The organism is Leptolyngbya sp. PCC 6406 (genome assembly GCF_000332095.2).
Lineage (GTDB): Bacteria > Cyanobacteriota > Cyanobacteriia > Phormidesmidales > Phormidesmidaceae > PCC-6406.
In genome coordinates this window covers 4,091,882-4,207,224 of sequence record NZ_KI913949.1, presented here as the reverse complement: position 1 = coordinate 4,207,224, position 115,343 = coordinate 4,091,882, and the positions used below count along the sequence as shown (strand labels likewise).

Here is a 115,343-nt window from a genome sequence, read left to right as displayed (position 1 = left end):
TCCTAAAGGTCACACTGCAAGACCTCGCCTCGATTGGCCAACCTACTGAGCCGGTGGCAAGAACAGACTCTCCACAATCTCCCGGCGGAACTCGGCGGAACATTGGCTATCCCCCAGCACCACATCGGTAATCAGGCTAGCTAAGTAGATGTAGTCATCCAACGCCTGTTCGTCCTCTGGTTTCATGGCGTGGTCATAGCCAACCTGGAGATGCGCTTGCATTGCGTCCTGTAACTGCTGTTCCCAATTAGCCCAATCATCAGTGGCCGCATTATCTTCGGGGAACTCCTGTAGCAGATCCTCCATCAGCTTAGCGAGGGGTTCCAGTTCTGCCTCCTGAGCCATGGGAATCAGCTCTGTGAACACTGCCTTGAGTCGGTTGGGTAAGTCCTTGTAGACTGCAACAAACTCTCCCAACTTTTCAAATTCAACTTTTTTCCCTTGAGCCCGATCTGATGCAATGTTATGGATGGCGGCAAGGCGAGAAACAAGTCGAATACGTGGTGTTGTTTCTCTAAAATACTGACGATTTCTTCTGTTAAACGCTCGCAACCTTTCAGCCAATCTTTGAGCTACGGTTAGATCTACTTTAGGATCAGACTTAAAGTATAAGGATGTTTCAAAGTCGAAACAGCCAGTATTGACACGCCAAGCAGCGGAGGAAACATTGGCATCTTGAGTTACTTTATCCAACCATATTAGCCACTGTTTTAAGATCGGATGCCTTGAAATTAGTTGATCCATTTTTGTCCGTATGGTCGTCAAGAAAGGCTCAGCATCTTTTTGCCGACTCAGAAGGTTGTAAAAAACTTCCCTGAATTGACGGTCAGTCAAGCGCTGCTCAATGAATTCAGCGATCGCTTCGGTATCATGCCCCAGATCCATCATTACTTGCATGGCAGTAAAATACTCTTGGAAAGAACGGTGAGAAAATACATAGGTATCCTTAGAAGCCCGTACCAGAAGGCCGTGGTGGGTTTCTAGGAGATAGAGTACATTAGAGACATCTGTCTCTAATGTTTCAGGGGTTACCCCTTGAATTTTTTCTAGAGAAGCTTCGATTAATTCTTCTAGATCTTGTCTGCGCCAAACTCGTTTGCCTTCCATCATACCAATGTAGGCAATGGTTGCAAACAGTTCTTTGCGGCGTTGACGGGACAACTTATCTTCAAGTTCAGTGTTTCGTCGAATCCGTCGCGAAGAGTCCCACTTTCTCAAGTAGAGATCTACGGCATCCTCCATGAGTTCAACTTCGTCCCTGGGCAGCTCATAACCATCTTCATATAACTGACAGAGCATGGTCAACAACAGAGGAGTCCTGACAATATCTGAGGCAATTAAGCTGCCCTTAATTTCCTTGAGAAAGTCATCGACATTATGGGATTTTTCCGCATGTTCAAACCATTTACGCACAAACTCTTCAATTCTTTGCGGTGTCCAACGAGATACTTCTACGGCTCTTCCGGTCTGGCTATGGACAAAGGGCTACTGAGCAGGGGAAATGGAGAGAGAAATAAACGCTAGAAAGGCGTGAAGTGTTTGATATACAAGGGATTGGCTAGAATTAAAGGGTGAGAGAAAGTCGCCATATATGGGTGAGCGCCATGATCACAGAATCTGACGCGAGGCAATTGACAGAGCTACTGGGTCTTCCTGAGACAAAAGTAGAGGATATGACAATGATAGATGGGGTGGGGCTATTTTTTGTAATTAGCCCCACCCGCCGAGATGCAGAGTGTCCCCGGTGTGGGAAGCGAAGTCGTCATTTGCATGAGAATCATCGGTATAACATTGAGGATTTGCCGTGGAATCAACAGCCCGTAGTGTTGCGAGTCAATCGCCGCCAGTTTTGGTGCCAGGAATGTGGACAAGTGTTTAGCGAAGAACTGGCCTTTGTTAAGAAAAGGCGGTTGTATACGCAGCGGCTAGCGAAGCAGATTGTCGGCCAAGTGTTAGGGAGTAGCATTCACAGTGTGGCGGCTCGGACAGGGCTGAGTGACGAGCAGATTGAGACGATGATAAAGGATGCCGGAAAGGCGTATTTACCCGAGAGCCCAGAACCGATTAGATATCTCGGGATAGACGAGATAGCGGTCGTCAAAGGTCAGGGTAACTATTATGGGGTGCTAGTGAACCTAGAGACGCACCAGCCGATCACCCTTCTACCCTCACGAACACAAGAGGGATTGCGCCAAGTCCTTAGCCAATGGGGACCAGAGGTGCTTGAGGGGATTGAAGGGGTGAGCATAGACCTGTGGAAGCCCTACCAAAGTTTGGTAAAAGAGATGATGCCGAATGCGACCATTGTCGCGGATAGATTCCATGTCACCAAACTCGTCAATGAGGAGTTAGATAACGAACGGAAAGCGGAGAAGAGAGCGGCCAAGAAGATCGCAAAAAAGGCTGAGAGGGAGCGCGTCATAGAGGGTCTTAATGGCAGTAAGTATGCGTTACTAAAGAACGAAGGGAATTTGAATGAGAAACAGAAGAAGAAGCTCATAGAAGTGAGCGAAGTATCCCCTAAATTAGCAACGATGCATCGATTGAAAGAAGAGTTCAGAGAAATCTTTGAATCCTTCGAGAATTGGGCAGAAGGGACGTTAAAGTTACTGGACTGGATGGCGGATTCATCGACATTTTTCAATCAGAGTTGTGGCACGATTAAACGATGGTTTGATGAGGTGACATCATACTTTGAACTGAGAATAACTAATGGGGTTGTGGAGGGAATAAATAACAAGCTTAAGTTGATCAAGAGATTAGGTTATGGCTTTGGCAATTTTGACAATTTCAAGTTAAGAGCTTTGTTGCCGTGGGTATTTCCTTTTGAAACACCATAGCCAGACCGGAAGAGCCACTTCTACTTCAATAAAATCCTGGGGCACATAGTCCGTCGTACCGAACCGACAAGCTAATACATAGTGATTGCCTGGATGTTGCTTGACTAGGTTTGCCACTTGATCTTGTACTTTGGACAAAGCTTTGGTTGGTACTTCATCTAATCCATCTAACACAACAAAGAAATCACCCCGTTTCAGATAAGTGTCAATACCTTGATCCGTAAGTCTAGGACAATTACCAGAAATTCGCGAAAAGCTTTGCCGGAATTCCTTGTGAACTGCTGCGACTAAGCTCAGGCCATTTGTCTCTAACGCCCTGGCATAATCAGCCAGAACAATAAAAACGGGAATGATTTCTCCAATAACGTGGGGATGGCAAACGATATTTTTCAGCAGGGTGGTTTTGCCAGCCCCAGCCGCTCCCCAGATCATCGTGCGTCGATGGGCTCGCAAGATTTCTGGAACAGTTAATACTTTAGAAACTTCTTGTTTATTACCTTCTAGCTCCTGCAACAGTTGTAGAAAATCCTTTTTCTTACGGATCTTGAGATCCTTAGACAAGCCTGCATCCACATAGACACTCTCCAGGGATCTAGCTTGACGCATCGCAGGAATACGTACAGAGCTATGGTACTGCCTCACCTGTTCTTGATAAGCATCCAGCCAAGTTTCTAGAGGCGGGGTTTCCATCTGGCCACCGACTTCTTGCAGTTGAATAGCAGCATCAAGACTTAAGCCCTTTTGAGAGGAGTACCCATTGTGCACAGTCGCATCAGCAACAGTCTTATGGGTAGGGGTTTCAGTGTTGCCCTCTAGGACATCGCGATAACTTCCCCCCAGCATCACTTGGCAGAGGTAGTTCAAGTTCACTAGGCTCAGCTTTCTGCCATCAGCATCCTTAAAGAAGTTCTGGATCGTCCGCTCCGAGACCAGGTCCTTCTTGGCGTGGGGATTTTTGGCTGAAGCAGCCTTGCGCTCATCGGCAAACCGTTGATTTAATGTCTGCACCAAGTTCTTGGGTGATTCCCCAAATTTTCTATTGTAGACATCACATAGTTGTTGATAGATTCGCAATTCTACCTCAATAGAGGATCTGGCCATGGTTTCACCTATTCACGTTTTGAGTGGTTACGAATCGCTCTTAGGACAAAAGTCAAAATTGTATATCAGATCACAAAAACGCCCGATTTTTGGCCCTACACCATTATAACTTTGGCTCTTGCTGGCCTCAGGGCTAATTGTGCAGGGTTCCAAATGTTTCTATGAAGTTCCGATAAATTCTCATTGTTTCACTTTCTTACGAAAGCCTTTGAACCAATCCCTTTAAGTCCATTGGTGATGCATTGGATTTTTGACTGCTGCCTTAAGCTAGCTTTATCTTTTCAGTGATGTCAATGGCTACTTGCGCTTCCAGCAAGTGGATAGATCTAGTGTTTGTAGGATGCGTATAGCCTGCGGCATGGCTGCGCTAAAGCGCTAGCGTAACGCATCAAAGCCTTGAGCCATGAGGGTCTACGATGATGAGCAAAACTCAAGTTGCGCTAACGCCCAGCCATATTCCAAGGCTCACCTTAATTGCATTTGCCTACTTAATGAACTTTTTCCTGCAATGGAAGTCTTATATGTGGAGTTACTTGCACTAGCTCCATACTTCAATGGCTCTAGGACGATGTCGTGATTTTTTATGTCAAAAAACTCGTGATTATTTTGAATGAGATGGTCAGTCATTGAGCACTCATCACAAGAATTTTTCCGCTGATAATGAGATCTTACAGCTTCTTTGAATGGAAATAAAAAGAATCATCTGGAAATATAATAAATTTATGTGCAACTAGTATTCTTTGCTTGTTTTCAAAGGTCACAGTTGATTTCACTCGCTATGCTGGGGGTGATGTGAGGTGTAGTACAGGGTGTAAGAATGAAGCTAAGTTCTTGATTTACAGGAGCGATGGTGATGCCAATTGAACACTTGCTCGGCAAGGAAAAGCCAAAAAGCGTGGAATCGAACCTTCTGACTATGCGACTATCCTGGAGCCAATTAGCGACACCCTGTGGTGGAGCCAATGGGATGGCGTTCTATGGAAGTGCGAGAGTCTATTACCAGGAACGGTCTTTGACAGCGGAGAACAGGTAATTGTTGTGGATCGATCAGGTAATCGCTTGAAGGTAGCCAAAGGGAGCAGCGTTTTTGTTTGTGAGCCCTGATCCGTCGGGTGCATCTAAACTTTTTGTCTTGGCTCTTTTGCCTTGGCTCCTTGATGTTGGCGGAATATTTCAACTACGAGGGCACGATCATGCCTACACCGCCTCACCACAATCAGCCAAGCCCTGTTCCACTGGAACAGGGCTTGGATATTGTCGTTGCTTGGTTAATGGCTCAAGCTGAAGCTAATCCGTGCCGCGATCGTCCGTCTCCTCCCCTGTCTGCGATCGCCCTCCACGCACTCCCCACTGACGAGAATGGGACTGCACCCGATAGCGATGCAACTCTAGCCCTGCTTTAGACTGCGATCCTGAACCCTGGGGAAACCCGCTACTAGGGTTCAGGATCGCGATTGCCGACTCCACTTCATAGTAGCGATCGCGACATTTGCCCCTTCCTCCCCTACAACCCACTGTTCTCAAGGGCTGGCAAGGGTGCTACTCTTTTCCTAGTAAGCTAGAATCGTGCAACATCAAACGGAAAAGCACGGAATTTATTGCCCAAGGGCAGAAAAAGAGAGTAGTCTTTCCAGCTTGCTACAGCACCGCATAAGCGCCCATACCCTTGACAGACAATTGGGTATCCTATGCTTACGGAGAGGCAATTGTAACAATGGTCACCCCAATGTCCAACCCATCCCAGTCCGATCAGCCTTCCGACCCGGCTCCATCCGTTTCACAAGAGCCTGTAGATCAGAAGGAAGAAATGACCGTGGCTGTGCCCAAGGATATTTTGCTGAAGCTGGGGCAGCTAGCAAAAATTCTTAATGTTGAGCCTACGACTGCCCTACGTTACGCAGTCTTTGTGACATCAGATATCTATAGCGAGAAAAATGAAGGTGCAACGGTACTGCTGGAGAAGGGAAAGAAGCGCTATCAAGTCACATTGAAAGATCCTAGAATTTTCGCCCGACCAACTTTTCGATCCTGAGGTCAATGGCAACAGATCCTAATCAAACCCCCAATCCAGGGGATCAAGATCCCAATCCGGAGGAGCAGCAGCCTTCTCAAGAGCCTAATAAACAAGGCGTGGCAAGTGGAAATGATGACTTAGATGATGTAGTAGATAATTTAAGTGCGGATAATGTAAGTGGAGATCGGCAGACGCTGAGCGGAGGTGGCGAAGCTGACAAAAAGGGTGTAACCAAATCTGAAGCGGAAGAATCCGAATCAAAAGATTCCCTCACTTTCACTGAGCGTCAAGAGAATACGCGCTCCATGTTAGCCATGGGCATTGCTGCGGGATTAGGTGGAATTCTATTCTTCCTGCTAACCTTAAATGCAGCCAATCAAGTGGGAACCTACCTCCTTCTGCGCCAAGCAGGTGATCTCAAGATTGAGAAGTTGGCCGAGATCAAGAAAGAACAAGATCAAGCTTCTATGGCGTTAATGAATCTAATTATAACGGCGGGTTTTAGTACCCTAGGTACAGCTCTGGGTTTTTATTTCAGCAATAGCCGCTCTGAGAATTAGGCCATCGGCACAACGGCATCTGCCGCATTCGCCTCAGACCCGTACGGGATGGCATTACCCGGTTGACCCTGGGCATGGGGTAGTTGCCCATCAACACGGTGCCAGTGCGATCGCCCATCGCCGTAGGTTGGCGATCTAGGTTTTGTTGAGTTGATTCCGATATTTCCAAGCCTGACTGAGAATCTGGCCCCAGGTGCGCTGCACCCGCTTGGGGGTACAACCCAGCAGTTCCGACAGGTCGCCGGGGTCGAGGGTACTGTTTCCCGATGACAGGCGATCGCGCTTGAGTTGCAATAGATTCTGCTGAAGCGGTGACAGCGTGGTGAGGAAGTCCTCCCACTGCTGGGAGGAGAGTCCTAGATTGCGTTCCAGATCAATACCCAACCACTGGTGTACTAGCTCCCAGTTGTGAACCTGGGCAAACTTTTCCACATGGTACTTAAAGCGTTGCTGCAAATAGTCCCGCTGTCGCGCCGTCAGCCCCAAAATCTCGTCAATTTCCGAGGCAGGTAAGTCCTGAAGACGCAGTACAAAATAGTCAATACAGTCCTGCTGCTCCTGCCCCTCTAGGTAGGTCATTAGTTCCTGAATGACGCGATCTCGCAGCACTTGATCCGCCGGGTCCACCGCCTCCGTCACCATTTGCTCCCGCACCTGCTGAAGCGCCGCCGAACGACCATGGGCATCGCCATCGTCCCCCTTCGGGGCCTCCATAGCCATGTCCATATCCACACAGGTTTCAGCGGGCTGGCGGCGGGCAAAGGTCTGCGCCCGTAGGACGATTATTTGCTGGTTTACCGCTCCTGGAATCGTGATCCGCCGCTTGGCGTACTGCTCCGAGAAGGTCATATACTCCGCCAGTTCCAGACGGGTACGGGGGGTGTAGTCTGGCGGCACTGCATTCTCTCGCCGAAATGCCTTTAGGACTTCGATATAGAAACCCTGGAGAAAGTCCTCTAATAGCGTGGTCCGCCCCTCAAAACCCAGTTGGGCCTGACGAGGAGCAATATAGCGATAGGCAATGGCACTAAGGGTGCTGTGGAGGTCCACACGACCCCGCCGCGATCCCAAATTGAAATAGTGTAAGCATTTGTTAAGGCGATGGTGGGCCAGGGACTGTTGCCACTTTCCCACATCTCCTGTGGCTTGGATCCGATTGCTCATGCGGCAGATGCGATCTACCTCTCGGGCAAAGCGGAGGGCCACTGCTTCCGCACTAGTAGCCTGCGGCGGTAATCCTTCACGCAGTTCCGCTGTCATCCATTTCACTAACGCCTCCGGGGGCTCTGGTGGTTCTGGTACCTCTCCCTCCGTGGCTCCGTTGGTCTCGGCTCCCTGGGGAGCAACGGTTAAATGGGGATCCTTGGGGCCACGGGTGCCTGCCCCCCCAGTGGCCGCAGATAGGGGTGTGGTGGGCTCCCAGGCAGGGGATGGGTTCGTTGCTGTAGCAGGCAGGAATCGGAGCTTCATGGGCTTGGGTGATGCACAGAACTTGGGAGCCATCAAGGCTATCTACAGGAACAAGACCCACCGGGGCCTAGACCTCACCTCGAACGTATCTCAACTCTAACGGTAGGCACCGAATCCAGGAACAGGGCTTGTGGCAGTCTGAGCACATCGGCTAGCCACGGTATTGCCATGGGAATTGCGGAGGCTGTTCCCCAGATGCCAATTATGGAGCAGGCTAGGGTAAATAGCCTCTGCAATTCAAGGGTTTTGCCTAGAATGCCCACTTTGCGATCGCGAAGTTCTATGACACCCCCAGTCCGCTGCCCGAGTCCTTTATCCAGACGGTTCAAACAGTGGCGGAGTTTCTACGGAATTACCGCATCTTGCCCTGAATTCTCTCTGAATCTTCTCCTGAATCCTCTTAGGTTGTTACTCCCAGGTTAATGGGCGAGGTTTGACCACGTAATAACTGGCGACGATAGCCAGCATCAGCCACCATAGGGTACTGACCTGGGGCCGATACCAAATCGTGTCTACTAAGCCTTGAATCAACATGCCCGCCTGGGTTGCGATCGCGGCCATTAGCCAGTAGGCTTCGCGGGCCTGGGTTTCCCGCAGCCGTAGCCAAGCTCGCCAGCCCTGACCCAGGGTGACCGTCATGAGCCAGAGGAAGGCCGCTAGTCCCAGGATTCCCGCCTCTACCGCAATTTCCAGGAAAATGGAATAGGCACTGAGGGCAGTGTAACGGGGCCGCTGATAGAAAGGATAGATGGCATTAAAGGCATCATTGCCGGGGCCGATGCCTAGCAGCGGGCGATCGCGGATCATGTCCATCACTGCCGCCCAGACATTAAGGCGGAAGTTATTGCTGCTGTCTTCCCGTCCGACAAAAATGCTCATAACGCGATCGCGCAGGGGAGCCACCGCCATCACCGCCATCACCAACACCACCATCGAGGCCCCCACCAGAGTTGGGAGTGCCCAGCGTCGCCAAAAGGCATTGAAGCGAATCGCCCAAAACTGCACCAGCAACATCGTCATCACGCCGCCGCCCGCCACAAAGGCCAGCCAACCGCCCCGGCTAAAGGTCAGCACCAGGCAGACACTATTAGCCACCAGCGCCACCCCCGCCAGTAGCTTGGGGGTCCACCTCGGCCATGCAAACAGGGCCGCCGCGCTCAGCATGACGGCGGGCACCAAATAGCCCGCCAGCAAATTGGGATTGCCCAAATAGCTATACACCCGCGTCGTCCCCGCCAGGTTAGAGGTGGGGTCTACCCAAGTGGCCAGCGCCTCCGCCCCAAAGAACCACTGGCGCAGTCCATACCCTGACACGATAAGGGAAGTCAACAGGTACACCGCGATCAACGCCGTCCGCAGGGAAGATCGCCGCATCACCCGCGCCATCAGCAAAAACAGCACCACGTTTAAGGTCAGCTTGATCAACCCCTGGAGGGCGGCTGCTTTTACGGGGGAAACCGCTGTCGCCAAGGCTATTACCCCCCAGTACAGCACCACCACCAGATGGATAGGGGTGAGCCCCTCCCCCGCCTCATCAGACAGGGTCAGCAGTACCCAAAAGCCGCCACAGGCCAGCATCAACACCCCCAGCAGGGTGGTAGACACATAGGGCGCAAGGGCAAAGATAATCGCGGCTAAAACCAGGCCAATACCATCGGCCCATTGCAGCAGCCAACTGCCCTGTCGCCACTGGCGCAAAAACCCCAGCAGTTGATGAATAACGCTCACCTGCCGCCACTGGTGCAGGGCAAAGCGATTTAGGATCACATGCTGCCAAACGGCGCTCAACATAGAGGGTTATTGGGAGTATGGGGAATGTAGGGTGTGGACGCGGGGCGGCTTCTTTGCCAGTGGGGCTGCAAAAGTGAGATTCACCCTCGACAATACCCCTTGCGCTCAGCCCAGAAGTCTTCCCCACGCCCTGCATCGGGTCTAGAGGTCAAACTGGTTGCCACGACGGTATTGCAGATAAGCCGCCACGAATAGCCCCGCCAGGGTTACCGGAATAAAACCCAACACAATTCCACTCAAAAGAGGCTCAACCACGCCGCATCGCTCCTTACATTAATTACAGGTAGGGAATATTCCCTAATCTAAACCTTGCCCAAGTCCAGAATTGGAGTTTCGGTGGGGAAACTCCAGATTTCGAGCTGGACTTGGTATGGATGTAGCCTATTCTACTTTGCGTTCACCCTCCAGAGAAATCCCCCAGTTCAAAAGGGAGCCCTAAAGTGAAAGGATCTTGCAGCAGTTGCTGAGAATCTTTAAGCTATGTGAATGACAAATCGTAACCCAGCGGTCTACCTTGACTGAACGTACCGTGAGTGAGCCCCTGCAACCTTCCGCCCTGATCTGGCGGGTAGTCCTTCTAATTACGCTAATGGGGCTTCTGGTGGGCATGGTGATCTTTGGTTTTCGTCAGGCCCAAGCAGCGGATCCCTACATTCAACAGGTGCTCACCCTGCGGGGAGACGAGGTGCGGGGGCAAGCTATCTTTCAAATGAACTGTGCCGTGTGCCACGGCATCGCCGCCGATGGCGAAGTTGGGCCAAGTTTGCAACAGGTGTCTAGCCACCTCTCAAAAATTGGCCTGATCAATCAGGTGGTCAGTGGCAAAACGCCCCCGATGCCGCAGTTTCAGCCCGATCCCCAGGATATGGCCGATCTTTTGGAGTATCTGGAAGCTCTCTAGTACTGGGCGGCGTAAATATCCTTGCCGTTTTCTAACGACGAGGCAGAGCTTCGGTGAGGATTCCCAGGTTCTGCCTGGGAACCAGGAATAACGTGGGATAGCTGTCCCGGCTGTCAACGGTCAGGCACCTTGCCTGACCAACAAAAATTGCACATTGTTAAGGATCTGGGTTTCTAAAGAACTGGAATATCACTGGCAAATCAGTATTTAATGCGATCGCGGCCCATCTCCGTGCCCACATTCTTCTCCACGTACTCGATAATCTTGCCGGCCACATCCAGACTGGTGGCCTTCTCAATCCCCTCCAGCCCCGGTGAAGAATTCACCTCCATCACCACCGGACCATGGTTCGATCGCAATAGATCTACCCCCGCCACCCGCAGCCCCATGGCCTTTGCTGCCCGCACCGCCGTACTCCGCTCCTCCGGTGTCAAACGCACCTTTGTAGCCGATCCCCCCCGATGCAGGTTAGAGCGAAACTCCCCCGGAGCCCCCTGACGTTGCATCGCGGCAATCACCTTCTCGCCGATGACAAAACAGCGGAGATCTGCTCCCCCCGCCTCCTTGATATATTCCTGCACGAGAATATTGGCATCCAGCCCCCGAAAGGCTTCGATCACCGACTTGGCGGCCTGATAGGTTTCCGCCAGCACTACGCCAATACCCTGGGTGCCCTCCAGCAGCTTAATCACTAGGGGAGCCCCTCCCACCAGTTCGATCAGGCCGTCAATATCCTGAGTGGAATGGGCAAATCCGGTCACGGGTAGGCCAATTCCCCGACGGGCCAAGATTTGCAGACTGCGGAGTTTATCCCGCGATCGCGAAATCGCCTGGGACTCATTCGCCGTAAACACATTCATCACCTCAAACTGACGCACCACCGCCGTGCCATAGAACGTATTAGACGCACCAATACGGGGAATCACTGCATCCACCGCCTCCAGAGGCTTGCCCTGAAATAGCACCTTCGGGCGATGGGAAGTGATATCCATATAGCAGCGCATATGGTCAATCACATGCACCTCATGGCCCCGAGCCTCTCCCGCCTGCTGTAATCGCTGCGTGGAATACAAATTGCTATCGCGGGACAGAATAATAATCTTCATGAAACGTTACCGAATCTTTTTTGGCCGAGTTAGTTTTGGTGACTGGGTAAATACGCTAATGGGTACACCCGCCACCCAGTAAATAGGATCGCCCCGGATCCACCAGAAATCGGTGGCGCACAGCCTCTCGCCCCAGCAACATCCGAAATCCCATCGCATCCCGATTGGTTAGGGTAAGTTCAATGGGCCAACTCTGTTCCCCAACCTTCACCAAGGTTTGAATTACAGGACGGGATTGGGATTGGCCACTGGAACTCCGCACCCATCGCTCATCCAAGACTGGCGTTTCCGCTGTAATCGTGTGGCTTGTATTGCGCTGAAGGGGGTGAACCTTGAACCGCACCATGGCAACGCCACTGCGATCAAAGCGATGAATATCAAAGGCATGAAGGGCAGAGGATCTGGCCCCGGTATCCACCTTCACCTTCACTTCTGAAATGCCTAGGGCGGGCAAGGCCAGCCATTCTCGCCAGCCCATCACCGCTGGGGTGGAGGCAGCAGCAGTCGAGTTCAGTTGCGTCGTCATGCCAGGAGGGCTAATGCTCTCCTATGGTAAACGGGCTGTGTCCCTGTCCAATGCCTCAAAGATTTTTCCAGATAGACGGTTGTGTACGTTACAATTGTTAAGATTGCGCCTAGGCGCTACCCGTTATCTGGGCAGGCTAAACTATTCCCCCACATAACGCCCGCCCGTAACTAAGCCTTCATTTAAAGAGTCGCCAACGATATGACGCTTCCTATCCGCAACGTTGCCATCATCGCCCACGTTGACCACGGCAAAACCACCCTAGTCGATGCCCTGCTGCGGCAGTCCGGCATTTTTCGGGAGGGGGAAGAGGTTCCAGATTGCGTCATGGACTCCAATGATTTGGAGCGGGAGCGGGGCATTACAATTTTGTCGAAAAATACCGCTGTTACCTACGGCGAAACCCTGATCAACATCGTAGACACCCCCGGCCACGCCGACTTTGGCGGTGAGGTAGAGCGTGTCCTCGGCATGGTCGATGGCTGCATCCTGATTGTGGACGCCAACGAAGGCCCTATGCCCCAGACCCGATTTGTGCTGAAGAAAGCACTGGAAAAGGGTCTGCGCCCCATTGTCGTGCTCAACAAAATCGACCGTGCCCAGGCCGATCCCCATGATGCCATCAATAAGGTACTGGATCTGTTCATAGAACTGGGAGCCGACGATGACCAGTGTGAGTTTCCCTACCTCTATGCTTCTGGATTAGGCGGTTTTGCCAAAAAGCACCTAGAGGACGAGAGCAGCGATATGAAGCCTCTCTTTGAGGCGATTCTCGACCACGTTCCGCCCCCCATTGGCGACCCCCAAAAGCCCCTGCAAATCCAGGTGACCACCCTTGACTATTCCGAGTACCTGGGCCGCATTGTCATCGGTAAGCTGCACAACGGCACCATCCGCGCTGGCCAACCTGCAACCCTGGTGCAGCGGGATGGCACCATCGTTAAGTCGAAAATTAGCAAGCTGCTGGGGTTCCAAGGGCTGCAACGAATTGAAATTGAGCAGGCCACCGCAGGGCAGATCGTGGCTCTAGCAGGCTTCGCCGATGCCAATATTGGTGAAACCATCGCTTGCCCTAACGATCCTCAGCCTCTCCCCTTAATCAGTGTGGATGAACCCACCCTGGCCATGACCTTTGCGGTAAACGACTCCCCCTTTGCGGGCCAAGAGGGCAAGTTTGTCACCTCCCGCCAACTCCGCGATCGCCTCATGCGCGAACTCCAAACTAATGTGGCGCTGCGGGTAGAGGACACCGACTCCCCCGATCGCCTCTCTGTATCAGGGCGGGGAGAACTGCACCTAGGCATCCTGATTGAAACCATGCGCCGGGAGGGGTACGAGTTCCAAGTCTCCCAGCCCCAGGTGATCTTCCGGGAGATCGGTGGTCATCCCTGCGAACCCTATGAATTGCTGGTCTTGGATGTGCCCGAAGAGGGTGTCGGTGGCTGTATGGAGCGGCTGGGTCAGCGTCGGGGTGAAATGCAGGATATGCGGATGACCGGAGACGGTCGCTCCACCATTGAGTTTGTGGTACCTGCTCGGGGTCTGATCGGGTTCCGGGGTGAGTTTATGCGGTTGACTCGGGGCGAGGGGCTAATGAACCACAGCTTCTTGGAATATCGCCCCATGAGTGGCGATTTGGAAACCCGTCGCAATGGGGTACTCACTGCCTTTGAAGAGGGTACGGCAACCTTCTATGCCCTCAAGGGCGCAGAGGATCGGGGTACCTTTTTCATCACCCCCGGTACGAAGGTCTACAAGGGTATGATTATCGGTGAGAGCAACCGCCCTCAGGATGTAGAGCTGAATGTCTGTAAGGCCAAGCAGCTTACCAACCACCGCTCCGCTACAGGGGATGAACTGGTGCAGTTGCAGACCCCGATCGAGATGAGTCTGGAACGGGCGCTGGAATACATCAGCTCCGATGAGATGGTGGAGGTTACGCCTGAGTCTATCCGTCTTCGCAAGGTGGGCAAGAAGTTGGCGCGACGGTAATTCTCGACTAGGCCGTTATCTCGAAAAGAAAGTCCCTGCCTTAAGGGCACGGTGGCGCGGTGCCCCTGGGCGATGATCCTGCGGTGATTCCCTGTATTGGGGGTACGGCGGTGTAGTGGGATTTTCTTTGATGGAAATCACTTCATCGTTGGCTGTGAGCTAACTGGACCCATGCAGATTGCTGATCGTTTGAAACCGTTGCAAACCAATGTCTTTGCCGATATGGACCAGGCCAAGGCCAAGGCGCTAGCGGCGGGGCAGGAGATTGTGGATCTGTCCTTGGGGTCTTCGGATTTACCCACTGCGCCCCATGTGTTGGCTGCGATCGCGGCGGCGCTGCCTGACCCCAGTACCCACGGGTACTCCTTGTTCCACAGCACTCGACCCTTTCGGGAAACGGCTGCGGCCTGGTACACCGCCAAGTTTGGGGTACCTGTGGACCCTGAGACGGAGGTGTTGCTGCTGATTGGCTCTCAGGAGGGTACGGCCCATTTGCCTTTAGCGGTGTTGAATCCTGGTGACTTTGCCCTACTGACGGATCCGGGCTACCCCTCCCATGCTGGGGGGGTACATCTGGCCAGTGGCCAAATCTATACAATGCCCTTGCTGGCGGAGAATGGCTTTTTGCCCAGTTTTGACGCCATTCCTTCAACGGTGCTAGACCAAACTCGAATGATGGTGCTGAGCTATCCCCACAATCCCACTACGGCTTCTGCGCCCTTGGGATTTTGGCAAGAAGCGGTAGCCTTTTGCCAAGCGCACGACTTAGTACTGGTCCATGACTTTCCCTATGGGGATGTCACCTACACGGGACGACCTGCCCCCTCGGTGCTCCAAGCGGACCCGGATAAAACGGTGTCGATCGAATTCTTTTCTATGTCGAAGTCCTACAACATGGGGGGCTTCCGGGTGGGCTATGCCATCGGCAACCGGAGGTTGATTACGGCCCTACGGCAGATCAAAGCTAATGTGGACTTTAACCAGTACCGGGGCATTGTGCAGGGTGCGATCGCGGCTCTCTCTGGTCCCCAGGATTGCGTGGCTGAAACCGTCAATACCTTTCGGCAGCGACGCGATGCCTTCGTGGATGCCCTCCACGCCATCGGCTGGCAAGTCCCGAAACCGGATGCTACCCAGTACATCTGGGCCAAACTGCCGGACCCTTGGGCAGCGGACTCTATTGACTTCTGCGTGAAACTGGTGGCGGCAACGGGGGTCGCCCTAGCGCCAGGGCGAGGCTTTGGAAAATATGGTGAGGGCTATGTGCGGGTGGCCTTAGTGCAGTCTCCAGCAGTACTAGAGGCGGCAGTGGCTAAAATTGCCCAGTTCTTGGCCCATTCAACCCCCCAACCCTAGGGCGTGGGGTTCTGGACCTAATCCCGCAGGACATAACCCACGCCGCGCACGGTTTGGATCAGACGCTTTTCTCCCTCCACCTCCAGCTTCAGGCGCAGATAGCGGATGTACACCTCGATGATGTTGGAATCCCCCATGAAGTCGTAGCCCCAGACTTCTTCTAGAATGCGATCGCGGGTCAACACCTGACGAGGATGGACAATCAGGTACTCCAGGAGATCAAATTCCTTCGCCGTGAGTTCAATACTGCGCTCTCCCCGCCGTACTTCCCGCGTCTGGCGATTCAGGGAGAGATCTTGAAACTGGAAAGCATCCACCTCCTGAGGTTGGTTGCGACGCAGATGGGCGCGGACCCGAGCCAAGAGTTCCTCGATACTAAAGGGTTTGACCACGTAGTCATCGGCTCCAGCATCCAGCCCCGCCACCCGATCCGCCACCTCATCCTTAGCGGTGAGTAGGACTACGGGCACCAGGGATCCCGTTGCTCGGAGACGACGGCATACCTCCAGACCCGTGAGTCCCGGCAACATCCAATCCAGCAGGATCAAATCCGGCTCTTGTTCCCGTGCCGTCATGAGACCCGACAGGCCATCATTGGCCACAGCGACCTCGTAGCCTTCGTAGCTCAGCTCCATCTGAATGAACTGGGCCAGTTTGATTTCGTCTTCGACAAGTAGGATTTTTGCGGTCATGGGTGTGAGGGTGTGAGGGTAGGGGGGTGATGGGGTGATGGGGCGATGGGGTGATGGGGTGATGGGGTGATGGGGTAGGGGCGCGGTTTCCGCGCCCAATGTAGCGGGTGACAGTTCGTAGGGTGCATTCGCGAAGCAATGCACCGCAGGATAGCCGCGCTACAAATCAGGGGTAACCTTAAGTTTGAGTCTTGACAGAGCACTAGGTAAGTGTTTTGAATTGCCTCCTGTTCAGTTTTGAGTTCAGTAGGATGCATAACGCTAAGGCGTGGCTTCGCCCACGCGCAGCAATGCACCGCAGCAATGCTCCTCCTGTTCAAGGATCTAAAGGGCCAGATGGAGAGTAAAGGTGCTGCCTTGACCCAGGGTGGATTGCACTGTGACCCTTCCCCCCATGGCCTCCATCAGCGTTTTGACGATCGCCAGCCCTAAACCCGTCCCGCCAGTTGTGCGGGCGCGATCGCTATCGACTCGATAGAAGGGATGGAAGATTTCGGATTGGTCCGCTAGGGGAATGCCTCGTCCGCGATCGCAAACCTGAATCAGGCCCCAGTCTCCCTCTCGAATTAGGCGCAGGACTACGGTTTGATCGGCATTGGAATACTGGAGGGCATTGGCCAACAGATGCATAAGAGCCTGTCGTAGGGCGCTGGGGTCTGCGCGGGCAACTAGAGGTGCGATCGCAATTTGGGTGTCAATGCGGTTGGGGGCAGTTGGGGAGATCGCCGGATTGAGACTGGCGTCAGCGTCCACCTCAGTAGCCAAGGCGGCGGCCTCTAGGACAATCGTTTTCAGATCGGTGCGCTCTAGCGTCAGGGGCAATCGGCCCAAGCCAGCGCGGGCTAGCACCAAGAGATCTTGCAAGATGTGAATCGTGCGGCCTGTTTCGGCGGCGGCGATTTCGAGACCATCTCGCTGAATCTCGGTAAGCGTGTGACAACGGCGCAGGGTGCTTTGTAGATAGCCCTGCACCAGAGTCAGGGGGGTGCGTAACTCGTGGGAGACATTCTCCACCAGTTGCCGCTGCTGCTCCCCTAGGTCCGCAAGGCGGGCCAGGGTGTTGTCAAAGGCATCCGCTAGCGCCTGCACCTCCGTCGGGGCTTGATCGAGGTGCAGGCGGGCTTCATTCAATCCATCAGCAGTGACCGTGGTGACCCGCTGCTCCATATCGTGAAATGGCTGGAGAGAGCGGCGCACGTACAGCGCGATCGCGATCGCCAACACCCCCACCATGGTAAAGCTCACCAGGGTCAGGTTTCGCAGCAATATCCTCAAGCTCCGCTGGTCAGCGGTGATGTCCGTAGCAATGAATAGGGTGCCTAGGAACTCCTCCCCCACCCGCAGGGGGCTAATACAGAGCAGTACCGTGCGGTCGCCCAGGGTTAATAGGTCAGACTCCTTATCCGGCGGTAGAGCCTGTAACTGCTGGGCCACCCCCCCTTCTTGCCAAAAGGTCAGACTCATGGTTTTTGACTGGGCCAACGCCCCCCCCTCCGGCGACATGACCCAGATAGCCATATCCCCCAAAACCCGATATTCAATTACCTGGTTCACCGCTTCCTGTGTAGACATCATGGCCTGATACAGCGCAACATCTTCGCCAAAGCGGTTCGACAGGGCAATAACATTCTGGCGGTGACTTTCCAGCAGACGATGCTGCATCCGCCAACCCATCCAGCCAGAAACACCCCCAATACCCAAGGCCGACGCCAGCACTAACCCCGCCGTCAGACGAAACTGAATCGAACGGGGATCTGGGAGCCAGCGAGACAACGATAGGGGAATCATTAGGGACAATCGTCCGGAGGGGAACTGGAAATCAGGAAGCTGGGCTCATGCTAACAAGGCTTCCTGAGAAATCGATGATTGCTACACTCACGGAACTAGGGATGGATTCTCAGGGAAAATTCAGCCCTGTCGCCTTCAATAGCGTCAATGCTATGGGTGAGGTTTTCATCGCAGTTGTCCTACCCATGCTCCCCACAAGAATTCACCAACGACGGAGCGGGGTATTTGGACGGTACTGCGATGGCCCTTTGGGGCTCCCGACCATCGCGGAATTCATGCCATCTGATTCAAGTCCTCTGATTTATCTAGTACGATCCCTATGGTGTTATCCCCCTTTGAGCCCAACGTTGTCCTGCAATCTGCATCTGAAGCCCCGCCATCGAGTGAAGCTGGCGTACCGCCCTTTGCCAAAACCCTAGGGATACCCCTGACCAAACAGCCCATTCAAACCCTGCAAATTAACCTTGGGCGGCGGTGCAACCTCGCCTGTAGCCACTGCCATGTCGAGGCAGGGCCACATCGGACCGAGGAACTGTCTCCGGCAGTTCTGGAACAGCTTTTGAGCATTTTGGATCAATTTCCTCAAATTCAGTCCGTGGACCTGACCGGGGGGGCTCCGGAGATGAACTATGGCTTTCGACCCTTGGTGGAAAAGGCTCGCGCTCTCGGGAAAACCGTGATTGTGCGCTCGAACTTGACGATTTTTTTTGAACCGGGCTTTGAAGACCTGCCGGATTATCTGACCCAGCACCAAGTTCGCATCGTCGCCTCCTTGCCCTGCTACCTGCAAGACAATGTGGACAAAATGCGGGGGCAGGGCGTATACAACGACTCGGTGCAAGCTCTGCAACTGCTCAATGCTCGCGGCTATGGCCAAGATCCGGCCCTAACCCTAGACCTGGTGTACAATCCCCCAGTGCCAACCTGCGATTGCTTTAGCCTCACCCCCCGTCAGCAGGGGCTAGAGCAGGATTACAAGCAGTATCTAGCAGAGCATTTTCAAATCACCTTCAACAAGCTGCTCACCATTACCAATCTGCCCATTGGCCGCACCCGATTCCATCTGGAGCATCGGGGGCTGTTAGTGCCCTATACCCAGTTTCTCGCCACCCACCACAACCCGGCTACGGTACCCGCCTTAATGTGCCGCAGTGAGCTGTCGGTGGACTATCGCGGCCATGTCTATGATTGCGACTTTAACCAAATGGCGGAGGTGCCTGCCCAGGATGCAGCGGGTATGCCCCTAACCCTGGAAAGCTTACTGGCAGCAGGGTCGCTAGACATTATCGAGACGGTACAAACCCGCCCCCATTGCTATGGCTGCACGGCGGGCAGCGGCTCTAGCTGTGGGGGAGCCTTGGCCTAGCAGCTCGATGGTACGGGCCACAGGAAATGGGTACAGCACAGCCGTACCCATTCTGATTGTTGCGGTTCCCTGGCGAACAAGGGGCTTAAGCCCCTTGCCTGTACTTCCCCCGAGGGAGAACCGCTATATAACATTTGATGAAAATCCAACCCCTAAAGGGGACAAATAGGGAGCAAATGGTAATAATAGATACAGAAAGACGTTCACCCTCCCATTGTGAATTCTCACGCCGCGAACTCTAACGCGGTGAATTAACGCATTGATCATCCTGGGCTGCTACCCAGCGAGGGCGGAAGTAGGGAATACCTGAAGGAACGCGCCTCAATACCCCGTTACTGTATTTTGGAGGCGAATTATGCTGAGCACTTCTTTGACTCAAGGACTGGAAATTGTTCTCGTCGTATCCGTGATGGCGATTTTGGTATCCCCTATTCTGTGCTGGGTACTCCCCGACCGCATTAACCTGCCTAAGGAAGGCGTAGCCTAGGATCCATTAGGGACTGTCATGGTCAAAGCATAGATCTTGGCAAGGGATCTTGCTAAAGCAAAGCTCATTGATCGATGTCCATCCTGTGGCAATCCTAAAGAATGGTTTATCCCTTACCGTTTCCTGGACCATTGGCTCAATAGTGAAGTCAAATACGGATTTGACTGTTTGACTTCACTATTGAGCCACGGCATTGAGGTGACGGCTATGGGCGAGATTCGGCGTATCGGCATTTTGACAAGCGGTGGGGACTGTGCGGGGCTGAATGCAGCCATCCGTGCCGTGGTACACCGGGCGGAGGGCACTTACGGCTGGGAAGTGTATGGCATTCAGAAATCCACCCAGGGTCTCTTGCAACGACCTCCAGCAGTGCGGCAGTTGACCTCTGAGGAAACCTACCCGTTGCGCGTGACGGGGGGTACGATTTTAGGGACCACTAACAAGGGCAATCCCTTCGCCTTTCCTCGGGCCGATGGCACCGTGGGGGATTGCTCTGAAGAAATTATTGAAGGTTATCGTCAACTGGGCTTGGATGCCCTGATTGGCATTGGTGGCGACGGTAGCTTGGCGATTCTCCGACGAATTGCGGTCCAGGGGGGCATTAACTTCGTCGCCATTCCCAAGACTATTGATAATGATCTGGGCAGTACTGAACGTTCGATCGGCTTTGATACCGCTGTCAACATTGCGACGGAGGCCCTGGATCGCCTCCACTTCACCGCCGCTAGCCATTCCCGTGTGATGATCCTAGAGGTGATGGGGCGAGATGCGGGACACATTGCCATCAGTTCGGGCATTGCTGGGGGGGCCGACATTATCCTGATTCCGGAAATACCCTATACCCTATCGGCGATTTGCAACTACATTCAACGGCTGCAAGAGGGGGGACGCAATTTTGCCCTGATGGTGGTGGCGGAGGCGGTGCGTGATGAGAATGGGGAGAAAATCACCCACACCCATGCCCTGGGTCAATGTCGTTTGGGGGGCATTGGCCAATATTTGGCCGACCATATTTCTGAAGCGGCGGGGGCAGAAACTCGGGTGACGGTGCTGGGGCATGTCCAGCGGGGGGGGGTTCCTTCGGCTCTGGATCGGCTGCTGGCTACGGCTTTTGGTGTGGCGGCAGTGGATTTGATCGCCGAGGGGAAATTTGATCACATGGTGAGCTGGCAGCATCGTCAGGTGGTGAGTGTGCCTATTGAAAGTGCGATCGCACATTACCAAGCCGTAGAGCTTGACGGCACTCTGATCAAGACTGCACGGGCCATGGGTATCTGTCTAGGGGATGGTTAAGCAGGATGAGTGAAACACAGATAACGGACCATCGCCAATCGGTGCGGCGGGTGCTCGTGATCACCCTGGTCCTAAATCTGCTGGTGGTGGGCTTGAAGTCATTGGTGGGGCTCTGGACGGGCTCCCTGAGCCTATGGGCTGATGCCCTCCACAGTGTCACCGACAGCGCCAACAATGTCCTGGGACTGGTCACCAATCAACTGGCTTCCCCCCATCCCGATCGAGATCATCCCTACGGTCATCAGAAGTTTGAGGCGGTGGGAGCCTTAGGCATCGCCGCATTTCTGGGCATTGCCTGTTTCGAGATTCTCAAAACTGCGCTGGACCGGCTGATGGGGGGAGGTGAGCCGGTCCAGATGTCTGCGATCGCATTGTGGATCATGCTCATTATCTTGGGCATCAGCATCTTTGTGGCCTTCTATGAGCGCCGCGTTGGAGAACGACTCCACAGCAAGATTCTGATTGCCGATGCCCACCACACGATGAGTGATGTGTGGACCAGCATTATGGTTCTGGGGGGGTTGATCGGCGTCTGGTTGGGAGTGCAGTGGCTGGACTTACTTTTGGCTTTTCCCGTGGCGATCCTCGTGTTCAAAAGCGGCTGGCAGGTTCTGCGGGAAAATCTGCCCTGGCTGGTGGATGAAATGGCGATCGCACCGGAGGCTATTCACTCCGTTGTGATGACGGTACCCGGCGTAGTGAACTGCCACAACATCGCCTCCCGTGGTCTGCTGGGGCGACAGGTCTTCATCGACATGCACCTGATTGTGGAACCCCAGGAGGTAGACGCCGCCCATGACATCACGGAGCAGGTCGAGGTGAAACTGGTGCAGAAGTTCGGCCCTACACGGGCAACAATCCATATTGAGCCACCGGGTTACCAGTCTCCCCAAATCAGCTATTGAGGGGATTTACATGGCAACAGTACAGAGAGAAGCGCGTTACTCCCCAAGCGCAGGGAGGAATCCTGATCTGGCTGTTAGACCGAGATGCTACTCCCAGAGAAGCCGCTTCGCGTCTACGATTCCGCTCCGCTCCGTTACTCCTTTCGGAGTCGCTTCGCGAACAACATGACAAGTGCACTTAACATGACAATGAGCCTGTCATTCCGAGCAGCGGGAGGAATCTTGGTCTTGGCCACTGGAATTAACCTCAATCTTGGATTTCCCGACGCTGGGTAGGGCGGGTTTTGAGGTTCCCATCCTGGATTTCCCACCCAACACGAGCTAAACCCGTCCCTACGGGAAATTCAATTCAAAACTCAAAACTCCTACCACCTGTCACCCCCTGCATTGGGCGCGGAAACCGCGCCCCTACCAGACCTTCAATTCAAAATTCCCTGTCACCTATCCCCTGTCACCCCCTGCCTTGGGCGCGGAAACCGCGCCCCTACCCCGGACCATCCCAAACTGGCGGATCGGCGATGAGGTCAACCACAGTCGGGCCTGCGGGATCATTGCTGAGAATCTGAAGCTGAGCCGGATAGTGGTCAGGACGTGCCGTAGCGGGCTTGAATTCCACGGTGACACGACAGGTTTTTCCGGGTTCAACCGCGATGGACCCGCAATCTCCCCGCACCTGGTAGGCGGTGGCTCCTGCTCCCACCACCTCCCACCCCGTCACCCGCAGCGGAGCAGTGCCTTCATTCTCTAGGATCAATTCCCCTGGTTGCCCTAAGACTAGGTGCAACTTGCTGGGGTTAACCCCTAGCTTGGGTTGATCGACTGCGGCTCCCGCCCCCTGAATTGTGAGGACATCTCCCTGAGGTAGGGAAATCTGGGCAGTGCGAGGGCCTTCGCCCTGGGGCGTGAATTGCACTGTCAGAGTGCAACTTTTCCCCGGTTCTAGCTGCGACTGCCCGCAGCCTCTGGCGGTGAAGTCTTGGGGATGGGCTCCTGCTAGGGTCAACGTGGGTATGGGCACTGTTGCGGTACCGACATTGCTCAGGGTGACGGTTTGCGGTGCAGTGGCGACACCAATGGTCTGCTCTGAAAACCGGAGAGACTGGGGACCAAACTGGAGCCGCCCCACAGCAGGGGGAGCCTCATCCCGGACATCTGGGATGACTGAACTCACGGGCTCGGGGTCGGGCGATTCTGACGTGGAGGTCTCTTGTGTTTGGGTCTCTGCTTTTGGGATTTCATCAGGTTCCATGGCCACCGGGAAACTGTCCATCGGCTCCACCAGCATAGGCAGGCGAGACACCAGGGGTAATGGCGTTGCTACTCGCCCCAGCCAGCCCAGCCCCATGCCCACGCCACCCAGGAGCAGAATGGCTCCCAGCCCTAGCCCTAGGGGTCTGCGGTAAGAACGTGGGGGATCTGGATGGGCTAGGGGCGGTTGGGGAATGATCAGGGCTGTGTCGGCCTGGGGCCTGGGGAATGCTCCAGATCCCTGAAGAATCTGAAGATTATGGAGGGAATGGGTCGTCCCAGGGCCATCACCCAACTGCTGCCGCTGTTCCCAAGCCGTACTCAGCGCCGCCCAGGCGGTGAACGCATCTCCCTGACACAGGGCCTGAGTGCCCAACTGGTGCCAGATCCAGGCAGCTTCGGTGGCGTTCTCTGTCGCTTGGGCTATGTCTGCTAAGTGCCAGAGCAACCGTTGCCAACGGCCCCACTGTTTCCCCAGGCTCAGGGCTAGATCTAGGCTGTGACCCAGGGTCCAGACATCGACCCATTGTTGGGTCTGGTGGGCAATGTCTAGGGTCCGTTCCAATAGGTCTATCTGGGCTAAGGGTAGGGTCGCTTCTAGTCCGGGTTGGGCCACCCAGGTGGTGACATAGGTGAGCAGGGGCTGATGCCAAGCGGTTAGATCCAACTGCTGGGCTAGGGGAGCTTGCAGGTTGCTAGCCAAGCGATAGCCCCCCGCCTCTGGGGTAACCCAGTGGAGCTGCTGGAGGGTGGCTAGGGCGGTGGTAATGCTGGGAACGTCTGCGATGGCCCCTTTGGGCTGGTTCCTGACTATCGCAGCTAGGGCTTCTTTCCCTATCGCCACCCCCGCCAGCAGGGTCAATACTCCCAGGATCTGTTGCACTGGCTGGGGCAGGCTGGTAGCGGTTTGGGCAATTGCGGTATCCTTGGCCTCCCCTGTCTCGGCTCCCGCAAACTGGAGCAGGACCGCCTGAAGGGAGTGGTCATGGGAGGTCGGGGACTGGTGCTGCATTTGGGCAATCGCCTGCAAAATTTGACGAGGATGGCCTCCTAAGTGCCGCCAAAGTGCGATCGCGGCGGGGTGCTCCTCAGGGGTGAGGGGGCGCTGGAGTTGCTGCTCCATTAGCACCAATGCCTCCGCCTGCGGCAGTCCCTCCAGAGATAGGGCGGTGATGTCCACCGCCCAGAGTTGCTGGGTTGGCGTGTTGAACCAAAACCCGCAGCCCGGTACCGCATTCATCAGCCATTCCAGGTCTTCTCGCCCTAGGGTGACATCGTCTAGCAAAATTAGCGATCGCGTCCCTTGCAGTGCCCGCCGCAGTTGAGATTCCGTCGGCTTCCAGTCTCCTTCGGTGTCGTGGTAGGCATCAAAGATAGCCTGCAAAATATCCAGGGGCGAACGCTGGCGCACCGAGAGATACACCACCCCATCGGGAAATGGCTCCGCCACTTGGGGCTGGTGGGCGATGTAACGTAGCAGGGCCGTTTTGCCCATGCCAGGGGCGCTATGGCACTCCACAGACTGGGCTGCCAGCAAGGTTTGGAGGCTATCCCGGCGTTCTACGACCCGATCCAGCAGGTTAGGAAAGGGGAGGGGCCGCAACAAGATCGGCGTCGGCAGCGGTCGCATCATCGCTTCCCCCTCTCGGGAGGGAGTCAGGTTGACAATACCCCCACTGATGGAGCCAATTTGCAGAATATGGTTGCCGATCGCGACCTGACCGCTGAGGGAATCTGCCTGAATATGGGCCTGGATGGGTGACTCTGCTGGGGATGGCATGGGGGTCGATGGGTCTGCGCCTAAGGCAATATCTTCCCGCCAGTCAGAGGCATGGGCCTGCTGACCATAGAGGACGACGGCCTCTATGTCCGCCATCCCTAGCTTGAGCAACCCCTGCCGCAGAAAGGGCACCAAAACCTGGGCACTGGGCAGGCGAATAGCCCGCAGGGTGAGGTGCAAGGTTCTTCCCTGGGAGGTCGCAGCCTCATCGGCGGTCCATCGCGCTTCGACGGCAATGTGCTGGGGTCCTAGGGCACGACGAATGAGCGCCGCAATGGCTGGGGCATCTCCAGCTTTAGCCCGCCCTAACAGGTCAGGTTGAGGCGGCGGGGCTGGAGTGGAGCGGGGATGGGGGGCAGTGGTAACCATGGGATGATTCCCTCCAGGTAAGGGGGCAGGATTGGGAATGGCTTTAGAAGCCTGCCCTTACTCCTCAGTCAAACAAGTCTTGCCCCGATCCGGACATTGACCTTTCCGCCTTTTGAATTGGCACACTCTATTGGCACAGTGCCAGCCGCCAGATCAGGAACGCTGGAAAATTTGGGTCAAGTCCATCTGTTTTGTCTCTACGTTAGAATCCTGCAAGGATTTTGCCGGGTTAGTTAAGTACGCTAGCGACAACAGCTATGGAACTGATGTCATGTCCCGTCAGCTAGAGCGCTTGTTGGCAATTGATGAGCTAATCCGTCAGCCTTTACGGCAAACGGCGTTGAGCCTTGCAGAAGCTGTGGAGTTGTCCCCACACCCGTGGGGGTGAACCGGATGCCTCTGCCATGGCGGCGTCTAACGCTGCGGTTGTCCCCACACCCGTGGGGGTGAACCGTCTAAAGGGTTAGTTGAATCCTTGAACGAACTCGTTGTCCCCACACCCGTGGGGGTGAACCGGTGATGGCACAAGTGGCCGAGCTGTAGCTGGGTACGTTGTCCCCACACCCGTGGGGGTGAACCGCAATTCAAGGCATCCCTGGAAGAGAAGTTTGCACGTTGTCCCCACACCCGTGGGGTTGAACCGTCTCCGTCGTGAATGGCTATTCTGCGACATTGGCGTTGTCCCCACACCCGTGGGGGTGAACCGGGACCGTCAATAATCTGCCCCACGATTAGCAAGTTGTCCCCACACCCGTGGGGGTGAACCGTGAATAATCGGGATGCAAGGGCCACAATCTCTTGCGTTGTCCCCACACCCGTGGGGGTGAACCGGACCGACTCAACACCCATAGAGGGATAGGCCGCAGTTGTCCCCACACCTGTGGGGGTGAACCGCTAATGGGAGCCGTTGCTCAACACGATTTTTTTTGTTTTCCCCACACCCCTAGGGGATGAACCGTTGTAATATACGACTTGGAAGATTGATCGACAGAATTAGGGTTCCAGCCACTGGAATAGGCATTGAACCACTGGATTTCTCGTTCTCAAAACGGCCAACCTTCCAAGTTGTGTTGATAGTAAAGCAATACCACTGCGGGTATGAATAAGCATCTCCGAATCGGCGTTCAGGCTGGTGTATCGTTTGGAATAATTATGACTGTGTTTGGATACTTCCAAACAGGTAGCCTTGCTACAGTTCCCATCTATGCAGCCACCGGCGTATTCTTTGGTGCCATGGTGACATGGTTCAGTTCAAGTGGAGAACGCAGGCTCAAGACCAAAGGAATCACAGCCACTGATCTCAGTCCGATCCAGGTCAGAACAATCGACTATCCCGGCACTCCGCGGGAGGCCGTTGCGTTAACAAAGCAGGCCCTCAGGAAACTCCGAAAGCTGAAGGATGTGACGGAAACATCTAGCCCTCTTTCACTTCAGGCCAAGACTGGCCTCACGTTCGAAAGCTTCGGAGAGAAGATAGTTGTCCATTTCTCATTGAGCTCGATAGGAACCAGAATCCAAGTTTCGTCTAAGCCTCGCATATCTACCACACGAATGGACATGGGACGGGGGGTTGAGAACGTTGAGACTATAGTGCGGCACCTGTTGAAAAGGGGTGCCACCCGCCGTGTCCCCTAACTAAAAAAATTTAGCGACTATCCTTGGAACCATGAAACTCCAAGACTACTTCAGCATCCTCGCCCCCGATGACATCCGCATCAGCAGCACCCGCATCGGCATTGAACATTTTTTAATTGCAAAATTTCTCGAACAGCGTCCTGATTTGCTAAGACGGTAGCACCCTAGCCCAACTCTGAGCCAAGGGAATTCCCTCGAAACCCTTCCCCTTTGCATAAATTGCTGGTGGCCTTTAGCCTTGGCGCTGCGCGCCCTTGTAGCGTAGATACTCCGCCAAAGCTGCGATCAAACCCGAGCCCATGATCAGCAGCACACTGAGGGCATTCATCTCCGGCTTTACCCCGGTGCGGATACGGCTAAAAATCTCAATGGGCAGGGGATTGGCTCCACTCCCGGCAGTGAAGCTAGAAATCAGCAGATCGTCCACGCTGAGCACAAAGGCCAACAAACAGCCTGAGACAATAGCGGGCATGAGTTCCGGCAAGAGCACCTTAATGAGCGCTTGAACCGGATTTGCCCCCAGATCCAGGGCAGCTTCCTCCAAATTGGGATCGAGGCCGCTCAGACGACTAGACACCACCACCGCAATGTAAGCCAGACAAAAGACCATGTGGGCGGCAATCACGGTCCAAATACTCAGGGGCACCGCCATAGAAGCGAGAAAGACCAGGGTAGCAACCGCGATCGCAATATCAGGAATAATCAACGGCAGATAGGACACCCCCCGATAGAGAGACTTGCCCCAAAAGCTATATTTAGCCAGCCCCAAAGCCATCAACGTCCCCAGCACAGCGGAAATGCCCACCGCCACACAGGCGATGAAGAGGGTGTCCTGGAGAGCATTAAAAATACGGCTGTCCTGTAGCAGAACTTGATACCAACGCAGGCTAAAACCCCTCCAGACAGAGGTATAGCGCTGGGAATCGTTGAAACTGTAAATCGCCAGCACCAAAATGGGAATGTACATGAACCCGTACAGCCCCCCACTGAGAACCCCCTGCCAGGTGAACGGGAATCGAAACTGGAAAGTACTCCCTTTCACACCCTTAATCCCCTAAGTTTCCGACACAGAACTACGATCGCCATACTTCAGGAGCAGAGCAATCCCCAAACTCACCGCAAAGATCAGCACCATACTCAGGGCCGAACCCAGACCCCAATTGCGAGTAATACCCAAAAACTGGTTATAGATCAACTGAACAGACCTCCGAGGTTTTCAAAACCTCGGAGGTCTTGGTTGTCATCAATTCACGGGATGATTGTTTAGACGGAATAGGATTAGTCCCCATGTCTCCGGTGTCTCCCTGGCTACCCCCTGAAGCAGCAGCCCTGACGGAATCCTTCTCCCAAACCCTGGACACCCAGGTTCAGCGGGTAGCGGTGCCCACCCCCCTAGCGGCGGCTCCCATCCCCACCACCTATGTGCGCCAGGGAACCGGAACCCCGCCCATCTTGCTAATCCATGGCTTTGACAGCTCCCTAGTGGAGTTTCGTCGTCTACTGCCTGCCCTCACCGCCCATCGAGAAACCTGGGCCGTGGACTTACTGGGGTTTGGCTTCACCGATCGCACCGTCACCCCGACAGTAAGCCCAGCCACGATCAAACAGCACCTCCATCGCTTTTGGCGGCAGCAGATCCAGCAGCCGATGGTGCTAGTGGGAGCCTCCATGGGGGGAGCCGCTGCCCTCGACTTTGCCCTCACCTATCCGCAGGCCGTCGCCCAGCTTGTGCTCCTGGATAGCGCTGGATTTGCCGCCGCACCCGCCATGGGCCGACTGATGGTGCCACCGCTGGATCGCTGGGCCACAGCGTTTCTGAGAAACCCTGGGGTACGGCGACGAATTAGCCAGAATGCCTACTGCGATCGCACTTTAGTCACCGCCGATGCCGATCTCTGTGCCGCTCTACACCTCACCTGTCCCCGCTGGTCCGAAGCCCTGATCACCTTCACCAAGAGCGGGGGCTACAACTTCCTCCGGGACAAAATTCCGTTGCTGAACCTGCCGACTCTGATTGTCTGGGGACGGCAAGATCGGATTCTCGGCATCAAGGATGCCATCCGCTTTGCCACCGCCATCCCCCAGAGCAAACTAGCGTGGATCGACGCCTGCGGCCATGTCCCCCACCTAGAAAAACCCGCCGAAACCGCCGCTGCCATCCTCACCTTTATAGCCTGACCTTGAGAGCAGAGCCTATCATGCCTGGATAGATGACCATCCCTGGAGATATAGCGGTATTCATCTCAATCCAGAACGCCCACGGTAGGGGCGCACGGCTGTGCGCCCTCAGGGATGTACACCATCCAACGGCATATCGCCACAGGTCTGGTACAAATGACATGGCCAGAGCCTTGACGATCGGCCCAAGTATCGATACCCCGGTCAAGGCATTCACCCACCCACAGCGGAGTTAGCGATGGCGCAGTGGTTCAAACAGATTCTCCTCCATAGATCTCCCCTTCATCTGGCCCCGACAACAGCGCCAGCACAGGCGCAGTGGTTCAAAACCGCCGTCAGAAATCTAGCCCTAGTCCTGCTGCTCCTGGGGCTGGGGGGAGAATGGGTGCGGGCCGAGACTGAAACCACCCTAGAGGAGAACTCGGGTCCAGAGTCCCCCACCTATCTCCGGCCTCGGCAAGCCTGCCCTGCGGACCTAGAAACCCTGATGACAGGGCTGCTGCGGGATTTGCCCAGCTACGCCAACCGGGTCGCCAGCCGTCAACTGGCGGGAATTAATGACCTAGCCCCCTTTGGCACCATCCTGCTGGCGGGGCGGGCAGAATTTGAACCTCTAGATATTCGCGATCGCAGTTTTAGCAATAGCGTCGAGGTCGCCAGTACCGATCCCGTCGCAGTTCAGCAAGTCTTCTTCACCACCCTAGAGCGACAATACACCGCCACCCAACAGGTCGAATTTCAGCAGTACCACTGGCTGTTTCTCACACCGACGGAGGAGGGGTGGTACCGCGTAGTAATGTTCTCCCGTCTGGGGCAAAGCCCCAGCCAGGGGGCCAGCCGACCACCCACCCCACCCCAAGAAAGCAGCGATGGCATCATTGGACAGGCGGTAGACCTCTGGTTACGAGATTGTCGCGCCCGAGCTATCGATCCCATTGATGCGGGTTAGGAGTTAGGAGCCAGGAGTTAGGGGTACCCCTGTTAAGGTGACCGTCTGTACTATTCACCTGTAATCCGTCGGTAAATCCAAATCAGGTATCGAGGTCTCAATGCCTGTCATCAGAAGGTTGTAGGCCAATGATTAGCGCTATCTTTGAGCAATTTGTCGAAGCGAGTCCGGTAAGCGTAATGTTCCGCGTCTTATCCACCGTCAAAGCTGCCCTAAAAGCCGTTCACGGAGTGGGCAAAATTGAAGCAGGGTGTCCAACTTCCATCTCGTTGAAGAAGTTCAGGGGACCTTTCGAGACATGATGATTGCCCTCCCACCGCCCGAGTGGAGACCGTTCGGGAAGATGGCCATTGAACCCTTCGTCGAAATCTTGAAAGAATGGGCGGCGCAAATCAACCTGAAACGGTTTAAGTCGTCGCCCAGAGGCCCCAAAAAAGCTGTCAAAAAGAACGAATATGACCCCAAACATCCTCATGTTTCGACGGCTCGCCTCCTAAACCAAAAGGAGAACAAACGTTCACCTTAACAGGGGTATTATGCCCACCTACTTATCATCGCATTAACCTAGGCTTAGGAAAATTACCGTAACCTGTTAACGACTGTCCTGAAGCGGCTGCGGTAAACCTGAGTATATTTTCCATGGTGCCAAGTTTTGCCAAGTTGCATAGTGCAGAATTGGATGGCGCAGAGTGCCATGGCGCAGCGTTTAGTTTTTTGTGAGGGGAACTCGTAGTGGCTCATTCGGATGAACAGGCTGAACCCATCTCGCCAGCCCAACGGCGGCGACTCGCCCGCACTCTGGGTCGCTTAGCCCTGATGGCCTTCGGGTTAGGAGCCGTCACGGCCACCGCCTGGGCCTTCCATGCCCGCGCCACCCTGTGGACACCGGGGACAGGGAATGTCAGTGCCCAAGGAGATTTGGGGCTGCTGGCCAATACCACCCAAACCGGAAGTCTAGAATCCACAGGAAACCCAGAAACTGCGGTTGCAACGGAAACACCAACGGGGCCATCTGCCCTCTGTGTCGAGCCGCCAGTAACGGAGAGGGCTGACCCCACCCCCTCTGTGTTAGAAGGTCTCCTCACGGTATCCCTAGCGGACAACCTCAGCGCCACCCTCAGCCCCGATCTCGTGGGGCAGTTGGGCAGCGTTCCCTGGCCCAATATCCACGAATTGGCCAAACTTGCCCGCGTTCCCATCCTCATGTACCACGACATCATGGCGGAGAAGGAAGTCTTCTTTGATGTCACCCCCGAGGAATTAGAGGCCCAATTTGAGCGCATCAAAGAAGAGGGACTAACCCCCATTACCTTGCCCCAATTGGTGCACCACCTCCGCACCGGATCGGCCCTGCCCCCCAAACCTGTGCTCCTCAGCTTTGACGACGGTTACGAAGGCCACTACACCCACGCCTTTCCCCTCCTGCAAGCCTATGGCTACCCCGCAGTGTTTTCCGTCTTTCCCGGCAAAATGGACGGGGAAGTGGTGGGACGCTCCACCATCACCTGGGATCACCTCAAGGAAATGGCCGCTGACCCCCTCGTCACCATAGCTTCCCACACGGTTACCCATCCCCCAGACCTCCGCGTCCTGGATGATGCGGCCCTAGAACGGGAGGTGGTAGAGTCCAAAACCCGCCTCGAAACAGAGCTAGGAATGCCCATTCGGTACTTCACCTACCCCACAGGCTACTATGACGAGCGGGTCGCTGCGGCGGTAGCCGCAGCGGGCTACGAAGCCGCCCTCACCATGAGTAATGACCGGGAATGGTTTGCGGGGGAATCCGATGACCTCCTCAGCCTGGGTCGCTTTGGCCAGTCCAGTCTAGAAACCGTGTTGCCCAAGGCGTGGGAGGGTTTGGGGGTGCCGCTACGGCCCGTGGGAACCGTTGACTTTGCCTCGGCCATTCGCATGGCCGAGGGGGTAGAGGTAGAGGACATTCCCCTAGTCCTGATTTCCGGTGGTCGCCCTGTCACCATCCATGCCGATAGCCGCTACCAAGTGCCGGAAATTGTGATGAAGAGCAATGCGACCGCAGCGGTAGATGGGGGCTTCTTTTCTCTCAAATATCTGGATTCCAATGTCATGATTGGACCAGTGCTTAGCCAAGCCACCCGCACCTTTGTTCCCGGCAATGCCAGCGAAAATCCCAAGTTGAATGGACGACCGTTGGTGCTGATTAGCCCCACCGCAGCGGAGTTCATCCCCTTCCGGGCCGATGCCCACAATACCCTAGAGGGCATTCAGGCGGAGATGCCGCAAGTGACCGACGCCTTTGTCGCGTCTGCGTGGCTGGTGCGGGACGGCCAACCTCAGCCCGCTTCTAGCTTTACCAATGTCTTTGACTATGATGCCTACCGCCATCGGGCTTTTTGGGGCATTAATCGGGCCGGACAGCCTGTGATTGGCATCACCAGATCTCGGGTTGATTCCGTTCACCTGGGGAAAGCGCTGCACCAAGCCGGACTGCGGGATGCGGTCATGCTAGATTCGGGGGCCAGTACCTCCATGGCCTACCGCGATCGCTCTTTGGTGGAGTATGAGCCCCGCCCTGTACCCCATTTGGTGGCGCTGTTGGCCCCTGAGCAGGCGGAAGGGGTGTGTCCCTTGGTGGTGGGAGACGGGGTCGCCCTATCGGATCCCTAGGCGAGTCCGTTTTAACGGATTTCTGCGATGAGCCAGGGCAATTTATAGCGGTTCCCTAATGTATGAGGTACACCTCAACTTAATGACACTTTGGCGAACAAGGGGCTTAAGCCCCTTGACTGTACTTAACCTGAGTGAGAACCGTTATATTCCCTGGCGGATGGGCAGCGAAGCTTAAGTCGAACTCAGGTTTGTTCCGGATCTGAGCAGTAGTCGCCGCCTAGATCAGCCAGGGCAACCCCTTTGGCCCCAGTCAGAGGGTGGTGTCTGTGATGGAATGCTCTAGGGGCAGTACCAGTTGGCAACTGCGAAAAGACCGGCGGTGCTGGGGGGTGGTTCCGAGGCGGGCCAAGGCATCCCGGTGCCGCTGGCTGCCATAGCCCTTGTTAGCGGCCAAATCATAGCCGGGATACCGGGTAGCGAGTCGCACAATTAGGGTGTCACGCCACACCTTAGCCACAATGCTGGCGGCGGCGATCGCAATTTCTGTCTGGTCCCCTTTAATTACCGTCCGCTGGGGAAGCTCCAGATGGGGAATGACCTGATTACCATCCACCAGACACAGGTCTGGGGGCGGTGACAGCCGACCAATGGCCCGCCGCATGGCCAGGAGAGAGGCTTGCAAAATATTTAAACGATCGATTTCCTGCACGCTGGCATAGCCAATCGCCACTCCCTGGGCTTGGGTGCGGATGTCTTGGGCCAATTTTTCCCGGATCCGCGATCGCAGTTGCTTGCTATCCCGGACCCCAGCGGCTTGGAGATGCTGGGCAGCTAGCGGTGACAGAATCACCGCCGCCGCCACCACCGGGCCAAACAGGCACCCCCGCCCAACCTCATCCACCCCAGCGACCCGAAGCTGAGCCTCCTGGGTCTGATTCCTTCCGGCATTCTGAAGGCCAGCATTCTGGAGATTCTTGGCCCCTGCCACCGGTTGCCCCCTCCCCTAGTGATTGACTCTGATGGCGTCGATGCTGATGCCGTCAGCGGACAGTGGACGATATTCTGGGGTCGCGTTAGTCCTCTCCCCCTTCGTTACCACTGGCGGAGGAGCGACGACGACGGCGACGACGACCGGAGCCATTCTCCTCCCCATCTTCCACCGCGATGGTCAGAGATCCGCCCCCAGGGGCCATCGTGGCGGCATCTACAGGACTGTCTACAGAACTCTCTACGGTAACGACTGGGGTCGCTGGGACAGAAGCCCGGTTGACGAGGGTTGGGGTAGCACGGGTTGCCGACATCCTAGCCTCAGATGCCTCACTATCCGTATCCCAATCGATCCCATCAAGGGTTGCCTCTTCTGGAGCAGGACCGTCAGCATCAAGGGCAGCCCCCTCCAGAGCTGGGGAATCTTCCCCAGCTTGGCCCGGTAACACCACCGTAATCACCGCATTTTTAGGATCATTCACCACTTGAGTGCTCAGCATCAGCGGCGAAACCCCCATCATGGCGTAGATGCGCTGCTCCTCCGGCGTCATTTCCACCATGACCACCTCGGAAGCCGCAGCAGGTTTGCGATCGCGGCTACTGCTACGCCCCCTACTTGCTCGGGAGGACAATGCTGGCGTCGCCTCTGCCACCGACTCCCGGCTCTCCCGAGCTTCTCGGCCCTCGGCCTCCTCATAAGGTTCCCGAGACTCCCTGGTTTCCCGAATATCCCGAGGCTCTCGGATCTCCCTGGATTCCCGACTTTCCCTAGCCGGAAGTTCCGGCAAGGGCGTATTGCGAGTCGTATCCCGACGACCATTGCTGCGGCTGCTGGGGGGCGCATCTCGTCGTCGCCGCCGCCGACTGGTCTTACCCCCCTGTTCCTGATAGCTGGGATGGTTGATCAGCTCCAGATCCTGAAGATCGGCATGGGGCTCTAGCACCTCTCCCCGCCCTTCCCGGAGTGACGGGTGAGACGACATCGGTCGTCCGCCCCCTTCACGACCACTGGACTCAGGGATAACAGGTTCTAGGCTGGCGGTCTCTCCCGGCAGTTGGACTAAATGTCCCAGCCCACCACAGGTAGGGCAGGGTCGACCAAAGAGTTCGTATAGGTTCTGGCCCTGGCGTTTCCGGGTTAGTTCCACCAGTCCCAATTCCGACAGTTGGGAAATCTGAGGCCGGGACTTATCCGCCCGCAGGGCTTTGTTGAAGTTTTCCAACACCTGAAGCTGATCCCGACGGGATTCCATATCAATGAAATCCACAATGATTACCCCCGCCAAGTTACGCAGTCGCAACTGGCGGGCAATCTCATCGGCAGCTTCACAGTTGGTCCAGAGCACCGTTTCTCGCGCCGTAGCTGACCGCGTAAAGGAACCCGAGTTCACATCAATAACCGTTAACGCTTCGGTCGGCTCAATGATGATGTAACCCCCAGAAGGAAGATCCACCCGAGGCTTGAGGGCTTCACGAATGGCGGCATGTACCCGAAAGTATTCCAGCAACGGCACCCGTTCCCGGTGGTGATCCACCACCACCCCCTGGGGCATCCGACCACCACTCCAAGTGGTGAGGTGCTGCTTGACCCGCTTTAGTCCGGTGCTAGAATCCGTGGCAATGCGATTCACATCGGCACTGTAGACATCCCGCAGTACCCGCTGAATGAAGTCATCATCCCGGTTCAACAGGGCAGGCGGGCGAGTAGACTGGGCCTCCTGCTGCACGGTTTCCCATTGCTTTTGCAGAGATTCCAGATCCTCAATGATGGCCTCTTCATCCATGCCCTCGGCTTCGGTGCGCACCAGCAGACCCATGCCAGCAGGCTTCACGAGAATTGCCAGCGCCCGGAGGCGATTGCGCTCCTGTTCACTGCCAATGCGGCGGGATAGGTTTACCCCTCGGCCATAGGGCATCAAGACCAAGTATCGTCCCGGCAGGCTAACGTTACCCGTTAGTCGCGGCCCCTTATTTCCCGTCGGCTCCTTCATGATCTGCACAAGCACCTTTTGTTGGGGTGCTAGCAGTTCCGTGATGGACCCAGCGCTGCGCTTAAGGCGCAGGGGACCGAGGTCGGTGACGTGCATAAATCCATTGCGATCGCTGTCTCCCAAGTTCACAAAGGCAGCATCAATACCGGGCAACACGTTTTCTACGCTGCCCAGGTAAATATCTCCGACCTGGTGGGTTCCGGTAGCGACAATCAGCTCTTGGATCTGGTCTTCGGCAAAAACGGCGGCGATTCGATGCTGCTCAGCAATAACAATTTGCTTCGGCATTCAATGTCCTCAAAACTCGTAGAGCCCTAACACCCCTCCCGTCGCTGTGAGGGTGGGCCAGGGATAACAATGCTGTGGTAAGAAGCCAGAAGTTCTGAATCTAAGTCAGACAAAACTAGATTGAGAGCTTCGCCGCCCACAAGGCGACCCCAGCCTGCCACGTGAGACTGTGCACATTGGGTACGGTTCAGTTGCCACTCAAATCACCAGTACAAACCAGTGCTTCCCTAACCAACCAAGCTATCGTCGAATTAATCCAAAATTCTGACAGAAGCGCTTGGCTCTCAAATCTTTGCAGCGGACTGAATCACCCGTTATCGCGCAGGCTCAACGGCTCGATTGCTTCTGTAGCCAGCATTATAACGCTAGGCGGGTCCATGCACCACTTAGCTGGCTACTTTTGTAGCATACCTGGGTTCGACGATCACTATCACGATATAAAGTTTTGTATCCTAAGCCCATGGTCCGACCCCTCCCATGCGGGTGTTCGGTCGCAGGGGTCGGGTCGGAGGGGATAGGAGGCGGAAACAGCCTAAGGAGTAGAGATCAAATCACGTGGACAGCCGTCCCGGCTGTCCACGGTCAGGCAAGATGCCTGACCCACAAGACTTGCCCATTAAAGGATCCGGGTTCCTAAGAAGCTGACAGCACAGGAACGGGCCTACTTCTAACCGCAGGCTTATCATCCGGCTCATCCCCTGCTGCCACCTGTTGCAGCAAAAGCATCACCATGGGATAACGCTTGGGAATTTCCCGTCGCATGAGTTTCCGGAGTTCCGTCTCTAGCTTGGGTTGCAGCGCCTCACTGTCGATAGGTCCATTGCCCTGACGATGATCTCGGGCACGGTTGGAAATCAGATCTGCCACCTGTTTTTGCAGACGCTCCTTTTTGATGGTTTGGGCAATGCCCCGCAGGTGAATTGCGGGGGGCACCACTACCCGACCGTAGGTGTCCAGGGTGACGGCCACGGTAACAATGCCGTCCTCCGCCATTTGCTGCCGATCGCGCAGGGTATTGCGGTCCACCACCCCACTGCGCGAAGCATCCACCAGTTCAATCCCAGAAGACACTTTGCCCGCGATGGAAATGCTGTCAGGCGTGAGGCTCACGACATCCCCATTGTTGATGATCACCATGTTTTCTTCAGGAATACCCATACTCTGGGCCGTCTTGGAATGGCGCACCAACATGCGGTGCTCCCCGTGGACGGGGAGGAAGAACTTAGGCCGAACGAGCCCAATCATCAGTTTTTGGTCTTCCTGAGCCCCGTGGCCCGAAACGTGGATGCCCTCATGGCGACCATAAATCACTTTGGCCCCCTGCATCATCAGTTTGTCAATGGTGTTGACCACGGCAATGGTGTTACCGGGGATGGGGTTAGCGGAGAACACCACTGTATCTCCTTGACGCACCTTGAGCTGACGGTGAGAGCCATTGGCGATGCGGGTCAACGCGGCCATGGGTTCCCCTTGGGAGCCTGTGGTCAGAATCAAGATATCGCGATCCGCGTACTGGCTCAGGTTGTGGAGGGGCTGGAAACGATCGTCCTCACAGTCCATGTAGCCCAGGTTGCGGGCATGGGCAATCACGTTCAGCATTGAGCGGCCTACCACAAACACCATGCGGTGATGCTTCTTCGCCAGTTCCAGGATCATGTTCACCCGGTGGACCGAAGAGGAGAAGGTGGTCACAATCAACCGTCCCTCTGCTTGGGAGAAGGTGCGATCCAGATTGGGAAATACGGACCGCTCCGAGGGAGTGGATCCGGGCACTTCCGAATTGGTGGAGTCGCTGATCAGGCACAGGACACCTTTTTCACCGTATTCCGCCAGTTTCTGGAAGTCGAAAAACTCTCCATCGACGGGGGTGTGGTCTACCTTGAAGTCGCCGGTGTGGATGACGACACCTACAGGGGTATGGATGGCCACACTACAACTATCGGCAATGGAGTGGGTGTTGCGAATATATTCCACGATGAAGGAATTGCCGATTCGCACCACATCTCGGGGGCGAACGGGGCGCAACTCGGTGCGATCGCTAACTCCGGCTTCCTCTAGCTTGCCCTCCAACAGGGCCATGGCCAGCCGAGGGCCGTAGATGACGGGAATATCGAATTGCTTGAGGTGAAAGGCGATGCCCCCAATGTGGTCTTCGTGACCGTGGGTGACGATCATGCCCTTAATTTTGTGGCGATTGTCCCGCAGGTAGGTTACATCCGGCAGCACGATATTGACGCCATGCATCCCGTCGGTGGGGAAGGCCAGACCTGCATCTAGCAACAGAATTTCGTCATTGATTTCAAAGACGCAGGTGTTCTTTCCAATTTCATGGAGTCCACCAAGGGGAATGACTTTCAGGGCGGATTCAGACAATTTTGAACTCATAGACAAGAGAGATCCAACAAATAAAAAACGACAGAAAACAAAACGACGAAAAACAGAGAGACAGAGAACCAGATTCGGAGCATCTAGCCCAATACATCTGACAGACACAAACCTGCAAACACAAACCTCGGGAACCAGAGTTGGCATACACAATCAAATTGCCAAGGGTTTCCCTCCCCGCTGCCTCAGATGGACCCTAGGCCGAGACAAGACCAGGGAACTCGGGGGGGCCAATATCAGGGGCAGGGAAGGCGGTTGGAGTTGCAAGGATGGCGTCGCAAAAAGTGCGATCGCAGATCGCATCAGAGAACATTTGGGTCATACCAATACCATTCAGAACTGAGGCAGACAATAGAGACTATTCAGATGGGTACAGATGGGACAGATAGGGAGCAAACACAAACTATTCAGTTGTCTAGAGAGCTGTTGTCTAGAGGACTATGGGGGCTAGAGGTTGAAAAATCCAGCGGTTACCCAATTCCTTCTAGTGCCTAGGGGGCAAAGCTAGGGCGGCCAAAATCCCTTGCAGGGATTGCTTGACCTCATCGGTGATAGGGCAGAGGGGAAGACGCACCGTGCCCACATCCCAACCCTGGAGTGCCAAAGCCGACTTCACCGGAATCGGGTTTGCCATCAAAAAGAGCGCCTTGAACAGAGGGAAAAGCTCAATGTGAACCTGGGTTGCCTCGGCAACTCGTCCCGCCTCGAACCCTTGAATCATAGCTTGAAGACGATCGCCCACCAAGTGACTGGCTACACTGACGACGCCACACCCTCCTACCGCCAGTGTTGGCAGAGTCAAGGAATCGTCACCTGAATAAATATCGAAGGTTGGGGGTGTTGCTGCTCGGATTTGGCTCACATGATCTAGGCTACCACTTGCTTCCTTAATTGCCACAATGTTGGGAATTTCTGCCAGTCGAGCCACGGTTCCTGCCAAGAGATTGCAACCCGTGCGCCCCGGCACGTTGTACAGCATAACCGGGAGATCGGGGCTAGCCTGCGCGATCGCGGCAAAGTGCTGATAAAGACCCTCTTGAGGGGGCTTGTTGTAGTAAGGCACCACTTGCAAGGTTCCGTCAAGTCCCAGTTTGGCCGCCTTTTGGGTGGCGCTAATGGCCTCACGAGTCGAATTAGATCCCGTACCTGCAATCACCTTAGCCCGACCCGCCACTGCCCGCTGTACCGCCTGAAACAGTTGAAACTCTTCATCCCAGGTCAGAGTTGGAGATTCTCCCGTGGTGCCACATACCACGATACTGTCACTACCGTGATCGGCTAGGTGAGCCGCTAATGCCTCCGCCGTTGCGTAACTCACGCTACCATCCGCCGCAAAGGGCGTTACCATCGCCGTTGCGACCCGTCCAAAATATCCCACGCCTGTCCAACCCTTTGGTCGTCTTACCCGTTATACCCGTACTGTTCTCTATTAACGTTTCTCTTTAACGTTATATCTCTGGCTGATGTGAGTTTAGCAGGGGAGGCCATCCCCTTGACCGCCTGCGGCCTTGGCCTGCCCCAGACAAGACTGCGCTTCAGCCCACGCTACAGCGCCACAGGAGCCCGTAACCACCGACGAGCCACCAGCAGCTCCGCAATCTGTACTGCGTTAAGAGCCGCACCCTTGCGAATCTGATCGCCACTTAGCCACAGTTCTAACCCATGGGGATGGGAAATATCTTGGCGAATGCGCCCCACCAGAACCTCGTCTTGGCCGCTGGCCTCCACAGGCATGGGGAAATGATTAGCCTCCCAGTCTTCGACTAGACGGACCCCCGGAGCCTGGGTCAAAATTGCTCGGGCTTGGGCAGGGGGGAAGGGGGCAGCGAACTCCAGATTAATGGCTTCCGAGTGGGCGCGCAGTACAGGCACCCGAATGCAGGTAGCGGTGAGGCGCAGATCGGGGGCGGCAAAAATTTTGCGGGTCTCGTTGACCATTTTCATCTCTTCCTGACAATAACCCTGCTCGTTGAGGGGAGTATTGTGGGGAAACAGGTTGAAGGCTAGGGGATAGGGGAAGATCTCAGTAGGGGGCGTTTCTCCCCGCAGAATAGCAGTGGCTTGCTGCTTCATCTCCTCCATAGCCCGTGCCCCAGCACCACTCGCAGACTGGTAGGTAGACACGACCAAGCGCTGAATAGGCTGCACCTGATGCAGAGGCCAAACCGCCACCGCCATCAGGATTGTGGTGCAATTAGGGTTGGCAATGATGCCCTGGTGTTGGGCAGCGGCGGCGGCGTTAACCTCCGGGACCACTAGGGGCGTCTTGGGGTCCATACGAAAGGCGCTGGAATTGTCCACAACTACGGCACCCGCCGCCACGGCTTGGGGAGCCCAATCGCGGGAAACCCCACCCCCGGCAGAGGCCAACACTATATCCATGCCCTCAAAGGCGCGAGCGCTGAGGGGTTCCACCGTCAGGGCTTGTCCCCGAAAGGCCAAAGTTTTGCCAGCAGAGCGAGGCGAGGCGAGTAGTTTTAATTCCGCTAGGGGAAATTGCCGTTCTGCCAACAGGGTCATCAGCTCAGTTCCGACTGCCCCCGTAGCCCCCAGAATCGCCACTCGATAACCGCTTGGCACCGTTTATGCCCTCCCCTAATAGTTGCAAACCATTGCTTGTCACAACTCTACTACAGAGACTATGTTCCCACCGGAGAAACTTTATGGGGGGATAATTGCAGTAGTATTGTTAATTGCGTGAATTTTAAGCGAACGACCACAGGAACGCTTTATGAAAGTTATCCAGGAAACACTTCCCGACAGTCAAGTGGGGCTCGAAATTGAAATCCCAGGGGATCTCTCCCAGCAAACCTATGAGCAGGTTTTGCGGAAATTGATGAAGTCGGTCAATGTTCCTGGGTTTCGCCGGGGCAAAGTTCCCCGCCAAGTTTTCTTGCAGCGCGTAGGCTCTACCCAAGTCAAGGTAGCTGCTCTAGAGGAACTGGTGCAGAAGGCGGTAGATGGGGCGATTGCACAGGAAGAGATTGAGGCCATTGGCAACTACCAACTCACCTCCAGCTTTGAGGATCTATTGACCCAGTTTCAGCCGGGAGAGCCCTTAATGGTCAAAGCTTCCGTGGATGTTCCTCCCCGGATTACTCTCAGCGCTTATCAGGGGCTCACGGTGCAGGCCGAGGAGGTGCTTTACGATCCAGAGCAGGTGGATACAGTGCTGGAGCAGTACCGCACCAATCGAGCCACTCTGGTGCCGGTGGACGATCGCCCTGCCCACATGGATGACGTAGCCATTATTGACTTTGAGGGGCAAATCCAAACGGAATCTGGAGAATTCAAGCCCTTCGAGGGCGGTACCGCCTCTGATTTTCAGCTTGATCTTAAATTAGGGGGCTTCATTGAGGGATTTGTGGAGGGCATTGTCGGTATGACCTTGGAAGAAACCAAGGAAATTCAGGTCACCTTCCCCGATGCCTATGCCGATCCATCCCTGGCCGGAAAACCCGCCAAATTTACCATCACCCTGAAGGATCTCAAGGAAAAGGAACTGCCAGACCTAGATGATGAATTCGCCCAGGATGTGAGCGAGTTTGACTCGATGGCAGAGTTGCGCCAATCCCTAGAGGAGCGTTATCAGGAGGAGGCACAGGATCAAACGGAGAATAACCAGCGGGAAGCTTTGCTGAAGGTGTTGGTAGAACAGCTTCAGGCAGAAATTCCCGAAACCATTATTCGCCGGGAGGTCAATTACCTGGTGTCCCAAGCAGCGGTCCAGCTCAGCCGACAGGGGATTGATGTTAACAAGTTGCTGACGCCAGAAATTATTGAGAATATGCGCGATCGCAGTCGTCCCGAGGCAGTCCTTCGGCTCCAGCGCACCTTGGCCTTAGGGGAAGTGGCCAAGCAGGAAGCGATCGCCATTGACGAGACCGCCCTAGAGGCTCGGATGGCGGAAATGTTAGCACAAGTGGAGGATCCCCATGCCGTTGATCAGGATCGGCTGCGGGAGGTAGTCAACGAGGAATTACTCCAGGAAACCATTCTGGACTGGCTCCTAGAGCACAACACAGTAGAACTTGTGCCCGCAGGCACCCTCACCGCAGCGGCAGGCAATGCTCTAGAGGCAGAGGAAACGCTGGAGGAAAAACCACTGGAAGCAGCTACAGCCACCGTAGAAGTCATCTCCGAGGAGGTTGTTGCGACAGCAGAAGAGAGTGACCCCAGTGACGAGGAAGAGGCTGCCTCCGATCTCGCCTAGCTCAACACCAGATAGTCCGATGTCGGCCCCCCATGGCAATGCCGCCAAATTCATGGGGCATAATGGGGGGAGTTCCGAAGGAAAGACTTTTAGGCTGTCTATGGTGCCCATGCAATCTTCAACGCCCCAATCTGTAACCAGCATTTACTCTGCCGCCCACCAAACCCGCAACATGTTGCCCATGGTGGTGGAACAGTCAGGACGCGGAGAGCGGGCCTTTGACATCTACTCGCGCCTGTTGCGGGAACGCATCGTATTTCTGGGCACCCCCGTCACCGATGCCGTCGCCGACGCCATCGTGGCCCAGCTTCTTTTTCTGGACGCCGAGGAGCCGGAAAAAGATGTGCAAATCTACATCAACTCCCCAGGAGGATCCGTCACCGCAGGGATGGCCATCTACGACACCATGCAGCAGATTCGGCCCGATGTGGTAACGATTTGTTTCGGGTTGGCCGCTAGCATGGGAGCTTTCTTACTGTGTGGAGGGGCGAAGGGTAAGCGATTATCCTTGCCTAGTTCCCGCATCATGGTCCACCAACCTTTGGGGGGAGCCCAAGGACAAGCTGTGGATATTGAGATCCAAGCCAGGGAAATCCTCTACCATAAGCAGCGTTTGAATGAGTTAATTGCCCATCACAGTGGGCAAACCCTAGAGCGCATTGAAGCGGACACGGAGCGGGATTTCTATATGTCTGCTGAAGAAGCCAAAAGATACGGGTTAATCGATCAGGTGGTTGAACGGCAGAACCTTTCTGCTGCTTCTCCGCTCGCTGCGTTGTAGTAAGGGGACAATAATGTCTAAGTACGACTCCCATCTCAAATGCTCCTTCTGCGGGAAGTCCCAGGAACAGGTCCGTAAGCTAATTGCTGGACCGGGGGTCTACATCTGTGACGAGTGCGTCGATCTCTGCAATGAGATTCTGGATGAGGAACTCTTTGACTCCAGCGCGGCGGTCTCCCAACCCGTACCCCGGCGAGAAACACCCCCCGAGCGGCGACGAGCCCCATCCCCTATTTCTCTGACCCAAATTCCCAAGCCTCGGGAAATTAAAAAGCACCTAGATGAGCATGTGATTGGCCAAGATGATGCCAAAAAGGTACTCTCAGTTGCTGTCTACAACCATTACAAACGCCTGAGTCATCTCCAAAATCGGGGCAATGAAGGGGGAGACGAGCCCATTGAATTACAAAAGGCCAATATTCTCCTGATTGGTCCCACGGGTTGTGGTAAAACCCTGCTGGCCCAGACCTTAGCCAAAATTCTAGAGGTGCCCTTTGCCGTAGCGGATGCCACCACCCTGACGGAGGCGGGTTATGTGGGAGAGGATGTCGAAAATATTCTGCTGCGGCTTTTGCAGGTGGCGGACCTAGATGTGGAGGAGGCCCAGCGAGGCATCATTTACATCGATGAAATCGACAAGATTGCCCGCAAAAGTGAAAATCCCTCCATCACGCGGGATGTCTCTGGAGAAGGGGTGCAGCAGGCGTTGCTGAAGATGCTGGAGGGCACCGTAGCGAACGTGCCGCCCCAGGGGGGACGCAAACATCCCTATCAGGACTGCATCCAGATTGATACCAGCAATATTCTGTTTATTTGTGGTGGTGCCTTTGTCGGCCTAGAGAAGATGGTCGAACAGCGTACAGGCAAAAAATCTATTGGTTTTGTCCAGCCTGGAGATAGCCAGGTCTCTCGGGATAAACGGGCTGCCGATATCCTCAAGGATTTAGAGCCCGAGGACTTGGTGAAGTACGGCATGATTCCTGAGTTTATTGGGCGAATTCCTGCCCTTTCGGTGGTGGATCCCCTAGATGAAGAGGCCCTGGTGGCCATCCTGACTGAACCTAAGAATGCCCTGATCAAGCAGTTTCAAAAGCTCATGCGCATGGATAATGTGCAGCTAGAGTTTAAGCAAGAAGCGGTGCGAGCCATCGCCCGAGAAGCCTACCGACGCAAGACCGGAGCCCGAGCGCTGCGGGGCATTGTGGAAGAACTCATGCTGGATGTGATGTATGAGTTGCCTTCCCGCAAGGATGTGAAGCGCTGTATGGTGACGCGGGAAATGGTGGAGCAGCGATCCACTGCTGAGCTGTTGGTTCACCCCTTGTCTTTACCGAAACCGGAGTCTGCCTAGGGATGCCCTATCTCCCAGTAAATGGGGTTGAGCATTATTACGAGTGGGTCACCCAGGGCGGGTTGCCGCCCACTCCTGGTAAGCCTGTTTTGGTGTTTATTCATGGTTGGGCGGGGTCAGCCCGCTACTGGGAAACAACGGCTCAAGCCCTGTGCGATCGCTATGACTGCTTGCTCTACGATATGCGGGGCTTTGGGCGATCGCCAGTTCCGCCTCAGCAGCGCCCCGAAATTTTGGCCAAGGGGTATGAGTTAGAGACCTTTGCCGATGACTTGGATGCCCTGTTAACGGGGCTAGGGCTCGCTCAGGTAGACTTGAATGCCCATTCTATGGGGGCGTCTGTAGCGGTGTTTTTCTTGAACCGTTACTGCGATCGCGTTCGGCGGGCCATTCTGACCTGCAACGGGGTCTTTGAATATGACCGGGTGGCCTTTGATGCCTTTCACCGCTTTGGCCAGTACGTAGTGCAGTTTCGCCCCCCTTGGATGGCCAAAATTCCACTGGCATCCCGTTTTTTCATGGCTCGTTTTTTGAGTCGCCCAATTCCAGCGGCGGAGAAACAGGCGTTTCTCCAAGACTTTCTAGACGCCGACTACGATATTGCCCTGGGCACCATTTTTACCTCCGTGAGCCAGCGGGCGACAGAGGTCATGCCTCAGGAATTCGCCCAAATCTCGGTACCCACGTTGCTAGTGGCGGGGGAGTATGACCAGATCACGCCAGCGGAACTGGGGCGACGGGCGGCCCTATTGAATTTCAACCTGCGCTATGCCCTCATTCCTAACACAGGGCACTTTCCCATGTTGGAAGCACCCCAGCTTTACCTAGAAGCGGTGAATAGGTTTTTAGCCCATTCTTGGACTGCCCCCCTATCGGTCAGTCCTCCAAGCCCAGTTCCCGCTTCAGCAGATTGATGGATTTTGCCCCGATGTAGTTGTCGCAGACAATGAGTTGGGGTGGACGGATTAAATCCTCCCGTACGGTGGCGATCGCCTGCTTAACCGCAGGCAGACTCGCCTGATCAAACACCACAATTTGCTGAGATCCCCGCACCACGGCATTTAGCTTGTAGGCGTCCTCCGCTTGAGCTGTCATCAGGACAATGCCATCGCCCCGCAGGCTGTAGGCAATTACTTCCGCTGCTCGCAGAATGCCAGAGCTGAGACTAACCATGCCTAGACAGGTACCATTGGGCAGTTCCTTCAGTAGTTCCAGTTCTCGACCATAGTCGTAGATATCTACGGGGATGACGCGCACTGATTTGGGGCCGGCCACTGCTTCTGCCTCCGCTAGGAAGTAGCGGCTGGTGACCACTGTGCCGGAGCGGGCCTGGGACAGAACGACATCCAAGTCCTCTAAGGGCACAAGCTGGACAGGAATGTGTAGAGCTGCCTCTAGTTCTCGGACCATGAGTTCCCCGGCTCCTAGATCTTGCTTGGGAACTGTTACCAAAACCCGAGCGCTACAGCGTAGCCGCCAGTCAATTTCTGCAAAGAAAAGCTCTCGCGCCTGGTTTAGGGAGGCTCCTTGGCGCAACAGTTCATCCAGACTGTTTTCAACTAACTCTCTCGCCTTGGGAAACTGATCCCACAACCCGAGCCAAGGTCGTGAGCTTTCAACCGTAGACTGGGCGCGCACGTAGATTCCAGAACCGGGTTGGGCTTCGACCACTCCGGCGTCTTCTAGTTGACGATATACCTTGCTCACCGTGTTGCGGTGGAGCCCTGTCTGCATGGCCAGTTGGCGGGTGCTGGGCAGGCGATAGCCCGGTGGGAACTGCCGGGACGCGATCGCAAACCAGAGTTGGTCATAGAGTTGCGTAGAGGCAGGAATTTCGCTGTCGGGCTGGATATGGAACTTGAGCACAGCACACTCTCCAGATAGTTTTCGGCCCAGAATCGCCGATATTAGGGCTAATCCGGTCATGAAGACGGTAACGGTCTTTCAAGGGTACCTCTCCTTTTGCTGAAGGGACTGCTTAAAAGGGAGATGGGGGGTGGGGGAGTGATGGGGTGATGGGGTGATGGGGTATTGGGGTGATGGTGACAGGAATTTTAAGTTTTGAGTTTTAAGTTTTGAGTTACAGGTCTCGTAGGGGCGCGGTTTCCGCGCCCAATGCAGAAGGTAACAGAACCGTAGGGGCAATCCCTTGTGGTTGCCCTTGTTGCCGGGTGAGCGGTGTTGGGGTGGGCGGTAGGGGGCGCTGTTTCCGCGCCCAATGCAGGATGTCGCCGTAGGGGCGCTGTTTCCGCGCCCAATGCAGGATGTCGCCGTAGGGGCGCTGTTTCCGCGCCCAATGCAGGATATCGCCGTAGGGGTGCGGTTTCCGCGCCCAATGCAGGATATCGCCGTAGGGGCGCGGTTTCCGCGCCCAATGCAGGGGGTAACAGAACCGTAGGAGCAATCCCTTGTGGTTGCCCTTGTTGCCGGGTGAGCGGTGTTGGGGTGGGCGGTAGGGGGCGCGGTTTCCGCGCCCAATGCAGGATGTGACAGGTGGTAGGAGTTTTGAATTGAATTTCCCGTAGGGGCGGGTTTAGTTCTTGTTGGGCGGGAAATCCAGGATGGGAACCTCAAAACCCGCCCTACCCAGCGTCGGGAAATCTAAGATTGAGGTTAATTCCAGTGGCCAAGACCAAGATTTCTCCCGCTGTTCGGAATGACGGGCTCATTGTCATGTTGTTCGCGAAGCGACTCCGAAAGGAGTAACGGAGCGGAGTCGTAGACGCGAAGCGCCTTCTCTGGACGTCGCATCTCGGTCTAACAGCCAGATCAGGATCCCTCCCTGCGCTCGGAATGACAGGCTTTCCTCTGTTTCACGTTGCTAGACACCTTGTCCGGCTACTCTGGTTTCGTGTCCCTTTCTGCCACTCATACAAAATGTCCACGTCTTCCCCAGGTTCCATGGCCATTCAAACCGCCACTATTGAGTTCCAGAGTGGGGCTTTGAATGGAGTCTCGGCGCAGATCCCTGCCTACCTAGCCCAACCTGTGGCGGCGGGCTCCTATCCAGCAGTGGTGGTTATTCAGGAAATCTTTGGGGTTAATGCCCACATTCGGGAGGTGGCGAACCGGATTGCTCAGGAAGGATATATCGCGATCGCGCCCCATATCTACCATCGCCAAGTCCCGAACTTCGAGGTGGGCTATAGCGATGAAGAGATGGCCTTGGGGCGGCAGTATAAAGCGGGCACCACTGCTGAAGAACTTTTGAGCGATATCCAAGGAGCAATCGCCTACCTGCGTCAGGGGATATTGTCCCTGGATGGCAAGGTGGGCTGTATCGGGTTTTGCTTTGGGGGCCATGTAGCCTACTTGGCCGCGACCCTGCCGGAGATCCACGCCACCGCTAGTTTCTACGGTGCGGGTATTGCCCAGTTCACGCCCGGTGGTGGTGCTCCAACCCTGAGTCACACCGCCGAGATTACGGGCACCCTTTATGGCTTCTTTGGTACCGAGGATGCCCTCATTCCCTTAGCAGAGGTGGATGCTATTGAGGCGGCGCTGAAGGTAAACCAGGTGCCCCATCAAATTATTCGCTATCCGGGAGCCCGCCACGGCTTTTTCTGTGATCATCGCGCCAGCTATGATCCTGCCGCCGCTACCGATGCCTGGGCAAAGGTTTCAGCCCTTTTTGCCAAGGAACTCCGCATCTCCGGTTAAAATGGTTGCGTGGAATCGCAGGGGGTCACACCCCTCACAAGCTGTCCGGAATCCGTGAATCCGCCCTTGAAGCGGTAGATCTGTGTCCCTACTCTTAGGGGTGGGTGCAGGGTAAAGTCCTCAGCAAGGTTTTTGCATTGGTGTCGAGTTGTTGCCATGGGGCAGGTTGTATCTACCTACCGCAGTCAGTCTCGTTGGTAACAGGATAATGCTCAGGCTCTTTCGTTCTACAGGTATAAATCCGTTTTTCCAGGAACTTTTAAGATGCCCCTTCAGACTTCCGCATCCCTCAAGGGCGACACGGCTGAGCTGCTACAGCAATACCACCAGAGCCCTAGGCCAGGGTTACGAAATACCCTAGTGCAGATGAATATTGGCCTCGTTCGCCGGGAGGCTCACCGTTGGGTCTACCAGTCGGGGGAAACTTACGAGGATTTGTTGCAGGTCGGCAGCCTGGGGTTGATTCGGGCCATTGAACGCTTTGATCTCAGTAAAGGTTATGCCTTTAGCTCCTTCGCGATTCCCTACATTCGCGGCGAAATTCAACATTATTTGCGCGATCGCGGCACCGCCATGCGAATTCCCCGTCGCTGGCAATCCTTGGCCCATCAGGCCCACAAAGCAATTCGCACGCTACAACTTGAATTGCACCGTCAGCCCACCGATCTAGAAGTGGCTGCTGCCCTTGAAATTTCTGTCGCCGAGTGGCAAGAGGTGAAGCTGGCGAGTCGCAATCGCTCTCTCCTGAGCCTAGATGCGCCAGTGCTAGACGAAGATAACAGCTCTGCTTCTCTAGGGGAACTATTGCCCGATCCGAAATACCGCAGCTTTCAATTGGCGGAAGAAGACCGCATTCGTCTCCAGCAGGCCCTCTATCAACTTGAGCAGCGGACGCGGGAGGTTCTGGAGTTTGTCTTTATCCAAGATCTGACCCAAAAGGAAACTGCTGAGCGCCTAGGCATCAGTTCTGTGACTGTCTCTCGTCGGGTTAAGCAGGGTTTGAAGCGACTGCGGTTGCTGATGACATCTGTTGAAGATGCTTAGGGCGTGTGGACAATTAACGGCAAAGCCCTTGCGGGGCGAGCATGACCACGCCTGCTCTACGGAATCAAGCTAGGGGCTGTACCCCCCCCATAATCAGAAATCTGGCTTTGGTTGTCCACAGCCCCTAGCATTCTGGAAACCCAGGTCTATCAATCACAGATCTATCCGGTGGCAGTCTGATCTATACCAAGTCCAGCTCGAAATCTGGAGTTTCCCCACCGGGAAAATTCTACTTCTGGACTTGGACAAGGTTGAAATGCGATCGCAACTCTCAGGAATGCGCTATTGTTGAGGCGAAATTAAGGACAATTCCTGGATCGGGGCACTACCTGGGGTCCAGGCTCGTCATAGCACTATAGAACCTTTGGCTCGGGGGATCCTGATCATGCGCCGTTGGACCGTACTGACTCTAATAACCTGCGTGGGGCTAGCCTCCAGCGGGTGTGGCGTTGTAGACAATCTACTGAGTCGCTTCCAAGGCGAAGATGAGGTTGAAGATGCGCCAGTGGTGCTTTTAGATGAATCAGAGGCGGGAGAAACCTTTGAAGAGCCCATGCTGCCTGGACTACCCAGTGCCGCAGTTATTGCCAGCGCCGAACTGATTTCCTCTACTAACCCTGATGAGCGCCGTCGAGATATTAGCCGGACCCGCTCTGATCCCTTCGCTATTGTGGCTGTACCCCCACCCCCGCGAGTGGTACCACCCCCAGAAGGTGCTGGTACGGGCACTGGTGCAGGCGCGGGCGCGGGCACAGGAGCAGGGGCGGGAGCGGGAGCGGGTACCACTACAGCTTCTCCTGGCGGCACAGCGGGCGGTGGAGCTATTCCCATTTCCCCCCTCCCTGCCTTACCCCAGCCCAATACAGCTCTGGGGGTGGCAGTCACTGGGATTGTTCAGATCAATGGCGATCGCTACGCCATCGTCAGTGCTCCTGGAGAACCCACTAGCCGCTACGTGCGCGTAGGCGATCGCCTGTCGGGGGGACGCATTCTGGTGAAACGCATTGATACCCGCCCCGGCAGTGAGCCGGTGGTGATTTTAGAAGAGAACGGCATTGAAGTGGCTCGTCCTGTGGGCGGAGCCCCTGGTGGTAGCCCTACATCTGAGCCCCCCACCGCTGACCTCCCCAACTTGCCCCCGGCCATTAGCACGGCAGGGTAGACCCTGGGCGGAATATTGCATTTTGTTTCTGTTTTTCCTTGGGGACTGTCTTTAGCAATAAAACTTAAATCCCAGTGGCCCCAGAAGCCCAGGTATCCGTAGTACGCTGTTGGACAAGTTCTTTAACCTTAAAACTTGTCTTTCAAGAGGGCATTATTCATGGTTCAACGTGGTTCTAAGGTCCGCATCCTCCGGAAAGAATCCTACTGGTTTCAGGATGTTGGCAATGTTGCCTCAGTGGATCAAAGCGGTATTCGCTATCCCGTGGTAGTACGTTTTGATAAGGTCAATTACTCCGGTGTGAACACCAACAACTTTGCTTTGGATGAGCTGGTTGAAGTGGAAGCACCTAAGCAGAAGGCTGCTAAGAAGTAGAGGCCCAAGGTCTAGTCCTTCCCATAGGGTTTGCAGAAGGGAGTCTAGCTCAGCTAGGCTCCTTTCTTTTGGTGTGAGTGAACCATTAGGTATAGCGGTTCCCTAATGTATGAGGTGCACCTCAACTTGATGAAACTTCAGCGAACAAGGGGCTTAAGCCCCTTGTCTGTACTTAACCCGAGTGGGAACCGCTATATATCCCTGGCTGATGGCCTGACAAAACAGGCTCCACGATTGAACTTCGCACGATAGGCGATTGCAGGTGTGCCAGAACTTCCAGAAGTTGAAACGGTTTGTCGAGGTCTGAATCAAGCAACGCTACACCAACCGATAGCGGGGGGAGCGGTGTTGCTACCGCGCACTATTGCCCACCCTGAATCAGTTGATGGCTTTTTGGCGGGGATGACGGGCGTGCAGGTTATCCATTGGGGACGGCGTGGCAAGTATCTTCTAGCAGAATTAGAGACGGTAGCGGGGATAGCAGCGGGATGGCTGGGGGTACATCTGCGGATGACGGGTCAACTCCTCTGGGAGAAGGCGACGGAACCCGTGACTAGCCACTGTCGGGTGCGGCTGTTTTTCCCGGAAAATTGCGAATTGCGCTTTGTCGATCAGCGCACCTTTGGCCGGATGTGGTGGATTTCCCCGGAACAAAGGCCGGAGCAGGTGATGATGGGCATGGCGGCTTTGGGACCGGAGCCCTTCAGCGAGTCCTTTTCTGTGGACTATCTCTACCAGGCGACGCGCCATCGGCTGCGCCCCATCAAAAATGCCTTGCTGGATCAATCCTTGGTGGCGGGGATTGGCAATATTTATGCTGATGAGGCTCTGTTTATCAGCGGCATTCGCCCCCAGGTCCCCTGTAAGCATTTAGGGCGTCCTCGTATAGCCAAACTCCATGCAGCCATTGGTAGGGTGCTTCATGACAGTATTGAGGCGGGGGGGACTACCTTTAGCGACTTTCGTAATGTTCAGGGTATCAACGGCAATTATGGTGGTGTGGCCTGGGTCTATGGGCGTGATGGCGAACCCTGTCGTATCTGTGGGACAACGATTCAGCGCCTCAAATTAGGGGGACGATCGGCCCATTACTGCCCCAGTTGCCAGCGCTAAAGGTTCTACAATGCAGTAATTAATGACGGTTTACTTGGGCTGAAGGAATACTATGGCGGGCACATTTAAGCGGGGCGATTTGGTCCGGGCGATTCAGGAAAAGTTGGCCAATAGCGTAGAGGCGAAGGCCAGTGACAATCGTTTTCCCCCCTATTTGTTTGAAACTAGGGGTGAGATTGTTGAAACCCGCGCAGACTACGCGCTGGTGAACTTTGGCCACGTTCCGACCCCCAATATTTGGCTACGGCTTGATCAGCTTGAAAAGTTTGATGTGGGCTCCTGAGTCTGGACGACTGATAGCTTTTCTATGACGGAAGGTCTCCAAAAGCTACAAAGTTTTGCCCAAAAGCCCGACGGACTGACCTTGTCTCACGAGAATGGAGACACTAGAGGTGTGCCTTAGCGCACACTTTAACGTGCAATTTATAGGGAGAGGTCGGGTTATGGGTAGGGCGATCGCACATCCAGCAACAAAGACAGTTTCAGGGACGGTCGCTAAGGCCGAGGCCACGGTCGTTGATGTTATGACAACGACGGTGCAGATGATTAACCGCGATGCCAGTGTGGCGATGGCTATCGCTCAGATGCAGGACTATGGCGTGCGATCGCTAATTGTCGAGCGCCCCAGTGACCAGACTCCCTACGGCATCATCACTGAGCGCGACATTGTCTACCGAGTTTTTGCTCGGGGTCTAGATCCTCAGCGGGTGAGGGTCCATGACATCATGCGCCAGCCCTGCATCGCGATGGAGCCTTCTCTCAGCCTGCAAGCTGCCGCCCAGATCTTTGCAGACACGGGGATTCAACGGGCTCCGGTAATCCAAAGTAATACCCTGTTGGGTATTGTTTCTGTGACCGATTTGGTGATGAAGAGCGGTTCCCCCTTTGCCTCTCTAGAACTACCCCCAGAACTCCTTCTAGCCCCATAATCCCCCGTAGCCTTAGGTGGCGGCGGAGTCTCTGTCACTAGGTCAACTGCTGCTGGGCTGATACAGTCCTGTGCACAGCCCAGTGCCGCCCGCCCCTTTATACCAATTCTCCGAAATATAGTGCTTCTCACTCGGGTTAAGTACAGGCAAGGGGCTTAAGCCCCTTGTTCCCCGAATTGCCATCAAGTTGAGCTGTACCTCATCTATTAGGGAACCGCTATAAGACTACAGATTTCGACTTCTGCAATCAGGCGCGGGGGTGGCATGTCTAGGGTAATGGTCAGTCGTCGTTGGGTCAGTTCTAAATGCTCTTGGCGTAATACGACGAGATCAGGAAGCTGTAGGTGAGATACGTCTCAAAGGAGGCAAGCTTCACCTTAGTCTGGGTCATCGTCTTTTCCCCGCAGACATTGGTCTCATCCTCGCGGGCTAGCCAAAAGGATGGACTATGCCACAGGGACGGGGGCGGCCTTGAGCTCAAAGATGCGTGCGATCGCAACTTCTACAGCACGATCGGGGGTAGAGGCTCCGGAGGTGACGCCAACGGTGATTGGTCCAGGGGGGAGCCAATTTTCCGTCACGGTGAGATCACCGTGGAGGGGTTTGTGCTCGATGCGGTTGCCGGGACCAATCCGCTCTGGCCCATCGATGTGGTAGGAGGGAATGGTGCGGTCGATGGCGATTTCCTGTAAATGGGTGGTGTTGGAGGAGTTGTAGCCGCCGATCACTAGCATCAAGTCCACCGTTTTATCCGCTTCATCCACCAACTCAAACATGGCGTCTTGGCGTTCTTGGGTGGCGTCGCAGATGGTGTTGAAGGCAAGAAAATGGTCGTTCAGGGCTTGGGGGCCATATTTTTGCAGCATGGTGCGCTCAAACAATTTACCGATGGCCTCGGTTTCCCCCTTCAGCATCGTGGTTTGGTTGGCGATGCCGATGCGCTCCAAGTCCCGATCGGGGTCAAAGCCCTCCGAGTGGGCATGGCGGAACTTAGTCAGGAATTCCTCTCGGTCGCCCCCCTGCATGATGTAATCCGCCACATACTGGGCTTCCTCTAGGTTCAACACCACCAGATAGGTCTGGGCAAAGGAACTGGTGGCGACGGTTTCCTCGTGGGCGTACTTGCCATGGATGATGGAGGTGTGGGCCTTCTTTTTATGCTTTTCCACTGTATTCCACACCTTGGAGACCCAAGGACAGGTGGTATCGACGATGGTGCAGCCGCGATCGTTGAGGAACTGCATTTCTTGGACGCTGGCCCCAAAGGCGGGCAGAATCACCACATCCCCTGGCCCGACGCCGGAGAAATCCTTTTGACCATCTACCAGTTCAATGAAGTGGACATCCATCTCCCGCAGACGCTGGTTGACGCCGGGATTGTGAATGATTTCGTTGGTGATCCAAATCCGTTCGCTGGGAAAATGCTGGCGGGTTTCGTAGGCCATGGCTACTGCCCGCTCGACGCCCCAACAAAAGCCAAAGGCTTTGGCTAGTCGAATGGTCACCTGTCCCTGGGTGAAGACGTAATTGTGATCACGGATTTTCTGAATCAGGCTGCTGTTGTATTCTGTCTGCATTTGGTCGGCCACGTCTTCATCATGACCGAAGCCTTTGCGGAAGTATTTGTCGGATTGATGCAGCGATCGCTTAAATGCTTTGGTATCCATGACGCTCCTGGGCGGCAGCTATTCCCTACCTAGGATATCTGGGTACGCATCACACTGGGGGGCCTAATTTCTGTCTAGGGTACTTGTGTTCTAATCCTCACCCAGCCTCCAGGCTGGGTGAGGATTAGAACTGGGCGATCGCCTGATATCCAAATCGCTGCTCAAATCCTCACCTAGCCCGTAGGCTGGGCACTGATTGGAACACTCTCCCCTAGGGGGAATCATCAGGCTTTAGTGAGGTGAGTATGGGGGGTGAGGGGATATTAATCGAGGAAACTGAGGGGCTCAAAGACTTATCCCGTAAAGAACATGGCCTTCTACTGGTAGCAATCCCACTTGTATGGGTGCTCATAGTTCATGAAGAAGATTCCGTGAAATCGGCAATGACACTCTTTACGTACTGATATGGAGAATATTTACTACTAACACACTAGTATTACTTCGCATAAATTCCCACCCGGTTGGACCTCACCGTTCGGCTTCCCTTCTCCCTTTCTGGGAAAAGGAGTATAGCCTGACGGCATTCAAGAAAGGGGATGTAGAGGTAGCCGCTTCGCGTCTATGCTCTTCCCGCAGGGTGGACATATCGGTGACAAGGCTTATGCCGAAAAGTACTAGGTCTCTAGAACCGTAGCCTCACCCAGAAGATAACTCGCGTAATGAGAAGGACACTTCTATGAAAACAATTGCTGCTTTGCTTGGCACTTCCGTTCTGACCGCCAGCATCGTTTCCCTTTCGGCCATGTCTGCTTCCGCTGCTACCCTTTTGGGTACCTTTAGCGGCAATGATACTGGTGCCACAGGAACCGCCATTACCAACCTTAATACCCTGGCAGCTCCTGGCCCTTGGAGTTTGGTAGGTAAGTCTGATGAAGGATTCGGCACCTTTTTGTCGGGGGGTACCACCACTAAGGATGGAATCTGGTCTACGGGGTTGACCGGGGCTGGGGCCTTTTCTGTCAAGGCTGCCAATAGCTACACCCTGTATTTAACGGATGACATCTCTGTCATCAACTGGTCTACCGTCGGTATTACGAATCAAGGCGGACAGCAACCTACCCTATCCCACCTGTCCCTCTACACCCGCGACTATACGCCTGAGGTTAGCGTGCCTGAGCCCATGATGATCCTAGGTTCGGTGGTGGCAGCGGGTACAGGTCTTGCCCTGAAGCGCCGCAACGGATAGGGTTCGATTAAGGGGCTGGGGAATGTCCCCGCTTCTTTGAGCATGGGTGTACTGTTCCAACCCTCACCCAGCCTCCAGGCTGGGTGCTGGCAACTAGCGACCTGACAGAGGCTTATCTGATGCTAGTTCCAATCCTCACCCAGCCTGGAGGCTGGACGCTGGAACTGTGGCGCGGGCAGCATTCCCCCAGAGACCGTTCCAATCCTCACCCAGCCTGGAGGCTGGGCGCTGGTATCCGCGTTGCGATCGTTGCCGGGTTGTTGTGCGGTTCCAATCCTCACCCAGCCTGGAGGCTGGGCGCTGGGACGATGTAGATGAGCACGTAGAGGAGCATCCCTAGGTTCCAATCCTCACCCAGCCTGGAGGCTGGGCGCTGGCAAATGCCAGCGCCAGCGGTGTCCATAGCGTCAAAGTTCCAATCCTCACCCAGCCTGGAGGCTGGGCGCTGGGCAATGGTCGCCGCAACCAAATCCTCATCATCCGGTTCCAATCCTCACCCAGCCTGGAGGCTGGGCGCTGGCCCCACCCCCTGGCGTGACCTATGCGGTGTTGGATGAGTTCCAATCCTCACCCAGCCTGGAGGCTGGGCGCTGGTTATAATCGCGGGATTTTACACGGCAAATGGATAGTTCCAATCCTCACCCAGCCTGGAGGCTGGGCGCTGGTGGGTCTTTTCAGATCAGAGACGGCAATGACGTTGTGTTCCAATCCTCACCCAGCCTGGAGGCTGGGCGCTGGCTAGACCCCCTCTGGAGTGCCACGGGCAACCATCGGTGGTTCCAATCCTCACCCAGCCTGGAGGCTGGGCGCTGGTTGGCGCGTACACCACCGCAGGGTGCCATTGTTCGGGGTTCCAATCCTCACCCAGCCTGGAGGCTGGGCGCTGGTAGCTGGGCATCGGCAGAGATTTCTGCAATTGCAGGTTCCAATCCTCACCCAGCCTGGAGGCTGGGCGCTGGATCCCGATAGGGCGTAGAGGCTAGCCAGTCTTTGTTCCAATCCTCACCCAGCCTGGAGGCTGGGCGCTGGAATCCACTCCTCATGGGGCGATGTGCGCCGCTTGTTCCAATCCTCACCCAGCCTGGAGGCTGGGCGCTGGCTGGGGTGCCACCTCCGAAGCAGCAGAGATCTTGAGCGTTCCAATCCTCACCCAGCCTGGAGGCTGGGCGCTGGCGTGCGGAGGGTATCCACCATCCTGGGATTGGCGTTCCAATCCTCACCCAGCCTGGAGGCTGGGCGCTGGCAGAGAAAACGGCCTGATGGGTCACTTCGCTATGCAGTTCCAATCCTCACCCAGCCTGGAGGCTGGGCGCTGGCTAGGCGTCCCAGAGGCATGGTCTAGGGGTTGCATGTTCTGTTCCAATCCTCACCCAGCCTGGAGGCTGGGCGCTGGATCTGATGTCAATAAATATCCCCTCTCGATTACCAGTTCCAATCCTCACCCAGCCTGGAGGCTGGGCGCTGGTGTTCTTTAGGTAGCCATTAACTAGCTTCAAAAGCTGTTCCAATCCTCACCCAGCCTGGAGGCTGGGCGCTGGGATCGAGCAGGGGGCATCGATTACAGCAGTTCAGTTCCAATCCTCACCCAGCCTGGAGGCTGGGCGCTGGGATATTCCTATGGAGCGCATGGGATATCAGGGGGGTTCCAATCCTCACCCAGCCTGGAGGCTGGGCGCTGGATGCTGACCGTTGCCTATCAATACCAACAAATCTGGTTCCAATCCTCACCCAGCCTGGAGGCTGGGCGCTGGGTAGTCAGGGTCATCGCCTTTCATTTGCCGCTCTGTTGTTCCAATCCTCACCCAGCCTGGAGGCTGGGCGCTGGGGTTGCAAGGAGCGGTAGTGATCTCGGGATATGAGTTCCAATCCTCACCCAGCCTGGAGGCTGGGCGCTGGCTTTTCAGCACTTTGGGCTTGAGCTAGATGCATTGGGTTCCAATCCTCACCCAGCCTGGAGGCTGGGCGCTGGCTTTTACCCTGGAACCCAAGCCAAATGGGGACTGTAGTTCCAATCCTCACCCAGCCTGGAGGCTGGGCGCTGGATGTCGGATCCGGTAGGGGTCGTGGGATTTAACTTCTGTTCCAATCCTCACCCAGCCTGGAGGCTGGGCGCTGGTTGACAACGCTGGTGATCAAGGCGATACCTTTCGATTAAGTTCCAATCCTCACCCAGCCTGGAGGCTGGGCGCTGGGGCGGGTTGTGCGCCAGGACTGCACGGGAGATCGGGTTCCAATCCTCACCCAGCCTGGAGGCTGGGCGCTGGGGCGGGGTTAAGCCCGCGCAAACTGACGGTTTTAGCTCGTTCCAATCCTCACCCAGCCTGGAGGCTGGGCGCTGGTGCGAGTATACCAAACCCTTGCTGGGAGCGCATCCTAGCCATTACTGGCGCGAACCCCCAACTTTTAGAACCCAGACAACCCATCATCATCGTCAAAAACTGCTGAAACGCTTGATAGATAAGGAACGCGAACCCCCTAGGGATCGAAGCAGTGCTAAGGGTTCGCGGATGGTCTAGAGGATCAGCGGTTCATCAAAATCCCTGTAGTGATCAATGCCAAACTGCTCAAAATATTTCTCGCGGGGACCAGGGAGCTTGTAGAACCGGAGATTGTCTAACTTGGGATCAATAATGCTGACCAAAGTCGCCCTTAGAGTCTCATACTGGGCCTGATTGACCCGACATTCAAATACTGACCACTGAACCCGCTGGCCATAGTTTTTGCAGGTTGTGGCAACCTTACGCAGGCGGCGCTGCCCAGCCTTCGTTTCAGTATTGACATCATAGGTGACCAGGATATCCATAGCTGTTTTGCTCCAATGGATTAGCGCAAAATGAATGGCTGATACGTTGGCACATCACCGCGCAGATGACGGGCCAAGAGACGGGCCTGGGTATGGGACATCAAACCCAGGGGCACCTTGGCATCAATCACCGTATGAAAAACCTCCTCCTGCTTGCGCTTTTGATAGGCCGCCAGCAAAGTCGCTCGACCTTCTTTGGTGAGATGAATCGCTCCCCCAGGGCGTTCGATGAAATCTTCGGGGGTCAGTTGGCCGCGATTGATCAGGGTGAGCACTAGGCGATCGCCTAGGGGTGCCCTTAACTCCTCCATCAGATCCAGGGCTAGGGCAGGGCGACCAGGGCGCAAAGCGTGGAGATAGCCCATTTGGGGATCTAGCCCTACCCCTTCGCAGGCGGCGACACATTCGCTCACCAACAGGGTGTAGACAAAGGAGAGGAGGGCGTTGATCGGGTCTTTGGGGGGGCGGCGCGATCGCGCCGTGAAGGCAAATACATCCCGGTTTTGTCGCACCATGGCGGTGAAGGCCCCAAAGTAAGCCTTGGCGGCATAGCCTTCAATGCCCCGCAGCTTGTCTAGATCGGCGACTTTTTCTGTGTTGCGAATGGCTTCAGCGTGGGTGGCGGCGGCTTGGGCAAGTTGACTGCGATCGCACTCTGCCTTCGCTTCCCTAGCTGCGCGCATCAACACATTGCGCGTATTTTGCAGTTTCCCGGCGACTACGTAGCGGGCAATGTCCAGGGTTGCCGCCGCCTGGTTCAACGCTTCATGCTGCGATCGCCGCAGCAATACATTGCCCGTTGTGTTGCCCGCCAAACGCCCCTTGAAGCGACCATATTCCGTCAGCCAAACCAGCGATCGCCCATCTTCGGCACAGCGATGAATCAAAAATGGGCTGAGCAACACATTGCCAAACACGGTGATGCCACCGAGATGGTGCAAGGGCATTTGGAGCGCCTTCTGCTTCTCAATTTCCACCTGGAGGGTGTCATGGTCAAGACGGAGGTAGGCTCCCTGGGTTTGCACATACAGGGTATTGAGAATTTGCTTCATGGGGCAGAATCTGCGATCGCGAAGGGATTGTTGCGGCGGGCGGTGTTCGCAAACCCCTGAAGCGCATGGGGTAGACAGGCTTCAAGGAGGGAACAATCGCGACAGCGATTGTCGGCAACGGGCGGGGGCAGGGCGGTTTGAGACAGGAGGGCGCGCAGGTCGTCAATGGTGGCTCGGAGGTGCGATCGCAACCCGTCGTCAAACACTACCTCCCGCCGCCGCCGCGAAGCATGGTGAAAGATCGCCCCACGGGGCACGGCACAGCCCAGCATTTCCTCTAGACACAGGGCTTGGGCACAGAGCTGAATATCATCGGCCTCGCGGGCTTTTTTAGAGCCGGATTTATACTCCACGGGGTAGGGGGTACCATCGGCCAGGAACTCGACCACGTCGGCGATGCCCGTTAACCCCAGGCGGTGCGACCACAGGGGCATGGCCCGCTCGACCCGTATGCCCTCGATTAGCTCATGCTCTGGCACATCAACTTTCTCGTGAACCCGCTGCCCTCGCAGGGTGTAGAGATTTTCTTCCCATACCTGCTCTAGGTGGATGAGGGCACACTGACGGGGACAAAAGACCATGTGCTGGAGGGCACTGATCATCAGGTAGTCGTCGGGGGATTTAGTCGCATCGCTCATGGTTAATTGTCGCCAAGTTCATCCGTAAGCATTAAGCGCCGTGGGGGTGAGCAACATCCTGCATCACCCCCCTTAGTCCCCCCTTGAAAAGGGGGGAGAAGTAAAATGCACCCTTGTTCTTCGCGTCCTAAGTAAAGGTGCTATCTTGCATCCTCCTGCTTGCCTCTGACGTAGTTACGAAAATCGTCGAGAGATAACGGGTCAAGCCACTGGTGGCGTTCTTGCGTATAGTCGCCGTAGCCCACCCCTAGTTGCTGTAAAAATCTCAGGGTATTGGCCACTCCGAGGGAGTCGATCAGAGCTTTATTGACTTGCATAAATTGCATGTTTAGTTTTGAGCAGGGGGTTCTGAGGGGGCGGCTTCAAATTGCACTTTGTCGTAGATGTCGGTGAGTGCGATCTCAACCTCTAGCGTTGTGAGTTGTAGCGTCGTCTCCGGCTGATCGTAGACTTGCAGCAGCCATTGCTTTGCACCTGTTTTGGCATAGTGTTCAATTTGGTAGCTGGATTGATCGACCCGTAGATATTCCGCCAGGGTGGGGATGGTGCGGTAAGCGGCAAATTTGTCGCCCCGGTCATAACTGCGGGTAGAGGGGGACAACACTTCAACAATCAACAGCGGGTTAGTCAGGGTATCCCGTCGCCCCGGCTGATAGGTCAACTCTCCGGCTACGACCATGACATCGGGGTAGGTGTAAATTTGAGCATCTGGAATCCAGAGGCGCTGATCGGCGATAAAGACTTCATAGGCTTGCCCCCGCACTGCTAATGTCAGCGCCGTACAGAGATTACGAATAATGCGATTGTGATTGGGGGTGCCGCCTGTCATGGGCACGATTTCTCCGTTGATATATTCGTGACGCATCTCTGACGCGACTTCTAGGTCGAGATAATCACTGGGGGAATAGTGTTGCGAGGTCTGGGGTTGAGCAATCATTGGGAGTCTTCCTCCAGGCTGAGGGGACAGGCGGCGGTAGGGGTACCATTAGCCTTCGCAAAGGCGGGTGAGGGTTACTCCTGATGGTAGGTCGGTGGTGTTGACGGTGACGGTGTAGTCGGCAAACTTGCGGGGGACTCCGATTTCAGGCTTCTTCTCAATTTCAACCTTCTCAAAGAGCTTATATGCCGAAGCATTACCGTACTTATTTTCATGGGTAAAAATGGCTAGTTCACGGCAATTCATAAAGCCACGAACACTACTGCGATCGAAATCCCAGCACTTGCAGAAGCCATTCCATAAAAGCTTGAGGTCATTGCTGGTAAGACTACTAGGAGCGCGGTGAGGACTATAGGTAATATAGGCACGATAAAGCCCATAGGGAATGAGTTCCTTTTTCCCCATTGTCTTTTGGTCTTTGCCTTCTTGGAGATTAGAACTGGCACAGCGTGTGATCGTCATTGTCATGGGTAGGACTGGATCGATACTGCGCGCAATACCAACTTGTACAGGCCCCCATACTTGGCCTGCTCGCAACTCTGATTCAAGCACCCCGCCAAACATACGTAAGTCCCAATAACGTTCCTGCAACCAAGAAGAGAGTTTCTCCTGCTGTTCAGCAGACGTTTTTTTGCCTTTGCCACCTTTATATTCAACTTCATTTGCTTCAAAGGCGGGTTGAAAACGATCGCGCAAAATAGCACCGTCTTCAATTAGGATTGATAATCCTTCTTGTCCTTCCCCTACAACTTGAACGTAGTTACGGAGTTTGCGTTTAATACAAGCATCCGTCATAAGTCCCTGTCGCGTTTCCGGATCGATGCGTGGTTGATTTCCTGCATCAGGGTCACCATTGGGATTCCCATCTGTGATATCTACTAACAGCACAGCATCGTGACGCTTAGCTGGATCAAGATAAACTTCCATTAGTTTTCGTCCTCAGTTTCCATGGTTTCTTGGTCATCGGCTACAGCGTTTGAGTTGCTTTTATTACTCTCAACGCCATCCCAAAATGTGGCTTCACGCATTCCCCAACCCAGATAAAACCAAGCACTTTCGTCAAGGCTAAAAGTAGTCGGCAAGTCGGTTTCAGGAGATAAATTCATTTCCACCAACTTGCCAAATTCTTCACGTATCAACTTTCCTGTTCGCTTGAGATTACGGCGACGTGATTCCTGTTTTTGAGGTTCTCCATCTTTGCAAGGCGCTGGCAAGTGATAGAGAATCGCATTCTGATACAGTCTGCCGAATACCTGCTTGGGTGTAGTTGCCAGTGCTCTTAAAGAGGTTGCCACACCCGTTTTCCCAGGATCATCTAGGTTTCGTGCTTTCATCTCAGCATGGTGCATAAGATAGGCAATGGCCCCAAGCCGACGAGAAATTTCCAAAGGTCGTTTGTCAGTCATAAGTCCTAAGTACAGAGCAAGAATTTGGAAACGGGCATAGTAACGTCCGTGATACTTTTTTAAATCACGCTTATCCGAAAACAAGTCAAGATAGATGCGTTCAATCGTTTGTCTTACAATAGATTCAGGAATTGCAGCTCCCCACAAGGCATTATTCACCAGTGCTCGGACAACGCCATCAACTTGCTCTTTAGCCGGATCACGAAAGCACGCACCAGCCAATTGCCAAATCGGACGAGCTCTGTAACCTGAAATTCCCTTTTGAGTTTGAATATAGCGAGTAACGTTATCGGCAATTGTTTGAGGAGTCAATTCATCCCAACGACTGATAGCAATTCGCCCGTCACATCCTGTTAAGATTGCCAAGTAAAAGCGTTCAGACTTACAAGCCTCGGTACTAAATCCTTGGGGCTGCTCAGGGCTGATAAATATCATTTGCGCTACTGTGGCAGAATCGTCATCCCAGAGATCGTCTGGGTTATCCCAAATATCTGGATTTAACCCAGTGTCATACTCTCCCCAGTAGACAAACTTTGTCTTTCCCTGCTGATAGGAATGTCTTTTCTCTCGTAGTAAGCGATTCAGCATTTGATGCGATCGCTCTGCCACCTCAAACCCTAATGGTGCGTGTTCTGAATCCTTCCACTGACGCGATTCAAAAGACTCGCAGTTGAAACTCATCAATGCCGCACCCTTGCCCTGAGTGTTGGGAACGCCCTTGATCATTACGGGTAAGGTGGGGCCAACAAACTGTCTAAGATCGCCTGTAATGCTACAGATACCTTCTCTAAAACTTTGTGGTTCAGCATTAGGAAGTAAATTCTTATTTGCCTTCTTTTTCTTTGAGTCATTTACCTCCCAAGAAGTCAAAAGTTCTGTGAACTTGCGCCCCCAAAACTTTTGGACAGAGGAGCGATCCGTCACTAGTTCTCCTTTGTAGATAAAGATGATTCTTACTTTGTCTAGAGGTTCACCTTTGTCGAACCAAGGGCTACAGCTTTTACGTATCGCTTCGACATCAAGTTCTTGAACTGCTTGCCATACCGCCTCAACGGCTTCATCTTGGGTCTCATTGAGGCATTCTTTCAACAGATCTAAATACATGGGACGACGAATTAGACCATGTTTCCCAATTCCCAAAATATAATCAGCAGTATCTGCTACTGCTAAAGGCCGATGATTACTTGATCTCACAAAGTCTGGCAAGTAAAGCTTCTCACCCAGCCGTTCTTTCCCTTTTGAATCTTCTGTAACTTTGGGAAGGAATATGACTGGAGGATCAACACTAATCGCAATATGCGCTTCAACTAAGCCGTATCCAATCGGTGGCAATACTTCTTCGACATGCTGACTAAGGCTATATAACTCCCTTAACATCAGATACCTCCACTTGTAACCAGATGCCTTGGTAAAGGCAGGGTGTCTCTAGCTTTTTCAACTAACCGACCCGCTTTTATTTCCGCATCGAACCATTCGGTTTCAGCTCGTCCTCGAACATATTCACGGGTTATGCGATCGCGCCATTGAATACGTCCATCTGGATCAGGCACGTAATGAATCTTCAATGGCATTCGCCCACAATCGCGGTAATCCAAACAAAGGCTGTCCTCATCGGTAGCCCAAGAAAAATCTGCCATAAATTCCCGAATGCCTAGAAAGGGCTGCTGAAAACACCCTCCAGAGTCCATACGACGCTCAAACTGTTCACAATACTTGCCAATATTGCCTGTCAGTTCAGACCGCAATTGAATGTCACACTCAATAACATAGGCAACATCCTTCAGAACTGCCTGATGAGTTTGAACCCGCATATCCTTAGCAATGACGCTTTTACCAGGCCGTTGTCTATCTTTAATATGATTGCGAGTGAAATTGGCATACTGAACTGGCTCAAGCATATCAATCGCTAAAATATGCCAGTCGAATTCCGGCTTCCAGAAGATGGCTTCGAGTAGACCTTCCGCCGCTGTAGGCGGCATGATGGGATAGGAGATCGGCTCTGCCTGCGTTTCAGGGCGACTAAACAGAGCATATTTCCCTTCTACTTTGATGCGATAAGGTCGCTTATGGCTCATAGAGCCCACCTCCTTGGCAACCATGTATACAGCCCATCAGTTCTTCTGTTCTGGCGAAAGTAATATCGCCTATATTAGTTCATGCGTACGTCTAGGGCATAAAGTTTTATGAAATATGCGCGGCCAGGGCAGTTACTTAAAGATCATCTGCTTGGTGTAGCTGACAAAACAGCCTTACGACTCCCACCCCAGTGGAAGGAGGTTGGTTACTACGCGGGACTGTGGCATGACCTCGGCAAAATTTTGCAACAGTGGCAGAACTATCTTCTAGACGGTGGGCGAAGAGTGCCGCACAGCCCACATGGGGCTATGCTGGCTCGATCACTAACCAAGCGACCATTGGCTGTTCCCTCTCTAACGTTTGTGATCGCTGGGCATCATGGAGGGTTGAGAGACAAACAACACCTTGAGGGAGATGACTTTACTGAACGTGCAAAAGATTGGGAAGCTGCCAAAGATGAGGCAGTGGCAGAAATTGCTGGTTTCTTGCCAGTTGAGCTGCCTGAGTTCAATTTTCAGGGAAGACGGAGAAAGGAGCGTCAAGAACTAGCAATTCGGATGCTCTTTGGTTGTTTAGTCGATGCAGACCGGATTGACGCTGCGGGTATCGCTCCATCTGACTCGAACGGAGCGTCTTTGATATCTACACTTTCCACGTGTTTCAATCCTCGTCATTCTGACGGCACACTTGCTGAGTTACGGCGTGAGTTTGCTGCTGATTGTATGGCGAAAGCAGCATTACCTCGTGGGCTATTCCGGCTAACAGGCCCTACTGGAGTAGGTAAAACGATGGCATCTCTCCAGTTTGCGATCGCTCATTGTCAAGCAAATACTGATTTGGAAGGCATTTTGTATGTTGGCCCCCTCAAGAGTGTTATTGACCAGACATGGAAGGTTTATTGCAAAGCACTTAATGTTCCTGTTCTAGCCCACTACAGTGATTTTCAGCCCTCGGAAGAGGAAGCAGCAGATTACAAACTTACCACTGAGCGATGGGACAAGCCAGTAATTTGTACATCTGGAGTTCAGTTTTATGAATCCTTATTTGCCCGCTCGCCAGCAAAGTGCCGTAAACTTTCCCACTTAATGAGGCGTTGCATTCTAATCGACGAAGCACAAACGATTCCATTGGAATATGCTCGACCAATTCTAGATGTTTTAAGAAGCTTGGTGGATGATTGGGGTTGCTCAGTTCTTTTGATGTCAGCTACCCAACCTAGTTTCAGAAATATCGACAAAGAATTCGATCGGCAATGCATCGACATTATTTCTGATGCTAAATGCGAGTATTTTTTTGAGCAAACTCGTCGTGTGAACTACAAAGTTAGTTTTGACAACTGGCAATGGCCTAATTTAATAGACTGTATTGCTTCTAACAAGCAATCACTCACAATTGTCAACACTACTAAACTTTCAAAAGAAGGATTTTTGTCGCTGTCTGATAATATCGACGGCAATTGGTTTCATTTATCGGCACGGATGGTTCCTGCCCATCGTCAGCAAGTACTAGAAGAAATTCTTCGCCGTCTTGATCCTAGCAACCCTCAATCATGTCACGTGATTAGCACTCAGGTCGTTGAGGCAGGAATTGATCTGGATTTCCCCTTGGTATTACGTCAAATGGCACCCCTAGACAGCATAATTCAAGCATCTGGACGCTGTAATCGAGAGAATAAACTGCCTTGGCAAAATGCTGTCGTTCAGATTTTCAATTTAGATGGTGCAAATTATCCATCTAGTGACTACAGGGCTCGGAGCAACATAACTCAAGAAGTTCTAAAAACACACGATTTAAATAGCGATCTCCTGGATATGATTGCCCTGTATTATTCCAAGTGCTATGATGCCCTCTCTGGTGACAAGTATGAAATTCAGAGTTTGCGTCGTAACTTAAAGTTTGAACAGGTCGAGGAAAAATTTAAAATCATTGAAGATACTCATCAATTTTCAGCTTTTGTTCCTTGGGGAAAAGGCATGGAATTAATGGACCAATTACTACTTTCTGAAAGTTTATCTGAGTCACAATGGAGAAGTCTACAACCCTATACAATAAATTTGCCAATAAAATGGGAGCCTCTGGCAGAAAAACATGCTTGTGGTCTTACGATTTGGCCTTTATCCTTCTACAGCAAAGACTTCGGTGCTTCCGAGATGTTACAAGCAAGTGTCATATAGATCTTCTGGAAAAACTCGAATAATCCATTCAGTACGTATTGAAGAAGCTGAGTAACCCTTTTGATTATGTTGAGCTACAAAGGCTATACCGGGCAGCTTGAAATTGATGAAGAGGCAGGCATCATCTTTGGGCGCGTGCTTGATATTCGTGATGTGGTCACGTTCCAAGGGGATACCGTTGCAGAAGCCAAACAAGCCTTTCAGGATTCCGTAGATGACTACCTCGAATTTTGTCGATAAATGGGACAAGAAGCCGATAGGCCATTCTCTGCAAATTGCCTTTTATGCCACTGCTCTGGTCGGTCTTGCGGCGGCGTATGGGCCGCGAAATCTGGCTTATTTTCCATCCGACACCAAACTCAAGGCCACTGCCTCCGCTACTCGAATGCCATCAATGCCCGCCGACAGAATGCCCCCAGCATAGCCCGCGCCTTCTCCGGCGGGATAGAGCCCCGCCGTATTCACACTTTCGTAGTGTTCATTGCGCTTGATGCGGATGGGTGAAGACGTGCGGGTTTCAACCCCCGTCAACACCGCATCGGCCATGGCAAACCCGTGGATTTTTTTGTCAAAGGCAGGCAGGGCTTCGCGGATGGCCGCGATCGCATATTCCGGCAAACTCCCCCCCAAATCCCCCAGCTTCACCCCTGGTTTGTAGGAGGGATGCACCGACCCAAAGGCCGTGGACGGACGCTGGGCGAGAAAATCCCCCACCAGTTGACCGGGAGCCTCATAGGTGCCACCGCCTAGGGCAAAGGCCCGTTCCTCCAACTGCCGCTGCAAGGCTATGCCCGCCAGCGGCCCCTCGGGATAGTCCACCTCTGGGATGATGCCCACCACGATCGCGCTGTTGGCGTTGGACTCATTCCGGGCATATTCGCTCATGCCGTTGGTCACCAACCGCCCCGGCTCCGAGGCCGCCGCGACGACCTTGCCCCCCGGACACATGCAAAAGCTGTAGACCGATCGCCCATTCTGGCAGTGGTGTACCAGCTTGTAATCCGCCGCCCCCAAGCGGGGATGCCCCGCCTGATCGCCAAAGCGGCAGCGATCGATCAGCGATTGCGGATGCTCGATGCGAAAGCCAATGGAAAAGGGTTTGGGCTCGATGTAAACACCGCGATCCAGCAACATTTCAAAGGTATCGCGGGCACTGTGACCAATGGCCAACACCACGCGATCGCAGGCCAGGTATTCCCCATTTTCCAGGGTGACGCCGCGCACCCGACCCTGATCAATGTCGATATCCTGGACCCGACTTTGAAAGCGGATTTCGCCCCCCAGCGCTTCGATGGTGGCCCGCAAATTTTGCACAATTTTGACCAGGCGATAGGTGCCGATGTGGGGTTTGTTAATGTAGAGAATTTCTGGGGAGGCCCCCGCATTCACCAGCTCGGTCAACACCTTACGCCCGTAGTGTTTCGGGTCGCTGACCTGGCTGTAGAGTTTGCCATCGGAAAAGGTGCCTGCGCCCCCCTCACCAAACTGGGCGTTTGACTCGGGGTTGAGGCGTTTTTTGAGCCAGAAGCCAAAGGTATCCACACTGCGATCGCGCACGGATTTCCCCCGCTCTAGCAAGAGAGGTCGCAGGCCCATCTGCGCCAGCAGCAACCCTGCGAACATGCCACAGGGTCCGGTGCCAATCACGATCGGGCGCAAGGGCAGATCCCCAGGAGTCTGGAGGACAGGACGGTAGGTGAGGTCTGGGGTGATGGCCACCTGGGGGTCTTTTTTGAACCGTTTCAGGAGGGCCTTTTCCTTCGGCGTCTCGATGTCAACGATGTAGACCAGGGTGATCTGCCCCTTTTTGCGGGCATCATAGCTGCGCTTGAAGATGGTGTAGCGGGTCAAGTCAGCGGCGGCAAGGTGTAGCTTTTTGAGGATCACCTCCTGAAGGGCAGCTTCGGGATGATCTAGCGGTAGTTTGATTTCCTTGAGGCGGAGCATAGTCGGTAGGGGATCTCGGGTCCGGAATGGGATGGCCTTTGGCCGATCGGAGACCATCGCGGCCTCTCAGCATTATGGTGCCATTAGGTTCGACTGAATTTTGGGATAATTGCGATCGCGTCACCATCCAGGCAAATAGGCTGTCATTGACAATCCATATTGTCGTGATTACCATAGGGCCATGAGCACATTGCAGCAGATTGCCCAGGCCAACCCCGAGTGGGATTTGGAGACCTTTGTAGAGGTATCGAACCACCTTCTGCCCCAGTTTCTTCCCAATGCCACTGACCCCCAAGCGCACCCACCGGAAACGGTGAACCCGCGACTGGTGCGGTATTACACCACCCAGGGGGTCGTCGATCGCCCCCAACGGCAGGGGCGAGAAGCCCGGTATACCTATCGCCATCTGCTGCAATTGCTGATCGTGCGCCGTTTACTTCCGGAGGGTTACAGCACCACCGCCATCCAGCCCATCACGATTAAAGCCAATCCCGATTTGGAAGCGTTGCTCCAGGGGGGCATGCAGCTCACCGTGGCAGCGGCGAATCCCGCCTTGGCCTTTTTGCAATCGGTACAAGCACGCACGGCCCCACCAGCGGCCCCACCAGCAGCCAGATCTGCTCGGTCTATGCCGCCGCCCGCCGCCCCGGCACCCCAACGGTCTACCGCTGAATCCCTGGTTGCCCCAGAGTGGGGCTCCCCCGTTTCCCGCTGGCGACGGGTAACGGTGCTACCGGGGTTAGAAGTACAGGTGCGGGAGGACTTTGTCCCCCCCAGCACCCCTCAAGAGCTTGAGAATCTGCTGCAACTGATCGCTCAAATGCTCAAACCCCTATTTCAAGCCAAGAGGTCTGCTCCATGAGTCAACCCATCCTCTCCATCATCCCCATGCATGGGGCGATCGCCGCCCAGCGCTCCATCACGCTGGATGTGCTGGTGAAAATCACCCCGCCGGCGGTTACCGCCCTGCCCGACCGTCCTCCCCTCAATCTGGGCTTTGTCCTAGACCGTTCTGGGTCCATGCAGGGGGCCAAAATCGACTACGCCCGTCGGGCCATTGCCTATGGCATTGAGCAACTGCTACCCAGCGATCGCCTCAGCCTTACCCTGTTTGACACCCACGTTCAGACAGAAATTCCCAGTACCCTTGCCACCGATAAACAACGACTCATCGACCAAGTGCACCGCATTCGCCCCGGTAGTTCCACCGCCCTCCATGGCGGCTGGGTGAATGGGGGCATGCAGGTGAGTCAATACCTCAACCCGGCCCATTTGAACCGAGTCATTCTCCTGTCGGATGGATTAGCGAATGTAGGGGAAACGAATCCTGATGCGATCGCTCAGGATGTGCACGGGTTAATGCAGCGGGGGATTACCACCACCGCTCTGGGGGTCGGGACTGACTATGACGAAAATCTGCTGGAAGCGATGGCCCGTAGCGGCGACGGTAATTTCTTCCATATCGAGTCCCCGGATCAATTGCCCGCCATCTTTGAAGCTGAGTTACAGGGGCTGGCGACCACTCTCGGCCATAGTGTCACCCTGAGCCTGAACCCCCAGGCTCAGGGGGTGATCAGCGATATCTTGAATGATCTGGAGCGCACGCCCGAAGGGGCCTTGAAGTTGCCCAATCTGACCCTTGGTACCCCCCTGTATGTAGCCTTGCGCCTACAGATTCCGGCCCTGTCCATGGGCACCCAGGTCTTACAGGTGCAACTGCGGTGGCAGACCCCGGACCAAGCGGAACCCCAACAACTGGAGGCAGGACTATATCTGCCGGTGGTTAGCCCTGAGCAAATGAGCGACTTCCCGGCCCATGGGGAGGTGCAAGAACAGGTGGCGCTGCTGATGGCTGCCCGTGCTCGCCAGGAGGCCGTGGCCTTTGCCGATGTTGGTGACTTTGGGAGCGCGGCGGCATCCCTACGCCAAACTGGTGAGTTGCTCAGAGCGGCCCCTGCTTCCGCCGCGATCGCGGCGGAAGGTGAAGCGCTGGAGGACCTGTCCACAGCCTTTGGTACGAAGGGCCAAGGTATGGTGGCCCGCAAGCGGGCTAAGTCAGAGGCTTACCACCTCAATCGCAGCCGTAGTTCTCGCCACGGCCAGCAGCCCCAAGACCCGATTTCCTAGTTACCTAGTGGGCGGCGGAAATACCCTGGCCGTTCCATCGTGGCACACTCGGCCCCTCACCCTAGCCCTCTCCCACGGGGAGAGGGGACCGGAAAATGTTGGGCTGGTGCGACAATAGTAGACTGATTTATGCCCTGCGGTAGTAATACTGGGCGGCGGAAATACCCTGGCCGTTCCATCGTGGCACACTCGGCCCCTCACCCTAGCCCTCTCCCACGGGGAGAGGGGACCGGAAAATGTTGGGCTGGTGCGACAATAGTGGACTGATTTACGCCCTGCGGTAGTAATACTGGGCGGCGGAAGTAATCTACCTATTTGCCAAGGGGAAACCCTTGTGTTTGCTGGAATCCCCAATTCAGGAGTCCTCTTTTAGAGGACGGTAGCTATGAGCGGCGGAATTCCATTCCGGCGCGGGGTAGCAGCAGGGCGATCGCTATGAGCAACGCAATTCCATATTCTGGCTCCTAACTCCTAACTCCTAACTTCTCCCCAGGACATTTGTCCCGCTTTGAGTTGATAACCCTATCGAGGGCAGTCTGCAATCCTGAGCCCCCCATCTCCTAGCGCAGGTCGTAGCCAAACAGGTTGGGATTGACATCATCCAGGACTATATCCCCTAAGCCATATTCGGCCCAGCGGCGATCGACCGTGGCGGCGGTTTCCGGATCCGACGTGAGTTCATCACTCCAAACCCGATCGGTTTCCGGGTAAACCTTAGTGGTGGCATCGATGCCCATACGACTGCCCAAACCGGGCTTACTCGTGGCAAAGTCCAGGCTATCAAAGGGATTTTCCGGCAGGATAAACACATCCCGCGCTGGGTCCACTTTGGAAGTCACCGCCCACATCACCTGGCGGGGATCGCGGATATTGATGGCCTTGTCCACCACGATGACGAACTTGGTGTAGGTGAACTGGGGTAGGGCCGTCCAAAAGGCCAGTGCCGCCCGCCGCGCCTGTCCGGGATAGGCTTTGTCGATGGAGATAATCGCGGCTTTGTAGCTTAGGCCCTCCATGGGCAGAAAGAAATCTTGGATTTCCGGCACCTGCATCCGCAGGATCGGCGTATAGATGCGATTCAGCGCTAGGGCCATCATGGCGTCTTCCTTCGGCGGTCGCCCGCTGAAGGAGGTCATGTAGATGGGGTTCTTGCGATGGGTAAGGGCATGGAAGCGGATTAGGGGGGCATTTTCCCGGATGGGGCCGTAGTAGCCAATGTGATCCCCAGCGGGGCCATCTTCGGCGGTTTCCCCCGGTGTGATGGTGCCCTCTAGCACCAGTTCGGACTGGGCTGGGACTTCGAGATCTACGGTTTTACCCTTGGCTAGGTGGACGCCCTGACCGCTGTAGAGTCCCGCAAAGAGCCATTCCGACAGGTCAATGGGCAGGGGGGTGGCCGCCGCCAGTATCAGCAGGGGATCGACGCCAATCGCGATCGCAACCTCCAGTTTCTCCCCCCGCTCCGCCGCCTTCCGCAGGTGACGAGTAGGGCCACGCACCGACAACCACTGCACCGTCATCGTGTTCTTAGACTGGAGTTGCAGACGATAGACCCCCACATTGGGAATTTTCGTTTCCGGATCCTTCGTCACCATCAGCCCCAGCGTGATCACCCTATTGGCATCACCGCCGTAAACCCGCAACAGGGGTAGCCGATTCAGGTCCACCGCATCCCCCTTCAACACCACCTGTTGACACGGGGGAAACAAATCCCGATCGGGCTTCGCCTTGACCACGTCAAACAGCGCTTTGCCCAAATCAATGGCCTGGGCAAAGCTCTTAGGGGGCCGAGGCTGGTAGAGCAGAGCCAGTTTTTGACCAATGGCCTCCAATTCCGCCGGATCCTCCATGCCAAAGGCCCAGCACACCCGCTCCAGCGTACCCAGGGTATTGATAGCGAGGGGCATATTGGACCCTTTGACATTCTCAAAGAGCAGGGCCGGTCCCCCCGACAGCAGCAGCCGATTGGCAATTTCCGCAATCTCCAGGTCTGGATCGACGGGCACCGTAATTCGCCGGAGTTGCCCTCGGTTCTCTAGCTGAGTCAGAAACGCCCGCAGGTCTTTTGCCATCGTCAAGAAGTCTGAAGAATCATCCCCTTTATTATGGGGTTGGGTATGGGGTTGGGATGATTGCCCCACCCCTTAACATCCGCTTTACCCAGAGATCTGGCACAAAATCTATAGTGATAGCCATACCTTGATCCGTCGTGATCAAGACGACAGAGAGATACTGCATACAGATTAAAGCCGCAAGTCAAGGCAGCAAGGGGCGCAATTCCCCCGATGCCATGACAGTTGCACGTGGATTCTGTATCTGATACAAAACCCCTAGGGAGTCCGTAGGGCTTATTTCAGGATTGGGTATGAGGGTCTAATGCGATATGTTTTCCCCAGTTCCATAGGTCACCTCCGTTGCATCGGTCTGGTGCTCGGACTATTGGCCCTCACGGCCTGTTCCAGGGGTCTAGATGTGGCCACGCTGGAAACTGAGATCCAGGCCAGTATTGAGCGCCAAGGGCGGCGGCTAAACCTGCACCAGGTGCAATGTCCCCGCAATATTCCCCGTCAAGCCGGGGGCTATTTTCGCTGTGTGGGGCAATTGAAGCCCGAGGGCCAATTCACCATCAATGTCACCCAGCAGGACAATGAGGGCACGGTGGAGTGGGATATTCCCAACTCAGCGGTGATCCTAAACCTGGGCAAAGTGGAAGCTAAAATCCAATCCACCCTGTCCCAAACCCTGGGTAAGCGTGCAGTGGTAGATTGCGGCGACCTGTACCGCATCAATCAGCCGGGAGAGATTTTTGAATGTCGCGTGGTGGGAGGCGTTGACCTGGGACAGGAGCGCGTGGAAATGGTCTTGATCAAGATCAGTCCAGAAGGCGATCTGACCTGGCAAGAAGTGCGTCGTGGCATCGCCTCTGCCCCTGTTGCCTCCCCCACTGCTGCCACTGGCACCGGGACCACTGCGAGCAATGGCAGCGAGGCTCAAGCTGCGGCTGCACCCACCTCAGCGAATACCAGTACCAATCCCTTTCCAGATGTCCCCAAGGGCACAGCGGGCAGTCGCAAGATTGACGTGCCTGAGTTCAGTGGAGAGGATGACTAGTAGTCTGCGGCGGAAATACCCTGGCCGTTCTATCGTGGCACACTTGGCCCCTCACCCTAGCCCTCTCCCACGGGGAGAGGGGACCGGAAAATGTTGAGCTGGCGCGGCAATAGTGGACTGATTTATGGGTAAAGCCGCTTGAGGCGAAGGCGCGCATCGGCGGTGGTGAACTGCCAGTCAACAGACTTTAACGCAGCGCAATCAGCTTGGCTTCTGCCTCTCCGTCACAGACCTGTTGGCCGGGGTGTGACGGGCGCGTTTTGCGTTCCAAGGCCATCTCTAGGCCCTGCTCGACCCAGCGTTGACGGAGGTTATCCACGGTGTTGACATGGCAGCTAAAGGCTTCCGTCCACTGGGGCTCTGCCACCCTCTGGAAATAGGCAAAAATAAAAAACCGACAGGACTCCCGTGTGCCTGTCGGTCGGTGTGTGTTCCCTGTAGATGACTCGGCTAGAGTTGAGTCATGATTAGTATGTCGAAGTCACGGACTAGAGCCCAGGATCTTCATCACCCCCCAGGGTGATAGTGATCACAGGTAACGGTGACCTCTTCATCAGAATTGGACGGCTTACCATGACAACAACTGATGACACTTGGCGCACCGTTGCCGAGGATATTTGGCGCACCTTGAATGAAGTGGCGATTTCCCAACAGGAAACCGCTCTTCAAATGAAAGAGACCGATCGCCGCATGAAGCAACTGCAACAGGAACTCGGTAAACTGGGTAACCGCCTGGGAGAGTTTGTGGAATGGCAGGTGCGACCGGCAGTGGTGCGGCTGTTCCAAGAGCGCGGCATTGAAGTCCATGAAATGCTGCCAGAGATTTCGATCCATCGCGACGGTGAAGGGTTCGAGGTGGACTTACTGGTGGTCAACACCACAGAAGCCATATTGGTGGAAGTCAAAAGCAAGCTTTCCCAAGGGGATGTGGATGACCATCTAGAGCGACTGGCCAAGTTCAAGCGCTTGATGCCCCGCTACAGCGATGTGGAGGCCATGGGGGCCGTAGCGGGCATGGTGGTCCCTGATGCGGTGGCCCGCTACGCCTACCGGCGGGGACTGTTTGTGCTGGCCCAGTCCGGGGAAACGGTGGTGGTGGTGAATGATGAAACTTTTCAACCCCGGCGCTGGTAGGGCTGGGATGGTCCTAGCCGCCCCCTAGACACCAAGTAAACAGGGTAAGATCCAGAGGTTTTCTGGAGAGATTTTGCATGGCCGTGCCCTTTTCCCCCGCAGAGATTGCTGCCGAGGGGATTACCCCCGACGAGTACGCAGAGATTGTGCAACGGCTAGGCCGTCATCCCAACCGGGCCGAGCTGGGCATGTTTGGGGTGATGTGGTCTGAGCACTGCTGCTACAAAAACTCCCGCCCCCTGCTGAAGCAATTCCCCACGACCGGCGATCGCATTCTGGTAGGTCCAGGGGAAAACGCCGGGGTGGTGGATCTAGGGGATGGACTGCGCCTTGCCTTCAAGATTGAATCCCACAACCATCCCTCCGCTGTGGAGCCCTTCCAGGGGGCGGCGACGGGGGTAGGGGGCATTCTGCGGGATATCTTCACCATGGGAGCCCGTCCCATCGCCGTGCTGAATGCCCTGCGGTTTGGGGATCTGGCCGACCCCCGTACCCGCCGCATTTTCACCGGAGTCGTATCTGGTATTGCCCACTACGGCAACTGTTTTGGGGTGCCCACCGTGGGGGGAGAAGTGGCCTTCGATCGCGCTTATTCCGGTAATCCCCTCGTCAACGCCATGGCCCTGGGCCTGATGGAAACCCCCGACATTGTCAAATCCGGGGCAGCGGGCATCGGTAATCCTGTGCTGTACGTGGGTTCCACCACCGGGCGAGATGGCATGGGGGGAGCCAGCTTTGCCAGCGCGGAATTGAGTGACGAGTCTATGGACGATCGCCCAGCGGTCCAAGTGGGGGATCCCTTTTTAGAAAAAGCCCTAGTGGAAGCCTGTCTCGAAGCCTTTAATACCGGAGCCGTAGTTGCCGCCCAGGACATGGGGGCAGCGGGCATCACCTGTTCTACCTCGGAGATGGCGGCGAAGGGGGGGGTCGGCGTCGATGTAGATTTGGACTTGATCCCGGTGCGGGAAACGGGGATGGTGCCCTACGAATACCTCCTGTCGGAATCCCAGGAACGAATGCTGTTTGTGGCCCAGAAGGGGCGAGAACAGGAGCTGATCGATATTTTCACAAAATGGGGACTCCAGGCGGTGGTGGCAGGGGAGGTCATTGCGGAGCCCATTGTACGGATTCGCTTCCAGGGAGAGATTGCTGCGGAGATTCCCGCGACGGCCCTGGCGGACGACACTCCCCTCTACCACCGTGAACTAATGGCCGAGCTGCCTGCCTACGTGCAGCAGGCCCGCCAGTGGTCTGAGGCAAAGCTGCCTAACTGTGGTGTGGCGGGTATCCAGCTCTCGACCGGAAAACAGTCTTGGGATCAGGTCTTATTGACGCTGCTGGATAGCCCCACCATCGCCTCGAAGCAGTGGGTCTATCGTCAGTATGACCATCAAGTGCAGAACAATACGGTGCTGATGCCGGGAGGAGCCGATGCTGCCGTAGTACGCCTGCGCCCCCAGGCGGGAGCCCAGGCTGCTGAATTGGCCCAAACCCGGCGGGGGGTGGCGGCGACGGTGGACTGTAATGGCCGCTATGTGTATCTGGATCCCTATGAGGGGGCCAAGGCGGCGGTGGCAGAGGCGGCGCGGAACCTGAGTTGTGTGGGGGCTGAACCTCTGGCGGTGACGGATAATTTGAACTTTGGTAGTCCCGAAAAGCCTATTGGCTACTGGCAACTGGCGGAAGCCTGTCGCGGATTATCGGCGGGCTGTGAAGCCTTTAGTACGCCAGTCACTGGGGGGAACGTCTCCCTCTATAACGAAACCTTGGACAACGAGGGCAACCCGACCCCCATTTACCCCACGCCGGTGGTGGGCATGGTGGGTCTGGTGGAGGATGTGACTCAGGTTTGTGGCCAGGGCTGGCAACGGTCGGGGGATGCTATTTATCTGCTGGGACTGGGGCTGGAATCGGCTTCAGAGCAGGAGGACCGCCTAACCCTGGGGGCCTCTGAATATCTGGCGGTGGTTCACGATACCGTGGCAGGGCGTCCCCCTCGGGTGGATACGGCGTTGGAATTGGTGGTCCAGGCGGCTTGTCGCTACGGTATTCACCAGGGCTGGATTCGTTCGGCTCACGATAGCGCTGAAGGCGGGCTGGCGGTGGCTTTGGCGGAAAGCTGTATCAGTGGCAATTTGGGGGCTGAAATTGTCCTTGCTCTCTCCGCTGATTCGGGTATGCGCTGGGATCGGCTGTTGTTTGGGGAGGGGGGAGCCCGGATTGTGGTGTCTGTGGCTCCAGATGCGATCGCACTTTGGGAAACCTGGTTACAGGAGCACCTAGGGTTACCGTGGCAGCGGTTAGGCACCGTCGTCTCGGCGGCGGCGGGTCTGACCCTGACCACCACCACGGGAGAAATTGTACTGAAGGTGGATGTTCCCACCCTAGCCGTCCAATGGCAGAACGCCATTCCGCGCCGTCTTCAGGACTAACTCCATCCCTGGGGCCGTAACTGGGACCGTAACTGGGGCTGCAACTGGGAATGTTAGGATCGAAGGAGTTAATCTTTCCTTAAACGCTTCGATGCTGAAGCTTCAATACTCATTCAATACTCAGCGTTAAGGCTGAGGGTTATGGGACTGCGTTGGCAGGGTCTGAACCCGTTGAGGCAATCTTTGTTAGCCCCCAGCTCCCACCCTCTGGGTGGATGGGAACATCCTGGGTGTTTCTCCCGTGGATATTTTTATACCGTGGCTTTGAACTGCATTTTCTGGAGCTTGCGCCCAAGATGACTTCGCGACCGCCCGTTTTGCTACCTGTTTCCCCTGAGCCCCCCGCCCGCCCTGATAAGCCGGAGGAAGCCTGTGGGGTCTTTGGCATTTATGCCCCTGGGCAGGATGTAGCTACCCTGACCTACTTTGGTCTTTATGCCCTTCAGCATCGAGGCCAAGAGTCGGCGGGCATTGCCACCTTTGACCAAGGTGCGGTGCATCTCCACAAACATATGGGGTTGGTATCCCAGGTCTTCGACGAAGCTCTTCTCAAGGGACTGGTGGGTCAGTTTGCAGTGGGCCATACCCGGTATTCCACCACTGGTTCCAGCCATTTGGAAAATGCTCAACCCTCGGTGGCGAATACGCGCCTGGGTCAATTGGCCTTGGCCCACAATGGCAACATCGTTAATGCTGGGGATTTGCGGGGGGAATTGCTGGAGGCGGGGCATCAGCTCCTTTCCACAGCGGATACGGAACTGATTGCCCTGGCAATGGCGGAGGCCGTGGATGGGGGCCGGGGCTGGATTGATGGTGCGATCGCGGCCTTCAAGCGCTGTGAGGGAGCCTTTAGCCTGGTGATTGGCACTCCTACAGGGCTCATTGGAGCCCGCGACCCCCACGGCATTCGTCCCCTTGTGCTGGGGGTACTCGGTCCCGAACCAGACACCTGCGATGGCCCTGCCCACTATGTCCTCGCCTCGGAAACCTGCGCCCTAGATATTATTGGAGCCCACTATTTGCGGGATGTGCAGCCGGGAGAACTGGTGTGGATTACGGAGGCGGGCTTGACCTCTGTCCAGTGGGACAACCGGGCGGAACGCAAGCTATGCGTCTTTGAGATGATCTACTTCTCCCGCCCCGACAGCGTGGTGAATGAGGAAACCCTTTACAGCTACCGTCTGCGCCTGGGACAACAATTGGCGCGGGAAGCTCCTGCTGATGTGGAACTGGTGATGGCGGTGCCTGACTCCGGCGTCCCCGCTGCCATTGGCTTTGCCCAAGAGGCGCGGCTTCCCTACGCCGAAGGGCTGATCAAGAATCGATACGTAGGCCGCACCTTTATCCAGCCTACTCAATCCATGCGGGAGGCGGGCATTCGCATGAAGCTCAACCCCCTCAAGGATGTGCTCCACGGTAAGAGTATCGTGATTGTGGATGACTCCATTGTCCGGGGCACCACCAGCCGCAAAATTGTGCGGGCGTTGCGGGATGCCGGTGCGATCGCGGTTCACATGCGGATCTCCTCCCCCCCGGTCACTCACCCCTGCTTTTTTGGCATCGACACCGACAATCAGGATCAACTGATCGCCGCCAACCTGTCCGTTGCAGAAATTGAAGCCCAGCTCGGCGTAGACTCCCTCGCCTATCTGAGTTGGGAAGGCATGTTGGCATCCACCCACCAAGACCCGGAAAGCTTCTGCTCTGCCTGCTTCACAGGCAACTATCCGGTCGAGATACCCGAACCCTTCAAGCGAGCCAAGCTCAAATTTGAGATCACCCCCGCCGCTGTTTGAGGCCCATAGCTGTGGAATAGATGGGTGGGGTGGCTGGCTTTTTCTCTTCGGGAGAAAACCTGGCCACTGGGTACATTATTAACCCGCAGATCCCTCAGTACAGACAAGGGGCTTAAGCCGAATGGCACTGACATAAGTTGGATCAAGCTACCAATCTAGCTTTCAGGACCGAGCGCGGTTCCTGCATTTTGGGAAACGGTTTTGGGCGGCGCTTCACGACTCGCGGTTCTGAACGGTTCGGTCGCAAGGGAATAATCAACCTTTGCACAGCGCTTAATAAGGCTTGGTAGCCTCGCCGTCGTTGAGTCGGTGCGAGATGCCGGAACTCGGGTCGAAAATGGTTGAATTGTTGCCGCGTACCCTGTAGGGAGAGCCGTAATGGCTCGACTGGGGAGTTGGCCGCAGCGTCCCCCATCAAAGTCCGCAGCAGATTGTAGGCCAACAGATGCACCCAAATACTCTTAGTCACCATCGCCGGGGTTTTGGCGGCAATCATCTCCATGCCTAAGGTGGTTTTGAGATGTCTGAGATTGACTTCGGCGGCCTGCCAGCGGAGCTGATACAGTTCGGCTAACTGGGCTATGGGATACCGTTTGGAGTCCATCAGCGTGGTCACCACCACAAAGTTGGTCGGGCGAAACCCAGGCACCTGAATCGAGAGAGCAACTTCCCGCACCTCCAGCGCCTCGGGCAAAGCCTCAAACTCATCCGGAGAAAGGGACTTGGGGCATCGTTTCGGACGCTGCCAACGGACAATGTGGTCTCCCCGGCCCAACTTTTTGCCGCGCCGGAAATCACAACGGCGTTGATGATGCTTGCGAAAGACGGCATCGGCTCCCTTCAATGCGACCCCAGCGAGATCCACATAGGTGCCATAGGCCGAATCGGCCACGACGACATCCTCCCGGCGCAGCTTCTGATAGAGTTGGCGGGCTAAGCGCCATTCACTCACCTGAAAGGGGGCTATCGCCACCTCCAGGACCGCGCCGGTGGTCACACAAAACCACACTTGCAGCCGGAGAATGGGAAAGCCACACTCGCCGGTTTGATTGCGGTGCTGCGGATAAGTCTGTTGATTCGCCTCGGTATCACTCATCAAGACCGTCGTCGCGTCAAACGCTTTCACGACGCGACCACACCACCGCTGCGCGGGAGACACTTGCTGTTGTAAAGCCCTCGCGACCCGCTGCAAGAGAGGCGGAAAAATGCACTCGGGCAGCCGTTGACGCGCTTTACTATAGCCCCCGGTATCCGCCGACGGGGGCACCGCTCCCGCTAGGTGCATCCAGGTCACCACTCGCTTGACCGCATGGCTGAGACTGCTATCCGGGTCCAGCACTTGGGAGAGCCAACTCCACAGCACGACCATCGGCGTATAGAGGACGCGGCGATAAGTGACGCCTTGCTCCTCCAGCACCGCCTCAATCGCTGCTTCCGAGAGCACTTCGGCAAAGGGCAGACCGATACTGTTCTGATAGTTCTCTTTGAGGATTTCCGCACGATTTGACATCATAGGGGCATCGTTATAGGCTTCGACGCTTTGATTCTTACAGATCAAGCGCTTGAAGCCTTTTTTGCTCTCTTATGTCAGTGCCATTCGGCTTAAGCCCCTTGTTCGCCGAAGTGTATCAGGACTCCTCTGGAGCCAAGCTGGCGTAGTAGGCTGCTAAGCTCTCATAGGCGTCCTTGCGGGGATGGAGGCGGGGGTGGAGCAACCGCTCCACCGGCTTGCCCCCCTGCAAATGCTCTTCCACAATCGTGCTGACATCCGCCGGCTTGACCTGGCAATACCAGGTGTTGTCAGACATCACCCGCACCGTTGGCCCACAGCCACATTGGCCCTGGCACTCACTCCCACTCACCATCAGGTTGGGGGCTCCGTGTTTTTGAAATTCTGCTAGCACTGCCTCCGACCCATTGCGCTGACAGGAACGATGCTGGCAAACGGTGACAAGGTGGCGCTGAGACGGGGAGGGCATGGGGATGAAAGACTTCCTGAAAAATTCCTGAGGGGGCCTGAGTTTTTCTGAGCTTTCTCCCCTAGTGTCATCGGATGGCTTTGGCCAAAGTAGGGATAGAACCAGCGACTCGGCTGGACTGCCATCTACCCCTAGTCTGCCATGCAAACTCCCCTACTGCCTTCCACCCCGTTTATGGAATGCCCGAACTGCGGCAAACATGCCGTGGTCAGTGTCCAGGATGGGCTCTACCAGTGCCTCCACTGCGACTTTAGCCGCGACCTCCAACCTCAAGGCGCTAGAACCGCCCAGGATCAAACCGCAACCGGAGGTGCAGCCTTCATCGGGGGGCTGGGATTTCTCCTGACCCTGGCGTTGTTTCTCTAGGGAACCGCGCCAGAGGCAACTGAAGCCGCTTCACCCGCGTCTATCCCCTATAGGTTGCCCCCCATCAGGGTTACTAGACGCATAATTCTTTACCCATTTCCCCTGAGGATCCATTAGGGAGCATCACGTTCGGCAGGGGTGGGCTACGGGCTCACCGCGATCGCGCAAGTTGCAATTTGAGGGAGGATACGCCCCATGAATCTACTCAAAGTCCTATTCCCCAGGGATCCCGTAAATCAAGATACCGGCCATCTTCTGGAAAACACCTTGGCCTTTGTCCCTAGTCATTGGCCCGATACTTCTCTGCAAGACAGAGTCCTGGTCGCCATTGTGGATGATCCGATTCCCCTGGGAAAACTCGGTCATGTGAAATTCCAGGGATCTCGCTGGCGCGCCTGTTATGACGCGACCAAGCTGACTCAGATGGGGTTACCGGCGGTCCCCCTACCTATTGGCACTTCGGTGCGGGTGGTAGGGCGGCGCTACAGCACCGTTCTGGTGGTGGAGCCTATGGACAGCCTGCAACCGGCTTAAGCGTGTTCCAGCTAAATACTTGTCCTGGATTTTCCTCGACCATCCAGGGGCGCAACCCCTAGGGCAGCAGAGGTTATCGACCCAAGGTATCGACCCAAGGTAATGATTGTTTAGCTGGAATACTCCAAGCTTTAGCCTAGACAGGGGTCAAGGCTAAAGCTTGGAGGCTCAGGCGAATCTGGGCAATGGTGGTTTCGGGCTGCTCTAACTGAGGCGTGAGCCCCACCCCCGGCAGGATCTGAAAGCGCTTGATGGCCGTGGTATTCAGGGCCATCAAGCGCTCTCCGAGGGCGACGGGGGTAAATTGGGCCGCCTCTCCCCAGAGTACTGCCGTGGGTACGGTTAACTGGGGCAGAATCTCTGCTAGATCAAAACTGAGATCGCCCCGCACGAAGGATAGGGCTGCATATTCGGCATTGGGTTGCTGGGCGGAGGCTAGGTAGGCTGACACCATCTCTGGGGTTAGGCGCTGGGGATTGGCAAATTGGCGGGCTTGCAAAAATTGAGCCACTCCCTCGCGGGTGGCGATCGCACTCCAGTACAGCAGTCGATCCACTAGGGGGAGTCGCAGAATTGGGGCTAACCAAGTGGGGCCAAGGACTTCGCCAAAGTCCGCTAGACCTGAAGGGGTAACGAGCACTAACCCACGCACTAATTCGGGATGGGCAATGGCAACTCGCACCATCAGGGCGGCGGTTAGGGAGGAGGCCACCACTAGGGCTGGTTCGGGGCAGACTTTTTCTAGAAATTCCGCGATCGCATCTTCGTAGTCCGCCGCTTGGTAATCCCTCACGGGGTGATCCGATTGTCCCCAGCCCGGTAAATCTGGAGCAATCACTCGGTAGTCTGCGGCAAAGGCGGGGTACACCAAGGACCACTCATAGGCAGAGGACCCCGCCCCAAACCCGTGGAGAAACACCAGTGTTGTTGCTTCCCCTTCCCTTAGGGGCCAAAGTTCTGGCTGGGGAGCCCCATAGGCGATAGTCCCTAGGGCGGTTACCTGCGATCGCATTTCAAACCCAGGAGCAATATACATAGAGATTTCGGCGATCCGTCTAACCTATCGGCCTATCTAGTATGCAGCTTAGGCCAGGGCTCCGCCCAATTCACCGCATATAGCTGGAACCCTTGCCTTGAGAAGTCATTGTTCCAGCACTTCCAGCACTTAGGCTTTAGGATAACTTTCTACCCAGACTGCGAACAGATGCGCTTCCGGCTTTGTCGTTCCCGAGGACTAAGGGACTGGCGTGAAACTAAAGTCCCCGTAGATCGAGCTGTCCCTCGGGAAAAAAAACGGGTTGAGCGGTACGTTATTTGACCGCAGATTCCTAAGCTGCATAACGTTAAACCCTATGGCACTTCCTTACTCAACTCCCTCAACAAACGCATTGCACGCTCAACTTCTAGCGGTCGAACAAATATATGATCGTGATAGACCGGCGAGAAGGCGTTGAGGCTGATCCCAGCCTTCGCAAGCTTGCTCGTAATCCGCGCCAGAAACCCGACAGCATCTAAGCTGGAATGAACATTTAAGGTAATCAGCGTGCCAACGTAGGTGTACGGAAGGCTGAGCTGGTCAGCAATTTCCTGCTCCAAAATAACCGTTAAACCTTCCTGCTCCTGAAATGTGCAAAGAGGTCTCATAGGCAGTGCCTTGTAGGTATCCTCGTCAAGAACGCAAAAGGCGTACTCACCATGTCGCACTGGCTGCATGTGTTTTAGAAGTGTCGGAAGATTTAGTTCACCGCTCATACTTTTTCAACGTTGGATAAAGGTCGAACATTCCCATGTGGACATCTGCCTGAACACTGACAGGGAAAGGAACAGGGAAAGGAATTTGGAGCCCTTTCCAACTTCTCTGAATGACTTCGAGTCGCCCGTCTAACATTCGCGCTCACTGGAGGTAGATAACCTTTACCACTCAGCCGACCATAAGTTGCTCGTTCCAGGGCAGCGCGGTTGTTATCCGATATGTTCGTCACCACCTGCTCCCAAGCTGTCAGCCTCTTCACTTCCTAGCAACTATTCGTGTCCATGTGACACGAATTTTATTTTTCATGATGCTTGGTTGATTCTCCAGAAGCAACACAACTTCCAGTCCGCATTGTTTGGCCAGTGCCGCCGTCTTCCTACCATCTGTGGGGAACACGTGCGTTCCTGCGCCTGCCGGTCCGTGGCGTAGCGATATTGCGCAAGTTCCCCCATCGTCCAAAAGTAGTGTTGCAAATCGCGCCATAGCCTGAACCCGTTCATCCTTTTCAAGGTGGTGCCACACTCCATCAACTAGGATGAAACTGAATTGCTTAGGTCTATCACCAAGTTTCTTTAACAACGGTAAGCTATCCTCGACCCAAGTCACCCCAATGCCTCGGTAAGTTGAGCGGGCTGCATCTAGGAATACTGACATCGGTTCGATAGCAACAACCGAATGGCCGAGCCTCGCCAGCGCTGCCGCATTCTGACCAACCCCCGCTCCGGCATCCAGTATGAAACTCGCGACGGACAGTATGAACTTGAGGAAGTTCCTGTTTACTTCGCTGAAGTTCAGCGCTTGGCTAGCTTCAATAAATTTGTCTGCAACCTTTTCATAACCTTTAGTCCCTGGCACGTTGCCCATACTTCATCAGCCCAAATCTTGTATCTGTTCTAGGTGCGATTAGGGTCGAATGTCGCTAACAGTCAGCCGTGTACTCAACAATCTTCTTATATAGCGATCCCATTTAATTTCTGAAGACCTTCGTGGTGGGGGTTGAGCCGCGCTCGCGCCAAATTTCCGCTAGGAGAAAGTCCACGGAACAATCTGCAATCATTTACTCCGGGTCTGGGCGCTGTTGAGATAGCGGTTCTCCCTCGGGTTAAGGACAGGCAAGGGGCTTAAGCCCCTTGTTCGCCGAAGTGTCATTAAATTGGCATTCACGAAGGCGCAAACAATCAGGTTGGTTTATGGGCGACCCAGTACTTGCTCACGAAATGGACTGCTGTAGTAATGTCTTCAAAGCCCACTGACGCTAGACGCTGCGTCAGATCATCCTGGGTATAGTCCCGGTAGTAGGGCTCATGGAAAATTGCAGGGAAGCTAGCCATCACCGCTTCAAGTTCCGGGGTATCGATCTGCTGGATCGAGTCGCAGATCACCAGGAGTCCCCCCGGCTTTGTCACCCGGAAGCATTCCTCAATCACTTGTTGGCGGATTGGCCCCGGCAACTCATGGAATAGGAAAACACAGGTGAGGCCATCAAAATAGTTGTCCCGGTAGGGCAAGGACTCCCCTTGACCCTGCATCAGTTGTGGCAGGGTTTGTCTCCCTTGGCTCAGGAGTTGGTTTGCCTTACGGAGGTAGGCCGGAGACAGGTCTACCCCGTACAGAGAGGCTGCTGGGAAGGTGTCTCGCAGCAGCTTCAGGGTGCGCCCGGTGCCGCAGGCCACATCCAGCACCTTGATCTGGTGGGCGTTGGTCACCTCCATCACATCGCTCTGACTGCCCGCCTTAGCGGTTTTCACCGCTTGCAGCCCGGACTTGAGGGGGGCCAGCACCCGTCGCCGCATGGCATCCGCTGTGCCGTTAAAGAGCAGTTCTACCTGGAGGTCGTACAGGTTGGCGGAGTCGTCACTCAGGTAGCCATCGGTTTGGTAGTGGAAATTCTGGAGGTAGTACTGGGGAAAGTGACGGGTATCGATGTCGTCATCAAAGGACTGGTACTGCTTGTGCTCCACCCGCTCCCAAATCTTGGGCATGTCTAGCCATAGGGCCGGGTAATAGCGCAGAAAATCTTCCCAGGGGTTATCGAAAAGTAGGGATTCGGGATAGATGCCATCCTCTGCATCCTGCCAGTCGCGTTGGAGGAGTTCGTCCCGCCGTCGGGTCATCTCCGCCAGAAGTTCGGGGGTGATGCCCTCAATCTTGACCTTTAACTCTGGCTTGAACCACAGACGGAGCTGGGTTGCCAGAGCCTTGTGCCCTAACCCAAAGTAGTTTTTGCCGTCCTGAAAGGTTTGATAGGCCAGTTTGGTTAACGTATCCGCCATGATCAAGGGTGCTGTGAATTAATGAGGTGGGGTCGTTGTGATGAATTGTAACGAAAATTAGGGGGTCATGCAGCAGGGGCGCGATCGCAAATCCGCGATCGCAGCCCAGAAAAGACTAGTACTGGGCGGCGGAAATACCCTGGCCGTTCCATCGTGGCACACTCGGCCCCTCCCCCTAGCCCTTTCCCAGGGGGAGAGGGGACCGGAGAAAGTTGGGCTGGTGCGACAATAGTGGACTGATTTACGCCCTGCGGTACTAGCGGCAAAAAACGGCAAAAAAAGCCGCCCGAAGGCGGCTGATCCACAGGTTCACAGAGGGAGGATGGCTATCTTGCTTAACCCAAGCGGTTGCCCTAGCAGTCGTAATACAGGGCTAGCTCGTAGGGGTGGGGCCGTAGGCGCATGGGGTTAACCTCGTTGTCCAGCTTGTACTCAATCCAGTTTTGGATGAAATCTTCGGTAAACACGCCACCTGTGACCAAGAATTCGTGATCCTCCTCCAGCGCCTTCAGGGCATCCAACAGAGAGCCAGGGGTAGAAGGAATCTTCGCCAGTTCCTCAGGGCTGAGGTCGTAGATGTCCACATCCAGGGGATCACCCGGATCGATCTGGTTCTTGATGCCATCGATACCCGCGCAAAGCATCGCCGCAAAAGCCAAGTAGGGGTTAGAGGTTGCATCGGGGCAGCGGAACTCCAGACGCTTCGCTTTGGGATTGTCGCCAGAGAGGGGAATCCGCACCGAGGCAGAGCGGTTGCCCTGGGAGTAGGCCAAGTTCACCGGCGCTTCAAAACCGGGTACCAAGCGCTTGTAGGAGTTGGTGGTGGGATTGGTGAAGGCCAGTAGGGCAGGGGCGTGCTTGAGAATGCCGCCGATGTACCACAGGGCGGTCTGGCTCAGACCCGCGTACTTGTCCCCTGCCATCAGAGGTTGTCCATCTTTCCAGATGGACTGGTGGGTGTGCATCCCCGAACCATTGTCATTAAACAGAGGCTTGGGCATGAAGGTGACGGTCTTACCCCACTTCTTAGCCACATTCTTGATGCAGTACTTGTAGATCATCAGCCAGTCAGCGGCTTGGATCAGCTCCCCAAAACGGATGCCGAGTTCGCACTGGCCCCCCGTGGCCACCTCATGGTGGTGCTTTTCAATGGGAACTCCGAGGGAGGCCATTGTCAGCAGCATTTCGCTGCGCATGTCCTGAGAAGTGTCGGTGGGGGCAACGGGGAAATAGCCCTCTTTGTAGCGGGGTTTGTAAGCTAGGTTGCCACCTTCTTCAACACGCCCAGTGTTCCAGCGCCCTTCAACGCTGTCCACGTAGTAGTAAGCGGAGTGCTCGTTTTGGTCAAAGCGAACATCGTCGAAGATAAAGAATTCTGCCTCTGGACCAAAGAAGGCGGTGTCGCCAATGCCGCTGGCCTGCAAGTAGTCAATGGCCTTGGTGGCTACGGCCCGAGGACAACGCTCGTAGAGCTGGCCGGTGCGGGGCTCTTTGATGGTGCAAATCATGCTTAGGGTCGGTTCCTTCATGAAAGGATCGATCCAGGCGGTGTTAGGGTCCGGCACCATCATCATGTCGGATTCGTTAATGGCCTTCCACCCTCGGATGCTGGAGCCGTCAAAGGCAACCCCATCGGTAAAGCTACTGGCATCAATCTGGCTGATGTGGAGAGTCAAATGCTGCCAGATACCAGGCAGATCAATAAACTTCAGATCGACGAGTTGAATTCCTTCATCCTGAATTCTCTTTAAGATGTCTTCAGCAGTCGCCATGAAATACTCCTTATACAGTCTCCCAAGTCCAGAGGGGAAAACCTAGAACGGCTTCTCGCTCCGAAGCCCTGTATCGCTGCTTCACGGGTCGTGAGTTAGCTGCTACAAATGGCCATCGGGAACCCTCTAGATTGCACGCCTTCCAATGACTCAGAACTCCTGAGGCAATTTATTGTCTGAATTATCCTATGAATAGGGGTTCGCTGCTTTTGTATCAGGAAATACCAAAAACCTGGTGGGATATCCTGAATTCAGACGGTGCGGATGGAGCTTGAAAGAGGAGCCCAGGGACCGAAGTGTGATGGTCTCCAACCAGCCTAGTGCGATCGCATCGCTCTCCTTAATCTGGGGAATCGCTCCAGGGAAGCACCGCTGGGGGGCAATTCCTGCTCTCCTAGAACCCATCCCTTGGCCTCGATGTTCGGGGGAAGTATTGCGGAAGATTTCGGACTGTAACGATTACAGCCCAGTATGCTTCACGTTTCTCAGAAAGACGAGTAGGGCTAGGAAGCGCCGTGATAAACTGCTTTCGACTGATTGGGAGAAGCGGAGAAGCGGAACACATGCGGGACGCAGTCACGACTTTAATTCGCAATTACGATTCCACTGGACGATATCTAGACCAGACGGCAATCGAGCGGCTCAAGTCCTATTTTGATACGGGGGCGGCCCGCGTACAGGCAGCAGCCCTCATCAGCGCCAATGCGGCGGAATTGGTGAAGGCAGCGGGATCGAAGCTTTTTGAACAGTTGCCGGAGTTGATTCGACCGGGCGGTAATGCCTATACGACTCGACGCTACGCGGCCTGTCTCCGAGATATGGACTATTACCTACGCTACGGCAGCTATGCCCTAGTGGCGGGAGATGCCACGGTTCTTGACGAACGAGTGTTGCTGGGTCTGAGAGAAACCTACAACTCCTTGGGCGTGCCCATTGCCCCCACGGTGGTCGGCATTCAAATTATGAAAGAGCTGATCAAGGAGAAGGTGGCAGCGGCTGGAATCCTGGACGCTAGCTTTGTAGGCGAGCCCTTTGACTACATCCTGCGGGAACTGAGTGAAGTCAGCGTTTAGGGGTAGTTCTAGTTGTTAGAGCTGATGTAAAGCCAATCCCGGAGATCGCTTTACTGGTCATCATTGGTGTAGATGTTATCGGGGTGCTGAATTCAGTACCCCGATTTTTTGTGGCTAGGGTCTTGGGCATGATCTACACACTGGGGTTGGATTTTGGTACCTCGGGGGCGAGGGCGATCGCACTGGATGCCCAGGGCCAGATCGCGGCCCAAGTGCGGGTGCCCTTTGGCCAGAATTCAGCCCGGACTTCTGACCGAACTCAGGCACCAGACTGGGTTGGTCAGTGGCGACAGGCTCTGAACCAGCTTTTAGCGGAAATTCCAGAGACCATTCGCCAAGGGACAGTGGCAATCGCCTGTAATGGCACCTCAGGGACAGTACTGCTGTGTGATGCCACGGGTGAGGTCATCGCCGATCCCCTGCTCTACAACGACGATCGTGGTCAGAGCGTTGGGGCGATCCTGGCTACCATTGCCCCCCCGGAGAGTCTGGTACTCAGTGCTACCTCTAGTCTGGCCAAGTTGATGTGGTGGCGAGAGTATCTTCCGGCGCAGGACTGGCAGCGGGGGCGGTATCTGTTGCATCAGGCGGACTGGCTGGCCTACCAGTTTCATGGACGGCTGGGGCTGAGTGACTACCACAATGCCTTGAAGCTGGGCTATGACGTGGTGGCCTTGGCCTATCCCGATTGGATGCAGCGCTTACCCGAGGCGCGGCTGTTTCCCCAGGTGGTCGCGCCGGGAACGGACTGGGGTCCGATCAGTGCGATGGCCCCTTTGGGCCGGTCTCTGACCATCGCAGCAGCTCAGTATGGATTGCCTACCCACTGTCGGGTACGGGCGGGGACAACGGACAGCATTGCCGCCTTTCTGGCCAGTGGAGCCCAGCAACCGGGGGAGGCGGTTACCTCTTTGGGCTCTACCCTGGTGCTCAAGCTCCTGAGCCGGACGCCGGTGACAGATCGTCGCCGGGGTATCTACAGCCATCGCTTGGGGAATCTGTGGCTGGTGGGGGGAGCCTCAAATACCGGGGGCGCAGTGTTGCAGCACTTCTTTACCTCGGACGAGATTGAGCGGTTGAGTCGCACTCTGCCTCGCCAAAGCGCTTTGAACTTGGACTACTATCCCCTGCTACAACCGGGGGAACGCTTTCCCATTAACGACCCGTCCTATCCTCCCCGGCTGGAGCCTAGACCGACGGACCCGGCCTTATTTCTTCAGGGAATGTTGGAGGGTATTGCCCGGATTGAAGCCCAGGGTTACCGCCAATTGCAGGAACTCGGGGCGACGCCCTTAACACGGGTCTGGACAGCGGGGGGCGGAGCACAAAATGCGATTTGGGCGAAGATTCGTCAGGATTATCTGGGGGTGCCTGTAGCCTGTGCCCCGGAAACGGAAGCGGCGGTGGGCACCGCTCGACTGGCGGGAGGACCGCTGCAATCTGCCTATAGTGGTTAGCAGTGCACATTGAGGGCGGCGGTTGCAGGATTGGAGTGGTGGGGATAGCGCAATAGCCCAAGGCTGGTCGGCAACTATCGCGGCCATGGATGGGGTTCTGAATGGGGCGGTGATAGTGCTGGAGCGGACCCTGTTCTTTACTATTGGTGGCTTGCCGCTGATTGTGGTTTGGCTGTTGGTGGGGGCGACCTTCTTCACGCTGCGGATGGGGTTTATCAATCTGCGAGGATTTCGCCATGGGATTGACGTTGCTCTGGGTCGCTACGATACCCCTGATGAACCGGGGGAGGTAACCCATTTTCAGGCGGTGGCCACCGCCCTCTCTGCCACCGTGGGTCTGGGGAATATTGCTGGGGTTGCGATCGCATTGCAACTGGGCGGTCCTGGAGCGATAGTGTGGATGACCCTGGTGGGGCTGCTGGGCATGTCCAGCAAATTTGTGGAATGCACCCTGGCTCAGAAATACCGCATCCTACGGGCCGATGGTACCGTTGCGGGTGGGCCGATGTACTACCTGTCCCATGGCCTGGAAACCCTGGGGCTAAAGCCCCTTGGTCAGGGCTTGGCGGTGACCTTCGCCGGACTCTGTGCCCTGGGGGGCATCGGCGGGGGCAACATGTTCCAAGCCAGCCAAGCCTATATTGCGATCGCACACCTTCTCCCTGGTTTGGCAGACTACCGTTGGCTCTACGGCCTGGGCTTGGCGACATTGGTGGGACTGGTCACCCTGGGTGGCATTCAGCGCATTGGCAGCGTAGCAGGGGCGATTGTCCCCAGTATGGCGGGGCTCTACACAGCAGCGGCACTGTGGGTCATCCTCGTCCACAGTACCGAAGTCCCCAATGCTCTGCACACTATTTGGACCACCGCATGGCATCCCCAAGCAGTGGGGGGCGGCGTTCTGGGAGTCATGGTGCAGGGCATTCGGCGCGGTTTATTTTCCAATGGGGCCGGAGTGGGTACAGCAGCGATTGCCCATGCCGCCACCCGCACCCAGGAACCCGTGCGGGAGGGGTTGGTGGCCGCCCTAGAACCCTTCATCGATACGGTGATTCTCTGCAATCTCACCGCCCTCGTTTGCATTGTCACCGGAGCCTATCAAGTCGCCCCAGACACCGCTCTGGGCTTTGAGATCGTAGCCCTAGCCTTTGGCAGTGCCCTGCCGGGGTTTGCCCTAGTGCTGACCGCAGCGGTCTGTCTATTTGCCTTTTCCACCATTGTTTCCTGGGCCTACTATGGCGAGCAGTGCTGGCGCTATCTGACGGGGGACCGCTCACCCCTACCCTATCGGCTGCTCTACATCGGGGCCACCTTTGTCGGTTCTATCACCCAGCCCAGTGCCGTCCTAGCCTTTAGCGACATGATGCTATTTGCGATCGCGCTACCGAACCTGTTCGGTTGCCTGCTACTGTCCAACCAAGTAGGCCGCGATTTGAAAGACTACTGGCAACGACTCCAGAGCGGCAAAATGCCCGTCCACGGCATCCAATTTCACCCCAAATAGCCTCCATCCTCCCCCTGTACCGCTATCCTTGCAGAGATCCCGCCTGGATTTTGAATTGCCATGGGCGCTGACATTCTCATTCTCACCATTTACTTCATTTGCGTCGTCTACGTTCTCTATCAGATGGCCCTTTCCGTCGAGGCCAAACTGGAAGATCAGGTCCAGATCATCCTAGAAGGGGATATCCTCCAACAGGCAGTCACCTCCCAACTAGAGCAATCAGGACGTCCCGACATCCAGGCCCAAATTATCTCCGGCAAAGCCCCACCCTACCTAGAGCTGATCCTCTTTAAGAACACAGATAAAAAAGAAGCTATCGGCGCAGTCCAGATTCAGGTTTCCCCCCAAGGCAAACAACCCCTGCGCCCTCCTGTGCAGAATCTGGGCATTACCGTCATCAATGGGTTGCCAGACCAGCAAGTTTTTCTAGACTGGGACAGCAGTTCCCTATCAGTCCACGGCGGACTGGCCTATCGAGTCATTCGCAATGTGCCGGGAATGCACCTAGACCTGCTCCAGCCCCAGGTCTATACCGTGGCCAACCCCAGCCAAGGCGTGAACGCTCGGGTTACCAGCGAAGTCCTTTTCCGTCGCCCCGACAATAGTACGGCCCTAGAGCCGCTGCCCATGCTGGTGAACCTAGAGAAAATTCCCGAGATGAAAGAGCCCCTACGCACCTATTCCCTCCGGATGTTGCTCTGGATCAAGCCCATGACCGCGAATGCTCCCGATTCCCAAGCGGTGCGGTTACTGCTGCCCTTCACCTTCCGCATCGAAGTCCTACCCGACCACGTGGCCCTCCCCATCCTCAGTTGGCTCCTGGATGTCCTCTCCCCCGCCAGACTGCCCCGGATCTGGTGAGATGGTGTCTGGCTAATTGCGCGCAATTCTGGCAAGGGCGAAAAGCAAGGGCGAAAAGCCTTTCGCCCCTACTCGTCATGAATATAGTGTGTGGTTATTTAAGCGGACTTGATATGAGATGGACTTAACCGCGAAGCAAATGGTTTTGGCAGCGCTGGTGGTAAATTGCGGCAACCTTGTCTTCGGGGCATTGGTCTAAACAACGCTGGAACCGTTCAGCGGCGTTACTATAGGCTCCTTGGAAATAGAGCAGCAGGGCGGATTCAAAAAGGGTTTTCGTGGCGGACTTAAGGACTCGGAGAGTGGGAGGATCGGCCTCATACACCTCGTAAACACTAACAAAGAGGGTTTTGCCCTTCATTTGGACCCGGTCAATCACCCGTAGGGCATAGCCATTAGGGTTTTCCAGCTCCATAAAGGTGTGGTGAGAAATGAGGAGATTGACACTGTAGGCCCGCGTCATCCGCTCAATGCGGGCAGCAACATTCACCGTGTCACTAATGACGGTGCCATCCATACGGTTGCGTCCGCCGACGGTGCCCAGCATGAGATGCCCGGTATTAATGCCCACACCAATGGCAATGGGAGCCCGTTGCCGTGTGGCGCGTTCCATATTGTAGTCGTGGAGACGCTGGAGCATGGCAATACTAGCCCGCAGAGCATCGTCCGCCCCCCGACTAAAGAGGGCCATAATGGCATCGCCAATGTACTTATCGATAAAGCCATAGTGCTCTGCAATGGTAGGCTCCATCCGAGAGAGAAAGGCATTGATAAAGCGGAAGTTTTCCTCAGGACTCATTTGTTCCGAGAGGCTGGTGAAGTCGCGAATGTCGGCAAATAGCACCGACATATGCTGTTCCACTTGGTCCCCCAACTCCACATCCACAATGCTTTCTTTGTTGAGGAACTGCAAAAACTCCCGAGGCACAAAACGGCTATAGGCCAGGTTGATCTTCGAAAGCCGCAGGTGGGTGTTCAGACGGGCTAGGAGTTCCCCCTTAGAAACGGGTTTGGTCAGATAGTCATTGGCTCCGGCAGAGAGCCCCTCTACCAGATCCGCCACTTGATTTTTGGCGGTGAGCATAACGATGGGGAGGGCATAGGCGGGGTGCTGTTCCCGCACCTGGCGACAGACCTCATAACCCGTCATCCGGGGCATCATCACATCCAGCAAGATCAGGTCTGGCAGCAATCCATTCGATAGCATCGCTAGAGCCTCAGGACCATTGCTGGCCTGGGTGACTCGATAGCTGTGTACCGAGAGATGATTAACAATGACCTGGCGATTAACGGGTTCATCATCAACCACCAGGATTAAAAACTGACGGGCATCAATAGCGTCACTATCGCCGTTATTACTATCACCGTCATCACTACCGAAGGGTTCCACCAGAGTCAGCGCTTCTCGATTCAGGGCGGCAACCTGCTCCGCCATCTTGACAGTGGGCAGGGTGGCGGTGGAGGGGAGGTCATCCTGAAGAGCGGGGGCGCTCTCCAGGTGAGCTAGGGGCAGAGTAAAGGTGAACTGGGAACCCGCCCCGATAGCAGAGATCACCTGGATGGTGCCGCCATGGAGTTCCACCAGTTGCTTAGTGACGGCGAGGCCAATGCCCAAGCCGCCATAGATGCGACTAGTGGACCCGTCTGCCTGCTCAAAGGGCTCAAAGATACGCTCTAGTTGATCAGCAGGAATCCCAATACCCGTATCGGAAACGGTAATAGCCAGTTGGTCTCCGGCTTGGGGGACAAAGGAGATGCGCGGTTTCCGGGCGATCGCCCGCTCTAAGCGATCCTTAACCACTGTGGTTTCCGTCTTTCCGGGCTCCATGGCTGCTGGTGGCGCTTCAGCATCCCGCTCTCGGGTCTGGGCCATAGCGGGGGATAGGGGCTGCACCGTGCCGTGTTGGGACCGCATGATCTGGGCCGATACCCCAATCATGCCGTAGTCGGTGAACTTGAGGGCATTGCCTAGGAGATTGTAGAGGATCTGCTGAAGGCGGTTTTCATCCGCCAGCACCGGGGGTAACTGGGGAGAGACGGCGTTAATGAGTTGCAGGTTTTTTTGGTGGGCAAGGGATTGGGTCAAACCCAGCACCAGTTCTGTCGCCTCCCGCACCCCCACGGTCTGAACCTTGAGCTGGATGCGGTTATGCCGCAGTTGAGAAAAGTCGAGGATGTCATTGACCAGATTTGACAGGCGGCGACCGCTGGCGACAATCATAGCGAGGTTGCCCTTGGTGCGGCGGGGCAGGGGGCCGCTGGCTCCGTCAATGAGGGATTCGGCCAGACCAATGATGCCGTTGAGGGGCGTTTTTAGCTCATGGGAGGTGTTGGCTAGGAATTCATCCTTGAGTTTGTCGAGGCGCTGCAATTCTTGGTTACTGGCCTGGAGGTCATAGAAGGACTTTTTGAGCTGTTGGGCCATCGTCTGGAACGCGATCGCAAGTTCCGACAATTCCTCAAAGCGTCCCGACGGAATGGGCTGATCCCAATGTCCTAAGGCCAGCTCCTTAGCCGCAGAATTGAGCCGTAGGATCGGCTGCACTACCCAGCGGGCAGTGAGGGCGGCAATCAGACTGGCAACGATGAGAGAAATGCCACAAAGGATCAGGGTGGTGCGGGTATAAGCCGTAATCTGGCCCATGAAGTCTGCTTCGGGAATGATGGTGATGATCAGCCAATCGAGGCCACGCCCGTCGCGAAAAGGAACAATGTGCACCAATTGGCGCTCCCCGTCACGGCGGAAGGCGATCTGCTGGACAGATTGGATTTGCTCCAGCGTGCCAAACTGCCCCAATAGGTGTTGGGCGGTAGCCCGAATGCTGGGATTTTCACTGGCGGTGGCCTGGAGGCGACCCAGTTTTCCACTAGGTAGAGTCACAAAAGGGGCCTCTTGGACCGATGTGGCCACAATCTCTCCGCTGCGTTCCAGAATGAAGGCTTCCCCATGGGCGCTGATGTTCAGCAGCCTCAAGTAGCTGCTGATCTGCTCTAGAGTCAAGTCTAGGGCAATCACCCCGGCCAACTCCCCACCATCGCCGGTGATGGGGGAGGCGAGGGTAATGCCCAAGACCGAATAATCCTGGGAGGCAAATTCGTAGATCGGACTCCAACTGGCATGGCCATTGCGGACAACGGCCTGATACCAAGGGCGGGTGCGGGGATCGTAGGGCTGGGTGGCAATGGTTGCTCCCCGTAACCCCTGATCATTGAGTTGATAGGTGATTCTCTCTGGCAGGGAGTCAAGGGTCACTTCCCACAACACTGTGCGGCCATCGACCCGTTCCTGTACACCGATAAATTCCCCCGTTTCACGCCCCAGATAAATGCTGGTAATGCCATCGGAGGCGCGAAGCTGATGCCAAAAATGACGGTGTAGCGCCTCAAAGTCGCTGACGGTTAAATCGCCATTGAACAGAATGCTGCGGCTGTTGCGCTGGAGCAAGTTGGGTTGAATTAGATAGCTGTTGAGATGTTCTTGAATGCGGGCAGTGGAATTATTGCTGAGCTGTTCAGCAAGATCGTTCACCGCCTTCTGCCCATTACGCAGGGATAGTACTGCTGTCAATCCCACTGCCGCCGCCACCTGCACCACAAAGGACACCACCAGCACAATACGCAGGGGCAGTTTATCGAATAGGGTAGTTAGCGATCTCGGGGGCGAGGAGGCCATGGGACAGGGCCTGAGCAAATAGGATTGAGATAAAGATGAGGTATTCAGCGGGGTAGGAGTGATGCTTGGATATCAGGCCCAGACCCATTCCCCCATACAGGTCATTATCATCCCCATCAGGTTACCCCCAATATCCGGAGAGTAAACGATGGAGTGGAGACCAATCGATCGAGGGTGTACCCAGCACCGGGTATGGTAGGTTTTGAGCAATTATCCTGACGTCATCCGCCCAATGCGGGAGTAAGCGGTCCCAGGGAGATCGGGCTTTGAGCCCACCACGCCAAATTGCCCAGTCAATACAAGCCAAACCCGCCCCTACAGCTAACGGCTTCACGCTTCACGCTTCACATTGCCTCTTGCTATATCTATGAGTCCTCTCGCCTCAATTTGATCTGCGGTCATCTTGCCCTCAGGCATTTGAGCCAGTGCTGCGGTCAATTGGGTGCCACCGGGGTCATCGCCAAGTTGATATAGGCTGACGGCAATGCGCAATAGAAAGGAACGCGCATCTTTAGCCTGGGCAATTTCCTCGGCAGTGTGGAACAGCATCCGGGCCTGCTCTTCAGCTTGGTTACCTCCCTGGGCCAACAGTACCGCCCCCTTAAGGCGGTACAGTTCAGTAACATAGGCTCCTTCACCGTAGGCATGGATATCATCCAACCCTTGATCCACCGTTTCAAAAGCCTCCTCCAGATGCCCCGCATCCAGCAGGCTCTTGGTCAGGATCATGGTGAAGAAGCCAATGCCCAGACGGCTACCGCTAGCCCGTAGGCTGGCGATCCCTTCCTGCATCATCGGTAGACCCGCCTCAAAGTCCCCCAGGCCAGCTAGGGCACGGCCCCAGAGGATATTTCCCAGCACAATCCATAGGCCCAACTCCTTTTCCTTCGCCAGGGTGAGCATGGCCCGAGCGGTTTCGCGGGCCTGGGGAAAATCATGGCGGCATGTGTAAACCCAAGACAGGGTTTGTAGCGCCTGTGCGACGGAAAAAGGGTGATCGAGGCTGCGGGCGATCGCCAGTGCTTTTTTAGCTCGCTCCAAGGCAGTATCCGGGTAACCGAGAATCCAATCACCCCAGGCAATCCAGGTAGAGAAGGCAACATAGGGATCTGTTCCCAAGCGGTGCACTCGCTCCTTGCGAGCATCATCCTGCTGATAAAGCTCGTCGAGGGTGACCTGCTGGGTGCGGGCCTGCTGAAACTGACCCAGCCAGAACAGAGTATTGCCCAGAGCCCCAGTAGCCTCCATTTTTATGCCATTGTCAGCGGAGGTGTTAGCAATGGCATTGCACTGCTCAACAATGTCGAGACAGGTCTTCAGCGGCCCCACGAACAGGTAATAGCTCCACAGCCCCCACAGGATGGTGTGCATGTCGGGCATATTGCCCACATCCTGACAGAGGAACCTGGCCCGTTCATACACAACCCGCACCTGCTCCGCCTGATACCCCTGGGTCATCACCAAGACATTGGCCTGCTTCATTCGCAACTGCAACTCCAGGCGGTTGCGTTCTGCCCCCTTCTCCATAATGTCCAGCATTTCGATCGCCTGGACATAGCGCTGCTCGGCCTCCGTGTAAGCGGCAGTACGGATGGCTTGATCCCCTGCCAGGATGGCGTACTGAAGTGCTTTAGTACTCTCTTCAGCGCGCTGATAATGGTGAGCAAGCACCGAGTAATAGGGAGCCAGTTCCTCGGCGTGGTGCTCTTCGTACCACCTAGCGGTAGCACGGTGCAGATCTCGCCGCTGCTTATAAAGCAGCAGATTATAGGCCACATCTTGAGTGATCAGGTGTTTGAAAATGTACTCCGGTTCTGGATCACTGCCATACAGGGGGGTCATGTCCAGCTTTTCCAGATCATCCAAAATTTCCGCCAAATTCATCTGGGTGGGTAACAGCGGGTGAATTTGCCTCAGGGCTGCAACGGCAAACACCCGCCCAATGACGCTGGCTACCTTGAGGGCAATCTGGTGCTCAGGGGCAAGGCCATCAATGCGCTCAAGCACAACCCCCTGCACCGTGTCAGGAAAACCCAGATCCTCCAGCTTGGTCACATCCTGCTGGAGGCGACAGGTGGTGTTGTGGATCTCCAGCAGTCCCGCCTCACGGATGGCGGCGGTCAGTTCCTCTACAAAGAAAGGGTTCCCTCTGCTCTTGGTGTGGATAAAGCTCACCACCTCTGTAGGCACTTGGGTAACGCCAAGGCGCTGGGCCACCAGGGCTCCGGTGTCACTCTGATCAAAGCCCTGAAGTTGAATGTGGCTGTTTTCCGGGCGATCGATCAGCATCCGGAAGGTGATCGCCTGTGGCCCCACCACGGCTCGGGTTGCTATCACTACCAGCAGTGGGCTCACGGTCTCAATCCCTTCTGCCAGCAGTTGCCAGGAGGCGGAGTCCAGCCAGTGGGCGTCCTCAAGGAGAATAACGGTGGGGGTGCGCTCAGCCGAGGCCCGGAGCAAACTCAACACTAAAGACTTGATAGCAGCGGCTCGGGCTGGCCCCTCCAGCCCAGTTACTACTTCTGGAAACCCCAGGGGGAGGATATCGTTGAGCAGGGCAACATCACTGGCTAGGGCAGACCCAACAGCGTTTAAGACCTGCTCCCGGTGGACTGCCGGAGTGGCCCCCTGTTCTAGGGCAAACAGATGGGTTAAGATGCCGCGCCAGCCATGGTAGGGTACCGTCTTTTCGATTACGTCCCCAGCACCGCGCAGGGTAATCACCCCCTCTTGCCCCGCCATCCGACAAAGCTCTTGGGAGAGACACGACTTGCCCACCCCAGCCTCTCCCTCTAGAACAATGGTCTGGTTACCCTCCCCTCTGGCCAACTGCTGGAGGGCTGTTTTGAGCAGGACTTGCTCCTGGATACGACCCACAATCCGGACGGTCTGGGGGCGTTGGATTTGCTCCCGCAGCGGCACGTACACGGCAACGGATTTGTCCTTGCCCTTGACGCGGATGGGCTGCTTCTCTTCATAGAGAAACCCATCGCGGGTGGCGCGATGGGTGTCGGGGCAGCAAAAGATCGGCACCTGACTGCTGGGGACAGCCAGGACAGCTTGCATCAGTCTCGCCGCCAGGTTAATAGATGGGCCGATCACCGTATATTCACACCGCTGATCATCCCCTCCCACGACCCCACAAAATGCCTTGCCGGTGGTCACTCCGATGGCGTGACGTACCCCCAACTGATTGAGCTGAGCGTGGATATCGAGGGCGACCTGGACACCCCTGACGGGATCGTCCTTGTGGGCCAAGGGAGGAAGCCCCAATGCCGCAATCAGATAGGCTCCCTTGTCATCGACACTGATCTTGTTCAGGGTACCTTCTCTGCGGTTGAGTGCCGTTTGGGTATCGCGCACAACGGCGTGAACCAAAGCTAGATCGGCATCGTTGTGAAAGTCTGCAAGGCTGATAAATAGGGTGGTCACCCGCCTCAATTCCGACATGTAGGCGGCCTGCCCTGCTGCCGCTCGGGCCAAAAGAACACTGGGAATATAGGCCCGCAGGGCTTCGATATTCTGTACTGGCGATCGCTGCGGAGATGGAGAAACCGCCTCAGATTCCCGAGTAGGCTTGACCACCCGAGCATAGCCTCCGGCCTTGGGCTCTAACAGGAACAGTTCCTGGGCCAGGGTCTTGGCGGCGGGGGATAAAATTACCTCCCCCCGTTGCGCCCGAGTCTGGGCTAGGCAGACTTGCTCAACTGCGTCTCCCCGCACCATGTAGTGCCACTTGCGGTAAACACCACCGACGTGAAGTCCGCTCAGGGCACCAACACCAACACCAATGCGCATGGAGATGGCGCGGCCCTCTGCCGCAACGAAATCTCCTAGGGCTTGTTGTGCATCCAGGGCGCATTGGGTGGCGATGGCGACAGCGGTAGCGCTATTATCCCCATCGCTGATGGACCAGAAGGCATAGAGGGCATCTCCGGCAAAGTGGAGGACATCGCCGCCGCTCTTGGCGATTAACCGCTCTAGGCGCTCAAAAACGCCATTGAGAATATGGGTCAGCACCTCGGCCCCGTCTGGCCCCTGCTCAGTTAGTCCCTCAGACAGAGCCGTGAACCCTGAGATGTCTGCCATCAGCATTGCCCCCATACGGGTATAACTGAATGCCTCCTCTAGAGGCGGCGGATCATCCTGAAAGCAATCGATAATCAGCTTCGGAATATAACGAGTGATGTCATCAACAGGGTGTACCATGGCTTGTATTCACCAGGAATGACGTTGGGGATAGCATTGTCATCGGAGCACCCATTCGTAGGCTATTGTGCTGTAGGTCGTTACTTTTTTACTGTGATATCTCAGTGATATCTTCACCTCAAGCCCGAAACTTGACATAGCGACCTGCATAGCCAAGGTCTGCCATGATGGCTTGCATCACCTTCAGAATGTTAGGGTCATCGCGAAACGCGATTCGCTGGGGCTGGCTGGGTGCACCAATCGGCTGGGTGGCCTCTATGCCAAGGGCATACAGTTCCCCTACCTCTCCAGCTTGGATTTTGGCGGTCAATTCAGAATTATCCCAGGTAGAGCCGTCTAGTCCTAGCCAAGCCAACATATCAGGCGACATAATGATTGGCTGCGGCAGCAGACTAGAATAGGCCAGGATGTTTTCATTAACCATGAAAACGGTTACAGTTTCCTCGCCACCATTCACTTGCAAAGTCAGCTTAGCGTGATCATGCCCCTGCTGGGTAGCAATTTCTACCTTGAGTGGTTTCAGGGGTACCCCAGCCAACACCCGGCTCTTGAGTCCCATAGCGGCCAATGCATTCTGCACATCCTCTAGATAGTTGCCTCGGCTTTGCCGGAGGGTCGCTCCGAGGGCAATGGCCTTAGTGAGACCTCCAGGCACCGCAAATTGCTTCAGCTCTGCCCCTGTCATCAACCAGGTTGCAAGGGCACCCAACAATCCGTAGGCGGAACTGCCAATCATGGCGATGGCACTGGCCTGAATCTGGCTGGCAGTGTGGGCTTTGAATATGGCGGATTGATATTGGGCGGGGTCGTTGGCATCGTTAGCAATGACTGCACCGTAGCGCTCGATCAACTCGTTTTGCTGGCCAAAGGTGGTGGCAGTAATGAGGGGCACCGCTCGTCCACAACCATCAGCATTGATGACTGGTACACCCATGTCGTTTGCCGCCAGCAGGGGGGCGATGCTGTTAACTGCTCCCATTTCTCCTGGCACCACAAACGATATCTGCACACCTGTTGATTCTTCGAGCGCCTTGACGCAGCGTTGCAAGGAGTTGAAGTTGGGGGTCTGTAACTGGGCTGCCGCGATCGGCGATCCCAAATAGGCAACCATGACTACCCATTGGTCATCCCGCACCTGATCTACATCAACCATGGGAATTTGCTGGTGGGGATCGAGGGTTGCTAGCATAGCCTTCCCCATGCTTTTGGGGCCACCGCCCCCAACGGCCAGCAAGGTAGCCCCCGTTAATAAGTCTTGTCGGGATTCTTGATCCAGCTTTAGTGCGGCTTCGCTATCACAGGGAATCGTCTTTAGCGGCCTGCTCAACCCTGTGTAGGACTCTTGCAACTGAACTGGCAATTTCTCATAACGAGTCAGGCTGGGGGTGTGATGTACGCTAAGGAACATGGTGGCTCTCCATTGCGGTTACGCGGTTACGTAGTATGACGGAACTCATCCTCCTTTAGAATCTCCCCAGCCCGGATTTAGGCCAGATCTAGGACAGTATCCCTACTGACCTCTACTAAGATATATGCTACCCAGCAGCACGTTGTTGTATCGTCGCTGCTACTGGCCAGGGGCGTAGGCGATCGCCTCATCCTTAAACTGAGAGGGCACCAAAGAACGTTGGATATTCGCTTCTTGCCCATAAGGTGTTAGCCCCTGCTCATTGCTAAACAAGTTGGTTGGATCATATTTAGCCTTGACAAACAGAAGGGAGTTAAAAGCATCCCCCCAGTAATTCCAGCGATAGTTGATATTATTGCGGTTGGGATAATTCTGGTATTTGTGTCCGTTAGCGTATTTTTCCAGCAGTTGGTTAAAGCCCGCCAGCCATTCTTCTGCTGCTTTTCGGCCACTCTCCGGCCATTTTTCGCTGAAGAATGAGTCGATAAAGAAATCAAAGTCAACATCTCGATGAATGAACGCATTGGGCCGTTGGGGTGACGATGCCGCCCCTCCATAGACCTCCAATGCACACAAGTTATAGATATTGGGGGTCGTCTTGTAATAGTTAATGATCTCGGTCCATTCCTCTGGACTCAAGGTCCGGGCGATATAATTGCTTTGCTTGATCTCAAAGACAGTTTCCAAATCAGGGGGTATCTCCCACCAGTTGAGCAGGAAATCGCTGAGATTTTTGTATCGTGCCACCTGCTCCTGTAACAAGGTTGGCGTGCCGAGGGTCATCAATGGGGCTATCAATGTCTCACCTGTGGCCTTGGGGCCGTTATACATCCCCATCAACAAAAACGAACAGTCATCCGCACCCTGAACCCTAGAAAAGGCACATTGATACCCGAGTTTGGGTGTTAACCCGGTGCGTATGTAGTTGTTCTGCAACTCGGGCAACACTTGTGCCGCCTGATCAATGGGCCATTGCAGCACAAAAGCCCACAGATCACCGAGCTGAACAGTGCGGTATTCCACGTCGAGAAGAATCCCTAGGGTGCCGCCTGTCCCCCCCCGCATCGCCCAGTACAAGTCGGCATTCTGAGTTTCATCGGCGATGACTATTTTGCCGTTGGCGAGCATGACGCGGATGCGTTCAACCCTGTCGCAGTTCAACCCAAAGGTGCGGGAGGTAAAGCCATAGCCCCCACCTTGCATGTGACCGGCGACCCCGACGGTGGCGCATTCACCACCGGGAACATGCAACCTGTAGAGATCTAACTCGGCATTGACCAAGCCCAAATTAGCGCCTGCCTGGACTACGGCAGTGGTCTGATCCGGGGACACAAACACCCCATTGAGGTTGCTGATATCGATTACCATGCCATCAACTACAGAATATCCGGTGTTGCTGTGTCCCCCTGAGCGCACTGCAAACGTGAGTTGATCGCGGTATTGCCTCACTGTTGCTAAACAGGTAGCAACATCTGCTTCAGCCGCACAGTAAACAATGATGCAGGGATAGGGGAGATCGGGTGCTAGAGAATGTCCTTTACGATCTTGGGGGTAAGCAGGATCGCCAGGGAGTACGATCCTGCCCTGTAGGGATTGCTGGAATGCCTTCAGTTCTTCGTCACTGAATGGAAGCCTGCAACGTTCATCATCCGGCAGTCTGGAGAGTGATTGGCGTAACTGCTGTTGACGCAGGGCTAGATTTGCATTGGTAAGCATTGCCATGATTCCCTTTCCCATTGTGGTTTGCGTTATTTTACGGAGACTCAACTGGAAATAAAGTCGCCACTACAACTACAAACGTTGTAAAGCTTGCTGTTGGGTTTACTAGGAGCCAGGGCTATCGACGCCAAGGGGAGTAGGGGGAGCAGAGCATTGGTGTGCCAGTGATCGCTTAGGTTTAACTCTGCGCCGCTGGAGTGGGGGTTATCGGGGGATTGACACTACCTGGATCCGTTGGGCGATACCTGAAGGAGTGGTGCTGCTGACAGCTCAGGAATTAGCGATCGTGGCCTAACAGGGAGCCCATGCGGCCCAACAGGGAGCCGATAAACTAGCCCGTAAAAGGATCGTGACCTGAACCAGCCTATTTATTTGATCGGGGTTGAGTTCAGCAAGCTTACCTGTCCTGTGGTGGGTTTTGACTGGACGACCTAGCCGCTTATGCAATCAAAGGCAGTTTTTTCTGGGTTGGGGTAGGTATTCTCCTGGGGGGATGTCATAGAGTAGGCTTGGTTAGCTACGTTACCAATTCTGCCTATGTTGCCCAGTGCTCAGGTTCTACGGCCTTTTTTGCGGCCCCTGTCGCTGTCGCTGCGATCGCTGCCTACGGTAGCGGTCCTTCTGGCAGTAGATGGAATCACCCTCATCTTGGCGGCAAGTGCGAGTGTGGGGATCCGGCTGGCATTCAAGGGGCAATTCGATCCCCAGCTTTACTGGCAGTTATGGCCGGTCATTGTGGGGTTATTGCTGATTTATACCGTAGCGGGCCTATACAGCGTTGGTATTAGTCCGGTCGATGAGTTACGGCGACTGTGTGTGGCGACCACGGCCCTCTATTTGGGACTGAGTACGCTTATTTTTTTGCTGCGAGAGGGAACGACCTACTCGCGCAGCATTTTTCTAATGGCCTGGTTGCTATCTATGGCCCTGGCTTGGCTGGGACGTATGGGAATTCGCTATATCTGCGCCCCCCGCTCGTGGTGGGGGCATCCAGTTCTCATATTGGGGGCAGGTAAAACCGGTGCGTTAGTGGTTCGGACCCTCAAGCGACAACCAGGGCTAGGGCTAAAGCCCGTGGCAGTGCTGGATGATGATCCCCAAAAGCAGGGCTTTCTAGAGGGGGTGCCCGTCTTGGGACAACTCTCCCTGGCTCCCTATGCAGCGCGGGAACTGGGGGTGGGCCATGCCATTGTGGCTATGCCGGGGGTACCTCGGGAAAAGCTACTGTCGATTTTAGAGCAGTATGGACACACTTTTCCACACTTGCTGATGATACCAGATTTATTTGGATTTGCCAGCCTGTGGATCAGTACAAGGGATTTAGGGGGGATGCTGGGGTTGGAAATTCGCCAGCGGCTGTTTTTGCCGGGACCACGATTAACCAAGGCGCTCATTGAGTTAATCTTGACGGTGTTGTTGGGGGTACTGGTTTTGCCGCTGATGGGCTGTATTATGCTGGCGGTAAAACTGGATTCTCCTGGCCCTATTTTTTACGGGCAAAAGCGTTTAGGTAAAGGGGGTATGCCCTTTACGGCTTGGAAGTTTCGGTCCATGGTCAGGGATGGGGACCAGGTATTGGTCACTTACTTGCGGCAGCATCCCCATCTAGAGGCTGAATGGAATCGCGATCGCAAACTCAAGAATGACCCCCGAGTAACGCGAGTAGGGCGATTTCTACGACGCACGAGTTTAGATGAACTCCCCCAGTTGTGGAATGTGTTGCGGGGAGAAATGAGCCTTGTGGGACCGCGTCCGATAGTGGGGGATGAAATTCGCCACTATGCCGATAAATTTGAGCTTTACAAGCGAGTCTTGCCCGGAATTACGGGGCTGTGGCAAGTCTCAGGACGGAGTGATATCACCTATGCAGAACGGGTGAATCTGGATGCCTATTACGTGCGGAATTGGTCAGTATGGTTGGATTTCTATATTTTATTGCAGACAGTTGGAGTAGTTTTGTTGGGGGATGGAGCCTACTAATGTGCGCCTAAATCCGAATCAGCCTGTGGCACCCCCACGTCAGTCTTCCCGGTTTACCTGGTCTGAATTCCTGGATTTTTGCCTGGGACTATTACCCTATCTCATGTATGTCAGCCTGCTAGGCATGGTCAGTTTTCTCGGGGCCATTTTCTATCGCTATCCTAAGCGCATTGCCCAGCAGCTTTATCGCCACGGCTTTTGGGCGATTACCCTCCTTTTGGGCATCAGTACCCTCCAAGCCCATGACCGAGGAGAAGCCAGCCTTCAGTTAGCCCATTTCTTACCCTACTTTTTGCTGTGGGCGGCCCTGATGGTTTATCTGCCAAGCCTAGAGCGAGTCTGGACGCCCCTGACCCGTTGGGCTTGGATCTTGGTGATAGGTACGTTCCCTTTGAGTCTCATTGCATTGGCGGAATACGGCCTCAAACGAGTTCCGAGTCAGCCCTTGCCGTGGCTTTTGGCCCAGTTCCCTCCCCTAGACTGGCTTTATACCGGAGATGCCCTCGATCCCAGAGCCTACTCCCTGTTTAATTCCCCCAATACCTTTGCCAATTACGGAGTCATGGTGATGGGGTTAATCGTGGGTCTTTTGGTCTCCGCTGAGGGTAACTTCGATGGGGCAATCGGACCTAATCACGCTCAAAGACTGCGTTTTAAACAGCGCGGTTGGCTGAGTCTGACCCTGGGGCTGTTGTTGATTGGCCTCTATTGTTCAGGATCCCGGAATGGGTATTTGGTGGCGTTCATCCTGCTGGCGGTGGGACTCTATACCTTGAGGCGGAACCCCTGGATGCGTTGGCTGGGGCTGGGGGGGGTGGGCGCGATCGTCGTTAGTGTGCTGTCTCTAGGTATTGGTGGACGATCGCTCTCTTGGGCTTGGGTTACGGAGGATCCCCGAGTGTACGTGTGGCAGTTAGCGCTGCGGCTAATTGTCCAGAGACCTTGGTGGGGTCATGGCTTAGGCCATTATAAGTTTCTCTATGACGGGAGCGTTCCGGGCTATGACGGCATTCCCCATGCTCATAACCTCTGGCTCTCCCTAGCCGCAGAGGCCGGTTTATTTTTGACGATTGTGCTCACTCTGGTGATTGGGATGATCTGTTATCGCGGGGCGCGTGAGATCGCGGCCTTACCTAGCACGTCCCAGCTTAAGGGGGTTGCCCTGGGGTATGGGTATTGCTTCTTAGCGATGGCTTTGTTTTCCTTTTTTGATGTCACCCTCTACGATGCCCGCCTAAACTTACTGAGTTGGCTATCTCTAGCGGTCTTAGGGAGTTTGCCTGAATTGGCTCACAGGGGCGATCCTTGAGGGCGATGGGCAACTATGGGTCTATGTATGCACAGAGGCGTATTTGACTACTGTGTCTGAGGGGTTGCGCCAGTATGAGGTTTCCGGAAACTGGTTATCCACAGCAGAAGAACGGGTGGAAAAAGCTTGATAGCTGGCAACAGCCTGGATAACGGGTGATGTCGATGGCTCAGCTTAGAGCCATAAACTTGTCGCAGGTTTTCAAAAGCCATGGGCTGGATAACGGGTGATGTCGATGGCTCAGCTTAGAGACTTGGGGATAGAACTAAGCTCGCAGGTGGCATACTGAGCCCAATCAAAATATTTGCGGTTGGGGATCAACAGGATGAAGGATCGGGCTTTAGTCGCAATTGTGGCCATCAGTATATTGCTGCTCCCGACTTTGAGCTATGTCAGTTTTGTTGGATTCCTTGTCGTGATAGGGGTGATGGCCTTTAGGGCTCCCCGAGCGATGGCCAGCTTTTGGTGGCGAGAAGGGTTTGTGCTGGTGGCTTTGGGGTTAATCTTGAGTACCCTGTTGGCCTACGATCGCAGTGTTGCCTATGTGCAACTGGCCAATTTTCTTCCCTTTATGGGGGTCACCGCTGCCCTAGCGGTGTGGCTGGGCAACAGTTCCCAGCCTTTCCGATATTTGGAAGACTGGGCGGCTTGGTTCTTGGTGATCAGCGTTCCCGTGAATCTGTTTGCGGTGCTGGAATATATCCTGATGGCTCCAGCGGTAAGGACAACACTGGGAACGACACCGGGTTTTCGCCTGTTCTATGAGCATAACTACGACTTCGGTCATCGGGCCGATCTGCTCTTTGGCAGTCCCAATGCCTTAGCCTGCTATTTGGGATTTGTATTTGCTTTGGGGCTGGGATTGTTACTGAGCCATTGTCTAGTCAAGCGCTGCCCCTTGGGGACGGACTTGGGGGCAAAGTCCAAGGTTGTGGGCTGGCTCTACAAACCGGGAGGACGGCTGGGGACTGTTACCTTCCTGAATTTAGTGGGTTTGTTTTGCACCGGATCTCGCAATGGCATTCTGGTCACTGGAGCCATTTTTGTCATTTCCCTCTGGAGCATTCCTCAGGGCAAGGGACTAAAGCGGGCCTGTGCTTGGGGGTTGGGAGCATTACTGCTCTGCACCATTGGCTTCGGGATGGGCGGACGCAAGCTCTCTGGGGCAATTTTCACCCAAGACCCTCGCTTGGGGGTGTGGCGTATCGCTTGGGACTATGCTCTCCAACATCCCTGGTTTGGAATTGGTCTGGGCAACTATCGGCTCCTGTACCCCCCAGAAGCGGTGCCGGGGTATGTAGAAATGCCCCATGCTCATAATCTATGGTTGATGCTGGTTTCTGAGGCGGGGTTTCCTGTTGCGATCGCACTGACCTTAATCGTAGGTTGGACCCTCTATCGGGGGGTTCGGATTCTACCCACCTTGCCACCCCAGCATCGAGCCATTGCTCTAGGGTACTACTGGGCCTTTATCAGCTTGACCCTGTTTTCTGTCTTTGACCTCACTATTGCTTACCCCAGGACCACACTGTTGGGATGGTTTACCCTGGGGTGCATCTACGGCATCCTGCGCTATCGGTCCCAACTTGGGCAACTAAATCAATTTGGCGGCTCGTAGACCAAAATAAAGTGCTAAAGCTAGGCCAACAGTGGATCCGAGAAAAAGAATATAGGCTACTGCACCGCCCATTTTGACTGTATCCCTACGCAACATTATTTTTATTCAACCACGTTTCTATGCCGCAAGGCGGACAACCCTCAAGGCAGATAACTTAGCTCCTAGGCAGGGTGGGTTTTGAGCTTCCCATTCTGGATTTCCCAAATACGAGCCAAATTTGCCCCTACGCCACCACCCTGCATTGGGCGTGGTTTCCGCGCCCCTACCAGACATTCAATTCAAAATTCAAAACTCCCTGTCACCTACCACCCACCCCTAAGCCCCATCACGGGTCACCCAGAAACAAGGACAACCATCCTATGCCCTCCGGGCAGGCTCCGCCCTAGCGTTAGCCTTAGCGTAGCCATGCCGGAGGCTATTGCCCGAAGGGCTATACGACTCAGTTGCTCCTCCGGAGCCGCTACGCGCACAGGGCAAGCAAGGAATTGCCCCTACGGGACATTCAATTCAAAATTCAAAACTTTCTGCCACCCGCTACATTGGGCGCGGAAACCGCGCCCCCACCCCCCGAGGCATCATCCCCCATCACCCTCCGAGGCATCACCGTGACCGTCTTCAGTACCTTCAGCCCATCTCTCCGTTGGAATCTCGTCATCCTCTTTGGGGCAGGGCTGTGCTTTTGGGCAGGTTTGGCAGGGCTGTTGCCCACCCTGCCGTTGTTTATTGAAACCCTCGGGGCTACTGGCCAGCAGATTGGCGTAGTGATGGCCTCCTTTGCCATTGGGTTGTTGATCACGCGGCCCTGGTTGGCACGATTGGCAGATGAACGGGGACGCAAGCTGGTGCTGTTGATTGGCATGGCCGCGATCGCAGTTGCCCCCTTCTTGTATCTGCTGGCTAGCCTCTTGCCCCCCCTGGCCTGGGTGATTCCCTGGGGCGATCGCTCGGTCACGATTAATGGCTTGCTGGCACTAATGATGGTATTTCGCGCCTGCCACGGCATCAGCATTGCCGCCTTTGTCGTCGCCTACAGCGCCTTGGTGGTGGATATTTCCCCCCCAGCCCATCGGGGAGAACTGCTGGGCTACATGAGTCTCGTCAACCCCGTGGGCATGGCCCTGGGGCCTGCTCTGGGGGGCTATTTGCTCACCTGGAGCAACTTTCTGGTGGCCTTTTTGGCCATGGGGCTGCTGGGGCTACTGGGACTCCTGTGTATTCTTCAGGTCAAGAATCTGCCGCTTCCGGGCAGCCAGCAGAGTGGGGTACCCAGTTCGAGACCGATCACCGCGTCAACTACCGCATCAATCACTGCGTCAACTACCGCGTCAATCCCCCCGTCAACCGCCGCGTCAACAAGATCGGGTAAAAAACCGTCTAACCCGCTGTTTTGGCGACTCCTATGGGCTCCTCGAATCCGTACTCCGGCCCTGATCCTGCTGATGGTGGGCTTGGCCTTTGGCACCTTGAGTACCTTTATGCCCCTATTTGTTCGGGAGGCTGGGGTGGACTTGAATGTGGGGCTAATCTATACCGCCTCAGCCTTGGCCAGCTTTGCCATTCGGTTGCTCGTAGGGCGGGCCTCCGATCGCCACGGGCGGGGACGGTTCATCACCATCAGCCTGCTGCTCTACACCCTGTCGATGCTGATGTTTTGGCAAGCGGAAACCCCAGCTATGTTTTTGCTGGCGGGCCTGATCCAGGGGGGGGCAGCGGGTACGTTGATCCCCATGATTGCAGCCTTGATGGGGGATCGATCCCATCCCGACGAGCGGGGCAAGGTCTTTGGCCTAGTCATGGTGGGTTTTGATCTGGGTATTGCCATGGCTGGTCCCATCTTCGGCAGCTTTGCGGATGTCCTCAGCTATCGAGGTACCTTCGGTCTATCGGGCTTGATGACCCTAATTGCTTTGGGCATCTTTGTCACGGCCTCCAGCAAGGATCTGGGCCATTCCTTCCGATTTGCTCTCAGTCATGGACGGGATGTTTACGCGGTGGAGGAGTAGGGGTGTGGGGGTGTGGGGGTAGAAGGCCAAAAACTCAAGGTCCAGGAATCTGAAGGCCAAAAACTCGTAAAGGGACGCTGGGGTTTGCCCAGCGTCCCTTTACAGAAATGATTCATCATGGTTCAACGGGCGAGGAGGGATTCGAACCCCCGACACCGTGGTCCGTAGCCACGTGCTCTAGTCCACTGAGCTACACGCCCTTAACAAGATTTAGATATTAACACAGCACCTAGGCCCAATGACAGAGCCCACAATAGAAAAATCTGACGCCAATGCCACCCCTGCTGCCCTGACCCATCTGGATGGCCGGGGCGAAGCCCAAATGGTAGATGTTTCCAGCAAAGTGGCGACCGTGCGGGAGGCCATCGCCATCGGCCACATCACGATGACCGCAGCCACCCTGACGGCGATTGAGGCGGGCAATGCCCCTAAGGGCGACGTACTGGGGACGGCCCGTCTGGCGGGCATTATGGCGGCGAAGCAAACCGCTCACTTGATTCCCCTTTGCCATCCCCTGCCGTTGCAGAAAATTGCGGTGGTGCTAACCTCCGACGTGGCCCTACCGGGCTATCGGATCCAGGCCACAGTCCGCACCCAGGCGGAAACGGGCGTGGAAATGGAGGCGCTGACGGCGGTGGCGGTGGCGGCCCTGACCCTCTATGACATGGCCAAGGCTCTGGATAAGGGGATGGAAATCGGGGGAATTCAGCTCTTGAGTAAGGTTGGCGGCAAATCTGGGGATTACCATCGCGATGGCCCTTCCGGGCCGGTCTTTGACTATCGCACCCCATGAAAACCCGAGTGCAGGTAAACCCACGGGTCCAGATCGTAGCGTGGGTAGAACGAAGTGAAACCCACGGGTGGACAAAGAGGTTACGAAAGATCGTCGGAGGACTCCGAGGAATCTGGAGTAGGGTCAAGCTTGTGGAGGATATTAGACAACTCCAGGGGAAAAAGAATCACCGTATTGGAGGGGCTACTGCCCAGACTGTCGAGGGTCTGCAAGGTGCGGAGTTTCAATGCAATAGGATTAGCGGCCAAGAGGTTGCCCGCTTCTGCCAGATTCACCGCCGCCAAACGATCCCCCTCCGCCTTAGTAATCGTGGCTCGCTTTTCCCGTTCCGCCGCTGCCTGCCGGGACATTACCTGTTTCAGATCCTCCGGTAGTTCAAAGTCCTGGAGTTGTAGAGAATCGACGTTTAACCCCCAACTTTGGACCCGCTCGTCAATAAGGCTGGCAATGCGCTGTTGAATCTGCTCCCGTTCCGATAGCAGTTCATCCAGGGTGGAAACACCAACCACATCTCGCAGGGCTGCCTGGGTGTATTGAGAAATGGCGAAACGAAAGTCTTGAATGGCGGTAATCGCCAGTTCTGGATCCCGGACTGTAAAAAATAGGGCGCTGTCAATCACCGCTGGTACGTTGTCGCGGGTAATGGCTTTTTGCTCGGGAATGTTGAGTACCAGGGTGCGGGTATCGATAAAGCGGACGTACTCTAGCCCCGGAATTACGTAAAAGAGGCCCCCATCCTGAAGCCTATGAACCTTCCCTAAGCGTAGGACGACGCCCTTTTCCCATTCCGCCCCCACCCGCACGCCACTGACAACACGGTTCCACAACAGACTTGCGATCGCGGCAACAGTCAGGTGAGGCACCCGTTGGTTCACGGTTTCTGGCTGAACGCCCCGCAGCGCCAAAGCCAAGACTAGGACGGCGGGAAGCCAAAACAATACCCCTCGGATCGGCCCTCCGAGGGAGACATGATCGCTGGTGGGGGTGGCGTAAACCTTTTGCTCCATTGGTTCCATAGTGCCCTCCTGGGGCGAATTGGGGGATGCCATCGCCGCCTATTTCCCTGCGTAGGCAGCTATGGGCTCCTTGATGAAGCGAATGTAAAGGTGCTTGAAGGTGGAGCGGAGGACGCGGGGCAGACCAAAGTCGATGGGGACAAGTTGGGCGGGCAACTGCCAATCTGCGATCGCAAGTTCCTCCGGCCTTTGCAGGGGAAACCCGATCGCCTCCAGGGCCGGACACAGGCCCAACCGCTGGGACTGGGCCACCGTGGGAATGGTTGCAGGATCAGCGCCCAGAATGGCCACCAGGGCTCGATCTAGGGCAAACACATCCGTCGAAGCCCCCAGAACCCTCAGCATCCGAGGTTCACCCCCGCTAGGACCGTTGCCCTCATGGCCCAGAATGCCGTCCACAATCGTGAGCTGCGGTGCGATCGCCCGCGCCGTCTCCACCAACATGGTGCCAAAGCGATCGCGATCTTTCCCCGCCTCCATGTGCCACCACGCTTTCATTTTTCCCGGCACACAGCCAAACAAGTTCTTCACCCCTAGGGTCAGGGTGAGTTGCACATGGGACTTGACCTTGGGCAAGTTGATCACCACATCGGCGTCCATCACCTCCTGGGACAACAGCAGGTGGGCCAACTCGCCGCTGGCCTCCGTGGCGTAGCGCTGGCCGTGGAGTTCCTTCACGGGGATCCCAGCCTTTTCTAACCAGGGCAAATAGCCATTCGCCTTCGCCACCCCATGGGCACTGCCAAAGGCCGGACTATCCCCCAGAAAGGGCTGGCCCCCCGCCGCCTTCACCATCATTGCCACGCAGTAGACCACCTCGGGGCGGGTAACGCATTCCTTGGTGGGACGGGCTCCGGTGAGCAGGTTGGGTTTGAGCAACACGCGATCGCCCGGTTTCACAATCGCCCCCATGCCCCCCAAGGGCGCTAACAGCGCTGCCAATTTGGCTTGGAGATCCTCTACGGCATAGCTCTGGGCACGGAGAAGGGAAACATCGCTGACCATGGCGGAGCTGACTCCTTCATTTCGGTTAATTCGCCATGCAAATAGTAACGTGGATACTTCTTGGGCTCTGCTCAGATCCGGGATAGGAATTGGCTAGAACACGCTGAGCAGCCTCAACCCTGGAGGGTCGGATTTTGAGGCGATGGGACTGAATGTCCCCGATGGATTTAATCCTTTAGCGAGAACGCTTGACCATGCTGAGTTTTTGGGCGCGCACCAGCGGCACCTGGATCAATGTTGCCACGATTTTAATGGGGACAGGGCTGGGGTTGCTGTTGCGCCACCATCTGCCCCGTAACTTGCAACAGATCATCACCCAATCCGTCGGGATCTTGACCCTAGTGCTGGGGATGCGTTTGGCCATGGGGCTGTTTACCCTAGAGGCTGGCCCCATAGATGGGGTGATCTTGGGACTCTTGGCCTTGGTCATAGGGGGACTGCTGGGGGAATGGGGGCAGCTTGAAACCCGTCTGAGGGCCGTAGGAGATGTCTTGAAAAAACAGGTCAAGGGCGGAGGGCGCTTTACCGAGGGCTGGGTTGCTGCCAGTCTGCTGTTTTGCATTGGTCCTATGGCGATTCTGGGTAGCCTGGAAAATGGCCTCACCGGGGCCAACGCTATCCTCACCCTCAAATCCACCATGGATGGCCTCGCCGCGATCGCACTTACGGGCACCTATGGTTTGGGGGTAGGTTTCTCCACCCTCAGCATTCTTCTGTACCAGGGCGGCCTCTCCCTGCTGGCGGGCCTGCTGGCCACTGCCCTCCCCGACCCCGCTAGCGATCCCCACGTTTTGCTCACCACTGGGGTCGGCGGCATGATGATTATCGGCCTGGGGTTGGGTCTGCTGGAAGTCGCCCAAGTGCGCATCGCCTCCTTTCTACCCGCCCTCCTATTGAGTCCATTGCTGGTTGCGATCTCATTGGGGTTGGGCTAATAGAGCCAAAGGAAGTATGGCGGTAGGTAGGAGAAGTCCAGAGGTAGAAGTACAGGGGTATATGATCAAGGCGGCTCCGTCGTCTCTTAGTTTCCAGTCATGCGTACCTCCCGACTGGTGGTTACCTTGCTGCTCGTCGCGGTATTGGTCACCTTCGCCCTGCAAAATACGACCCCAGTGCTCCCCCTAGTCTTTCTAGGGGGACGAACGGTGGCATTGCCCCTAGCGATCTGGATTATGGGTGCGATCGCGCTGGGGTCCATCACCGCCCTAATCCTGATCGGGTTGGTCAGTGGCATCGGTGGGAGTCCCCAAAAATCTCGACGACGCTGGCGGGTGCAGCCGGAACCCGAACCGCGATCGCCCCAGTCTAGCCCCCAAGATTCATCCCCCCGCGCCAAC

General features: G+C 55.3%; 96 protein-coding genes, 1 tRNA gene and 1 riboswitch. Of the genes, 50 read left to right on the top strand and 47 right to left on the bottom strand.

What is annotated here, in order from left to right:
* Positions 1-42: 42 nt before the first annotated feature.
* The gene (locus LEP6406_RS0218595) at positions 43-1,413 is read right to left on the bottom strand and encodes an NACHT domain-containing protein (protein ID WP_008315555.1); all 1,371 of its coding nucleotides are present in this window, start codon (positions 1,411-1,413) and stop codon (positions 43-45) included.
* Between the two features lie 191 nt (positions 1,414-1,604).
* On the opposite strand from LEP6406_RS0218595, the gene LEP6406_RS0218590 reads away from it, so the two are divergent.
* Positions 1,605-2,840 carry an ISL3 family transposase gene (locus tag LEP6406_RS0218590; RefSeq protein WP_027268755.1) on the top strand — a complete coding sequence of 412 codons (1,236 nt, stop codon included), beginning with the start codon at positions 1,605-1,607 and terminating at the stop codon, positions 2,838-2,840.
* Here LEP6406_RS0218590 and LEP6406_RS0218585 read toward each other — a convergent pair.
* A complete protein-coding gene (locus tag LEP6406_RS0218585) occupies positions 2,796-3,941 on the bottom strand; it encodes an NACHT domain-containing protein (protein ID WP_008309852.1) in 1,146 nt (381 codons plus the stop codon). The two genes, LEP6406_RS0218590 and LEP6406_RS0218585, sit on opposite strands and share 45 nt — an antisense overlap.
* Positions 3,942-5,068: 1,127 nt before the next feature.
* On the opposite strand from LEP6406_RS0218585, the gene LEP6406_RS34435 reads away from it, so the two are divergent.
* From LEP6406_RS34435 to LEP6406_RS0218575, 3 genes are all read left to right on the top strand, one after another.
* A complete protein-coding gene (locus LEP6406_RS34435) occupies positions 5,069-5,344 on the top strand; it encodes a hypothetical protein (protein ID WP_155834719.1) in 276 nt (91 codons plus the stop codon).
* 311 nt (positions 5,345-5,655) lie between these two features.
* Positions 5,656-5,973, top strand: coding sequence for a hypothetical protein (locus LEP6406_RS0218580; RefSeq protein WP_008309844.1), 318 nt, complete (start codon positions 5,656-5,658; stop codon positions 5,971-5,973).
* A 5-nt stretch (positions 5,974-5,978) separates the two neighbouring features.
* Positions 5,979-6,515 (top strand): hypothetical protein, encoded by a 537-nt coding sequence (locus tag LEP6406_RS0218575; protein WP_008309843.1) that lies wholly within the window; start codon positions 5,979-5,981, stop codon positions 6,513-6,515.
* Between the two features lie 135 nt (positions 6,516-6,650).
* Here LEP6406_RS0218575 and LEP6406_RS0218570 read toward each other — a convergent pair whose 3' ends face one another.
* The 3 genes from LEP6406_RS0218570 to petG form a co-directional block, all read right to left on the bottom strand.
* Positions 6,651-7,985 (bottom strand): HetZ-related protein, encoded by a 1,335-nt coding sequence (locus LEP6406_RS0218570; RefSeq protein ID WP_008309841.1) that lies wholly within the window; start codon positions 7,983-7,985, stop codon positions 6,651-6,653.
* Between the two features lie 408 nt (positions 7,986-8,393).
* Positions 8,394-9,776, bottom strand: a complete 1,383-nt coding sequence (locus LEP6406_RS0218560) for an IctB family putative bicarbonate transporter (RefSeq protein ID WP_008309839.1) — start codon at positions 9,774-9,776, stop codon at positions 8,394-8,396.
* A 141-nt stretch (positions 9,777-9,917) separates the two neighbouring features.
* Positions 9,918-10,031: a cytochrome b6-f complex subunit V gene (petG, locus tag LEP6406_RS31475; RefSeq protein WP_071992254.1), complete on the bottom strand. Its 114-nt coding sequence runs from the start codon at positions 10,029-10,031 to the stop codon at positions 9,918-9,920.
* Positions 10,032-10,290: 259 nt separating this feature from the next.
* Between petG and LEP6406_RS0218555 the strand changes: the two genes are divergently transcribed.
* Complete coding sequence (locus LEP6406_RS0218555) at positions 10,291-10,677, top strand: c-type cytochrome (RefSeq protein ID WP_051463771.1); 387 nt, start codon at positions 10,291-10,293, stop codon at positions 10,675-10,677.
* A gap of 200 nt (positions 10,678-10,877) precedes the next feature.
* Here LEP6406_RS0218555 and rimK read toward each other — a convergent pair whose 3' ends face one another.
* Positions 10,878-11,783, bottom strand: a complete 906-nt coding sequence (gene rimK, locus LEP6406_RS0218550; RefSeq protein ID WP_008309833.1) for a 30S ribosomal protein S6--L-glutamate ligase — start codon at positions 11,781-11,783, stop codon at positions 10,878-10,880.
* A 55-nt stretch (positions 11,784-11,838) separates the two neighbouring features.
* The gene (locus LEP6406_RS0218545; RefSeq protein WP_008309832.1) at positions 11,839-12,309 is read right to left on the bottom strand and encodes an ATP-dependent zinc protease family protein; all 471 of its coding nucleotides are present in this window, start codon (positions 12,307-12,309) and stop codon (positions 11,839-11,841) included.
* Between the two features lie 201 nt (positions 12,310-12,510).
* On the opposite strand from LEP6406_RS0218545, the gene typA reads away from it, so the two are divergent.
* Complete coding sequence (gene typA, locus LEP6406_RS0218540) at positions 12,511-14,301, top strand: translational GTPase TypA (RefSeq protein ID WP_008309831.1); 1,791 nt, start codon at positions 12,511-12,513, stop codon at positions 14,299-14,301.
* 171 nt (positions 14,302-14,472) lie between these two features.
* Complete coding sequence (locus LEP6406_RS0218535; protein WP_008309828.1) at positions 14,473-15,657, top strand: LL-diaminopimelate aminotransferase; 1,185 nt, start codon at positions 14,473-14,475, stop codon at positions 15,655-15,657.
* A 17-nt stretch (positions 15,658-15,674) separates the two neighbouring features.
* Here LEP6406_RS0218535 and LEP6406_RS0218530 read toward each other — a convergent pair whose 3' ends face one another.
* Together LEP6406_RS0218530 and LEP6406_RS0218525 are read right to left on the bottom strand one after the other, a co-directional pair.
* Complete coding sequence (locus LEP6406_RS0218530; protein ID WP_027269255.1) at positions 15,675-16,349, bottom strand: response regulator transcription factor; 675 nt, start codon at positions 16,347-16,349, stop codon at positions 15,675-15,677.
* Between the two features lie 324 nt (positions 16,350-16,673).
* On the bottom strand, positions 16,674-18,137 hold the full coding sequence (locus LEP6406_RS0218525; protein ID WP_008313327.1) for a sensor histidine kinase: 1,464 nt from the start codon (positions 18,135-18,137) through the stop codon (positions 16,674-16,676).
* Positions 18,138-18,456: 319 nt separating this feature from the next.
* Here LEP6406_RS0218525 and arsS point away from each other — a divergent pair, with 319 nt between their 5' ends.
* The 4 genes from arsS (at position 18,457) to LEP6406_RS0218505 (ending at position 22,188) form a co-directional block, all read left to right on the top strand.
* Positions 18,457-19,503, top strand: coding sequence for an arsenosugar biosynthesis radical SAM (seleno)protein ArsS (arsS, locus tag LEP6406_RS0218520; protein WP_008313326.1), 1,047 nt, complete (start codon positions 18,457-18,459; stop codon positions 19,501-19,503).
* 198 nt (positions 19,504-19,701) lie between these two features.
* Positions 19,702-19,824, top strand: a riboswitch (Glutamine riboswitch).
* Positions 19,825-19,858: 34 nt separating this feature from the next.
* Complete coding sequence (locus LEP6406_RS34900) at positions 19,859-19,990, top strand: hypothetical protein (protein ID WP_008313324.1); 132 nt, start codon at positions 19,859-19,861, stop codon at positions 19,988-19,990.
* Between the two features lie 168 nt (positions 19,991-20,158).
* Entirely contained in the window at positions 20,159-21,283 is a 1,125-nt protein-coding gene (locus tag LEP6406_RS0218510; RefSeq protein WP_317133855.1) for an ATP-dependent 6-phosphofructokinase, read from the top strand.
* A 5-nt stretch (positions 21,284-21,288) separates the two neighbouring features.
* Positions 21,289-22,188 (top strand): CDF family zinc efflux transporter Cdf31, encoded by a 900-nt coding sequence (locus LEP6406_RS0218505; protein ID WP_008313322.1) that lies wholly within the window; start codon positions 21,289-21,291, stop codon positions 22,186-22,188.
* Positions 22,189-22,672: 484 nt separating this feature from the next.
* Here LEP6406_RS0218505 and LEP6406_RS0218500 read toward each other — a convergent pair whose 3' ends face one another.
* Entirely contained in the window at positions 22,673-25,585 is a 2,913-nt protein-coding gene (locus tag LEP6406_RS0218500) for a choice-of-anchor D domain-containing protein (RefSeq protein WP_008313321.1), read from the bottom strand.
* A 1,098-nt stretch (positions 25,586-26,683) separates the two neighbouring features.
* On the opposite strand from LEP6406_RS0218500, the gene LEP6406_RS0218495 reads away from it, so the two are divergent.
* Together LEP6406_RS0218495 and LEP6406_RS34895 are read left to right on the top strand one after the other, a co-directional pair.
* Positions 26,684-27,220, top strand: coding sequence for a DUF1499 domain-containing protein (locus LEP6406_RS0218495; protein ID WP_008313319.1), 537 nt, complete (start codon positions 26,684-26,686; stop codon positions 27,218-27,220).
* A 31-nt stretch (positions 27,221-27,251) separates the two neighbouring features.
* Entirely contained in the window at positions 27,252-27,380 is a 129-nt protein-coding gene (locus tag LEP6406_RS34895; RefSeq protein WP_008313317.1) for a hypothetical protein, read from the top strand.
* A gap of 72 nt (positions 27,381-27,452) precedes the next feature.
* On the opposite strand, the gene LEP6406_RS0218485 is transcribed toward LEP6406_RS34895, so the two are convergent.
* Together LEP6406_RS0218485 and LEP6406_RS33015 are read right to left on the bottom strand one after the other, a co-directional pair.
* A complete protein-coding gene (locus LEP6406_RS0218485; protein WP_155834718.1) occupies positions 27,453-28,187 on the bottom strand; it encodes an ABC transporter permease in 735 nt (244 codons plus the stop codon).
* Between the two features lie 87 nt (positions 28,188-28,274).
* Positions 28,275-28,415, bottom strand: coding sequence for a hypothetical protein (locus tag LEP6406_RS33015; RefSeq protein WP_317133854.1), 141 nt, complete (start codon positions 28,413-28,415; stop codon positions 28,275-28,277).
* A gap of 92 nt (positions 28,416-28,507) precedes the next feature.
* Between LEP6406_RS33015 and LEP6406_RS0218475 the strand changes: the two genes are divergently transcribed.
* The 3 genes from LEP6406_RS0218475 to LEP6406_RS28805 all read left to right on the top strand — a co-directional run bounded on the left by LEP6406_RS0218475 (position 28,508) and on the right by LEP6406_RS28805 (position 32,993).
* Positions 28,508-29,398, top strand: a complete 891-nt coding sequence (locus tag LEP6406_RS0218475) for an alpha/beta fold hydrolase (RefSeq protein ID WP_008313314.1) — start codon at positions 28,508-28,510, stop codon at positions 29,396-29,398.
* 238 nt (positions 29,399-29,636) lie between these two features.
* Entirely contained in the window at positions 29,637-30,347 is a 711-nt protein-coding gene (locus tag LEP6406_RS0218470; protein WP_008313313.1) for a hypothetical protein, read from the top strand.
* 732 nt (positions 30,348-31,079) lie between these two features.
* The gene (locus LEP6406_RS28805; RefSeq protein ID WP_008313311.1) at positions 31,080-32,993 is read left to right on the top strand and encodes a polysaccharide deacetylase family protein; all 1,914 of its coding nucleotides are present in this window, start codon (positions 31,080-31,082) and stop codon (positions 32,991-32,993) included.
* A gap of 253 nt (positions 32,994-33,246) precedes the next feature.
* Here the strand turns inward: LEP6406_RS28805 and LEP6406_RS0218450 are convergent, their stop codons facing one another.
* The 6 genes from LEP6406_RS0218450 to LEP6406_RS0218430 all read right to left on the bottom strand — a co-directional run bounded on the left by LEP6406_RS0218450 (position 33,247) and on the right by LEP6406_RS0218430 (position 41,167).
* Positions 33,247-33,924: a ribonuclease HII gene (locus LEP6406_RS0218450; protein WP_008313309.1), complete on the bottom strand. Its 678-nt coding sequence runs from the start codon at positions 33,922-33,924 to the stop codon at positions 33,247-33,249.
* A gap of 85 nt (positions 33,925-34,009) precedes the next feature.
* Positions 34,010-36,202 carry a ribonuclease E gene (locus LEP6406_RS0218445; RefSeq protein ID WP_008313307.1) on the bottom strand — a complete coding sequence of 731 codons (2,193 nt, stop codon included), beginning with the start codon at positions 36,200-36,202 and terminating at the stop codon, positions 34,010-34,012.
* A gap of 633 nt (positions 36,203-36,835) precedes the next feature.
* A complete protein-coding gene (locus tag LEP6406_RS28800) occupies positions 36,836-38,587 on the bottom strand; it encodes a ribonuclease J (RefSeq protein WP_008313303.1) in 1,752 nt (583 codons plus the stop codon).
* 196 nt (positions 38,588-38,783) lie between these two features.
* Entirely contained in the window at positions 38,784-38,939 is a 156-nt protein-coding gene (locus LEP6406_RS34430; RefSeq protein WP_225886572.1) for a hypothetical protein, read from the bottom strand.
* A gap of 132 nt (positions 38,940-39,071) precedes the next feature.
* Positions 39,072-39,965 carry a 4-hydroxy-tetrahydrodipicolinate synthase gene (dapA, locus tag LEP6406_RS0218435; RefSeq protein WP_008313301.1) on the bottom strand — a complete coding sequence of 298 codons (894 nt, stop codon included), beginning with the start codon at positions 39,963-39,965 and terminating at the stop codon, positions 39,072-39,074.
* A gap of 167 nt (positions 39,966-40,132) precedes the next feature.
* The gene (locus tag LEP6406_RS0218430; RefSeq protein WP_008313298.1) at positions 40,133-41,167 is read right to left on the bottom strand and encodes an aspartate-semialdehyde dehydrogenase; all 1,035 of its coding nucleotides are present in this window, start codon (positions 41,165-41,167) and stop codon (positions 40,133-40,135) included.
* A gap of 151 nt (positions 41,168-41,318) precedes the next feature.
* Between LEP6406_RS0218430 and tig the strand changes: the two genes are divergently transcribed.
* The 4 genes from tig (at position 41,319) to LEP6406_RS0218410 (ending at position 45,846) form a co-directional block, all read left to right on the top strand.
* Positions 41,319-42,800, top strand: coding sequence for a trigger factor (gene tig / locus LEP6406_RS0218425; protein ID WP_008313296.1), 1,482 nt, complete (start codon positions 41,319-41,321; stop codon positions 42,798-42,800).
* Between the two features lie 100 nt (positions 42,801-42,900).
* Positions 42,901-43,581, top strand: coding sequence for an ATP-dependent Clp endopeptidase proteolytic subunit ClpP (gene clpP / locus LEP6406_RS0218420; protein ID WP_008313294.1), 681 nt, complete (start codon positions 42,901-42,903; stop codon positions 43,579-43,581).
* Positions 43,582-43,594: 13 nt separating this feature from the next.
* Positions 43,595-44,932, top strand: coding sequence for an ATP-dependent protease ATP-binding subunit ClpX (clpX, locus tag LEP6406_RS0218415; RefSeq protein WP_008313293.1), 1,338 nt, complete (start codon positions 43,595-43,597; stop codon positions 44,930-44,932).
* Positions 44,933-44,934: 2 nt separating this feature from the next.
* Positions 44,935-45,846: an alpha/beta fold hydrolase gene (locus tag LEP6406_RS0218410; RefSeq protein WP_008313292.1), complete on the top strand. Its 912-nt coding sequence runs from the start codon at positions 44,935-44,937 to the stop codon at positions 45,844-45,846.
* Here LEP6406_RS0218410 and LEP6406_RS0218405 read toward each other — a convergent pair.
* Entirely contained in the window at positions 45,809-46,798 is a 990-nt protein-coding gene (locus tag LEP6406_RS0218405) for a GntR family transcriptional regulator (protein ID WP_027269251.1), read from the bottom strand. The two genes, LEP6406_RS0218410 and LEP6406_RS0218405, sit on opposite strands and share 38 nt — an antisense overlap.
* 1,035 nt (positions 46,799-47,833) lie before the next feature.
* Here LEP6406_RS0218405 and LEP6406_RS0218395 point away from each other — a divergent pair.
* The 7 genes from LEP6406_RS0218395 (at position 47,834) to LEP6406_RS28790 (ending at position 53,215) form a co-directional block, all read left to right on the top strand.
* Positions 47,834-48,592 carry a dienelactone hydrolase family protein gene (locus tag LEP6406_RS0218395; protein ID WP_008312076.1) on the top strand — a complete coding sequence of 253 codons (759 nt, stop codon included), beginning with the start codon at positions 47,834-47,836 and terminating at the stop codon, positions 48,590-48,592.
* A gap of 264 nt (positions 48,593-48,856) precedes the next feature.
* Positions 48,857-49,636, top strand: coding sequence for an RNA polymerase sigma factor SigF (locus LEP6406_RS0218390; RefSeq protein ID WP_008312075.1), 780 nt, complete (start codon positions 48,857-48,859; stop codon positions 49,634-49,636).
* A 385-nt stretch (positions 49,637-50,021) separates the two neighbouring features.
* On the top strand, positions 50,022-50,798 hold the full coding sequence (locus tag LEP6406_RS33010; protein ID WP_008312073.1) for a hypothetical protein: 777 nt from the start codon (positions 50,022-50,024) through the stop codon (positions 50,796-50,798).
* Positions 50,799-50,957: 159 nt separating this feature from the next.
* Positions 50,958-51,173: a photosystem I reaction center subunit IV gene (locus LEP6406_RS0218380; RefSeq protein WP_008312071.1), complete on the top strand. Its 216-nt coding sequence runs from the start codon at positions 50,958-50,960 to the stop codon at positions 51,171-51,173.
* A 264-nt stretch (positions 51,174-51,437) separates the two neighbouring features.
* Positions 51,438-52,286: a DNA-formamidopyrimidine glycosylase gene (locus tag LEP6406_RS0218375; RefSeq protein ID WP_008312068.1), complete on the top strand. Its 849-nt coding sequence runs from the start codon at positions 51,438-51,440 to the stop codon at positions 52,284-52,286.
* Positions 52,287-52,338: 52 nt separating this feature from the next.
* Positions 52,339-52,569, top strand: a complete 231-nt coding sequence (locus tag LEP6406_RS0218370) for an NAD(P)H-quinone oxidoreductase subunit O (protein WP_008312066.1) — start codon at positions 52,339-52,341, stop codon at positions 52,567-52,569.
* A gap of 160 nt (positions 52,570-52,729) precedes the next feature.
* Positions 52,730-53,215: a CBS domain-containing protein gene (locus tag LEP6406_RS28790; RefSeq protein ID WP_008312064.1), complete on the top strand. Its 486-nt coding sequence runs from the start codon at positions 52,730-52,732 to the stop codon at positions 53,213-53,215.
* 446 nt (positions 53,216-53,661) lie between these two features.
* On the opposite strand, the gene LEP6406_RS0218360 is transcribed toward LEP6406_RS28790, so the two are convergent.
* Positions 53,662-54,882, bottom strand: coding sequence for a 4-hydroxy-3-methylbut-2-enyl diphosphate reductase (locus LEP6406_RS0218360; protein ID WP_008312061.1), 1,221 nt, complete (start codon positions 54,880-54,882; stop codon positions 53,662-53,664).
* Between the two features lie 676 nt (positions 54,883-55,558).
* Here LEP6406_RS0218360 and LEP6406_RS0218350 point away from each other — a divergent pair.
* Positions 55,559-56,068: a PEP-CTERM sorting domain-containing protein gene (locus tag LEP6406_RS0218350; protein ID WP_008312059.1), complete on the top strand. Its 510-nt coding sequence runs from the start codon at positions 55,559-55,561 to the stop codon at positions 56,066-56,068.
* Positions 56,069-56,345: 277 nt separating this feature from the next.
* Here the strand turns inward: LEP6406_RS0218350 and LEP6406_RS35700 are convergent, their stop codons facing one another.
* The 9 genes from LEP6406_RS35700 to cas5c all read right to left on the bottom strand — a co-directional run bounded on the left by LEP6406_RS35700 (position 56,346) and on the right by cas5c (position 65,003).
* The gene (locus LEP6406_RS35700) at positions 56,346-56,558 is read right to left on the bottom strand and encodes a hypothetical protein (protein WP_162160831.1); all 213 of its coding nucleotides are present in this window, start codon (positions 56,556-56,558) and stop codon (positions 56,346-56,348) included.
* 2,022 nt (positions 56,559-58,580) lie between these two features.
* Complete coding sequence (gene cas2, locus LEP6406_RS0218345; protein ID WP_008312110.1) at positions 58,581-58,871, bottom strand: CRISPR-associated endonuclease Cas2; 291 nt, start codon at positions 58,869-58,871, stop codon at positions 58,581-58,583.
* A 20-nt stretch (positions 58,872-58,891) separates the two neighbouring features.
* Positions 58,892-59,923, bottom strand: coding sequence for a type I-C CRISPR-associated endonuclease Cas1c (gene cas1c / locus LEP6406_RS0218340; protein ID WP_008312107.1), 1,032 nt, complete (start codon positions 59,921-59,923; stop codon positions 58,892-58,894).
* Positions 59,920-60,561 (bottom strand): CRISPR-associated protein Cas4, encoded by a 642-nt coding sequence (gene cas4 / locus LEP6406_RS0218335; RefSeq protein ID WP_008312105.1) that lies wholly within the window; start codon positions 60,559-60,561, stop codon positions 59,920-59,922. Before cas4 ends, cas1c begins: the two co-directional genes overlap by 4 nt.
* A 140-nt stretch (positions 60,562-60,701) precedes the next feature.
* Complete coding sequence (locus LEP6406_RS0218330; protein ID WP_263971195.1) at positions 60,702-60,878, bottom strand: hypothetical protein; 177 nt, start codon at positions 60,876-60,878, stop codon at positions 60,702-60,704.
* 11 nt (positions 60,879-60,889) lie between these two features.
* Positions 60,890-61,498: a Uma2 family endonuclease gene (locus LEP6406_RS0218325; protein ID WP_008312101.1), complete on the bottom strand. Its 609-nt coding sequence runs from the start codon at positions 61,496-61,498 to the stop codon at positions 60,890-60,892.
* A gap of 48 nt (positions 61,499-61,546) precedes the next feature.
* Complete coding sequence (gene cas7c, locus LEP6406_RS0218320; protein WP_008312099.1) at positions 61,547-62,425, bottom strand: type I-C CRISPR-associated protein Cas7/Csd2; 879 nt, start codon at positions 62,423-62,425, stop codon at positions 61,547-61,549.
* The gene (locus LEP6406_RS0218315; RefSeq protein WP_008312098.1) at positions 62,425-64,281 is read right to left on the bottom strand and encodes a type I-C CRISPR-associated protein Cas8c/Csd1; all 1,857 of its coding nucleotides are present in this window, start codon (positions 64,279-64,281) and stop codon (positions 62,425-62,427) included. The genes cas7c and LEP6406_RS0218315 overlap by 1 nt, the downstream gene beginning before the upstream one ends.
* Positions 64,281-65,003, bottom strand: a complete 723-nt coding sequence (cas5c, locus tag LEP6406_RS28785; RefSeq protein ID WP_051463764.1) for a type I-C CRISPR-associated protein Cas5c — start codon at positions 65,001-65,003, stop codon at positions 64,281-64,283. Before cas5c ends, LEP6406_RS0218315 begins: the two co-directional genes overlap by 1 nt.
* An 84-nt stretch (positions 65,004-65,087) precedes the next feature.
* Here cas5c and LEP6406_RS0218305 point away from each other — a divergent pair, with 84 nt between their 5' ends.
* Together LEP6406_RS0218305 and LEP6406_RS0218300 are read left to right on the top strand one after the other, a co-directional pair.
* Positions 65,088-67,154: a CRISPR-associated endonuclease Cas3'' gene (locus LEP6406_RS0218305; RefSeq protein ID WP_008312093.1), complete on the top strand. Its 2,067-nt coding sequence runs from the start codon at positions 65,088-65,090 to the stop codon at positions 67,152-67,154.
* Positions 67,155-67,220: 66 nt separating this feature from the next.
* The gene (locus LEP6406_RS0218300) at positions 67,221-67,394 is read left to right on the top strand and encodes a type II toxin-antitoxin system HicB family antitoxin (RefSeq protein ID WP_008312091.1); all 174 of its coding nucleotides are present in this window, start codon (positions 67,221-67,223) and stop codon (positions 67,392-67,394) included.
* A gap of 96 nt (positions 67,395-67,490) precedes the next feature.
* On the opposite strand, the gene LEP6406_RS0218295 is transcribed toward LEP6406_RS0218300, so the two are convergent.
* Positions 67,491-69,158 carry an NAD(P)/FAD-dependent oxidoreductase gene (locus LEP6406_RS0218295; protein WP_008312087.1) on the bottom strand — a complete coding sequence of 556 codons (1,668 nt, stop codon included), beginning with the start codon at positions 69,156-69,158 and terminating at the stop codon, positions 67,491-67,493.
* 124 nt (positions 69,159-69,282) lie between these two features.
* On the opposite strand from LEP6406_RS0218295, the gene LEP6406_RS0218290 reads away from it, so the two are divergent.
* Both LEP6406_RS0218290 and LEP6406_RS0218285 read left to right on the top strand, forming a co-directional pair.
* A complete protein-coding gene (locus tag LEP6406_RS0218290) occupies positions 69,283-69,963 on the top strand; it encodes a MerR family transcriptional regulator (protein ID WP_008312085.1) in 681 nt (226 codons plus the stop codon).
* Entirely contained in the window at positions 69,960-71,228 is a 1,269-nt protein-coding gene (locus tag LEP6406_RS0218285) for a vWA domain-containing protein (protein ID WP_008312084.1), read from the top strand. Before LEP6406_RS0218290 ends, LEP6406_RS0218285 begins: the two co-directional genes overlap by 4 nt.
* A gap of 560 nt (positions 71,229-71,788) precedes the next feature.
* Here LEP6406_RS0218285 and LEP6406_RS0218280 read toward each other — a convergent pair.
* Positions 71,789-73,300 carry a UbiD family decarboxylase gene (locus tag LEP6406_RS0218280; protein WP_008317338.1) on the bottom strand — a complete coding sequence of 504 codons (1,512 nt, stop codon included), beginning with the start codon at positions 73,298-73,300 and terminating at the stop codon, positions 71,789-71,791.
* A gap of 304 nt (positions 73,301-73,604) precedes the next feature.
* Here LEP6406_RS0218280 and LEP6406_RS0218275 point away from each other — a divergent pair, with 304 nt between their 5' ends.
* On the top strand, positions 73,605-74,339 hold the full coding sequence (locus LEP6406_RS0218275; RefSeq protein WP_008317345.1) for a DUF4333 domain-containing protein: 735 nt from the start codon (positions 73,605-73,607) through the stop codon (positions 74,337-74,339).
* Between the two features lie 187 nt (positions 74,340-74,526).
* Here LEP6406_RS0218275 and LEP6406_RS28780 read toward each other — a convergent pair whose 3' ends face one another.
* Entirely contained in the window at positions 74,527-74,706 is a 180-nt protein-coding gene (locus LEP6406_RS28780) for a helix-turn-helix domain-containing protein (protein ID WP_008317346.1), read from the bottom strand.
* A gap of 206 nt (positions 74,707-74,912) precedes the next feature.
* Here LEP6406_RS28780 and LEP6406_RS0218265 point away from each other — a divergent pair, with 206 nt between their 5' ends.
* The 3 genes from LEP6406_RS0218265 to purF all read left to right on the top strand — a co-directional run bounded on the left by LEP6406_RS0218265 (position 74,913) and on the right by purF (position 79,701).
* A complete protein-coding gene (locus tag LEP6406_RS0218265) occupies positions 74,913-75,473 on the top strand; it encodes a DUF3782 domain-containing protein (RefSeq protein WP_008317347.1) in 561 nt (186 codons plus the stop codon).
* Positions 75,474-75,550: 77 nt separating this feature from the next.
* Positions 75,551-77,905, top strand: coding sequence for a phosphoribosylformylglycinamidine synthase subunit PurL (purL, locus tag LEP6406_RS0218260; protein WP_008317348.1), 2,355 nt, complete (start codon positions 75,551-75,553; stop codon positions 77,903-77,905).
* 296 nt (positions 77,906-78,201) lie between these two features.
* Positions 78,202-79,701, top strand: coding sequence for an amidophosphoribosyltransferase (gene purF / locus LEP6406_RS0218255; protein WP_008317350.1), 1,500 nt, complete (start codon positions 78,202-78,204; stop codon positions 79,699-79,701).
* A gap of 142 nt (positions 79,702-79,843) precedes the next feature.
* Here the strand turns inward: purF and LEP6406_RS0218250 are convergent, their stop codons facing one another.
* Both LEP6406_RS0218250 and LEP6406_RS28775 read right to left on the bottom strand, forming a co-directional pair.
* Positions 79,844-81,214 (bottom strand): IS4 family transposase, encoded by a 1,371-nt coding sequence (locus tag LEP6406_RS0218250; protein WP_008317353.1) that lies wholly within the window; start codon positions 81,212-81,214, stop codon positions 79,844-79,846.
* 115 nt (positions 81,215-81,329) lie between these two features.
* A complete protein-coding gene (locus LEP6406_RS28775; RefSeq protein ID WP_008317354.1) occupies positions 81,330-81,680 on the bottom strand; it encodes a (2Fe-2S) ferredoxin domain-containing protein in 351 nt (116 codons plus the stop codon).
* Positions 81,681-81,854: 174 nt separating this feature from the next.
* Between LEP6406_RS28775 and LEP6406_RS0218240 the strand changes: the two genes are divergently transcribed.
* Both LEP6406_RS0218240 and LEP6406_RS0218235 read left to right on the top strand, forming a co-directional pair.
* Positions 81,855-82,046: an eL43 family ribosomal protein gene (locus tag LEP6406_RS0218240; RefSeq protein WP_155834717.1), complete on the top strand. Its 192-nt coding sequence runs from the start codon at positions 81,855-81,857 to the stop codon at positions 82,044-82,046.
* Between the two features lie 195 nt (positions 82,047-82,241).
* Entirely contained in the window at positions 82,242-82,580 is a 339-nt protein-coding gene (locus LEP6406_RS0218235; protein ID WP_008317358.1) for an NfeD family protein, read from the top strand.
* A 136-nt stretch (positions 82,581-82,716) separates the two neighbouring features.
* On the opposite strand, the gene LEP6406_RS0218230 is transcribed toward LEP6406_RS0218235, so the two are convergent.
* The 4 genes from LEP6406_RS0218230 to LEP6406_RS0218215 all read right to left on the bottom strand — a co-directional run bounded on the left by LEP6406_RS0218230 (position 82,717) and on the right by LEP6406_RS0218215 (position 86,606).
* A complete protein-coding gene (locus LEP6406_RS0218230) occupies positions 82,717-83,616 on the bottom strand; it encodes an alpha/beta fold hydrolase (protein WP_008317366.1) in 900 nt (299 codons plus the stop codon).
* 314 nt (positions 83,617-83,930) lie between these two features.
* Positions 83,931-84,332: an ACT domain-containing protein gene (locus LEP6406_RS0218225; protein ID WP_008317367.1), complete on the bottom strand. Its 402-nt coding sequence runs from the start codon at positions 84,330-84,332 to the stop codon at positions 83,931-83,933.
* Positions 84,333-84,588: 256 nt separating this feature from the next.
* Positions 84,589-85,197 carry a class I SAM-dependent methyltransferase gene (locus LEP6406_RS0218220; protein WP_008317368.1) on the bottom strand — a complete coding sequence of 203 codons (609 nt, stop codon included), beginning with the start codon at positions 85,195-85,197 and terminating at the stop codon, positions 84,589-84,591.
* Between the two features lie 314 nt (positions 85,198-85,511).
* Positions 85,512-86,606, bottom strand: coding sequence for a class I SAM-dependent methyltransferase (locus LEP6406_RS0218215; RefSeq protein WP_008317369.1), 1,095 nt, complete (start codon positions 86,604-86,606; stop codon positions 85,512-85,514).
* 67 nt (positions 86,607-86,673) lie between these two features.
* On the opposite strand from LEP6406_RS0218215, the gene LEP6406_RS33630 reads away from it, so the two are divergent.
* The gene (locus LEP6406_RS33630) at positions 86,674-86,838 is read left to right on the top strand and encodes a hypothetical protein (protein WP_008317370.1); all 165 of its coding nucleotides are present in this window, start codon (positions 86,674-86,676) and stop codon (positions 86,836-86,838) included.
* Positions 86,839-86,959: 121 nt separating this feature from the next.
* On the opposite strand, the gene glnA is transcribed toward LEP6406_RS33630, so the two are convergent.
* On the bottom strand, positions 86,960-88,378 hold the full coding sequence (gene glnA, locus LEP6406_RS0218210) for a type I glutamate--ammonia ligase (protein ID WP_008317371.1): 1,419 nt from the start codon (positions 88,376-88,378) through the stop codon (positions 86,960-86,962).
* Positions 88,379-88,941: 563 nt separating this feature from the next.
* Between glnA and apcB the strand changes: the two genes are divergently transcribed.
* From apcB to LEP6406_RS0218190, 4 genes are all read left to right on the top strand, one after another.
* Positions 88,942-89,451, top strand: coding sequence for an allophycocyanin subunit beta (apcB, locus tag LEP6406_RS0218205; RefSeq protein WP_027269247.1), 510 nt, complete (start codon positions 88,942-88,944; stop codon positions 89,449-89,451).
* 128 nt (positions 89,452-89,579) lie between these two features.
* Positions 89,580-90,908, top strand: a complete 1,329-nt coding sequence (locus LEP6406_RS0218200) for an FGGY-family carbohydrate kinase (RefSeq protein ID WP_008317374.1) — start codon at positions 89,580-89,582, stop codon at positions 90,906-90,908.
* A 22-nt stretch (positions 90,909-90,930) separates the two neighbouring features.
* A complete protein-coding gene (locus tag LEP6406_RS28770; protein ID WP_036028573.1) occupies positions 90,931-92,412 on the top strand; it encodes an alanine/glycine:cation symporter family protein in 1,482 nt (493 codons plus the stop codon).
* Positions 92,413-92,472: 60 nt separating this feature from the next.
* Positions 92,473-93,273 (top strand): hypothetical protein, encoded by an 801-nt coding sequence (locus tag LEP6406_RS0218190; RefSeq protein ID WP_008317379.1) that lies wholly within the window; start codon positions 92,473-92,475, stop codon positions 93,271-93,273.
* Positions 93,274-93,397: 124 nt separating this feature from the next.
* Here LEP6406_RS0218190 and LEP6406_RS28765 read toward each other — a convergent pair whose 3' ends face one another.
* The 4 genes from LEP6406_RS28765 to LEP6406_RS28760 form a co-directional block, all read right to left on the bottom strand.
* Positions 93,398-96,946, bottom strand: a complete 3,549-nt coding sequence (locus tag LEP6406_RS28765) for a response regulator (RefSeq protein ID WP_008317381.1) — start codon at positions 96,944-96,946, stop codon at positions 93,398-93,400.
* Positions 96,947-97,276: 330 nt separating this feature from the next.
* Positions 97,277-101,155 (bottom strand): adenylate/guanylate cyclase domain-containing protein, encoded by a 3,879-nt coding sequence (locus tag LEP6406_RS0218180; RefSeq protein WP_008317382.1) that lies wholly within the window; start codon positions 101,153-101,155, stop codon positions 97,277-97,279.
* 118 nt (positions 101,156-101,273) lie between these two features.
* Positions 101,274-102,563, bottom strand: a complete 1,290-nt coding sequence (locus LEP6406_RS0218175; protein ID WP_008317383.1) for a DUF917 domain-containing protein — start codon at positions 102,561-102,563, stop codon at positions 101,274-101,276.
* 159 nt (positions 102,564-102,722) lie between these two features.
* Complete coding sequence (locus LEP6406_RS28760) at positions 102,723-104,285, bottom strand: FAD-binding oxidoreductase (RefSeq protein ID WP_008317384.1); 1,563 nt, start codon at positions 104,283-104,285, stop codon at positions 102,723-102,725.
* 534 nt (positions 104,286-104,819) lie between these two features.
* Here LEP6406_RS28760 and wbaP point away from each other — a divergent pair.
* The 3 genes from wbaP (at position 104,820) to LEP6406_RS0218155 (ending at position 109,189) form a co-directional block, all read left to right on the top strand.
* Positions 104,820-106,262 (top strand): undecaprenyl-phosphate galactose phosphotransferase WbaP, encoded by a 1,443-nt coding sequence (wbaP, locus tag LEP6406_RS0218165; RefSeq protein ID WP_008317385.1) that lies wholly within the window; start codon positions 104,820-104,822, stop codon positions 106,260-106,262.
* Complete coding sequence (locus tag LEP6406_RS0218160; protein WP_008317386.1) at positions 106,249-107,571, top strand: O-antigen ligase family protein; 1,323 nt, start codon at positions 106,249-106,251, stop codon at positions 107,569-107,571. Before wbaP ends, LEP6406_RS0218160 begins: the two co-directional genes overlap by 14 nt.
* Positions 107,572-107,896: 325 nt before the next feature.
* Positions 107,897-109,189 carry an O-antigen ligase family protein gene (locus tag LEP6406_RS0218155; protein ID WP_008317388.1) on the top strand — a complete coding sequence of 431 codons (1,293 nt, stop codon included), beginning with the start codon at positions 107,897-107,899 and terminating at the stop codon, positions 109,187-109,189.
* On the opposite strand, the gene LEP6406_RS31460 is transcribed toward LEP6406_RS0218155, so the two are convergent.
* Positions 109,166-109,261, bottom strand: a complete 96-nt coding sequence (locus tag LEP6406_RS31460) for a cytochrome b6-f complex subunit PetL (protein ID WP_155834716.1) — start codon at positions 109,259-109,261, stop codon at positions 109,166-109,168. The two genes, LEP6406_RS0218155 and LEP6406_RS31460, sit on opposite strands and share 24 nt — an antisense overlap.
* Before the next feature lie 413 nt (positions 109,262-109,674).
* Between LEP6406_RS31460 and LEP6406_RS0218150 the strand changes: the two genes are divergently transcribed.
* A complete protein-coding gene (locus LEP6406_RS0218150; protein ID WP_008317390.1) occupies positions 109,675-111,192 on the top strand; it encodes an MFS transporter in 1,518 nt (505 codons plus the stop codon).
* Between the two features lie 126 nt (positions 111,193-111,318).
* Here LEP6406_RS0218150 and LEP6406_RS0218145 read toward each other — a convergent pair.
* Positions 111,319-111,392, bottom strand: a tRNA-Arg gene (locus tag LEP6406_RS0218145).
* A gap of 38 nt (positions 111,393-111,430) precedes the next feature.
* Here LEP6406_RS0218145 and moaC point away from each other — a divergent pair.
* On the top strand, positions 111,431-111,985 hold the full coding sequence (moaC, locus tag LEP6406_RS0218140; protein ID WP_008317391.1) for a cyclic pyranopterin monophosphate synthase MoaC: 555 nt from the start codon (positions 111,431-111,433) through the stop codon (positions 111,983-111,985).
* A gap of 80 nt (positions 111,986-112,065) precedes the next feature.
* On the opposite strand, the gene LEP6406_RS28755 is transcribed toward moaC, so the two are convergent.
* Positions 112,066-113,034, bottom strand: coding sequence for a slipin family protein (locus LEP6406_RS28755; RefSeq protein WP_225886570.1), 969 nt, complete (start codon positions 113,032-113,034; stop codon positions 112,066-112,068).
* A 6-nt stretch (positions 113,035-113,040) separates the two neighbouring features.
* Positions 113,041-114,006 carry an Npun_F2552 family protein gene (locus LEP6406_RS0218130; protein ID WP_008317393.1) on the bottom strand — a complete coding sequence of 322 codons (966 nt, stop codon included), beginning with the start codon at positions 114,004-114,006 and terminating at the stop codon, positions 113,041-113,043.
* Positions 114,007-114,200: 194 nt separating this feature from the next.
* On the opposite strand from LEP6406_RS0218130, the gene LEP6406_RS0218125 reads away from it, so the two are divergent.
* Both LEP6406_RS0218125 and LEP6406_RS33405 read left to right on the top strand, forming a co-directional pair.
* Complete coding sequence (locus LEP6406_RS0218125; RefSeq protein ID WP_008317394.1) at positions 114,201-114,941, top strand: DUF554 domain-containing protein; 741 nt, start codon at positions 114,201-114,203, stop codon at positions 114,939-114,941.
* A 99-nt stretch (positions 114,942-115,040) separates the two neighbouring features.
* A partial coding sequence (locus tag LEP6406_RS33405; protein ID WP_027269245.1) for a LapA family protein occupies positions 115,041-115,343 on the top strand: 303 nt, incomplete at its 3' end.

Coding starts and splice junctions, on each gene's coding strand:
- LEP6406_RS0218470 (WP_008313313.1), top strand. CDS start 29,637: ATGGCGCAGTGGTTCAAACAGATTCTCCTCCATAGATCTCCCCTTCAT.
- LEP6406_RS0218225 (WP_008317367.1), bottom strand. CDS start 84,332: ATGAGCGGTGAACTAAATCTTCCGACACTTCTAAAACACATGCAGCCA.
- LEP6406_RS0218395 (WP_008312076.1), top strand. CDS start 47,834: ATGGCCATTCAAACCGCCACTATTGAGTTCCAGAGTGGGGCTTTGAAT.
- cas7c (WP_008312099.1), bottom strand. CDS start 62,425: ATGGAAGTTTATCTTGATCCAGCTAAGCGTCACGATGCTGTGCTGTTA.
- LEP6406_RS28775 (WP_008317354.1), bottom strand. CDS start 81,680: ATGCCCTCCCCGTCTCAGCGCCACCTTGTCACCGTTTGCCAGCATCGT.
- clpX (WP_008313293.1), top strand. CDS start 43,595: ATGTCTAAGTACGACTCCCATCTCAAATGCTCCTTCTGCGGGAAGTCC.
- LEP6406_RS28790 (WP_008312064.1), top strand. CDS start 52,730: ATGGGTAGGGCGATCGCACATCCAGCAACAAAGACAGTTTCAGGGACG.
- LEP6406_RS0218525 (WP_008313327.1), bottom strand. CDS start 18,137: ATGATTCCCCTATCGTTGTCTCGCTGGCTCCCAGATCCCCGTTCGATT.
- clpP (WP_008313294.1), top strand. CDS start 42,901: ATGGTGCCCATGCAATCTTCAACGCCCCAATCTGTAACCAGCATTTAC.
- LEP6406_RS0218215 (WP_008317369.1), bottom strand. CDS start 86,606: ATGGCGGATACGTTAACCAAACTGGCCTATCAAACCTTTCAGGACGGC.
- LEP6406_RS0218475 (WP_008313314.1), top strand. CDS start 28,508: ATGTCTCCGGTGTCTCCCTGGCTACCCCCTGAAGCAGCAGCCCTGACG.
- cas1c (WP_008312107.1), bottom strand. CDS start 59,923: ATGAAGCAAATTCTCAATACCCTGTATGTGCAAACCCAGGGAGCCTAC.
- LEP6406_RS31460 (WP_155834716.1), bottom strand. CDS start 109,261: ATGGGCGGTGCAGTAGCCTATATTCTTTTTCTCGGATCCACTGTTGGC.
- LEP6406_RS0218560 (WP_008309839.1), bottom strand. CDS start 9,776: ATGTTGAGCGCCGTTTGGCAGCATGTGATCCTAAATCGCTTTGCCCTG.
- LEP6406_RS0218325 (WP_008312101.1), bottom strand. CDS start 61,498: ATGATTGCTCAACCCCAGACCTCGCAACACTATTCCCCCAGTGATTAT.
- LEP6406_RS0218530 (WP_027269255.1), bottom strand. CDS start 16,349: ATGACCGCAAAAATCCTACTTGTCGAAGACGAAATCAAACTGGCCCAG.
- tig (WP_008313296.1), top strand. CDS start 41,319: ATGAAAGTTATCCAGGAAACACTTCCCGACAGTCAAGTGGGGCTCGAA.
- LEP6406_RS0218590 (WP_027268755.1), top strand. CDS start 1,605: ATGATCACAGAATCTGACGCGAGGCAATTGACAGAGCTACTGGGTCTT.
- wbaP (WP_008317385.1), top strand. CDS start 104,820: ATGTTGCCCAGTGCTCAGGTTCTACGGCCTTTTTTGCGGCCCCTGTCG.
- LEP6406_RS0218410 (WP_008313292.1), top strand. CDS start 44,935: ATGCCCTATCTCCCAGTAAATGGGGTTGAGCATTATTACGAGTGGGTC.
- LEP6406_RS33010 (WP_008312073.1), top strand. CDS start 50,022: ATGCGCCGTTGGACCGTACTGACTCTAATAACCTGCGTGGGGCTAGCC.
- LEP6406_RS0218295 (WP_008312087.1), bottom strand. CDS start 69,158: ATGGTCTCCGATCGGCCAAAGGCCATCCCATTCCGGACCCGAGATCCC.
- LEP6406_RS0218155 (WP_008317388.1), top strand. CDS start 107,897: ATGAAGGATCGGGCTTTAGTCGCAATTGTGGCCATCAGTATATTGCTG.
- LEP6406_RS0218285 (WP_008312084.1), top strand. CDS start 69,960: ATGAGTCAACCCATCCTCTCCATCATCCCCATGCATGGGGCGATCGCC.
- glnA (WP_008317371.1), bottom strand. CDS start 88,378: ATGGCGACTGCTGAAGACATCTTAAAGAGAATTCAGGATGAAGGAATT.
- LEP6406_RS0218280 (WP_008317338.1), bottom strand. CDS start 73,300: ATGGCAAAAGACCTGCGGGCGTTTCTGACTCAGCTAGAGAACCGAGGG.
- LEP6406_RS28760 (WP_008317384.1), bottom strand. CDS start 104,285: ATGGCAATGCTTACCAATGCAAATCTAGCCCTGCGTCAACAGCAGTTA.
- LEP6406_RS0218250 (WP_008317353.1), bottom strand. CDS start 81,214: ATGATGTCAAATCGTGCGGAAATCCTCAAAGAGAACTATCAGAACAGT.
- LEP6406_RS0218305 (WP_008312093.1), top strand. CDS start 65,088: ATGAAATATGCGCGGCCAGGGCAGTTACTTAAAGATCATCTGCTTGGT.
- LEP6406_RS0218570 (WP_008309841.1), bottom strand. CDS start 7,985: ATGAAGCTCCGATTCCTGCCTGCTACAGCAACGAACCCATCCCCTGCC.
- LEP6406_RS0218275 (WP_008317345.1), top strand. CDS start 73,605: ATGCGATATGTTTTCCCCAGTTCCATAGGTCACCTCCGTTGCATCGGT.
- LEP6406_RS0218235 (WP_008317358.1), top strand. CDS start 82,242: ATGAATCTACTCAAAGTCCTATTCCCCAGGGATCCCGTAAATCAAGAT.
- LEP6406_RS0218330 (WP_263971195.1), bottom strand. CDS start 60,878: ATGCAAGTCAATAAAGCTCTGATCGACTCCCTCGGAGTGGCCAATACC.
- arsS (WP_008313326.1), top strand. CDS start 18,457: ATGGTGTTATCCCCCTTTGAGCCCAACGTTGTCCTGCAATCTGCATCT.
- LEP6406_RS0218545 (WP_008309832.1), bottom strand. CDS start 12,309: ATGACGACGCAACTGAACTCGACTGCTGCTGCCTCCACCCCAGCGGTG.
- LEP6406_RS0218495 (WP_008313319.1), top strand. CDS start 26,684: ATGAATAAGCATCTCCGAATCGGCGTTCAGGCTGGTGTATCGTTTGGA.
- LEP6406_RS0218290 (WP_008312085.1), top strand. CDS start 69,283: ATGAGCACATTGCAGCAGATTGCCCAGGCCAACCCCGAGTGGGATTTG.
- LEP6406_RS0218575 (WP_008309843.1), top strand. CDS start 5,979: ATGGCAACAGATCCTAATCAAACCCCCAATCCAGGGGATCAAGATCCC.
- LEP6406_RS0218240 (WP_155834717.1), top strand. CDS start 81,855: ATGGAATGCCCGAACTGCGGCAAACATGCCGTGGTCAGTGTCCAGGAT.
- LEP6406_RS0218125 (WP_008317394.1), top strand. CDS start 114,201: ATGCTGAGTTTTTGGGCGCGCACCAGCGGCACCTGGATCAATGTTGCC.
- purL (WP_008317348.1), top strand. CDS start 75,551: ATGGCCGTGCCCTTTTCCCCCGCAGAGATTGCTGCCGAGGGGATTACC.
- LEP6406_RS33630 (WP_008317370.1), top strand. CDS start 86,674: ATGCAGCAGGGGCGCGATCGCAAATCCGCGATCGCAGCCCAGAAAAGA.
- LEP6406_RS0218380 (WP_008312071.1), top strand. CDS start 50,958: ATGGTTCAACGTGGTTCTAAGGTCCGCATCCTCCGGAAAGAATCCTAC.
- LEP6406_RS0218585 (WP_008309852.1), bottom strand. CDS start 3,941: ATGGCCAGATCCTCTATTGAGGTAGAATTGCGAATCTATCAACAACTA.
- LEP6406_RS0218485 (WP_155834718.1), bottom strand. CDS start 28,187: ATGTACATTCCCATTTTGGTGCTGGCGATTTACAGTTTCAACGATTCC.
- LEP6406_RS0218350 (WP_008312059.1), top strand. CDS start 55,559: ATGAAAACAATTGCTGCTTTGCTTGGCACTTCCGTTCTGACCGCCAGC.
- LEP6406_RS0218130 (WP_008317393.1), bottom strand. CDS start 114,006: ATGGTCAGCGATGTTTCCCTTCTCCGTGCCCAGAGCTATGCCGTAGAG.
- LEP6406_RS0218230 (WP_008317366.1), bottom strand. CDS start 83,616: ATGTATATTGCTCCTGGGTTTGAAATGCGATCGCAGGTAACCGCCCTA.
- LEP6406_RS0218500 (WP_008313321.1), bottom strand. CDS start 25,585: ATGGTTACCACTGCCCCCCATCCCCGCTCCACTCCAGCCCCGCCGCCT.
- cas4 (WP_008312105.1), bottom strand. CDS start 60,561: ATGAGCGATGCGACTAAATCCCCCGACGACTACCTGATGATCAGTGCC.
- LEP6406_RS0218265 (WP_008317347.1), top strand. CDS start 74,913: ATGACAACAACTGATGACACTTGGCGCACCGTTGCCGAGGATATTTGG.
- rimK (WP_008309833.1), bottom strand. CDS start 11,783: ATGAAGATTATTATTCTGTCCCGCGATAGCAATTTGTATTCCACGCAG.
- LEP6406_RS28755 (WP_225886570.1), bottom strand. CDS start 113,034: ATGGCATCCCCCAATTCGCCCCAGGAGGGCACTATGGAACCAATGGAG.
- LEP6406_RS0218300 (WP_008312091.1), top strand. CDS start 67,221: ATGTTGAGCTACAAAGGCTATACCGGGCAGCTTGAAATTGATGAAGAG.
- LEP6406_RS0218220 (WP_008317368.1), bottom strand. CDS start 85,197: ATGGGCAACGTGCCAGGGACTAAAGGTTATGAAAAGGTTGCAGACAAA.
- apcB (WP_027269247.1), top strand. CDS start 88,942: ATGCGGGACGCAGTCACGACTTTAATTCGCAATTACGATTCCACTGGA.
- cas2 (WP_008312110.1), bottom strand. CDS start 58,871: ATGGATATCCTGGTCACCTATGATGTCAATACTGAAACGAAGGCTGGG.
- LEP6406_RS0218160 (WP_008317386.1), top strand. CDS start 106,249: ATGGAGCCTACTAATGTGCGCCTAAATCCGAATCAGCCTGTGGCACCC.
- LEP6406_RS0218175 (WP_008317383.1), bottom strand. CDS start 102,563: ATGTTCCTTAGCGTACATCACACCCCCAGCCTGACTCGTTATGAGAAA.
- LEP6406_RS0218180 (WP_008317382.1), bottom strand. CDS start 101,155: ATGGTACACCCTGTTGATGACATCACTCGTTATATTCCGAAGCTGATT.
- LEP6406_RS34900 (WP_008313324.1), top strand. CDS start 19,859: ATGCTGAGCACTTCTTTGACTCAAGGACTGGAAATTGTTCTCGTCGTA.
- LEP6406_RS0218190 (WP_008317379.1), top strand. CDS start 92,473: ATGGGCGCTGACATTCTCATTCTCACCATTTACTTCATTTGCGTCGTC.
- LEP6406_RS0218315 (WP_008312098.1), bottom strand. CDS start 64,281: ATGTTAAGGGAGTTATATAGCCTTAGTCAGCATGTCGAAGAAGTATTG.
- purF (WP_008317350.1), top strand. CDS start 78,202: ATGACTTCGCGACCGCCCGTTTTGCTACCTGTTTCCCCTGAGCCCCCC.
- moaC (WP_008317391.1), top strand. CDS start 111,431: ATGACAGAGCCCACAATAGAAAAATCTGACGCCAATGCCACCCCTGCT.
- LEP6406_RS0218445 (WP_008313307.1), bottom strand. CDS start 36,202: ATGCCGAAGCAAATTGTTATTGCTGAGCAGCATCGAATCGCCGCCGTT.
- LEP6406_RS34895 (WP_008313317.1), top strand. CDS start 27,252: ATGAAACTCCAAGACTACTTCAGCATCCTCGCCCCCGATGACATCCGC.
- LEP6406_RS28800 (WP_008313303.1), bottom strand. CDS start 38,587: ATGAGTTCAAAATTGTCTGAATCCGCCCTGAAAGTCATTCCCCTTGGT.
- typA (WP_008309831.1), top strand. CDS start 12,511: ATGACGCTTCCTATCCGCAACGTTGCCATCATCGCCCACGTTGACCAC.
- LEP6406_RS0218370 (WP_008312066.1), top strand. CDS start 52,339: ATGGCGGGCACATTTAAGCGGGGCGATTTGGTCCGGGCGATTCAGGAA.
- LEP6406_RS28765 (WP_008317381.1), bottom strand. CDS start 96,946: ATGGCCTCCTCGCCCCCGAGATCGCTAACTACCCTATTCGATAAACTG.
- LEP6406_RS0218360 (WP_008312061.1), bottom strand. CDS start 54,882: ATGGATACCAAAGCATTTAAGCGATCGCTGCATCAATCCGACAAATAC.
- LEP6406_RS0218200 (WP_008317374.1), top strand. CDS start 89,580: ATGATCTACACACTGGGGTTGGATTTTGGTACCTCGGGGGCGAGGGCG.
- LEP6406_RS0218505 (WP_008313322.1), top strand. CDS start 21,289: ATGAGTGAAACACAGATAACGGACCATCGCCAATCGGTGCGGCGGGTG.
- LEP6406_RS0218535 (WP_008309828.1), top strand. CDS start 14,473: ATGCAGATTGCTGATCGTTTGAAACCGTTGCAAACCAATGTCTTTGCC.
- LEP6406_RS0218390 (WP_008312075.1), top strand. CDS start 48,857: ATGCCCCTTCAGACTTCCGCATCCCTCAAGGGCGACACGGCTGAGCTG.
- cas5c (WP_051463764.1), bottom strand. CDS start 65,003: ATGGTTGCCAAGGAGGTGGGCTCTATGAGCCATAAGCGACCTTATCGC.
- LEP6406_RS0218580 (WP_008309844.1), top strand. CDS start 5,656: ATGGTCACCCCAATGTCCAACCCATCCCAGTCCGATCAGCCTTCCGAC.